The 115343-nt window shown below is 70.9% G+C and carries 107 protein-coding genes, 3 pseudogenes and 1 riboswitch (1 of these 111 running past the window's edge); of the genes and pseudogenes, 67 read left to right on the plus strand and 43 right to left on the minus strand.

The genetic code is table 11. The features are described 5' to 3' along the window. Positions 1 to 341 (plus strand): transposase (locus ABZ194_RS00005; protein WP_355589762.1); only part of this gene is annotated, 341 nt, incomplete at its 5' end. Positions 342 to 350: 9 nt separating this feature from the next. Here ABZ194_RS00005 and ABZ194_RS00010 read toward each other — a convergent pair. The 4 genes from ABZ194_RS00010 to ABZ194_RS00025 form a co-directional block, all read right to left on the minus strand. Next, positions 351 to 629, minus strand: coding sequence for a hypothetical protein (locus ABZ194_RS00010; RefSeq protein ID WP_355589765.1), 279 nt, complete (start codon positions 627 to 629; stop codon positions 351 to 353). Further along, positions 626 to 1312, minus strand: a complete 687-nt coding sequence (locus tag ABZ194_RS00015; protein WP_355589768.1) for an ABC transporter ATP-binding protein — start codon at positions 1310 to 1312, stop codon at positions 626 to 628. Before ABZ194_RS00015 ends, ABZ194_RS00010 begins: the two co-directional genes overlap by 4 nt. Positions 1313 to 1377: 65 nt before the next feature. Then, entirely contained in the window at positions 1378 to 1752 is a 375-nt protein-coding gene (locus ABZ194_RS00020) for a hypothetical protein (protein WP_355589771.1), read from the minus strand. 269 nt (positions 1753 to 2021) lie between these two features. Continuing rightward, entirely contained in the window at positions 2022 to 5252 is a 3231-nt protein-coding gene (locus ABZ194_RS00025) for a P-loop NTPase fold protein (protein WP_355589774.1), read from the minus strand. 219 nt (positions 5253 to 5471) lie between these two features. On the opposite strand from ABZ194_RS00025, the gene ABZ194_RS00030 reads away from it, so the two are divergent. Continuing rightward, on the plus strand, positions 5472 to 6611 hold the full coding sequence (locus tag ABZ194_RS00030; RefSeq protein ID WP_355589777.1) for an alkaline phosphatase PhoX: 1140 nt from the start codon (positions 5472 to 5474) through the stop codon (positions 6609 to 6611). 52 nt (positions 6612 to 6663) lie between these two features. Here the strand turns inward: ABZ194_RS00030 and ABZ194_RS00035 are convergent, their stop codons facing one another. Then, on the minus strand, positions 6664 to 7563 hold the full coding sequence (locus ABZ194_RS00035; RefSeq protein ID WP_355589780.1) for a helix-turn-helix domain-containing GNAT family N-acetyltransferase: 900 nt from the start codon (positions 7561 to 7563) through the stop codon (positions 6664 to 6666). A gap of 213 nt (positions 7564 to 7776) precedes the next feature. Here ABZ194_RS00035 and ABZ194_RS00040 point away from each other — a divergent pair, with 213 nt between their 5' ends. Next, positions 7777 to 8730, plus strand: a complete 954-nt coding sequence (locus tag ABZ194_RS00040; protein ID WP_355589783.1) for a beta-propeller fold lactonase family protein — start codon at positions 7777 to 7779, stop codon at positions 8728 to 8730. 113 nt (positions 8731 to 8843) lie between these two features. After that, a complete protein-coding gene (locus ABZ194_RS00045; protein ID WP_355589787.1) occupies positions 8844 to 10649 on the plus strand; it encodes a N,N-dimethylformamidase beta subunit family domain-containing protein in 1806 nt (601 codons plus the stop codon). Here the strand turns inward: ABZ194_RS00045 and glpK are convergent. Continuing rightward, on the minus strand, positions 10586 to 12055 hold the full coding sequence (glpK, locus tag ABZ194_RS00050; protein ID WP_355589790.1) for a glycerol kinase GlpK: 1470 nt from the start codon (positions 12053 to 12055) through the stop codon (positions 10586 to 10588). The two genes, ABZ194_RS00045 and glpK, sit on opposite strands and share 64 nt — an antisense overlap. A gap of 159 nt (positions 12056 to 12214) precedes the next feature. Here glpK and ABZ194_RS00055 point away from each other — a divergent pair, with 159 nt between their 5' ends. Then, positions 12215 to 13240, plus strand: coding sequence for a 6-phosphofructokinase (locus ABZ194_RS00055; RefSeq protein WP_355589793.1), 1026 nt, complete (start codon positions 12215 to 12217; stop codon positions 13238 to 13240). Between the two features lie 208 nt (positions 13241 to 13448). Here ABZ194_RS00055 and ABZ194_RS00060 read toward each other — a convergent pair whose 3' ends face one another. Further along, on the minus strand, positions 13449 to 14297 hold the full coding sequence (locus tag ABZ194_RS00060) for an MHYT domain-containing protein (protein ID WP_355589796.1): 849 nt from the start codon (positions 14295 to 14297) through the stop codon (positions 13449 to 13451). Between ABZ194_RS00060 and ABZ194_RS00065 the strand changes: the two are divergent. From ABZ194_RS00065 to thiI, 3 genes and pseudogenes are all read left to right on the plus strand, one after another. Further along, positions 14289 to 14570, plus strand: a pseudogene (locus ABZ194_RS00065) (DUF5931 domain-containing protein); the annotation flags it as partial. The gene ABZ194_RS00060 and the pseudogene ABZ194_RS00065 sit on opposite strands and share 9 nt — an antisense overlap. Before the next feature lie 57 nt (positions 14571 to 14627). Further along, positions 14628 to 14799: pseudogene (locus ABZ194_RS00070) on the plus strand (LuxR C-terminal-related transcriptional regulator); the annotation flags it as partial. A gap of 102 nt (positions 14800 to 14901) precedes the next feature. Continuing rightward, on the plus strand, positions 14902 to 16104 hold the full coding sequence (thiI, locus tag ABZ194_RS00075) for a tRNA uracil 4-sulfurtransferase ThiI (RefSeq protein WP_355589799.1): 1203 nt from the start codon (positions 14902 to 14904) through the stop codon (positions 16102 to 16104). A gap of 61 nt (positions 16105 to 16165) precedes the next feature. Here thiI and ABZ194_RS00080 read toward each other — a convergent pair whose 3' ends face one another. The 4 genes from ABZ194_RS00080 to aroF all read right to left on the minus strand — a co-directional run bounded on the left by ABZ194_RS00080 (position 16166) and on the right by aroF (position 18913). Next, positions 16166 to 16960, minus strand: coding sequence for a type I restriction enzyme HsdR N-terminal domain-containing protein (locus tag ABZ194_RS00080; protein WP_355589802.1), 795 nt, complete (start codon positions 16958 to 16960; stop codon positions 16166 to 16168). Positions 16961 to 17250: 290 nt separating this feature from the next. Then, positions 17251 to 17538, minus strand: coding sequence for a DUF664 domain-containing protein (locus ABZ194_RS00085; protein WP_355589805.1), 288 nt, complete (start codon positions 17536 to 17538; stop codon positions 17251 to 17253). Continuing rightward, positions 17436 to 17702 carry a YiaA/YiaB family inner membrane protein gene (locus ABZ194_RS00090; RefSeq protein WP_355589808.1) on the minus strand — a complete coding sequence of 89 codons (267 nt, stop codon included), beginning with the start codon at positions 17700 to 17702 and terminating at the stop codon, positions 17436 to 17438. The genes ABZ194_RS00085 and ABZ194_RS00090 overlap by 103 nt, the downstream gene beginning before the upstream one ends. A 173-nt stretch (positions 17703 to 17875) precedes the next feature. After that, entirely contained in the window at positions 17876 to 18913 is a 1038-nt protein-coding gene (gene aroF, locus ABZ194_RS00095) for a 3-deoxy-7-phosphoheptulonate synthase (RefSeq protein WP_355589811.1), read from the minus strand. Between the two features lie 305 nt (positions 18914 to 19218). Here aroF and ABZ194_RS00100 point away from each other — a divergent pair, with 305 nt between their 5' ends. The 3 genes from ABZ194_RS00100 to ABZ194_RS00110 all read left to right on the plus strand — a co-directional run bounded on the left by ABZ194_RS00100 (position 19219) and on the right by ABZ194_RS00110 (position 21909). Then, positions 19219 to 19839: a molybdopterin-dependent oxidoreductase gene (locus tag ABZ194_RS00100; protein WP_355589814.1), complete on the plus strand. Its 621-nt coding sequence runs from the start codon at positions 19219 to 19221 to the stop codon at positions 19837 to 19839. A 48-nt stretch (positions 19840 to 19887) separates the two neighbouring features. Next, complete coding sequence (locus ABZ194_RS00105; RefSeq protein ID WP_355589817.1) at positions 19888 to 21075, plus strand: histidine kinase; 1188 nt, start codon at positions 19888 to 19890, stop codon at positions 21073 to 21075. A gap of 75 nt (positions 21076 to 21150) precedes the next feature. Further along, positions 21151 to 21909, plus strand: coding sequence for a LytTR family DNA-binding domain-containing protein (locus ABZ194_RS00110; RefSeq protein WP_355589820.1), 759 nt, complete (start codon positions 21151 to 21153; stop codon positions 21907 to 21909). 434 nt (positions 21910 to 22343) lie between these two features. Here ABZ194_RS00110 and ABZ194_RS00115 read toward each other — a convergent pair whose 3' ends face one another. After that, complete coding sequence (locus tag ABZ194_RS00115; protein ID WP_355589823.1) at positions 22344 to 23201, minus strand: deoxyribonuclease IV; 858 nt, start codon at positions 23199 to 23201, stop codon at positions 22344 to 22346. Positions 23202 to 23548: 347 nt separating this feature from the next. Between ABZ194_RS00115 and ABZ194_RS00120 the strand changes: the two genes are divergently transcribed. Then, the gene (locus tag ABZ194_RS00120; RefSeq protein WP_355590531.1) at positions 23549 to 24424 is read left to right on the plus strand and encodes an FAD binding domain-containing protein; all 876 of its coding nucleotides are present in this window, start codon (positions 23549 to 23551) and stop codon (positions 24422 to 24424) included. After that, positions 24424 to 24852: pseudogene (locus ABZ194_RS00125) on the plus strand ((2Fe-2S)-binding protein); the annotation flags it as partial. The gene ABZ194_RS00120 and the pseudogene ABZ194_RS00125, both read left to right, overlap by 1 nt. Here ABZ194_RS00125 and tnpA read toward each other — a convergent pair. Next, on the minus strand, positions 24837 to 25070 hold the full coding sequence (gene tnpA / locus ABZ194_RS00130; RefSeq protein ID WP_355590534.1) for an IS200/IS605 family transposase: 234 nt from the start codon (positions 25068 to 25070) through the stop codon (positions 24837 to 24839). The pseudogene ABZ194_RS00125 and the gene tnpA overlap by 16 nt on opposite strands. A gap of 22 nt (positions 25071 to 25092) precedes the next feature. On the opposite strand from tnpA, the gene ABZ194_RS00135 reads away from it, so the two are divergent. Together ABZ194_RS00135 and ABZ194_RS00140 are read left to right on the plus strand one after the other, a co-directional pair. Continuing rightward, positions 25093 to 26313 (plus strand): transposase, encoded by a 1221-nt coding sequence (locus ABZ194_RS00135; protein WP_355589826.1) that lies wholly within the window; start codon positions 25093 to 25095, stop codon positions 26311 to 26313. Between the two features lie 211 nt (positions 26314 to 26524). After that, entirely contained in the window at positions 26525 to 27796 is a 1272-nt protein-coding gene (locus ABZ194_RS00140) for a glycerate kinase (RefSeq protein WP_355589829.1), read from the plus strand. A gap of 147 nt (positions 27797 to 27943) precedes the next feature. Here ABZ194_RS00140 and pknB read toward each other — a convergent pair whose 3' ends face one another. From pknB to thiO, 4 genes are all read right to left on the minus strand, one after another. After that, complete coding sequence (pknB, locus tag ABZ194_RS00145) at positions 27944 to 29869, minus strand: Stk1 family PASTA domain-containing Ser/Thr kinase (RefSeq protein WP_355589832.1); 1926 nt, start codon at positions 29867 to 29869, stop codon at positions 27944 to 27946. Positions 29870 to 29945: 76 nt separating this feature from the next. Next, the gene (locus ABZ194_RS00150; RefSeq protein WP_355589835.1) at positions 29946 to 30704 is read right to left on the minus strand and encodes a thiazole synthase; all 759 of its coding nucleotides are present in this window, start codon (positions 30702 to 30704) and stop codon (positions 29946 to 29948) included. Positions 30705 to 30718: 14 nt separating this feature from the next. Next, positions 30719 to 30919: a sulfur carrier protein ThiS gene (thiS, locus tag ABZ194_RS00155; protein ID WP_355589838.1), complete on the minus strand. Its 201-nt coding sequence runs from the start codon at positions 30917 to 30919 to the stop codon at positions 30719 to 30721. Positions 30920 to 30950: 31 nt separating this feature from the next. Next, positions 30951 to 32201, minus strand: a complete 1251-nt coding sequence (thiO, locus tag ABZ194_RS00160; protein ID WP_355589841.1) for a glycine oxidase ThiO — start codon at positions 32199 to 32201, stop codon at positions 30951 to 30953. A 334-nt stretch (positions 32202 to 32535) separates the two neighbouring features. On the opposite strand from thiO, the gene ABZ194_RS00165 reads away from it, so the two are divergent. From ABZ194_RS00165 to thiE, 3 genes are read left to right on the plus strand one after another with little or no spacing between them, the layout of a single operon-like run. Beyond that, entirely contained in the window at positions 32536 to 33708 is a 1173-nt protein-coding gene (locus ABZ194_RS00165; RefSeq protein ID WP_355589844.1) for an FAD-dependent oxidoreductase, read from the plus strand. Between the two features lie 50 nt (positions 33709 to 33758). Next, positions 33759 to 34133: an Rv2175c family DNA-binding protein gene (locus ABZ194_RS00170; RefSeq protein ID WP_355589847.1), complete on the plus strand. Its 375-nt coding sequence runs from the start codon at positions 33759 to 33761 to the stop codon at positions 34131 to 34133. Next, a complete protein-coding gene (gene thiE, locus ABZ194_RS00175) occupies positions 34111 to 34749 on the plus strand; it encodes a thiamine phosphate synthase (protein ID WP_355589850.1) in 639 nt (212 codons plus the stop codon). The genes ABZ194_RS00170 and thiE overlap by 23 nt, the downstream gene beginning before the upstream one ends. Positions 34750 to 34792: 43 nt before the next feature. Here the strand turns inward: thiE and ABZ194_RS00180 are convergent, their stop codons facing one another. Next, positions 34793 to 35860, minus strand: a complete 1068-nt coding sequence (locus ABZ194_RS00180; RefSeq protein ID WP_355589853.1) for a polyprenyl synthetase family protein — start codon at positions 35858 to 35860, stop codon at positions 34793 to 34795. 156 nt (positions 35861 to 36016) lie between these two features. On the opposite strand from ABZ194_RS00180, the gene metF reads away from it, so the two are divergent. Further along, the gene (gene metF, locus ABZ194_RS00185; protein WP_355589855.1) at positions 36017 to 36949 is read left to right on the plus strand and encodes a methylenetetrahydrofolate reductase [NAD(P)H]; all 933 of its coding nucleotides are present in this window, start codon (positions 36017 to 36019) and stop codon (positions 36947 to 36949) included. A gap of 9 nt (positions 36950 to 36958) precedes the next feature. Here the strand turns inward: metF and ABZ194_RS00190 are convergent, their stop codons facing one another. Continuing rightward, on the minus strand, positions 36959 to 37525 hold the full coding sequence (locus ABZ194_RS00190) for a GNAT family N-acetyltransferase (RefSeq protein WP_355589858.1): 567 nt from the start codon (positions 37523 to 37525) through the stop codon (positions 36959 to 36961). 117 nt (positions 37526 to 37642) lie between these two features. After that, complete coding sequence (locus tag ABZ194_RS00195; RefSeq protein WP_355589861.1) at positions 37643 to 38122, minus strand: YbaK/EbsC family protein; 480 nt, start codon at positions 38120 to 38122, stop codon at positions 37643 to 37645. A 120-nt stretch (positions 38123 to 38242) separates the two neighbouring features. Between ABZ194_RS00195 and ABZ194_RS00200 the strand changes: the two genes are divergently transcribed. The 3 genes from ABZ194_RS00200 to ABZ194_RS00210 all read left to right on the plus strand — a co-directional run bounded on the left by ABZ194_RS00200 (position 38243) and on the right by ABZ194_RS00210 (position 40190). Next, positions 38243 to 39040: a L,D-transpeptidase family protein gene (locus ABZ194_RS00200; RefSeq protein WP_355589864.1), complete on the plus strand. Its 798-nt coding sequence runs from the start codon at positions 38243 to 38245 to the stop codon at positions 39038 to 39040. Positions 39041 to 39558: 518 nt separating this feature from the next. Then, positions 39559 to 39744 carry a hypothetical protein gene (locus tag ABZ194_RS00205; RefSeq protein WP_355589867.1) on the plus strand — a complete coding sequence of 62 codons (186 nt, stop codon included), beginning with the start codon at positions 39559 to 39561 and terminating at the stop codon, positions 39742 to 39744. Next, the gene (locus ABZ194_RS00210; protein ID WP_355589870.1) at positions 39744 to 40190 is read left to right on the plus strand and encodes an SAV_6107 family HEPN domain-containing protein; all 447 of its coding nucleotides are present in this window, start codon (positions 39744 to 39746) and stop codon (positions 40188 to 40190) included. Before ABZ194_RS00205 ends, ABZ194_RS00210 begins: the two co-directional genes overlap by 1 nt. A gap of 143 nt (positions 40191 to 40333) precedes the next feature. Here ABZ194_RS00210 and ABZ194_RS00215 read toward each other — a convergent pair whose 3' ends face one another. From ABZ194_RS00215 to ABZ194_RS00260, 10 genes are all read right to left on the minus strand, one after another. Further along, complete coding sequence (locus ABZ194_RS00215) at positions 40334 to 41551, minus strand: PP2C family protein-serine/threonine phosphatase (protein ID WP_355589873.1); 1218 nt, start codon at positions 41549 to 41551, stop codon at positions 40334 to 40336. Between the two features lie 151 nt (positions 41552 to 41702). Continuing rightward, positions 41703 to 42197 carry a transcriptional regulator gene (locus ABZ194_RS00220; protein WP_355589876.1) on the minus strand — a complete coding sequence of 165 codons (495 nt, stop codon included), beginning with the start codon at positions 42195 to 42197 and terminating at the stop codon, positions 41703 to 41705. A 271-nt stretch (positions 42198 to 42468) separates the two neighbouring features. Beyond that, on the minus strand, positions 42469 to 43377 hold the full coding sequence (locus tag ABZ194_RS00225; protein WP_355589879.1) for a universal stress protein: 909 nt from the start codon (positions 43375 to 43377) through the stop codon (positions 42469 to 42471). Beyond that, on the minus strand, positions 43374 to 44798 hold the full coding sequence (locus ABZ194_RS00230) for an amino acid permease (RefSeq protein ID WP_355589882.1): 1425 nt from the start codon (positions 44796 to 44798) through the stop codon (positions 43374 to 43376). Before ABZ194_RS00230 ends, ABZ194_RS00225 begins: the two co-directional genes overlap by 4 nt. 191 nt (positions 44799 to 44989) lie before the next feature. Next, positions 44990 to 45925, minus strand: a complete 936-nt coding sequence (gene arcC / locus ABZ194_RS00235; protein WP_355589886.1) for a carbamate kinase — start codon at positions 45923 to 45925, stop codon at positions 44990 to 44992. 126 nt (positions 45926 to 46051) lie between these two features. Continuing rightward, positions 46052 to 47056, minus strand: a complete 1005-nt coding sequence (argF, locus tag ABZ194_RS00240) for an ornithine carbamoyltransferase (RefSeq protein WP_355589889.1) — start codon at positions 47054 to 47056, stop codon at positions 46052 to 46054. Positions 47057 to 47081: 25 nt separating this feature from the next. After that, the gene (locus ABZ194_RS00245) at positions 47082 to 48326 is read right to left on the minus strand and encodes an arginine deiminase (protein WP_355589892.1); all 1245 of its coding nucleotides are present in this window, start codon (positions 48324 to 48326) and stop codon (positions 47082 to 47084) included. A 47-nt stretch (positions 48327 to 48373) separates the two neighbouring features. After that, positions 48374 to 49804: an amino acid permease gene (locus ABZ194_RS00250; RefSeq protein WP_355589895.1), complete on the minus strand. Its 1431-nt coding sequence runs from the start codon at positions 49802 to 49804 to the stop codon at positions 48374 to 48376. A gap of 192 nt (positions 49805 to 49996) precedes the next feature. Beyond that, positions 49997 to 50254, minus strand: coding sequence for a DUF3040 domain-containing protein (locus ABZ194_RS00255; RefSeq protein ID WP_355589898.1), 258 nt, complete (start codon positions 50252 to 50254; stop codon positions 49997 to 49999). 104 nt (positions 50255 to 50358) lie between these two features. After that, positions 50359 to 51279, minus strand: coding sequence for a F0F1 ATP synthase subunit gamma (locus tag ABZ194_RS00260; protein WP_355589900.1), 921 nt, complete (start codon positions 51277 to 51279; stop codon positions 50359 to 50361). Between the two features lie 271 nt (positions 51280 to 51550). Between ABZ194_RS00260 and pyrR the strand changes: the two genes are divergently transcribed. The 23 genes from pyrR (at position 51551) to rpe (ending at position 81951) form a co-directional block, all read left to right on the plus strand. Then, a complete protein-coding gene (pyrR, locus tag ABZ194_RS00265) occupies positions 51551 to 52120 on the plus strand; it encodes a bifunctional pyr operon transcriptional regulator/uracil phosphoribosyltransferase PyrR (RefSeq protein ID WP_355589903.1) in 570 nt (189 codons plus the stop codon). Continuing rightward, entirely contained in the window at positions 52117 to 53049 is a 933-nt protein-coding gene (locus ABZ194_RS00270; RefSeq protein WP_355589906.1) for an aspartate carbamoyltransferase catalytic subunit, read from the plus strand. Before pyrR ends, ABZ194_RS00270 begins: the two co-directional genes overlap by 4 nt. After that, the gene (locus ABZ194_RS00275; protein ID WP_355589909.1) at positions 53046 to 54341 is read left to right on the plus strand and encodes a dihydroorotase; all 1296 of its coding nucleotides are present in this window, start codon (positions 53046 to 53048) and stop codon (positions 54339 to 54341) included. Before ABZ194_RS00270 ends, ABZ194_RS00275 begins: the two co-directional genes overlap by 4 nt. A gap of 183 nt (positions 54342 to 54524) precedes the next feature. Then, positions 54525 to 55685, plus strand: a complete 1161-nt coding sequence (gene carA, locus ABZ194_RS00280) for a glutamine-hydrolyzing carbamoyl-phosphate synthase small subunit (protein ID WP_355589912.1) — start codon at positions 54525 to 54527, stop codon at positions 55683 to 55685. Beyond that, positions 55678 to 58998, plus strand: a complete 3321-nt coding sequence (gene carB / locus ABZ194_RS00285; protein WP_355589915.1) for a carbamoyl-phosphate synthase large subunit — start codon at positions 55678 to 55680, stop codon at positions 58996 to 58998. The genes carA and carB overlap by 8 nt, the downstream gene beginning before the upstream one ends. Positions 58999 to 59297: 299 nt before the next feature. Next, positions 59298 to 60131, plus strand: a complete 834-nt coding sequence (locus tag ABZ194_RS00290; RefSeq protein WP_355589918.1) for a dihydroorotate dehydrogenase electron transfer subunit — start codon at positions 59298 to 59300, stop codon at positions 60129 to 60131. Next, positions 60121 to 61095 (plus strand): dihydroorotate dehydrogenase, encoded by a 975-nt coding sequence (locus ABZ194_RS00295; protein ID WP_355589921.1) that lies wholly within the window; start codon positions 60121 to 60123, stop codon positions 61093 to 61095. Before ABZ194_RS00290 ends, ABZ194_RS00295 begins: the two co-directional genes overlap by 11 nt. Continuing rightward, complete coding sequence (gene pyrF / locus ABZ194_RS00300) at positions 61092 to 61817, plus strand: orotidine-5'-phosphate decarboxylase (RefSeq protein ID WP_355589924.1); 726 nt, start codon at positions 61092 to 61094, stop codon at positions 61815 to 61817. Before ABZ194_RS00295 ends, pyrF begins: the two co-directional genes overlap by 4 nt. A gap of 186 nt (positions 61818 to 62003) precedes the next feature. Next, on the plus strand, positions 62004 to 62327 hold the full coding sequence (mihF, locus tag ABZ194_RS00305) for an integration host factor, actinobacterial type (RefSeq protein WP_012889515.1): 324 nt from the start codon (positions 62004 to 62006) through the stop codon (positions 62325 to 62327). A gap of 195 nt (positions 62328 to 62522) precedes the next feature. Continuing rightward, positions 62523 to 63095, plus strand: a complete 573-nt coding sequence (gene gmk, locus ABZ194_RS00310; protein WP_355590537.1) for a guanylate kinase — start codon at positions 62523 to 62525, stop codon at positions 63093 to 63095. Between the two features lie 13 nt (positions 63096 to 63108). Continuing rightward, positions 63109 to 63372, plus strand: coding sequence for a DNA-directed RNA polymerase subunit omega (gene rpoZ, locus ABZ194_RS00315; RefSeq protein ID WP_012889517.1), 264 nt, complete (start codon positions 63109 to 63111; stop codon positions 63370 to 63372). An 8-nt stretch (positions 63373 to 63380) separates the two neighbouring features. Next, positions 63381 to 64736, plus strand: coding sequence for a bifunctional phosphopantothenoylcysteine decarboxylase/phosphopantothenate--cysteine ligase CoaBC (gene coaBC, locus ABZ194_RS00320; RefSeq protein ID WP_355589928.1), 1356 nt, complete (start codon positions 63381 to 63383; stop codon positions 64734 to 64736). Positions 64737 to 64944: 208 nt separating this feature from the next. Further along, positions 64945 to 66132 (plus strand): methionine adenosyltransferase, encoded by a 1188-nt coding sequence (gene metK / locus ABZ194_RS00325; protein ID WP_355589931.1) that lies wholly within the window; start codon positions 64945 to 64947, stop codon positions 66130 to 66132. A gap of 562 nt (positions 66133 to 66694) precedes the next feature. Beyond that, complete coding sequence (locus ABZ194_RS00330; protein ID WP_355589934.1) at positions 66695 to 69019, plus strand: LuxR C-terminal-related transcriptional regulator; 2325 nt, start codon at positions 66695 to 66697, stop codon at positions 69017 to 69019. Positions 69020 to 69056: 37 nt separating this feature from the next. Then, complete coding sequence (locus tag ABZ194_RS00335; protein WP_355589937.1) at positions 69057 to 70316, plus strand: LuxR C-terminal-related transcriptional regulator; 1260 nt, start codon at positions 69057 to 69059, stop codon at positions 70314 to 70316. Between the two features lie 411 nt (positions 70317 to 70727). Then, positions 70728 to 72890 carry a primosomal protein N' gene (locus ABZ194_RS00340; protein ID WP_355589940.1) on the plus strand — a complete coding sequence of 721 codons (2163 nt, stop codon included), beginning with the start codon at positions 70728 to 70730 and terminating at the stop codon, positions 72888 to 72890. 172 nt (positions 72891 to 73062) lie between these two features. Further along, positions 73063 to 74586, plus strand: a complete 1524-nt coding sequence (locus ABZ194_RS00345; RefSeq protein WP_355589943.1) for a hypothetical protein — start codon at positions 73063 to 73065, stop codon at positions 74584 to 74586. A 39-nt stretch (positions 74587 to 74625) separates the two neighbouring features. After that, positions 74626 to 76014, plus strand: a complete 1389-nt coding sequence (locus tag ABZ194_RS00350; RefSeq protein WP_355589946.1) for a hypothetical protein — start codon at positions 74626 to 74628, stop codon at positions 76012 to 76014. Between the two features lie 126 nt (positions 76015 to 76140). Then, complete coding sequence (def, locus tag ABZ194_RS00355) at positions 76141 to 76689, plus strand: peptide deformylase (RefSeq protein WP_355589949.1); 549 nt, start codon at positions 76141 to 76143, stop codon at positions 76687 to 76689. A 5-nt stretch (positions 76690 to 76694) separates the two neighbouring features. Beyond that, positions 76695 to 77633 carry a methionyl-tRNA formyltransferase gene (fmt, locus tag ABZ194_RS00360; protein WP_355589952.1) on the plus strand — a complete coding sequence of 313 codons (939 nt, stop codon included), beginning with the start codon at positions 76695 to 76697 and terminating at the stop codon, positions 77631 to 77633. Positions 77634 to 77659: 26 nt separating this feature from the next. Then, on the plus strand, positions 77660 to 79060 hold the full coding sequence (locus ABZ194_RS00365) for a transcription antitermination factor NusB (RefSeq protein WP_355589955.1): 1401 nt from the start codon (positions 77660 to 77662) through the stop codon (positions 79058 to 79060). A gap of 285 nt (positions 79061 to 79345) precedes the next feature. Then, positions 79346 to 81208, plus strand: coding sequence for an asparagine synthase (glutamine-hydrolyzing) (gene asnB, locus ABZ194_RS00370; RefSeq protein WP_355589958.1), 1863 nt, complete (start codon positions 79346 to 79348; stop codon positions 81206 to 81208). A gap of 86 nt (positions 81209 to 81294) precedes the next feature. Further along, positions 81295 to 81951, plus strand: coding sequence for a ribulose-phosphate 3-epimerase (gene rpe, locus ABZ194_RS00375; RefSeq protein ID WP_355589961.1), 657 nt, complete (start codon positions 81295 to 81297; stop codon positions 81949 to 81951). Between the two features lie 168 nt (positions 81952 to 82119). Here rpe and ABZ194_RS00380 read toward each other — a convergent pair whose 3' ends face one another. From ABZ194_RS00380 to ABZ194_RS00400, 5 genes are all read right to left on the minus strand, one after another. After that, positions 82120 to 83154 (minus strand): oligopeptide/dipeptide ABC transporter ATP-binding protein, encoded by a 1035-nt coding sequence (locus ABZ194_RS00380; RefSeq protein ID WP_355589964.1) that lies wholly within the window; start codon positions 83152 to 83154, stop codon positions 82120 to 82122. A 118-nt stretch (positions 83155 to 83272) separates the two neighbouring features. Further along, positions 83273 to 84274 (minus strand): ABC transporter ATP-binding protein, encoded by a 1002-nt coding sequence (locus ABZ194_RS00385; protein WP_355589967.1) that lies wholly within the window; start codon positions 84272 to 84274, stop codon positions 83273 to 83275. Positions 84275 to 84288: 14 nt separating this feature from the next. Then, the gene (locus ABZ194_RS00390; protein WP_355589970.1) at positions 84289 to 85269 is read right to left on the minus strand and encodes an ABC transporter permease; all 981 of its coding nucleotides are present in this window, start codon (positions 85267 to 85269) and stop codon (positions 84289 to 84291) included. A 106-nt stretch (positions 85270 to 85375) separates the two neighbouring features. Then, the gene (locus ABZ194_RS00395) at positions 85376 to 87157 is read right to left on the minus strand and encodes an ABC transporter substrate-binding protein (RefSeq protein WP_355589973.1); all 1782 of its coding nucleotides are present in this window, start codon (positions 87155 to 87157) and stop codon (positions 85376 to 85378) included. 16 nt (positions 87158 to 87173) lie between these two features. After that, a complete protein-coding gene (locus ABZ194_RS00400) occupies positions 87174 to 88175 on the minus strand; it encodes an ABC transporter permease (RefSeq protein WP_355589976.1) in 1002 nt (333 codons plus the stop codon). Positions 88176 to 88490: 315 nt separating this feature from the next. Here ABZ194_RS00400 and ABZ194_RS00405 point away from each other — a divergent pair, with 315 nt between their 5' ends. From ABZ194_RS00405 to ABZ194_RS00430, 6 genes are all read left to right on the plus strand, one after another. Beyond that, a complete protein-coding gene (locus tag ABZ194_RS00405; RefSeq protein ID WP_355589978.1) occupies positions 88491 to 89306 on the plus strand; it encodes an oxygenase MpaB family protein in 816 nt (271 codons plus the stop codon). 81 nt (positions 89307 to 89387) lie between these two features. Continuing rightward, positions 89388 to 89518, plus strand: a riboswitch (FMN riboswitch). A gap of 319 nt (positions 89519 to 89837) precedes the next feature. Continuing rightward, positions 89838 to 90446 carry a riboflavin synthase gene (locus tag ABZ194_RS00410; RefSeq protein ID WP_355589981.1) on the plus strand — a complete coding sequence of 203 codons (609 nt, stop codon included), beginning with the start codon at positions 89838 to 89840 and terminating at the stop codon, positions 90444 to 90446. Further along, positions 90443 to 91105, plus strand: a complete 663-nt coding sequence (locus tag ABZ194_RS00415) for a nicotinamide mononucleotide transporter family protein (RefSeq protein ID WP_355589984.1) — start codon at positions 90443 to 90445, stop codon at positions 91103 to 91105. The genes ABZ194_RS00410 and ABZ194_RS00415 overlap by 4 nt, the downstream gene beginning before the upstream one ends. Then, a complete protein-coding gene (locus ABZ194_RS00420) occupies positions 91102 to 92361 on the plus strand; it encodes a bifunctional 3,4-dihydroxy-2-butanone-4-phosphate synthase/GTP cyclohydrolase II (protein WP_355589987.1) in 1260 nt (419 codons plus the stop codon). Before ABZ194_RS00415 ends, ABZ194_RS00420 begins: the two co-directional genes overlap by 4 nt. 61 nt (positions 92362 to 92422) lie before the next feature. Next, on the plus strand, positions 92423 to 92896 hold the full coding sequence (ribH, locus tag ABZ194_RS00425; RefSeq protein ID WP_355589990.1) for a 6,7-dimethyl-8-ribityllumazine synthase: 474 nt from the start codon (positions 92423 to 92425) through the stop codon (positions 92894 to 92896). Between the two features lie 134 nt (positions 92897 to 93030). Next, the gene (locus ABZ194_RS00430; RefSeq protein WP_355589993.1) at positions 93031 to 93489 is read left to right on the plus strand and encodes a PH domain-containing protein; all 459 of its coding nucleotides are present in this window, start codon (positions 93031 to 93033) and stop codon (positions 93487 to 93489) included. A 48-nt stretch (positions 93490 to 93537) separates the two neighbouring features. Here ABZ194_RS00430 and ABZ194_RS00435 read toward each other — a convergent pair whose 3' ends face one another. Together ABZ194_RS00435 and ABZ194_RS00440 are read right to left on the minus strand one after the other, a co-directional pair. After that, positions 93538 to 94206: a TrkA family potassium uptake protein gene (locus ABZ194_RS00435; protein ID WP_355590540.1), complete on the minus strand. Its 669-nt coding sequence runs from the start codon at positions 94204 to 94206 to the stop codon at positions 93538 to 93540. Further along, on the minus strand, positions 94199 to 95539 hold the full coding sequence (locus tag ABZ194_RS00440; protein ID WP_355589996.1) for a potassium transporter TrkG: 1341 nt from the start codon (positions 95537 to 95539) through the stop codon (positions 94199 to 94201). Before ABZ194_RS00440 ends, ABZ194_RS00435 begins: the two co-directional genes overlap by 8 nt. Before the next feature lie 126 nt (positions 95540 to 95665). Here ABZ194_RS00440 and ABZ194_RS00445 point away from each other — a divergent pair, with 126 nt between their 5' ends. The 4 genes from ABZ194_RS00445 to ABZ194_RS00460 are packed head-to-tail and all read left to right on the plus strand — an operon-like array spanning position 95666 to position 99404. Then, on the plus strand, positions 95666 to 96574 hold the full coding sequence (locus ABZ194_RS00445; RefSeq protein WP_355589999.1) for a MoxR family ATPase: 909 nt from the start codon (positions 95666 to 95668) through the stop codon (positions 96572 to 96574). Continuing rightward, positions 96567 to 97706 carry a VWA domain-containing protein gene (locus tag ABZ194_RS00450; RefSeq protein WP_355590002.1) on the plus strand — a complete coding sequence of 380 codons (1140 nt, stop codon included), beginning with the start codon at positions 96567 to 96569 and terminating at the stop codon, positions 97704 to 97706. Before ABZ194_RS00445 ends, ABZ194_RS00450 begins: the two co-directional genes overlap by 8 nt. Further along, positions 97699 to 98835, plus strand: a complete 1137-nt coding sequence (locus ABZ194_RS00455; RefSeq protein WP_355590005.1) for an XdhC/CoxI family protein — start codon at positions 97699 to 97701, stop codon at positions 98833 to 98835. The genes ABZ194_RS00450 and ABZ194_RS00455 overlap by 8 nt, the downstream gene beginning before the upstream one ends. Then, positions 98832 to 99404 carry a nucleotidyltransferase family protein gene (locus ABZ194_RS00460; RefSeq protein WP_355590008.1) on the plus strand — a complete coding sequence of 191 codons (573 nt, stop codon included), beginning with the start codon at positions 98832 to 98834 and terminating at the stop codon, positions 99402 to 99404. The genes ABZ194_RS00455 and ABZ194_RS00460 overlap by 4 nt, the downstream gene beginning before the upstream one ends. Before the next feature lie 72 nt (positions 99405 to 99476). On the opposite strand, the gene ABZ194_RS00465 is transcribed toward ABZ194_RS00460, so the two are convergent. Continuing rightward, positions 99477 to 100385: an endonuclease/exonuclease/phosphatase family protein gene (locus tag ABZ194_RS00465; RefSeq protein ID WP_355590011.1), complete on the minus strand. Its 909-nt coding sequence runs from the start codon at positions 100383 to 100385 to the stop codon at positions 99477 to 99479. Positions 100386 to 100578: 193 nt separating this feature from the next. On the opposite strand from ABZ194_RS00465, the gene ABZ194_RS00470 reads away from it, so the two are divergent. Together ABZ194_RS00470 and ABZ194_RS00475 are read left to right on the plus strand one after the other, a co-directional pair. Beyond that, positions 100579 to 101619 carry an LLM class F420-dependent oxidoreductase gene (locus ABZ194_RS00470; RefSeq protein ID WP_355590014.1) on the plus strand — a complete coding sequence of 347 codons (1041 nt, stop codon included), beginning with the start codon at positions 100579 to 100581 and terminating at the stop codon, positions 101617 to 101619. A gap of 278 nt (positions 101620 to 101897) precedes the next feature. Further along, entirely contained in the window at positions 101898 to 102395 is a 498-nt protein-coding gene (locus tag ABZ194_RS00475; protein ID WP_355590017.1) for a hypothetical protein, read from the plus strand. 4 nt (positions 102396 to 102399) lie between these two features. Here the strand turns inward: ABZ194_RS00475 and ABZ194_RS00480 are convergent, their stop codons facing one another. After that, complete coding sequence (locus ABZ194_RS00480) at positions 102400 to 102645, minus strand: hypothetical protein (RefSeq protein ID WP_355590020.1); 246 nt, start codon at positions 102643 to 102645, stop codon at positions 102400 to 102402. A gap of 174 nt (positions 102646 to 102819) precedes the next feature. Between ABZ194_RS00480 and ABZ194_RS00485 the strand changes: the two genes are divergently transcribed. Then, entirely contained in the window at positions 102820 to 103206 is a 387-nt protein-coding gene (locus tag ABZ194_RS00485; RefSeq protein ID WP_355590023.1) for a VOC family protein, read from the plus strand. A gap of 563 nt (positions 103207 to 103769) precedes the next feature. Here the strand turns inward: ABZ194_RS00485 and ABZ194_RS00490 are convergent. Then, a complete protein-coding gene (locus ABZ194_RS00490) occupies positions 103770 to 104042 on the minus strand; it encodes a hypothetical protein (protein WP_355590601.1) in 273 nt (90 codons plus the stop codon). Here ABZ194_RS00490 and ABZ194_RS00495 point away from each other — a divergent pair. The 7 genes from ABZ194_RS00495 (at position 103975) to ABZ194_RS00525 (ending at position 108780) form a co-directional block, all read left to right on the plus strand. Next, positions 103975 to 104217 carry a hypothetical protein gene (locus ABZ194_RS00495; protein WP_355590543.1) on the plus strand — a complete coding sequence of 81 codons (243 nt, stop codon included), beginning with the start codon at positions 103975 to 103977 and terminating at the stop codon, positions 104215 to 104217. The two genes, ABZ194_RS00490 and ABZ194_RS00495, sit on opposite strands and share 68 nt — an antisense overlap. Positions 104218 to 104513: 296 nt before the next feature. Next, positions 104514 to 105581: an aminopeptidase P family protein gene (locus ABZ194_RS00500; RefSeq protein ID WP_355590026.1), complete on the plus strand. Its 1068-nt coding sequence runs from the start codon at positions 104514 to 104516 to the stop codon at positions 105579 to 105581. Positions 105582 to 105608: 27 nt separating this feature from the next. Then, positions 105609 to 106169 carry an elongation factor P gene (efp, locus tag ABZ194_RS00505; protein WP_355590029.1) on the plus strand — a complete coding sequence of 187 codons (561 nt, stop codon included), beginning with the start codon at positions 105609 to 105611 and terminating at the stop codon, positions 106167 to 106169. Further along, complete coding sequence (gene nusB, locus ABZ194_RS00510) at positions 106169 to 106579, plus strand: transcription antitermination factor NusB (protein ID WP_086577701.1); 411 nt, start codon at positions 106169 to 106171, stop codon at positions 106577 to 106579. The genes efp and nusB overlap by 1 nt, the downstream gene beginning before the upstream one ends. 222 nt (positions 106580 to 106801) lie before the next feature. Continuing rightward, positions 106802 to 107560: a methyltransferase domain-containing protein gene (locus ABZ194_RS00515; RefSeq protein ID WP_355590032.1), complete on the plus strand. Its 759-nt coding sequence runs from the start codon at positions 106802 to 106804 to the stop codon at positions 107558 to 107560. A gap of 29 nt (positions 107561 to 107589) precedes the next feature. After that, positions 107590 to 108237, plus strand: coding sequence for a hypothetical protein (locus ABZ194_RS00520; protein WP_355590035.1), 648 nt, complete (start codon positions 107590 to 107592; stop codon positions 108235 to 108237). A gap of 147 nt (positions 108238 to 108384) precedes the next feature. After that, entirely contained in the window at positions 108385 to 108780 is a 396-nt protein-coding gene (locus ABZ194_RS00525) for a DUF3040 domain-containing protein (protein WP_355590546.1), read from the plus strand. Between the two features lie 206 nt (positions 108781 to 108986). Here ABZ194_RS00525 and ABZ194_RS00530 read toward each other — a convergent pair whose 3' ends face one another. From ABZ194_RS00530 to ABZ194_RS00540, 3 genes are read right to left on the minus strand one after another with little or no spacing between them, the layout of a single operon-like run. Then, positions 108987 to 111389 (minus strand): DUF3488 and transglutaminase-like domain-containing protein, encoded by a 2403-nt coding sequence (locus tag ABZ194_RS00530; RefSeq protein ID WP_355590038.1) that lies wholly within the window; start codon positions 111387 to 111389, stop codon positions 108987 to 108989. After that, positions 111386 to 112642, minus strand: coding sequence for a DUF58 domain-containing protein (locus ABZ194_RS00535; protein ID WP_355590041.1), 1257 nt, complete (start codon positions 112640 to 112642; stop codon positions 111386 to 111388). The genes ABZ194_RS00530 and ABZ194_RS00535 overlap by 4 nt, the downstream gene beginning before the upstream one ends. Then, entirely contained in the window at positions 112639 to 113616 is a 978-nt protein-coding gene (locus ABZ194_RS00540; protein WP_355590044.1) for a MoxR family ATPase, read from the minus strand. The genes ABZ194_RS00535 and ABZ194_RS00540 overlap by 4 nt, the downstream gene beginning before the upstream one ends. 525 nt (positions 113617 to 114141) lie before the next feature. Between ABZ194_RS00540 and mraZ the strand changes: the two genes are divergently transcribed. Together mraZ and rsmH are read left to right on the plus strand one after the other, a co-directional pair. Beyond that, entirely contained in the window at positions 114142 to 114573 is a 432-nt protein-coding gene (mraZ, locus tag ABZ194_RS00545) for a division/cell wall cluster transcriptional repressor MraZ (RefSeq protein WP_355590549.1), read from the plus strand. 225 nt (positions 114574 to 114798) lie between these two features. Beyond that, a protein-coding gene (gene rsmH / locus ABZ194_RS00550; protein ID WP_355590047.1) for a 16S rRNA (cytosine(1402)-N(4))-methyltransferase RsmH crosses the window boundary here: on the plus strand, positions 114799 to 115343 show its 5' portion. 448 nt of this gene lie beyond the right edge of the window; the window shows 545 of its 993 coding nt (coding positions 1–545); its start codon is at positions 114799 to 114801; its stop codon lies off the right edge, out of view.

A 115343-nucleotide genomic window follows, 5' to 3' on the forward strand; every position in this document is an offset into this window, starting at 1 on the left:
TGGGGTTGTATCTGAGCGGCGTTTGCCGGGTGGTCTTCGCCGATCAGGGCTTTTCGGGACGATTGGTGGCCTGGGCGCGCGAGGTGCTGGGCATCGTCGTGTTCATCGTCGCCAAGCCCGCCGGGCAGCGCGGCTTTCGGGTGCATCCCAGGCGGTGGGTGGTCGAGCGGGCCCTGGCCTGGCTGATGACGCATCGGCGACTGGCCCGCGACTACGAGCGTCAACCGGCAACGAGCGAGGCGATGATCCGGTGGGCGGCGATCAGCACCCTGCTGCGGCGAGTCACCCGAGGGTGCCCTGCTCAGCGACCCGGGCCACGGCCGCTCGAATGGGTCCGGTGAGGTTGGCGATCAGCTCTCAAACACCTTCTCAGCGATGGAGTCGCCATCCGGCGCGTACAGTGCCACCGCTGGGCTCTTCCTGCCCAAGGCATGCTCAGCGCCCCGGGCGAGATCGCGTTGCGTCCTCCCGTCATAGGAGGCGGTGACCATGAGGGTCGACAAGAAGAAGATCGTCATGACCGTCGACGCGGTGATCAGCGCCATGAATCGCAGCCTGCCGCCGTGCGCGTGCAGCCCTGCCCTCAGTCCGATTCGCAGGAGCTGCCACCACAGTGCGCGACTCGTCATGCTTCCGCTCCCGCCAGCCGGCCGGCGACCAGGTCGAGCCTGCGGTTGGCTCGGCGTGCCACGCTGCCGTCGTGTGTCACGACCACGAGTGCGCAGCCACGACGGCGAGGAAGATCGAAGAGGACGCTGGCCACTGAATCCCGGCTCTGTTGATCCAGTGCCCCGGTGGGTTCGTCTGCGAGGATCAGGGGCGGGTCGGTGATCAGAGCCCGGGCCACCGCTGTTCGCTGCCGCTCTCCGCCGGACAAATACGCGGTGGGCGTCTGACCGTGGGGGACACCAAGCTCGTCCAAGAGCACCTTGGCGGAGTCATACGCCGATCCACGATCCTGGCCTGCCAAAAGCGCCGCCAGCGCCACATTCTCCACCGGTGACAGTTCAGGAAGCAGCTCTCCAAATTGGAAAACCATGCCGACATGCTTGCGTCGGTGCATGGCCATCCGTCGTTTAGACAGCCGGGTCACGTCCTCGCCTGCGACGAGAACACATCCTCCGTCAGGTCTTGTCAGACCGAGAATACACGTCAAGAGCGTAGTCTTACCGGTACCGCTTGGCCCGCAGAGAGCGACCGATTCACCCTGATGAACATTGAGATTGAGTCCATTGAAGATCAGTGTGTTCGCGGCTGAATAGCGCAGCTCCTCGATGCGGAGAATGGGGGGACGAGAAGTGAGGTCTGTCACGGATTCCTTAGAATGGGGGCGTTGCCGGGCAGAGGTGACTTCGCCCTCGCCCGGCAACGTTGTCGCTAGTGGCTACCAGACCAAGCGCTGCAGTTGTCCGGCCACGCCGGGATGGTCTCGCATGCCCTCAGGTCAATAAGGGAGGAGCCGGTGTTGCTGTCTACGTAGGCACCGTCCGCCCCGTAGACCTCATACGACCTTTGCGTGGTGGGTGCGGCGCTTCTGTAGTACTGGTTGTACACGTGGCCGGGGTTGGTGGCCCAGCTGTTGTTCACCAGACGTACGATGTTACTGCCATGAGTGTAGGAATGCGCAACACCGTTGCTGGTGGAGGCGCTCATTGCGAAGGCGCCGGCAACAGGTGCAAGGGTGCTGGCTGCTAGTACGCCGCCTGCTAGTGTGGCAAGCGCCTTGACGGGCCGGTTGAACCTGATGGACACAGGTGTCCTCCTCTTGTATTGGTGGATGACGACGGGCGGGAGATATGTCGAATTTCCCCGTTCGCAGGTCCAATTTCGACGATTTCGGTCATCGAAATTCAAGTCTTGCTTTTATGTGGGGATCGCCTATGATCAGCGGGCCTGGAGCTCCTGCGGGATACGGTATTTGCTGGGGTAGGTGGAATATGCGGCGTGCTTTTCGTGAATATCCTGCCGGCCGATTAGTGCTGTGTTCGCCTTTGATTGGATAGTTCCGTCACCGTTTGGGGTCAGAGGAGGTGGCGGGCGAGGGGGGCGATGGGGTGGGGGGAGGAGAGCAGGTCGCGCAGGGTGTTCAGGTGGGTGTCGTCCCAGGCGCCGTGGCAGGCCAGGCCCGCCTCGTGGGCGGCCTGTTCCCAAGCAGGGTCGTCGCCCGCGCCCGCGGCGTGTTCGAGGCTCTGCAGCACGGTGGTCCCGTCGATCTCCATGACCAGCAGCGACAGCAGGTGCGGCCAGTGGATGGTCAGCGCCGCGAGCTTGGCGACCTCGGCGTCCGAGGCGGGCTCCGCTCCGGCGAGCACGCGCCGGTAGGTGAGGAAGGAGTAGAAGCGGAAGACGTTCACGTAGCGCTTGATCTGGCGGGGGTTGAAGAACGTCAGGGCCGGCAGCACGAACTCGATCGCCCGGTAGGCGTTCTCGTCGCTGTAGAGGCTGTCGAAGACCCGGTCGGCGGCCTCGCGCGTCGCCGAGGACAGCCCGCCGATCGTGTCCGGGCTTTCGACGCCCAGGGCCTCCTGTGCCAGCCTCGCCGCCTCGTCCAGGGTCACGGCCGTCGGCCGTAGCGCCCAGATGGCGTCCTCCAGGCGGCTCACCCGCGCCGGATCCGGCGGCTCCACCGACCGGGATCGGGGAACGGGGGAGTCCGTTCCGGGGGAGTGCGGTCCGGCGGCTTCCGAGGAGGGCCTCTGCCGGCCCGGCGCGCTCGCGGAGGTGGCCGGTTCGGCGGGGACGGCGGTCTCGGGCACGCCCAGCAGGGCCCGCACGAAGGCGGGCAGCCGGTCGGCGTCGTCGAGCAGCGGAACGCTCAGCGGCAGTTGCACGATCTTCTCCAGGAACCGCCAGCCCAGCCTGGACCGTCCGGCGTCCGGCAGCGTCTCCATCAGCTCCCGATAGGCGGCCTCCACGTGCGCGACGACCACCTCCGGCTCCATGGCCAGCACGAACACACAGTTCGGGAACTCACCCGCGAGGAACAGGTTGATCGCCTCGATGACCTGCGCCACCGTTCCCGGCGAGCACCGGTCCAGGTCGTCCACGAACACCACCAGCGGCCGGTCCTCGGTGGCCACCAGGTCGAGCACGTGCCGCATGTCGGTCTGCACCAGGTGCAGGAAACCGGTCCTGGACCGGTAGCCGGGACCGCCCACGACCTCGCCGGCGAACCTCTCGGCCGCGTCGCGCGCGAGCACGTCGGGCTGCTGGACCAGGCCGGAGAAGGCGCTGTTCGCCGACTCGCCGAAGAACCTCGCCAGGCGTACGGCGCCCATCCCGACCACGGCCACCGAGCCGGCCGAGCCGATCGCGGCGGCCGTGTTCCGCAGAAGGGCGTCGAGCGCGGGCAGCAGCGCGGTGGCGGCGAGCAGCGCCCCGGTGAGGACCAGCGTGGCCACCAGGCTGAGCACGAGGGGGGCGAGACGGGTCATCACCAGGTGATAGGCGCGCCGGCGCACCGCCTCCCGGTCGACCCTGGTGAGGTTGAGCTCCAGCCAGAACCGCTCCCGCTCGGCGCGGGGCAGCCGTTCGGTGACCTGGCTGATGATCTCGTGGGCGAGCCCGGCCCAGACCTGCTCGCCGTTCTGGTACATCCACGGGTTGAACCAGACGGTCGGCCGCCAGTCGGCCCGCGGTACCGGCAGGGGGCCGGGTACCGCCCGCCCCGCGCTCTCCGGGGGGCGCCGTCTGGCCCTGGCCAGCACCTCCCCGTTGGTCAGGGCTCTGTCCGGGTGGGAGCCGGGCAGATGGATCTCGGCGGGCTCCTCTCCCGCGGCTCCGGGGTCCAGCAGATCCTGGATCATCCGCATCAGGGAGGTCTTCCCGGCGCCCCACGGTCCCTTGACGCCGATGGTGAGCGGCGGGCGGGTCTCGGGGTGGCGGACGAACGCGGCGATGGCCTCGGCGTAGACCCGGTGCCCGAGCCGGTCCTCCGTGGTCCACCGGTCGGCGGTGAGCCGGGTCCTCGGCTGTACGGCCCGCAGCCCGGCCCGTCTGCGGCGCAGTACAGCGGAGGTCCGGGCGCTCTCGGCGGCCGACAGCCGCGAGTAGCCGAAGGCCCGCACGTCCGGGTGGACGAACGTGGCCGTCTCACCGAGCAGCCCCCACTCCCTGAGCTCGGAGGCGTCGCCGAAGACCTCGTCCACGGACTCGTCCTCGTCCAGGAGGGAGGCCCTGCGCAGCAGTTCCCTGGCCGGCTCGCTCAGGTGGAGCTCGTAGATCCGCCGGACGATCTCGGCGCCCGACACCGGTGGGGTGGGCCCGCCGAGCCGGGCCACGGCCTGGGCGAAGGCGGCGGGGGGTGCGGCGGACCGGTCTCCGGCCTGGGTCAGCGCGACGCCCTTGACGGCGCCGTAGGTGATCAGGATGGGGGTGCGGGCGGCTGAGGCGGTCGCGTAGTGGCGGAGCGCGTAGCCGTGCAGTTCGCCCACGGTGATCACTCCGTCGCCGTCGAGGTCGGCGGCTCGGGTCACCAGGCCCTCGGTGAGGACCTCGGTCAGGCTGCGCACCGGGCCGGGGAGCGTCTCGTCGAACCGCAGCGTCAGGGTGAGGGCCGCCGCGACCACCTGGGGATCTCCCGCCACGGCCAGCTGCCTGACCGGCTCCGCGGAGTCGTCGAGGGCGCTCCAGCCGAAGTCCACGATCAGCAGTACGGCCGCGGCCGGCGACCGGCCGACCTGCCGGCCGAACGCGCCGATCATCGACCCGAGCTGCCCGGAGGTCCAGCCGTCGTCGGAGGGCAGCCGGATCACCAGCAGGTCCCGCTCCTGCGCCGACCTGAGAAACTCCCAGATCCGTTCGCCGTCGGCCTCCGCGCCCCGGCTGTGCTCGGCGTCCACCGTGTAGCCCTCCGCGCGGAGCACGCTCGCCAGGCGCGCGTCCGGCCGTGAGCCGGCCGCCGGTGTTGGCGGCGCCGGTGCCGTGGCCGGTGCCGTGGCCGGTGTCACGGCCGGTGTCACGGCCGGTGTCAGGGTGGGTGTCGTAGCGGGCGGAGGCGTCGGCGCGGTCGCCCGGGTGATCGCCGGGACCGCCGGGGGCGCTGGAGCGGTCCGGGCCGTCTCGGCTGCCGGGGGCGTCTGGGCGGTGGGCGGCGCGGCGGGCGGGGACGCCGGGGCCGGGCCGGGGGAGGCGGCGGACGGGGGGCCGGACAGGGGGCCGGGCGGTGCGTCGAGGAAGATCAGAGCTCTGCGGGCACCCACCCGGGGGGCGGTCTCGAAGATCGGATTCGCGAACGCGAGTCCTTCGTTCAACGGTTCTCCCGGTCTGACGGCGATGTGATCCCACTCTGGACGCACCAGCGCCGGATAATGAGGATCTTGACGATAGGGCGACCTGTTTTGGGCAATTTTTGCCCTCCGGGTTCCGTAAAGTTTGGGCCCCGGAAGTCGCGTCGTTCACCTGAATTCAATGGATTTGTCGTGTACCGTCAACTCGCTTGTCATGCACTGTCAAGGCAGTGAGGAGACACAATGCTTCGTCGAACATTCGTGCGCGCGGGAGGTCTGGCCATCGGGACGGCCCTGGCCGGATCGCTCTGGCAGGACGCCGCCCGCGCCATCTCGCCGCAGGGGGACAGCCCCTATGGCCCGCTCGGCACACCCGACGCCAACGGGCTCGCCCTTCCGGACGGGTTTACCGGCAGGGTCGTCGCCCGCACCGGCAACCGGGTCGGTGGGATGCTCTGGCACCCCGCTCCGGACGGTGGTGCGTGCTTCCCCGACGGAGACGGTTGGATCTACGTGTCCAACTCGGAGATCCCGTTGCACGGTGGGGCGAGCGCGATCAAGTTCGGGTCCGACGGCACCATCCGCGGCGCCTATCGCATCCTCTCGGACACCACGCTCAACTGCGCCGGCGGACGTACTCCGTGGAACACCTGGTTGTCGTGCGAGGAGACCTCGCGCGGGCGGGTCTTCGAGTGCGATCCATACGGCGTGCGCACCGCGCTGCCCCGCCTGGCCATGGGCAGGTTCAAGCACGAGGCCGCCGCCTGCGACCCGGTCCGGCAGGTGGTCTACATGACCGAGGACGAGCGGGACGGCTGCTTCTACCGCTTCCGCCCCAACCGCTGGGGCAGCCTGACGTCAGGACGGCTGGAGGTGCTCTGTGTCGACTCCGACTCAGACACCGGACCGGTGATCTGGAAGCGGGTGTCCGACCCCGCAGCGGTGCGGGAGATGACCCGCTACCAGGTGGACGAGGCCGGTCACTTCCAGGGAGGAGAGGGCTGCTACTACGCCGACGGCGTCTGCTTCTTCACCACCAAGGTGGACAACCGGGTCTGGGGCTACGACGCCGAGCGCCAGCGTCTGGAGGTCGTCTATGACGCCGACGCCCCGCTGAAGGGCGTGGACAACCTCACCGGCACCCCCGGTGGAGATCTCTACGTCGCCGAGGACGGCGATAACATGGAGATCAACCTGATCACCCCCGACCGGACGGTCGCCCCGTTCCTCCGGCTCGACGGTCATCTCAAGTCGGAGATCACCGGTCCCGCCTTCTCACCGGACGGCAGCCGCCTGTACTTCTCCTCCCAGCGTGGTGTCCTCGGTGACCCCGCCGGGACCGACGGCTTCACCTACGAGGTCGCCGGGCCGTTCCGCCGCTGACCGGCCCGTTCCACCGACCGGCAGTCGGCGCCGGTCGGTCACAGGTCCGCCTTCACAGGTCCAGAGCCCAGACCTCCTCGACGACGCCGTCGGCGGCCTGTTCCTCGACGAGCTGGAAGCCCGCGGTGCGGTAGATCCTCCGGGCCCCGGTCAGCACGTCTCTGGTCCAGAGCATCATCCGCCGGTAGCCCGCGGCCCTGGCGAAGCGCAGGCACTCCTCGACGAGCCGCCGGCCGATCCCGGTCCCCCGGACGGACGGCTCCACCAGCAGCATCCGCAGCCGGGCCGTCTCGTCGTCCTTGCGCACGCAGAAGACGCACCCCACCCGTTCGCCGTCCATCTCGGCGATCCATCCGGCCTCGCGCAGCGGGTCGTGGGCGTCCCCGTAGTCGGCCACGATCCTGGCCACCAGCGCCTCGAAGTCCTGGCCCCAGCCGTACTCCCGGCTGTAGAGCACGCCGTGCCGGTACACCGTCCAGCCGAGATCCCCCGAACGCAGCGGGCGGATGACGTACGGCTCGGCCTTCCGGGCCCGGGTGAGGATCTCCCGGATCGTGGCCATGCTCGCCGCCAGCCGCCGCCGGTCCTCCTCGGTCGCCCCTCCCAGCAGGTCCCGCACCTGCGCCGCCGAGCGCTCGTCGAGGGTGGCGAACGTGTCCCTGCCCGCCCCGGTCAGCCGGATGATCTGCCGCCGCGCGTCGGCGGCCGACCGCTCCCGCACGAGCAGGCCGTCCCTCTCGAACCGCCCGAGCATCCGGCTGAGGTATCCGGAGTCCAGCTCCAGCAGCCGCCGCAGTTCCCCCGTCTCCATACGGTCCCGCAGGTGGAGCTCGAACAGCACCCTCACCTCCGTGAGGGAGAAGGGGCTGTCCAGAAGACCCTGCTGGAGCAGGCCGATGACCTCGGTGTAGAAGCGGTTGAACGCGCGGACCTCCGCGAGAAGGTTGTCCATACCTGACAGAATCAGCCGTTCCATTGACCTGGTCAATCAAAACGCCTAAGTACCATGCTCTCCGCACAGAACTGGTCTTGTCCGGCGAGGAAGCCGTCCGTGGGACACCCGTGTCCAGCCTGAGAGATGACTGCGCTAGGTTCGCAGACTGGTCGAGAACGGATGACGAGTCTTCGGGCGGCGCGGACCGCCCGATCCGGCGGCGGGAGCATGATGGCTGAGCTTGCGTACATCGGCGGGTACACCCCGGACACCGGGGGATCCGGGGTGGGAATCACCGTTGTGGAGCTGGGAAGCCTCGCGCGGCTCGGCGCCACCCCGGCCTCGGGCCCGTCGTTCCTCGCCGCCCACCCCCGGCTGCCGATCCTGTACGCCGTGGGAGAGGGCGAGCGGGGCACGGTCGGCGTCTTCGCCCGCGCCGGGCGCGGCGCGCCGGTCCCCCTGGCCCAGCGGCCGAGCGGCGGCTCGTTCCCCTGTCACCTGGCCGTCGACCCGTCCGGCACGCTGCTCGCGGTGGCCAACTACGGCGACGGCACGGTGACCGTGCACCGGATCGACGGATCCGGTCTCCTGACCTGCGAGGTACGGACCTTCCCCTACCGGGCGGGCGCCCACGCCCACCAGGCCGTCTTCGGCCCCGACGGCGTGCTGTACGTGGCCGACCTGGGCGCCGACGAGATCCGCCGCTACCTGGTCGAAGGTCAGGTGGCGCCGCACCCCGAGGGCCCGGTACGGCTGGCCCCGGGGATGGGCCCCCGGCACATGGCCCGCTCCGGGGACCACTGGTACGTGACCGGGGAGTCGGACGGCACGGTCCGCGTCTACGACGACGGCTGGCGCGAGGTCCGGGCCGTCGCCACCACCTCGGGCGCCGCCGCCCGCGGCAACCGTCCCTCGCACCTGGAGGTGTCCGACGGGCTCGTCTACGTCGCCAACCGGGGGCCCGACACGATCTCGGTGCTCTCCCCGCTCACCCTGGACCCGATCGCGGAGGTCGCCTGCGGCGGGGTCTGGCCCAGGCACTTCGCCGTCGCCGACGGCCGGATGTACGTGGCCAACCAGCGTTCCGGCGGCGTCGCCGTACTGGAGCTGAAGGACGGGATCCCCCGGCCGGGCGCGGAGGTGTTCGCGGTCGACACCCCCACCTGCGTGCTGCCGCTCTCCTGATCCCGCCCTGAGCCCATCCCGAGCCCGCAGCGGGGCCGTCGTGGGGCCGTCGTGCGGCCAAGAACCGGCCAAGTCGCAGGTGAGAGGCCTTGTGGGGGGTCATGCTGGTGACCATGTTCCGAGCGTCCACGCATCTGGCGATCACACTGATGGCGACCGCGGTGGTCGTCGGGTGCGCCGTCGTCGCCGACCGCGCACCCGGCCCGCCCGCGGCGATCCCCTCGCCCGCGGGCCTGCCCTCACCGGTACCCTCCTCCCTGGCCTCCCCGGCCTCTCCGGTGGAGAACCCCACCCCGGCGGGCATCGGGGCCGCGGGCGCGCCCGGCGCGGCCGCCGTCCCCGCCCCGACCGGCACCCCCGGCAACGCCACCGTGGCGGAGAACGCCAAGGAGGGCGATCCGCGCTGGCGGGTGACCAACCGCGGTGCCGAACACGAGATCGAGGGCTTCGCCGACCGGGTGAGCGTGCTGCCGGGTGAGCCGTTCCGGCTGTACGTCTCGACCACCGCCGACCACTACACCGCCCGGGCCTTCCGGATGGGCTGGTACGGCGGAGCCGGCGCCCGGATGGTCTGGGAGTCGGCCAGGACCCCCGGGGAGAGGCAGGAGCGGTCCAGGACGATCGCCGCGACCCGGGCGGTGACCGCCGGTCACTGGCGGCCGGGTTCGGAGGTGGACACCACCGGCTGGCCCGAGGGCTCCTACCTGATCCGGCTGGACGCCGCCACCGGAGGTCAGCGCTACGTCCCGCTCACGGTCAGGTCCGCCTCGACCCAGGGGCGCGTGGTCGTCGTCAACGCGGTCACCACCTGGCAGGCGTACAACCTCTGGGGCGGTCGCAGCCTTTACCTGGGCCCCGGCGGTTTCGAGGACAGGTCCCGCGCGGTCAGCTTCGACCGCCCCTACGACACCTCGGGCGCCCGGCTCTTCCTGGACCTGGAGCGCGACGCGATCGAGGTCGCCGAGCACAGCGGCGTCCCGCTGGCCTACATCACCAACCTGGAGCTCGAAAGCGATCCGCGTGTTCTCGACGGCGCCCGGGGCCTGGTCTCCCTGGGCCACGACGAGTACTGGTCGACCCGCATGCGCCGCACCGTGGAGGCCGCCCGCGACCACGGCACCAACGTCGCCTTCCTCGGTGCCAACGCCGTCTACTGGCGGATCCGGTTCGCCGCGACGCCGATGGGCCGCAACCGCATGATCGTCTGCCACAAGGACGCGGCGGAGGACCCGACCACCGACCGGTGGCGCGAGAGCGAGCCGGAGAGCTCGCTGACCGGCCCGATGTACAACTGTTTCCCCGCCGAGGCCGCCTATGTGGTCCACCGCGCCGACAGCTGGATCTTCGAGGGGACCGGGGTCAGACGCGGCACCACCTTCCCGGGCATGGCCGGGGTGGAGACCGACGAGGTCTTGCCGGGGGTGCCCCGCCCGATGGAGATCCTGTCGATCTCCCCGGTCGACTGCGGCGGCCGGGCCACGACCGCGCACAGCGCCTACTACACCGCGCCGAGCGGTGCCGGGGTGTTCAGCTCCGGCACGATGCGCTGGGTGTGCGCGATGCGCGGCTCCCGCTGCGGCCACGGCGTCACCGACCAGGCGGGACTCTTCGTCCGCAGGGCCACCACGAACATTCTGCGGGCCTTCGCCGCCGGTCCGGCCGCGCACGAGCACCCGGCTCGGGACAACCTCACGCCCCTGGGCCTGGCCGGCCCCCTCCGCGGGCGCGACGGCCACCGTGACCGCGACAGCCGCCCGGACAGCCGCCGCGACGGTCACCGCGACCGCGGCCGGGACGACGGCCGCGCCCCTGACGGCCGGCCCGACCGTGACGGCCGGCGGAGGCGCGGATCGCACTACACCCACGAGCGGGCCCGGTCCACCGCCTTCAGCCAGCGGGTGTACGCCGTGCCGTCCTGAACGCCGGGCTCGAAACGCCGCTCCAGGCTCCAGGTCTCGCGCAGCTCGTCCGTGGAGGACCAGACGCCGGTGCCGAGCCCGGCGAGGAACGCCGCTCCCAGCGCGGTGGTCTCCCGGACCGCGGGCCGCTCGACCGGCGTGCCGAGCTGGTCGGCCTGGAGCTGCATGAGCAGGTCGTTGCCGCTGGCGCCGCCGTCCGCCTTCAGCGTGGGCACCCGCAGGCCCGCCGCGCCGGTCATGACCTCCACCACGTCGCGCACCTCGAACGCGATCGCCTCCAGTGTGGCGCGGACCAGGTGGGCGCGGGTGGTGCCCCGGGTGATGCCGAGCACGGTGCCCCGGGCGCCGGGGTCCCAGTGTGGCGCGCCGAGACCGGTCAGCGCGGGCACGAACACCACGCCGCCGCTGTCGGGGACCGTGCGCGCCAGGGCCTCGGACTCCTGCGCGGTGTCGATCAGCCCCAGCCCGTCGCGGAGCCACTGCACGGCGGCGCCGGTGACGAAGATCGAGCCCTCCAGGGCGTAGGTGATCTCGCCGGACGGGGTCTGCCAGGCCACGGTGGTCAGCAGTCCTGCGTCGGACCTGACGGGCTCGGCCCCGGTGTTGATCAGGACGAAGGATCCCGTCCCGTAGGTGCACTTTACGTCGCCGGGGGAGAAGCAGGTCTGCCCGAACAGCGCGGCCTGCTGGTCGCCGGCCATGCCGCCGATCGGCAGGTCCAGGCCGAGGAAGGCGGCGGGGTCGGTCCGGCCGATCTCACCGTGGTTCGGCACGATCTCCGGCAGAGCGCCCACGGGCACCCCGAACAGCTCGCACAGCTCCGCCGACCACCCGCCGGCCCGGAGGTCGTACAGCAGTGTGCGGGAGGCGTTGGAGGCGTCGGTGACGTGCCGGGCGCCGCCGGTCAGCCGCGCCACCAGATAGGAGTCCACCGTGCCCACGACGGCGTTTCCCGAGGTCACGGCCGACCATGACCTGGGGTCGTGCTCACCCAGCCAGGTAAACTTGGTAGCGGTGAAATACGGGTCCAACCGCAGCCCGGTCAGCGCGGCCACCCCGGGCTCGTGCCCCGCCTCGCGCAGTCGCGCGCAGATCTCCGCCGTGCGGCGGTCCTGCCAGACGATCGCCGGGCGGGTCGCGGCGAGGGTGGCGGAGTCCCACAGGACGACGGTTTCGCGCTGGTTGGTGATCCCCACGCAGGACGGGACGGTGCTCGCCCGGTCCAGCGCGGTACGGCAGGCGGCCAGCGTGGCCTGCCAGATCTCCTCCGGAACATGTTCCACCCAGCCGGGTTCGGGAAAGTACTGGGCGAACTCCCGGTACCCCCGGGAGTCGACACGGCCGTCCTCGGTCACGACGAGCGCGGTGACCCCCGTCGTGCCGGCGTCGATGGCGAGAACGGACATAGGAGGCTCCTTCATTTTGGTCTAGACCACTGGCCTCTTCTGTGGGCAGAATGCGGTGCGTCGGCGGCCCAAACCCCCGCCGGCCGCGTTACCCCACTCAGTCTGGCCATCTTGTCTCGCAACCACCACTTTGCCGCGGAACCACTGTCGGAGGATGTCATGCGTGTTGGAGTGCTTACCGGGGGCGGCGACTGCCCCGGCCTGAACGCCGTTATCCGCGCCGTCGTGCGCAAGGGCGCCGGCGTCTACGGTTATGAGTTCGTCGGATTCCGCGACGGCTGGCGCGGGCCACTCGAAGGCGACACCATGCCGCTGGACATCCAGGCCGTGCGGGGCATTCTGCCGCGTGGCGGCACGATCCTCGGCTCGTCACGGACCAACCCGATGACGATCGAGGGCGGCGTTGAGAAGATCAAGGACAACCTGGCGGCGAACGGGGTCGACGCCCTGATCGCCATCGGCGGCGAGGACACGCTCGGCGTCGCCAAGCAGCTCTTCGACAAGGGCGTGCGGGTCGTCGGCGTGCCGAAGACGATCGACAACGACCTCAACGCCACCGACTACACCTTCGGCTTCGACACCGCGGTCAACATCGCCACCGAGGCCATCGACCGGCTCCACACCACCGCCGAGTCCCACCATCGCGCCCTGATCTGCGAGGTCATGGGCCGTCACGCGGGCTGGATCGCCCTGCACGCGGGCATGGCCGGCGGCGCCAACGTCATCCTCATCCCGGAGAAGCCCTTCGACATCGACCGGGTCTGCGCCTACGTGGAGTCCCGGTTCAAGACCCGCTACGCGCCGATCATCGTGGTGGCCGAGGGTGCCCACCCGATCGAGGGGCAGACCGCCCTGCAGGCGGGCGAGCTCGACTCCTTCGGCCACGTCCGGCTCGGCGGCATCGGGGAGACGCTCGCCAAGGAGATCGAGAAGCGGACCGGCAAGGAGGCCCGCACCACCGTACTCGGTCACATCCAGCGCGGCGGCACGCCCACGGCCTTCGACCGGGTGCTCGCCACCCGGTTCGGCCTGCACGCCATCGACGCCGTGCACGAGGGCCACTTCGGCGCCATGGTCGCGCTGCACGGCACCGACGTGGTCACGGTCGGCCTCGACGAGGCCACCAAAGAGCTGAAGACCGTGCCGGTCAGCCGATACGAGGAGGCCGAGGTCTTCTTCGGCTGACACCCGGGGCCTCCGGGCGTGAGGAGGGGAGTCGCCCCGGTCGGAGGCCACGGCGGATCCCTATCGCCTTGCAAACGTTCTGCAAGCGCCCGGCCCTAGCTTCGTGTCATGGGCGGCCGGCCGCCTGCAACCCCCTCCGTGTACGGCTTGCGTCTCGGCTGAGCGGCCCGCGATGACGCAAGCCGTACATCACCCCCTCGTCCTCCCGTCAATCGCCGGTGGAGTCGAACAGCGAGGGGCGCCTCGGCGTCTCGGCGGGGGCCGCCGGTGCGCCCGGCCACCCGTCGCGCAGGTGCTCCAGCTGGGCGATCAGTTCGGCGTCGTCGCGCATCTCCTGCTCCGAGGGCGACAGGATGACGGCCAGCAGCAGGCCGAGCGTGAGCAGGCTCACCACGGACAGCACGGGCAGCAGGAAGTCGACGCCGCGCGCGCCGGTGACCGGCACGGTGGAGACGCGGGGCTGCACCTCCAGCGCGAACATGCCGACGTAGTGCATGCCGGAGATCGCGACCGCCATGATCAGTGCCGCGCCGCCGGTGGCGGGCGCGCCGTTGACCCGCAGGGTGAACCAGAGCGCCACGGTGGAGGCGACGATCGCGATCACCACCGAGAGCGCGACCAGCGCCGGGTCGTAGGAGACGTGTGCCGACATGTTCATCGCGAACATGCCGAGGTAGTGCATCCCGGCCACACCGAGACCGGCGAGCACCCCGCCGAGCAGGAGCGCGCCGAACCCCGCGTTTCCCCGGGAGACCAGGAACAGGCCGGCGCCGACGACGATCATCGCCAGGACCGCCGAGCCGATCGTCAGGGGCACGTCGTAGCGGATCCGGCCGCCGCCCACGGCGAAGCCCATCATGGCGATGAAGTGCATGACCCAGACGCCGGTGCCTCCGATGGACAGGGCTCCGCCGATCAGCCAGCGCGCCCGGGCCGACCCCGTGGCCGTCCTGGCCTTGGCGGTGAGTAAAAGGCCGAGCATGCACCCGACGGCCGACATGAGATATGCCAGTACGGGGGTGAGCAGGCCGTATGAGAAGTGGTCTACATGGGACATGTTCTAGTTCTCCATCAGCGGGAAATCGGTGCATTATTACAGGTAAACACCGTCCAGCACGACGGCAGGGTCGGGGCCGTGACGGGAATAGAGGGTCCGTTCTGGCGGACCGTCGCGGTCTTCCGTGTCGCCTCCCTCGGATACGCGGCGGTTCTGCTCATCCGCGCCGGGGGATACGCCCACCCGGCGACCGGCCGGCTGGTCATCGCCTTCATGGCTCTCTGGACCGTGGCGACGGTCTTCGCCTACTCGGTCGAGGAGCTCCGCGGCCGGCCGCTGCTCGTCGCCGACATGCTCGTCACGCTGGGCTGCCTGCTCTCCACCCCGCTGGTGCTCCGCCTGGTCGCCAAGGGCCTGTCGTACGGACGGATCGCCGAGTGTCTCGTGCTCTCCCATCGGACCGTGCGCAACCACGTCCAGAACACGCTGAACAAGCCGCAGCTCCACAACCGCGTCGAGTGGGGCCGGCTACGCCATCGAGCGAGGACTTGACGAGTCGTAGGGCCGACTAAAGTTACAGGCGCGGGCATTGCCTTTACCCGATCGCGCGCGACACTTGGCGATAGCCCCACATTCCTCTCAGAGCTCCACCGGAGGTTGCACCATGACCATGTCCGCCTTGGGCGAGCCCTGCGTTCTGCTCAAACTGGGCGAGGTCGTCCTCAAGGGAAACAACCGCGAGATCTTCGAGCGCACCCTGCAGGCCAACATCAAGGCGGCACTCAAGGACCTCGACTTCAAGGTGGACGTACGGCAGCGGCACGGGGTCATCGCCCTCTTCCTCCCCGAGGGCTCCGGCGTCGAGCGTGCCGACGCGGTCGCCGAGCGCGTCGGCTACGTTCCCGGCCTGGTCTGGATCCACCGGGCCTGGCGGGTCGCCAAGGACCCCTCGGCGGTCACCAAGGCCGCGATCGAGCTGCTGGCCGATCGGGAGGACGTCAGACGCGGTGTCTCCTTCGCGGTCCGCTCCCGCCGCCGCGACAAGCGTTTCCCGCTCACCTCGATGGAGCTCGACCGCTCGGTCGGCGGGGAGCTCAACGACATCTACGGTCTGCCGGTCGACCTGAAGAACCCCGGCCTGGTGGTCTCCGTCGAGGTGGACCGCGACGAGGTGTTCGTCTTCACCGGAGGGCAGCCCGGCCAGGGCGGCCTTCCGGTCGGCACCAGCGGCCGCGGCCTGGTGCTGATGTCCGGCGGCATCGACTCCCCGGTGGCGGCCTACCGGATGATGCGCCGCGGCCTGCGGGTCGACTTCCTGCACTTCTCCGGCATCCCGTTCACCACGTCGGAGTCCATCTACAAGGCGTACGCGCTGGTCCGGGCGCTGGACAGGTTCCAGGGCAGGTCCCGCCTGTGGGTCGTCCCCTTCGGCAAGGCCCAGCAGTCCATCAAGGCCTCCGGTCAGGAGCGGCTCGCCGTCATCTCCCAGCGCCGCCTGATGCTCAAGACCGCCGAGGAGGTCGCCCGCCGGCTCAGGGCCAGAGCGCTGATCACCGGTGACTCCCTGGGCCAGGTCTCCTCCCAGACCCTGCAGAACATCACCGCCCAGGACGACGCGGTCGACCTGCCGATCCTGCGCCCGCTCATCGGCCTCGACAAGACCGAGATCATGGCAGAGGCCCGCCGCATCGGGACCCTGGAGATCTCCGAGCTCCCCGACGAGGACTGCTGCACCCTCCTGGCCCCCCGTCGGGCCGAGACCGCCGCGAAGATCGCCGACCTGAAGCAGATCGAGCGCCGCCTCGACGCCGAGGAGCTCGCCGTCCAGCTGGCCGGCTCCCTCCAGGAGTACAAACTCGACCGCTGACTCCTCGAAGATCGCACGCCCCCGATCGCCGGTGCGCCTGCCTGTGGCCCTCGGCTTCGCCTTACCCCAGGGTGTCGGGGCGTAGAACGTCAGCTCGGAGAATGCGAGCGATGTCTTGGACGTCGGCGTTGTGGCTTGTCTGTCTCCGGACTTCCTTCCTGATGGCGTCGATGACGACATCGGATAGGACGACCTGAGCCAGAGACTTGGCGGAGGTCGCCGCGCGAGCCTTCCACAGGTCATCGATCAGGCGGCGTTTGAAGGCTTCCTTGCTTAAGTAGAAGAGAGCATCCGTCTTCGCCGCCAACGTGGCCTCGCCGAGAAGGTCTACATCAAGAGCGAGGTCTATGACCACAGGCAACCCTCCGGTCATGTGATAGACCTGCCACACCTGGCCGTTGGTGAGGATCATCCACTCGACGCCCTCGTTCACGGCGTACATCTGCACCTGACGTAGGTGTCTCACATTGAGCTTCTGGCTGCAGCGCTTCACCTCGATGAAAGCGACGAGCTGTTTGTCGATGCGGATACCGTAATCCGCGAACTCTCCCTTTACCTGATACTCGGTCGTGAGTTCTTCGTATTTGTCGTATCCGAGTCCGTCGCAGAGGAAGTCGGTTACCAGAAGCCGAGTGTCTCCCTCGTTGGCGTCGCGCGCGACCAGATCGGCAAGAGGCTTGGAGTACCGCCGTATGGCGGCTCGGACACGATCCCGGGCATCCACCTCCCACTTCGGAGCAGTCCGGGGGGCGGATGGCTTCTTGGCCGGGGTGTCACGGCCCGGAGCGGCGAGGGGGACGGCCGTCTCATTGGCTTCTCCGGAGTTGACCATTGCGTTGACCGTCTGCTCAGTCATGACATCCACCCTGGAGCGCTAGTAGTGACAAGACAGGGTAAACGCCAGAGGTGCATTGAATACAGAGTGATCCGGTATCCAATAGGTCTCAGATTGCCGATGTGAAGCCCGCCTCCTTTAATGTGAATAAATTTCGTATCCTACCTCCTCTTGAATCAGGGCATATGCATAGAAATGGGAGAAGTGATTGAGGGCGGTGGCGGTCGGCGCAACGGTCTCACGCTTGGTTCGCGTGAACGGGGAGTGGACCCGGCCCGTATCTCGTGACCGTTTCGGCCCTGGAGACTCGCTCACCGGCCGGTGGTGCCGTCGATGCGCTCGCGGAGGAGATCGGCGTGGCTGTTGTGGCGGGCGTACTCCTGAACCATGACGGAGTAAACCTGGCAAAGGCTCATTTCGACCTTGCGCCGTGGGTCCATGATTGTCGTCACTTGATCTGTCGCGGTGGGTGCAGGCGTCCTGTTCCGTGCTTTTGTCAGTCGACTTTGAAGGGGTCGTGCTCGGTGAGGAATCTCTCCAGGCGGGCCTGGTCGACGCGGGTGGTGACGTCGGTGAGCTCCTGGCGGTCGCGGACGCACTTGGCCAGGGTGAAGGCCGAGGTGACGACGTACAGCACGCCGATGGCCGGGAAGGCCCGGACCCGGGTCTCGGCCGGGAGGTAGACGAGCCCGACGGCGACCGCCGAGACGGAGACGCCGAAGGGCGGGACCGGCTGGAGGCGGAAGGCGTTGGTGTGCCTCACCTGAATCGCTTTGGTCGTGGGGGAAACACTTGGTTACCTGTGAGTATGGTTGCCGGCGGGTACGGCCGACGGCTTGTGGCGCCGGCCGTACCCGCGAACACGGACGCCCATGACGGGGGTGGGGGCGGGTGTGGACGGAGGTCGGGTGGAGGGACGGATGAGGGGGACGGGGGTCAGGCGGAGGTGAGGGCGTCGCCGGTCGCGGTCTTGCCGAGCAGCGGCGGGAAGTCGCGCATCACCTCGGAGAGCTCGGCCAGGTCGCCGTCGACCAGGGCCTGGGGGCCGTCGCAGAGGGCCTGCTCGGGGTGGGGGTGGACGTCGATGATCACACCGTCGGCGCCGACCGCGATGGCGGCGCGGGTGAGCGGGAGGACCAGGGTCCGGTGACCGCCGGAGTGGGACGGGTCGACGATGACCGGCAGGTGGGACAGGCGCTGGGCGAGCGGGACCGCGGAGACGTCGAGGGTGTTGCGGGTCGCCGTCTCGAAGGTGCGGATGCCGCGTTCGCACAGCACGATGTCGAGGTTGCCGCGCTGGGCGATGTACTCGGCGGCCATCAGCCACTCCTCGATGGTGGCGTTCATGCCGCGCTTGAGCATGACCGGCTTGCCGATCCCGCCGACCGCCTGCAGCAGCGCGAAGTTCTGCGCGTTACGGGTGCCGATCTGCAACATGTCCGCGTAGGAGGCGACCAGTTCGACGTCGTGGGCGTCCACGACCTCGGTCACCACGGGCAGCCCGGTCTGCTCGCGCACGTCGGCGAGGATGCGCAGCCCCGCCTCGCCCAGCCCCTGGAAGGCGTAGGGAGAGGTGCGCGGCTTGTAGGCGCCGCCACGGAGCAGGGTGGCCCCGGCGGCCTTGGCCATCTCGGCGGCCTGCAGGGTCTGCCGCGGAGTCTCCACCGCGCACGGGCCGGCGATCAGGGTGACCGTGCCGGGGCCGATCGGCACGCCGCCGACCCGGACCGTGGACCGTTCGGGATGGTTGTCCCGGCTCACCAGTTTGTAGGGGGCCGTCACCCGCATCACGTCGGCCACCCCGCGCATCCCGCCCAGGTCGAGCGCGCTGAACTGGTCGACGTCGCCCACCAGGCCGATGATCGTACGGCTCACCCCCCGGCTGACGAACGCGTCGCCGCCCGCCGTGCCGATGACCTCGACGATCGCCTCGACGTCATCCTGTGTGGCGTCGGGGCCCATGACGATGACCATGTCTCTCCTCCGATTGTTCGACCAAGGGGTCCGTGAAAGCAGAAGGCCCCGGGTCCGTAATCCGGACCCGGGGCCTTCCGTTCGCCTGGCTGTCAGCGCAGCATCTGGCGGCGAACGGTCCGACCCACGGGTCCGTCGCCATACCAAAACCAGAACGCAGTACGCATCGCGGGCAATGGTAGCGCACGGCCGGGACGACCTCGGTGGTCCGGGGTCGCTACCAGGTGGCCGCCGCCGACGAGCCGGAGACGCGATGGCAGGATTGCCCCCTGTAGTCGGGAACCGGTGAACCGGCGAGGGGAGTGGTGGTGGAGCAGTCCGAACCTTCAGGGGAGGAGACCCGCCTGCCTCCCGGTCAGTACGTCCCCCGGGGACACCCGGTGATCCACTATGGGCGGGTGCCCGCCTTCCGACCGGCGACGTGGGAGTTCCAGGTCATGGGGGCGACCGCCTCGGGTGGGGCGCACCGGTTCGACTGGCAGCGGTTCTCCGAACTGCCGCGCACCACGGTCATCGCGGACTTCCACTGCGTCACGAAGTTCTCGATCATGGGAAACGAGTGGCGGGGGGTGTCCGCGGAGACCCTGATGAAGCTGGCTCCGCCCGCCCCGGAGGTGAGGCACGTGATGATCTGGGCCGAGTACGGCTACAGCGCCAACGTGCGGATGAGCGACTTCTCCGGCGCCCACACGCTGTTCGCCCTGGAGCTGGACGGCAGGCCCATCTCCCCGGAACGCGGTTTCCCCGTCCGGGTGGTCGTCCCGCACCTGTACGCCTGGAAGAGCGTCAAGTGGGTGCGCGCCGTGGAGTATCTCCTGGAGGACAGGCGCGGCTTCTGGGAGGAGCGCGGCTATCACAACGTCGCCGACCCCTGGCGGGAGCAGCGTTACTCCTATCAGGAGGAACCGGGTGAAGGGCCACCGTGATCGGTATTCTCCCCTGATTGACAGCCGGGGTTGACTACGGTTTTCCGCATGTCGACCAGTGTCTGGGCGCTGCTCTGCGCCGTCAGCACTCTCCTGGGATTCATCCTGCCCCGCCGGCGACAGGCCTCTCCACGCCATTCGGGGGAAGACGGCCTGCCGGACGAGACCACCTTCGCCACCCTCCACGTCGCCGCGCTGGCGGCTCCATCGCTGCGCGCCGGCCTGACGCGCGACTCCGCCCGCAAGGCGATCCGCCACCTGCGCACGCTCCTGGGCACCAGTGCGATCGCGGTCACGGACGCCGACGGGGTGCTCGCCTGGGACGGGGAGGCGGACTGCCACCGCGATCACGCGCCGGAGCACGCCCGCACCGTGCTCTCCTCGGGCCGGTCGCGGGTGGTGACCGGGGGCGCGCTCACCTGCGGCACTCCGGGGTGCGCGATCCGGGCCGCGGCCATCGTGCCGCTCACCGTGGACGGCCGGGTGGTCGGCGCACTGGCCGCCTACGACGCCGAGGTGGGCCCCGCGCTGGTCCGCACCGTCACCGAGGTGGCTCGCTGGGTCTCCTGCCAGCTGGAACTGGCCGAACTCGACTCCTCGCGGCAGCGGGCGATGGAGGCCGAGACGCGGGCGCTGCGCGCGCAGATCTCCCCGCACTTCATCTACAACTCGCTGACCACCATCGCCTCGTTCGTCCGCACCGATCCCGAGCGGGCCCGCGAGCTGCTGATGGACTTCGCCGACTTCACCCGGTACGCGTTCCGCCGCGAGCGGGACTTCACCACCCTGGCCGACGAGTTGCACTGCGTCGACCGCTACCTGTTGCTGGAACGGGCCAGGTTCGGTGAGCGGCTCCGCTTCACCGTCCGGGTGGCGCCCGAGGTGCTGTCGGTGCCGGTCCCGTTCCTCTGCCTGCAACCACTCGTGGAGAACGCCATCAAACACGGCATGGCCGCCACCGGTGGTTCCGGCGAGGTGCGGGTGCTGGCCTGGGACGCCGGTCGCGAGGCCCACGTCACCGTCGAGGACGACGGGCTGGGCATGGACCCCGAACGGGCCAGGCTGTTGCTCGACAGCTCGCGCCAGGAGCGCGGCGAGGGTGGCATCGGCCTGGCCAACGTGGACGTGCGGCTCCGGCACATCTACGGCAAGGACTACGGCCTGGTGGTGGAGACCGCGCTCGGGGCGGGCACCACGGTACGGCTGCGCTTACCCAAGTCTCCCCGCCGGAAATAGCTATTTGTAGTCAAAATATTACCTAAAGTTAGCGCGTCTCTTGCGGAGGGCGTGGTTTGCGGGCAGCGTGGGGCCATGTTGCGAGTCCTGACCGTTGACGACGAAGTCCCCGCGCTGGAGGAGCTGGCCTACCTCCTCCGCCGGGACTCCCGCATCGAGCACGTCTCGACCGCCTCCGGCGGCGTGGCCGCGCTCCAGGTCATGGTCCAGATGATCGGCGCGGGCGAGCGGCTCGACGGGGTCTTCCTCGACATCCGGATGCCCGGCCTGGACGGCCTCGACCTGGCCCGGCTCATCGCCGGCTTCCCCAACCCTCCCCGGCTGGTGTTCGTCACCGCCCACGAGGACTGCGCGGTCCGCGCCTTCGAGCTGGAGGCGGTCGACTACCTCCTCAAGCCCGTCCGGCCCGACCGGCTGGCGGAGGCCGTACGGCGTCTGGAGTGCGCGGCGGCGACGACCGGCGAGCCGGACCCCGACGACGTCATCCCGGTCGAGCTGGGCGGCCGTACCCGGTTCGTGGCCCAGCAGGCGGTCCGATTCGCCAAGGCCAAGGGCGACTACGTACGGCTGCACACCGTGGACGGCAACTACCTGGTGCGCATGTCCCTGGCCGCGCTGGAGCGCCGCTGGGCCGGGGCGGGCTTCATCCGCGTGCACCGCAGCACGCTGGTCTCGACCCGGCACGTGAGCGAGATGAACTTCGACGGCGGCCGGGTGACGCTGCGGGTGGGCGCGGAGACACTCCCGGTCAGCCGCCGCCACACCCGGCGGGTGCGCGAGCAACTCGTCCGCCAGACCCAGGACCGCCCCCCGCCACCCGGCTCGCCCCGGTAGCCTCCGGTCCGCCGGTCCGGGAGGGTGCTGGAGGCCCGCCGGTCCGGAAGCCGACCGCTCGTCGCCTGGGGCGGGCCGCTCATCGCGCCGTCGCCCCCCGTACGTCGACGACTACTGACCGTTAATCGCGCCGGTGGTGAAGGAGGGGTCGCCCCCCGGGGCGTCCCTCTAGTGTTCCCTTCATCGGAGAGCCAAACCCGCAGCATCGGGGAGTCGGAGCCGCGAGGCTCGGACAGGACCTGGAGCGCGGAACCCTCCGGGTGGCAGTGGACACGGTCACCCGCTGTCGGGCCCTGAACCGGGGGAGGGGCCCGGCGACCTCCGGTGGGACGGACCGCCCGCGTTAGCCCGCGGGCCGGACCGTGATCCGGCCACACGGGGGCGGCCGGATCACGAACGGCGGGCGTTCCGTCCCACCTTCGAGGCCGCCGACCTCAGCCGGTCGGCGGCTGGGCGCCGTCGCGGAGCTTCTTCAGCGTCTCGATGTCCTCGCGGTGTTTCTCGGCGCCGCCCGGAGTCTCGATGCAGAGCGGCACTCCGGCGGCCACCGGGTGGCCCATCAGGAGGGCGAAGGGCAGGGCTCCGATGTGGCCCGCGCCGATGTTCTCGTGCCGGTCCCTCCTGGAGCCGCACGCGTCCTTGGAGTCGTTGGCGTGGATCAGCCTGAGCCGCCCGGGGGCGAGCGCGTGCAGGGCGTCGAGGGTCTCGCGGACCCCCGCGGCGGTCGACAGGTCGTGACCGGCGGCGAAGGCGTGACAGGTGTCCAGGCAGACGCCCGCCTTCGGGTGCCACTCAAGGGCCGCCAGGTAGGGTTCGAGGTCCTGGACGGTCGCGCAGAGCATCGCGCCCTGGCCGGCCATCGGCTCCAGCAGCAGATCCGGGCCGTCCTCGGGGATCTCCTCCAGCAGGGGCAGCAGGCGCTCGCGCAGTTGGCGCATCGCGGCGTCGCGGGACTGGCTCACCGCCGACCCGGTGTGGACCACCACGCCCCGGGCCCCGATCGCGTGGGCGCGCAGCAGGCTGTGCCGTACGGTGACCACCGACCTCTCCAGCGTCTCCGGAGAGGGGGAGCCCATGTTGACGAGGTACGGCGCGTGCGTGAAGGACAGCATGCCCGAGTCGCGCAGCGCGGCGTCCTGGACGGGATCGCCCGCGGCGAGCGCCCAGCCCCGGGGGTTGGTGACGAACACCTGGATCATCTCGGCGCCGATGTCCGAGGCGCACCGCAGGCCGCCCCTGGCGAGTCCACCGGTCACGGAGACGTGTCCGCCGATGAGGGAAGGAGAAGTCATGGTGGTGCCAGTTTAGGTGTCGCCGTCAGCGTCCCTCCGGCCACCGCCACCACCACCGTTCCCGTCGTCACCACCGTTCCCGTCGCCGCGGCCACCGCCGTCAGTGGCGAGGGCTCCGCCGCCAAGCCCGGGAAACCGCCGGATCGCCCCGCCGGGTGCCGAGCAGTGTCAGAGCGCTCCGCCGAGCCCGGGAGGCCGTCCGGATCGTCCTGCTTTGGGAATGGATGCGGCAACCCGGGAGAGACCTCTGCCGTACTTGGGGTTCCCGGTGCTGGACCCGCTGTGGCAACGGTGTGTGTACTGCTCACATGTCCCAGACGAATTCCACCCCGGGGGGCCCGGCGACCATGGAGTTCCTACAGCCCGCCACGTGGGCGGAGGCCCTGGCGGCCAAGGCCGGGCTGCCCGAGGCGGTTCCCGTCCAGGGCGGCACCGACGTCATGGTCGAGCTCAACTTCGACGTCCGCCGCCCGCCCGCGCTGCTTGACCTGAGCCGGGTCGCCGAGCTCGCCCGGTGGACCCGTGAGGCGGACGGACGGCTACGGGTCGGAGCGGGCGTGCCGTACGCGCGGGTGATCACCGAGCTCGGGGACCTGCTGCCCGGCCTGGCGCAGGCCGCGCGGACGGTCGGCTCACCGCAGATCCGCAACCGGGGCACCGTGGGAGGCAACCTCGGCGCCGCCTCGCCCGCGGGGGACGCCCACCCGCCGCTGCTCGCCGGGAACGCCGTCGTCGAGGTCGAGTCCGCGGCCCGGGGTGTGCGGATGATCCCCGCGGCCGGGTTCTACCTCGGCGTCAAGCAGAGCGCACTGGAGGCCGACGAGCTGATCCGGGCGTTCTGGATGAGCCCGGCGAGCGGCCCGCAGTACTTCTCCAAGGTCGGCACCCGCAACGCCATGGTGATCGCCGTCTGCTCCTTCGCGCTCGCGCTCCACCCCGGTGAGCGGCGGGTCGGCACCGGCGTCGGCTCGGCCGCCCCGACCCCCCGCCGGGCCGTCGCGGCCGAGGAGTTCCTCGGCGCGGAGCTCGACTGGGACGCCGGGCTCACCCCCGCGCTGCTCACCCGCTTCGGTGAGCTGGCCGCGCGGGCCACCTCGCCGATCGACGACGTCCGAGGCACCGCCGCCTACCGCAGGCACGCCGTCGCCGTGATGGCACGGCGTACCCTGACCTGGGCCTGGCACGACCTGCGATCGGGGAACTTCGACAGGAGGGCCGACTGATGCGAGTCGGTTTCACCGTCAACGGCCGTGAGGAGACGGCCGACGACGTCTGGGAGGGCGAGAGCCTACTGTACGTCCTGCGCGAGCGGATGGGCCTGCCCGGCTCCAAGAACGCCTGCGAGCAGGGCGAGTGCGGCTCCTGCACGGTCTACCTCGACGGCCTCCCCGTCTGCGCCTGCCTGGTCGCGGCCGGTCAGGCGCGGGGGCGTGAGATCCGCACGGTCGAGGGGCTGGCCGAGGGGGGCCGGCTCGACCCGGTCCAGGAGGCCTTCATCGAGTGCGGGGCCGTGCAGTGCGGCTTCTGCACCCCGGGCCTCGTCGTACAGGCCCACGATCTCATCGCCCGGATCACGCTGCCCTCCGACGCCGAGATCCGCGAGGCGCTGGCGGGCAACCTGTGCCGGTGCACCGGCTACAGGGCGATCTTGGGCGGGAAGTTCACCAGCAGATGGACCTGGTTGCTCTCGCCGTTGAACTCGGCGAGCTCGGTCTCGAAGTCCGCGCACACGTCGCGCATGATCTGCTTCATGCGTTCCAGGTGGCTGCCCGTGAATACCCGATGCCGGAACTTGGTCACGAAAACCAAATGCGCATGCAGCACAAAAACGCAGTGTCTACCAGTCCTGATATCTTCATAATCTGCCATAAACCAATGATAAGATCATGGGGTGCGGCTTCGTTACAACTTCCGCCTCCACCCGACGCCGGGTCAGCGTCAAGCGCTGGCCAGGGCGTTCGGGTGCGCGCGGACGGTGTTCAACGACGGGCTGCGCGCACGGACCGACGCCCGCGAGCAGGGCTTGCCGTACGTCTCGGACGGGGAGCTGTCCAAGCGGGTCATCACCGAGGCGAAGAAGTCCCCGGAGCGCGCCTGGCTGGGCGAGGTCTCGGCGGTGGTGCTTCAGCAGGCGCTCGCCGACCTGAACACCGCCTACCGCAACTTCTTCGCCTCGATCTCCGGGAGGCGAAAGGGGCGTAAGGTCGCGCCGCCCCGGTTCCGGTCGCGCAAGGACAACCGGCAGGCGATCCGGTTCACCGGGAACGCCAAGTTCAAGGTCACCCCTGGCGGGAGGCTGCGCCTGCCGAAGATCGGGGATGTGCCGGTTCGCTGGTCCCGATCACTGCCGTCCGATCCATCGTCGGTGACGGTGGTCAAGGACTCGGCGGGCCGATACTTCGCATCGTTCGTCGTCGAGACCTCGCACCAGCCGCTGCCCGAGACAGACTCCGAGATCGGTATCGACCTGGGTCTCACTCATTTCGCGATCACCTCGGACGGCCGGAAGGTGGCGAATCCGCGCATCCTTCGGCGTGCGGCCAAAAAGCTCCGCAAGGCACAGAAAGCCCTCAGCCGCAAGGCGAAGGGCTCGGCGAACCGGCAGAAGGCCAAGCTCAAGGTCGCGAAGGCGTACGCCAAGGTGACCGACACACGCCGAGACTGGGCACACAAGCTCTCCACCTCGTTGATCCGCGACAACCAAGCGGTCTACGTGGAGAACCTGGCCGTGTCCGGCATGGCGCGTACGAAGCTGGCCAGGAGCGTGCACGATGCGGGCTGGTCGCAGTTCGTCGGCATGCTGGAGTACAAGGCCGCACGACACGGCAGGTACCTCGGAAGGATCGACCGATGGTTCCCATCGTCGAAGCTGTGCTCGGCATGCGGCACCATCGCCGAATCGATGTCGCTGAGCGTCCGGGAATGGGTGTGCCCATGCGGCACCGCGCACGACCGGGACGTCAACGCGGCGATCAACATTCTCGCCGCCGGGCAGGCGGAGAGACTAAACGACTGTGGAGCGCGGGTAAGACCGGGACTTGTCCCGGCGCGGCGCGGCGAAGCAGGAACCCACCCGAAGCCCACGCGGCAGGCGGGAATCTCCGCCCTTTAGGGCGGAGAGGATGTCAAGAGAAGATCCTCGACGCCGTACGGCTCGCCGCGGCACGGAAGGCGGCGTCCCCGTGACCACCGCCGCCCGCCGCGCCCGCCCGTGGCCTGAGCGCCCGGCCGTCCGGGTGCGATGATGGTCGTTCGGTGTGCCGGGCTTTCCACCCGCGTCGGCGGGGTCGCCTGCCCGGCCTTTTCCTATCAGGGGAGCAGGGTTGTCTCACTCGTCGGGACACGTCGTCATCGCCCCGGACAAGTTCAGGGGGTCGCTGACCGCGGCCGAGGTCGCGGCCCATGTGGCCGCGGGTCTCGGCCCGGACGTCGCCACGGTCACGCTGCCGGTGGCCGACGGCGGTGACGGCACCGTGGACGCGGTCGTGGCCTGCGGGTTCACCCGCGTCGAGGTCGAGGTCACCGGTCCCGCCGGCAACCCCGTCCGCGCCGCCTACGCCTGGCGCGACAGCGGAGCCGCCGGAGCCGCCGGAGCCGCCGGCCTCACCGGGGACACCGGGGCTCCCGGAACCGCCCACGTCGGCGGAGATGTGCCGACGGCGGTCGTGGAACTGGCCGAGGCGTCCGGCCTGCGGCGGTTGCCGACCGTCCGGGAGGGGCTTTCCGGGACCGGCGAGGTCGAGCGGGCGCCGCTGACCGCGACGAGTCACGGCACCGGTGAGCTGATCGCCCATGCCGTACGGCGGGGCGCGCGGCGGATCGTGCTCGGGCTCGGCGGCAGCGCCTCCACCGACGGCGGCGCGGGCATGATGCGGGCGCTGGGCGTCCGTTTCCTGGACGCCGCCGGGCGGGAGCTGCCACCCGGTGGTGCCGCCCTGCTCGACCTGGAAAAAATTGATAAATCGGGACTTGTCGTTATGGACGGCGTCGAGTTCGTCGTCGCCGCCGACGTGGACAACCCCCTACTGGGCCCGTACGGCGCCGCCGCCGTCTACGGGCCGCAGAAGGGGGCGGGCCCCGGGGACGTGGAAGTGCTGGAGCGGGCACTCGCCAGGCTCGCCGCCGTCGCCGCGCACACCCACGGGCTGGTGGGCGCCATCGAGCACGACGGCGTGGTCCGCCCGATGGGCGTGGCCGCCCAGCCGGGCGCGGGTGCCGCCGGAGGGACGGGCTTCGCCGCCCTGGCCTTCCTGGGGGCCGAGTTCCGGCCCGGGATCGACCACCTGCTCGACCTGCTCGGTTTCCACGACCGGCTCAGGGGCGCCCGCCTGGTCGTCACCGGTGAGGGGTCGCTGGATGAGCAGACGCTGCGGGGCAAGGCCCCCGCGGGGGTCGCGGCCGCGGCCGCCAAGGCGGGCGTTCCCGTCGTCGCGGTCTGCGGCCGCCGCGCCCTCGGCGACGATGAGCTGAACGCGGCGGGCGTGACCGCCGCCTACGCGCTCACCGACATCGAACCCGACCCGGCCCGATGCGTCTCCGACGCGGGCCCGCTGCTCGAAAGGCTCGCCCGCAGGGTCGCGGAGAGGCATCTCTGACGCGGGTCCGGACGCCCGTCGCGGCGGGGGCGGCCCTTCCGGCGACCGGCCGTGCGCCGGGCGGACCGGGAGACGCCGCCGTCGCGGGTCTCGGCCGCGTGGGTACACGGCGGGCGGAGCACGGGAGGCTCGGCGCCATCGGTGCCATCAGTGCCAGAGGGTCACCTCGGTCCCCGGCGGGACCTGCTGACCGCCCGGCGGGCGCTGGGCCAGGACCCGGCCCCTGCCCAGCCCCTTGCGCACCCGCACCTTCACCCCCGAGGCGCGCAACTCGTCGCGGGCCGCCTTGACGTCCTTGAACATCACGTTCGGGACGACGATGAGGCTGCCGTCGGTGACGTTCTCACCGTTGTTCTCCCACGGCCAGTGCCACTCGCCGTTGTCGCACTGGGACAGGGTGAGCCGGATGACGGCGCCCTTGTCGATCTCCGCGTTGGGCTGCGGATCCTGGGCGATGACCGTGCAGGGCTGGGCGGAGTCGGTCTGCTCCACGAACTCGGGCACGAAGCCGGCGCCGCGCAGGAAGGAGTCGGCCTGGTCGCGGAGCATGCCCTGGAGGTCGGGGGCGACCAGACCGGCGCTCATCGCCAGATCGATCTTGCTGCCCTCCCTGACCTGGTTTCCCACGGCGGGACTGGTCCGCATCACCTGGCCACGCGGTACGGTCTCGCTGGGCAGCTTCCTGACCTTGTCGACGACCAGCCCGGCCTCGGCCAGCTTCGACCTGGCCTCGGCCTCGCTGATGCCCACGACGTTGGGCACGGCGATCCGCTTGGGGCCCGCCGAGGTGATGAGGAGGAGTCTGGACTTCTCGTCCATCTCGGTGCCCGCCACCGGGTCGGTCCGTATCACGTTGCCCTTGGGCACCTTCTCGTCGTACTCCGGCTTGCCGACCTCGACGACGAAGCCGAGCCGCCGGGCCTCACCCTCGGCGAGCGTGACGTTCTTGCCGATGAGGAGGGGCACCGTGATGAAGGTGTTCTGGGAGAACAGCCAGCCGGTCACCCCGACCGCGATCACCATCATTACGGCCAGCGCGATCACGAACCGGTTCGGGGTGAACCTCTCGGCCCGCGTCGGGGGAACGGGCGGGGACGCGGGGTCGGAGGCGGGGCCGGTGGGCATCTCGCCGCGCGGCTGAATCAGGGTGTGGTTGGCCTGCGGCGGTGCCGCGGCCGGGCTTCGCGCGAGACCGCCCGGGACGGACGGCACGGGGCCGCTCTCCCTGGGCAGCATCCGGTGCGCCTCCACCGCGGCGACCAGTAGCGCGGTGGCGTCCACCGGGCGGTTCGCGGGGTCGCGGGCCGTCGCCTGGGCCACCAGCGTGTCCAGCAGCGGAGAGGTGCCCGGCAGCAGCGTCGAGGGCACGGGCACGGTGTCGTGCACGTGCCGGTAGGCCACCGACATCGGTGTGTCGCCCTCGTACGGCTGGCGGCCCGTGAGGAGCTCGAACAGCATGATCCCGGCCGCGTAGACGTCGCTGCGGGCGTCCGCGGACCCGGCGGTCACCTGCTCGGGTGACATGTAGCCGATGGTGCCGATCATGACGCCGGTCCGCGTCTGGTTCGTCGCCTCGATCGCCCGGGCCAGGCCGAAGTCCACGACCTTGATCCGCCCGTCGTCGGCGAGCAGTACGTTCTCCGGTTTGACGTCCCGGTGGATCAGCCCCGCCTGGTGCGCGGCGCCCAGCGCGGCGAGCACCGGGATCATGACCTCAAGGGCCTCGCGGGCGGGCAGCCTGCCCCGGGTGCGGAGCACGTCGCGCAGGGTGCGCCCGGGGACGTACTCCATCGACAGGTAGACGTTGTCCCCGTCGGTCCCCTGGTCGAAGACGTGCACCACGTTGGGGTGCGACAGGCTTGCCACCGACTTGGCCTCGCCGATGAACCGCCGCACGAACGAGGGGTCCTCGGCGAGGGAGCGGTGCATCACCTTCACGGCGACCGTGCGGTCGAGCCGGACGTCCAGAGCCAGGTAGACGGTTGCCATACCGCCCCGGGCGATCCGGGACTCAACGCGGTAACGCCCGTCCAGGAGTTTCCCGACCAGGGGGTCCGTAAGCGTCGTGTCCACCCGGCAGAGTTTACGGGCGATTTGGCGCTCGCAGGGTCCAGCTGTTCCAAACCGATGCGGAGAAGTTGACTGTTTCCTACGGAACCATGGGGGAGGACGCCTCCGCGTAGCGGCGGCGCGGGATCCGCCCCGCCAGCCGGGCCAGCCGGCCCGCGACGACCGCCGAGCGCATGGCCTGGGCCATCAGGTCCGGCCGCTGTGCCCTGGTCACCGCGGTGGCCAGCAGGACCGCGTCGCAGCCCAGCTCCATCGCCAGGGCCGCGTCGCTCGCCGTGCCGATCCCGGCGTCGAGGATCACCGGCACCTTCGCGGACTCCACGATGAGCTCGATGTTGTGCGGGTTGCGGATGCCCAGCCCCGAGCCGATCGGCGCGCCCAGCGGCATCACCGCCGCGCAGCCCGCCTGCTCCAGCCTGCGGGCCAGGGCGGGGTCGTCGCCGATGTAGGGCAGCACCACGAACCCGTCGGCGACCAGCCGCTCGGCGGCGTCGAAGGTCTCGATGGGATCCGGCAGCAGGGTGCGCTCGTCGGAGATGACCTCCAGTTTGACCCAGTCGGTCTCCAGCGCCTCCCTGGCCAGCCTCGCGGTCAGCACCGCCTCCCCGGCGGTGAAGCAGCCGGCGGTGTTCGGCAGGACCTTGATGCCGCGCCCGCGCAGCACGTCGAGCACGGACCCCCGCGCGGTGGGGTCCAGCCGCCGCATGGCGACCGTGGTCAGCTCGGTGCCCGAGGCGGCGAGCGCCTGGTCCAGCACCTCAAGTGAGGGGGTGCCGCCGGTGCCCATGATGAGCCGGGAGGAGAACTTCTCCCCGCCGATGGTCAGATCGTCACCCATGTCGTTCAACGTCCTCAACCTCCCTGTACCGCGGTGAGCACCTCGACCCGGTCCGCCTCCGCGAGCGGGGTGAGGTCCCACGCGCCGCGCGAGACCACCTCGCCGTTCACGGCGACGGCCACGCCGCTCCTGACCCCGGTCAGCCTCTGTACGGCCTGCGTCACGGTGGCCCCGGAGGGCAGTTCGTGGATCGCGCCGTTGATCGTCACGTTCAATGGTGCTCCTGGAGTGTGGGGAGGCCGGGCTTCAGCCCCGGAGAGCCTGGAGAGCCTGGAGAGGAGGTCGGCGGTGCTCCTGGAAACGGAGGGGGGAGCAGATCGCCGACAGTTCGCCGTCCGTCTCGCCGGAGCCGGAGCCGGAGCCGGAGCCGGAGCCGGAGCCGGGACGGGGACCGGCGGGGCCGGCGGGGCCGGTGAGGCGGAGATCGGCCAGGCAGAGATCGGCGGTGAGCGGGGCGAGCAGCACCCCGCCCCGATGGTGCCCCGTGGCCAGTGAGAGCCCGGGCAGCAGGGTGGGGCCGACCAGCGGCAGGTTGTCCGGGGTGCCGGGGCGCAGTCCGGCGACCACGTCGGAGAGTTCAAGCTCGGTGACGCCGGGGACGAGCTCCCTGGCGTCGCGCAGCAGCTCCCAGAGCCCTCCGGCCGTCACCCGGGTGTCGAAGCCCATCTCCTCCTGGGTGGCCCCGACCACGAGCTCCCCGTCGCTGCGCGGCACCAGGTAGACGTGCGAGCCGTGCACGACGCCGCGCACGCACCGCCCCAGGAGGGGCGCCGGGGAGCGCAGCCGTACGATCTGGCCCTTGATCGGCCGCACCGGCGGCACCACCTCGGGCGGCAGCCCCTCCAGCGTCGGGGACCAGGCCCCGGCCGCCAGGATCACCCGGTCGGCGCCGACGGTCTCGCCGGTCGCCAGCCGTACCCCGGAGACCGCTCCGGAGGCCGTCTCCAGTCCGGTCACCCGGGAACGCATCAGCACGCCCCCCAGCCGCTCCCAGGCGGCCAGGAGCGCCCTGGTGACCCTTCTGGGATCCACCCAGGCGTCGCCGCCCGCCAGCAGGCCGCCGCGGACGGACGGCGCGAGCATCGGCTCCAGGCGGCGGCACTCGCGGCCGGTGAGGCGCTCGGCGGGCAGCCCGAGTTTGTCGATGAACGCGGCGAGGTCGTCCAGCGCGGCCAGGTCGTCGGCGCCGAAGGCGACGTCCAGGGTTCCGTCGGCGCGGTAGTCGAGGTCGAGGCCCCCCTCGGCGGCCAGCTCGGCGGCGAAGGACGGCCATCTGGCCAGGGAGGCCAGGCCCAGCCGCAGGAGGGGCTCCTCGGTGTAGGTGACCTCGCTGACCGGCGCCAGCATGCCCGCCGCCGCGTGCGAGGCCCCCGAGGCGGGGGCGGGGTCGGCCACCGCGGTCCTCAGGCCTCTTCCGGCCGCGCGCCACGCCACCGACAGCCCTATCACGCCTCCGCCGACGATGAGCAGGTCGAATGTGTCGCGGTGATGTGCCATGCGTGCTCCGCTCCCTTCGCCGGCATGACCCGGATCAGGTTCGTGGCGGTCGAGGGCCCGCTTACGGTCGCGCCCGGACCGTCGCTCACCGGTTCCGTGCCGATCCGCGCCTGCCCGGCGCGGTCCTCTCCGCACGTCATCGGCTCGCGGCGCTCTCCGCCGCTCCGTAGCCCTCCTCTCAGCCCGGTGCGTTCCGGACTCCCGCGCGTCTTGTTCGCTTCCACCCTAAGGGTTGGTACAACACACTCACTGCGGCGGATGCGAGCTAAATACCGTTTTCGTTATCAAACAGCCAATGGCAGAGGGTCGGCCTGGGCGCTTAGGCTCGTGAGTTGTGAATCATGTCGTGGTGGTTGGCGCCGGCCTGGCCGGCGTGCGCAGTGTCGAGGCGTTACGGGCCCGAGGGTTCGCCGGCACGATCACGTTGATCGGCGAGGAGGCACACCGTCCCTACGACCGCCCGCCGCTGTCGAAGTCCGTCCTGCTGGGCGGGGCCGACTCCACGATCGTGGACTCGGACCTGGACGCCCTGGAGGTCGACTTCCGCCCCCGGGTGGCGGCCAAGGGGCTGCGCCCCGGCGTGGTGGAGACCACCGAGGGAGAGCTGTCCTACCAGGGGCTGGTCATCGCCACGGGGGCGCGCCCGATCCGGCTGCGTGGCGAGGGGCCGCAGCACGTGCTGCGCACCATCGACGACGCGCTCGCGCTGCGCGCCCTGCTCACCGCGGGCAGCCGGGTCGTCGTCGTCGGCGCCGGCTGGATCGGCGCCGAGGTGGCCACCGCGGCCCGCCGGGCCGGCTGCGAGGTGACCGTCGTCGAGGCCGGAGCCGGCCCGCTGGCCGCGGCCCTCGGCCCCGTCGGCGCCTACACCGCCTCCTGGTACGCCCAGGCGGGCATGGACCTGCGCCTGGGAACCGCGGTCGCCTCCGTCGACCTCGGCGGGCCGGCCCTGGCCGACGGCTCCAGGATCGAGGCCGACGTGGTCGTCACCGGCGTGGGCGTGCGGCCCTCGGTCGAGTGGCTGGCCGGCTCCGGCGTCGAGCTCGACGACGGGGTCGTCACCGACGAGCACCTGCGCACCTCGCTGCCGGGGGTGGTCGCGGTGGGCGACTGCGCGGCCTGGTGGTCGCGCCGCTACGGCCGCCGCCTCCGGGTCGAGCACTGGGACACCGCGCTAAGCGCCCCCGAGGTGGCCGCGGCCGCGCTGCTCGGCGACGACGCGGTCTACGACCCGGTGCCCTACTTCTGGTCCGAGCAGTTCGGCCACATGGTGCAGTACGCCGGTCACCACGGCGGCGGCCGCCCGGTGCTGCGCGGCGACCCGGCCGCCGACGCCAGGTGGGGGGTCTGCTGGATGGCCGAGGACGACAGGCTCGCCGCGGTGCTCGCGGTGAACCGACCCCGCGACCTGCTCCAGGGACGCCGTCTCATCGAGGGCGGGCAGCGGCTCGACGTCGATCGCCTGGCCGACCCTGCGGTAGCGTTGCGCGACTGCACGGTGGCGTAACCTCGCCGCCCGGGGTTTGGCGAAGGGCTCGATGTGGTAGTGGTGGATTCGTGACGCTTTCTGTTGCGCAGATCGACCGGGAGACCGACCAGCTGGTGGGCGAGTGGCTCACCTTGACCGAGGTGGCCGGAAGGCTCAACCTCAGCGCCGGTCGCGCGAAGCAACTTCTCAAGGACCGCAAGCTCATCGGAGTGCGAAGGGGCGGTGGCGAGCCACAGGTTCCGGCCGTGTTCCTCGCCGACGACGACGTCGTGAAGGGGCTGCCGGGCACGCTCACCGTGCTGCTGGACGCCGGATACGACGACGTCGAGTCGCTCCGCTGGCTCTTCACCCCCGACGAGACCCTTCCGGGGTCCCCGGTGGACGCGATCGTCGCGGGCCGCCACACCGAGGTCAAGAGACGTGCCCAGGCCCTCGGTTTCTGACGCCCGCCTCTACCTCTGCACGGACGGGCGCCGCGACCGGGGGGACCTGGCCGACTTCCTCGACGCCGCCCTGGCGGGCGGCGTCGACATCGTTCAGCTGCGCGAGAAGGGCCTTGAGGCGCGAGAGGAGCTCGCGCTCCTTGAGGTCTTCCGCGAGGCGTGCGACCGGCACGGCCGGCTGCTGGCGGTCAACGACCGGGCGGACATCGCCTACGCGGCCCGGCCCGACGTGCTCCACCTCGGCCAGGGCGACCTGCCGGTGCCGGTGGCGCGCGACCTGCTGGGCGACGACATCCTCATCGGGCGTTCCACTCACGCCCCCGAGGAGGTGTCGGCGGCGGCCGTCGAGCCCGGAGTCGACTACTTCTGCTGCGGCCCGATCTGGCCGACGCCCACCAAGCCGGGCCGGTCCGCGCCCGGCCCCGGCCTGCTGCGGCACGCCGCGGCACTGGGCACGGAGCGGCCCTGGTTCGGCATCGGCGGCATCGACCTCGGCAACCTGGACGAGGTCATGTCGTACGGCGTGCGCCGGGTCGTGGTCGTGCGGGCCATCACCGAGGCCGACGACCCGAAGGCGGTCGCGGGGGAGTTCCGCCGGCGGCTGACCGGCGGCTGACCACCCCCGCCACCGTCCCCGGTGTCCCCGGCCGGGACGTCCCTCAGGTGCGCCGGGATGTCGCGGCCACCGCCAGAGCGGTCAGGGCCGTACGGGCCTCCGCGGTGATCGGGGCGTCCTCCAGCGAGACCAGGGCGTTCTCCAGATAGTTTTTGATCATTTCTTCGCAGGCGGCGAGCGCGCCGGTCTCCTCGATGATCCGGCGCAGACGGCCGACCCCGGCCCCGTCCAGCCCCGGATCGCCGAGCGTGGTCCGCACCGTCTCCGCCTGGGCCGGGGAGGCGGTGGCGAGCGCGCGGGCGATGAGCATCGTCCGCTTGCCCTCCCGCAGGTCGTCCCCGGCGGGCTTGCCGGTCTCCGCCGGGTCGCCGAACACCCCCAGGATGTCGTCGCGGAGCTGGAAGGCGATGCCGACACGCTGGCCGTACCCCTCGCAGAGCCGGTCGATCCACGGCTCACGCCCCTCGGCGGCCAGCACCAGGCCGAGCCGGAGCGGTTGCTCCACCGAGTACTTGCCGCTCTTGAAGAGGGCGACCCGGAGCGCGCTGTCGAAGGTGTTCTCGCAGTGGGCCTGCTCCAGCAGGTCCAGGTACTGGCCGCACATGATCTCGGTGCGCATGTGGTCGTGGACCTTCTGGGCGGCGGCCAGGGAGTCCGGCGGCAGGCCGCTGCCGCGCCACATCTCGCCGGACCAGACGAGCATCAGGTTGCCCAGCAGGATCGCCGCGCCCTCCCCGAACTGCTCGGCCGAGCCGCGCCAGCGCTCCTTCTCGTGCAGCGCCTGGAACCTGCGGTGCGCCGACGGCATGCCCCGGCGCAGGTCGCTGGCGTCCATCACGTCGTCGTGCACCAGGGCGCTGGCCTGGAGCAGTTCGAGTGACGCGGCGGCGGTGAAGAGGGCGGGGTCGTCGCCGCCGCCCGCGGCCCGCCAGCCCCAGTAGCAGAACGCGGGCCGCAGCCGCTTGCCGCCGGCCACGAACTCCTCGACGGCGGTGAGCAACGGAGCCAGCTCCGGGGCACTGACCTGAGGCCGCTGACGGTCGACGAATTCCTTGAGGGACCGGTCCACTTCGTAACGGATGGTGTCGAGCGCGGCTGCGGAAGTGGTCATGCGTCGAGATTATCGGCCTGGTGCGAAACCTCCTATATGTGGAGCCGTGTGAAGACATCTACGACATTGCGGTATACGCGAGGTTTAAGGGGGTGGGCGGGGTGCCGGTGCGATCACGGTTGTGGCGGCCGGTGCGCGGGCCAGTACTCTAGGCATATGGCTCTGGGTCGCCCGTCCGTCCTTCCCGATCGTGTGCCGACCGTCCGCGAGCTTCTCGCGGACGGTGGCCGGTCGTTCTCCTTCGAGTTCGGTCCACCGAAGACCGACGAGGGGGAGCGGCAGCTCTGGCGGGCCATCCGGGAGCTGGAGGCGCTCCGTCCCACCTTCGTCTCGGTCACCTACGGCGCGGGCGGCGGCACCCGCGACCGCACGGTCGAGATCGTGGAGCGGATCGCCCACGAGACCACGCTGACCCCGGTGGCCCACTTCACCGCCGTCAACCACTCCATCCGCGAGCTGCGCCACCTGGTCGGCCGGTTCGCCGGGGCCGGGGTGCGCAACATTCTCGCCGTGCGGGGCGACCCGCCCGGCGACGTGACCGGCGAGTGGGTCCGCCACCCCGAGGGGGTGCTCTACGCCGAGGAACTGGTCCGGCTGATCCGCCAGTCCGGCGACTTCTGCGTCGGAGTGGCCGCCTTCCCCTACAAGCACCCCCGGTCGGCCTCGATGGAGGCCGACACCGAGCACTTCGTGCGCAAGTGCCGCGCGGGCGCCGACTACGCGATCACCCAGATGTTCTTCCGGGCCGAGGACTACCTCCGGCTCCGGGACCGGGTGGCCGCCAGGGGCTGCGACACCCCGATCATCCCCGGCATCATGCCCGTCACCCAGATGAGCACGATCGCCCGGTCCGAGCAGTTGTCGGGAGCGCCGTTCCCGTCCGAGGTGGCGGCGAGGTTCGAGGCCGTCGCCGGTGATCCGGCCGCCGTCCGCCGGCTGGGCATCGAGCACGCCGCCGAGCTGTGCCAGACCCTGCTCGATGAGGGCGTGCCCGGGATCCACTTCATCACCTTCAACCGCTCCAGTGCGACCCGCGAGGTCTTCCAGGCCCTCGACGTCGCCCCGGAGCCCACCCGGCTGGCCGTCTGACCGCGCGGGCTATCCCCGGGGGCGGGAGGCCGGGGCCAGGGGGAGCACGGCTCCGACGATCGCGTACCGTTCGTAGCCGCCGGGGAAGACGAACCGGGTGAGCAGGTCCGCGAAGCCGATGCTGCGGTAGAGGTGCCGCGCCGCGGTCGCCTGGTCACGGGTGGACAGTACGGCGGTGCGCTCCGGGCGGCCCTCGCACAGGCCGGTGACCATCGCCCGGCCGATGCCCTCGCCCTGATGGTCGGGGTGCACGTGCACCTCGGCGATCTCCAGGGCGTCGCCGAACCAGCCGTTCGCGCTCTCCGCGCCGTTCCGCTCGGTCATCGCCCGGCGGACGACGTCGTGCCACCACTGCCCGGGGGCGCCGTGGAAACCGTAGGCGGCTCCCACCGGCGTCCCGTCGGCGCGCTCGGCGAACAGGCAGGTGAACCCCGGGTGGACGGCGTGGTTTCCCATGATCGCCTTTCGCCCGGTGAGCTGATCGGCGGGTGGGCGCATCGCCGCCGTGTAGATGTCGAGGACCACGTCCAGCCGCGCGGTGAACTCGTCGGGGCCGATCCGTCGCAGGCCGATCACGCAACGCACCCTAGCAGGGCCGACCCGGCGGGGGCCGTCCGGCGGGATCCAAGCGCTGCTGGGGATTTCGCCAAGTATTTCGCATATCTCAGACCGGTGGGCCGAGCCGGGCGGAGGTCACCGCTCCACCTTCACCGGAGTCCCGCCGGTGACGCGGACCAGTTCGGCGAAAGAGGCCGGGAAGACCGTGTGCGGGTGACCGGCCGCCGCCCAGACCACCTCGTACCTGTCGAGCCAGACGTCCACCAGTGTCCTGATGGGGGCGGGGTGGCCGATCGGGGCGACGCCGCCGATGACCTGCCCGGTGGCGGCGCGGACGAAGTCGGGGGTGGCCCGCCGTACCCTCGCCGCGCCGGCCGTCTCCGCGATCAGACCGGTGTCCACCCGGTGGGCGCCGCTGGTGAGGACGAGTAGGGGTTCCCCGCCGGCGTCGAAGATCAGGCTGTTGGCGATGGCGCCGACCTCGCAGCCGAGCTGGGCGGCGGCGGTCGCCGCGGTCGGGGTGGCCTCGGCGAACACCGTGATCTCGCCGGCGACTCCGTGCTCGCGCAGGGCGGCGGCGACCTTCTCGACGTTGGGATGCAACTTTTCGGGCACCCGGTCACTCTAAACAGTTTGCCAATGGATTACCTCTTCATAACCCTTGATGGGAGATGAGAGGTTCGTGCGCTATGGTCCGTTGGTCTGGGCTTTAGTGATACAAGGGGATGATTTCAGGTGGGCGTTGGACGGCGGCTCGGAGTGGCCGCGCTGATGACGGCGGGAGCCGTGTTCCTGTCTTCCTCCGGCTCCGCTCTCGGCGTCGCGAACGCCCGGACCGGCACCGTGACGGCCCCGGTCGCCGCGGCGCGGGCCGGGACCACCGCGTTCGTCGCACCCGGCAAGACGCTCAGGCTGGGAGCCAGGGGAGCCGTGGTCAAGGTGCTCCAGACCAGGCTGAAGGAGCTCGGCTACGAACCCGGCAAGATCGACGGACAGTACGGCGGGGCGACCCAGGCCGCGCTCTGGGCCTTCCAGAAGGTCAACCTGATCCCCCTGACCAGCACCGTGGCGCGCCGGACCTGGAACGCTCTAGAGAACCCCCGGAACCCGAGGGTGCTGGTGCCGAAGGGCGGGCCGACCAGGGTCGAGGTGAACCTCACCCAGCAGGTGGTGGTCCTCTACGCCGGCGGCCGGGTGAGGCTGGTCAGCCACATCTCCTCCGGTAGCGGGATCCCGTACTGCGAGACGGCCACCTGGGAGGGCAGGACCCAGAGGTTCTGCGGCGACGCCCGCACGCCGACGGGAGACTTCAAGACGACCTGGCGCAGGAAGGGCTGGCACAAGTCCTACCTGGGACAGCTCTACAACCCGATCTTCTTCAACGGCGGCATCGCCTTCCACGGCGCGTTGTCGGTCCCGCCGGCGCCGGCCTCGCACGGCTGCGTGCGGCTGCCGATGCACGTGGCGGCCATCCTGCCCGGCCTGCTCGGCACCGGGGTGCCGGTGCATGTGCGGGGGAGGTTCGTCCGTTAGCCGCGCCCGTCCGTCAGCCGCGCCCGGTGGCGGCCCGGCCCGGCTCGGGATGGCCCGGCCCGCCCCGGGACGGCGCCGGAGCACGAGGAATCGGGCGGTCGCAGGTGGCAGACCCCGGGAGATCTCGATCTCCCGGGGTTTTGCCGTCTCATGGAAGATCGAACTTTTGTTCGTGGGCTTACTTGACACTATGAGTGATCGAATTTATGTTCGATGTAATGACGTGAGATTTGCGGCTCGCGTCCAGGGCGGCCCCCTGCCTCCCGCCGTCGGCCAAGACGGTCGGACCAGGTCGGGGCGGACGGGGAGAGGGGAAGCTCCTCGTCCGGCCGTCCGGCGATTTGTCGGTGGGGTCTGCGAGTGTTGACCTGACCGGCGAAATCGCCGGGAGCCGCTCGCGACCAAGGAGGCTGAGGCACGTGACACCCTCCCCCTCGTGATCGAGGGGGATCCCCGCGGTCACCCGCGTGGGGGTCCTGCCTCACCGCCGGCCGCCCGCCAGAGAGGAGAGTCTCTCGTTGAGGTCTTACCCCGGCTCCACGGGCGTTCCGTCTCTCCGCCCGCCCGGCGGCGAGGACGCTGCCGACCACACGTGCGGCGGCCCGGTCACCGCCGTCGCCGGGCACCCCACCGGACCGCCCGGCACCGCGCAGCGTTTCCTCCTCCGCCCGAAGGCGGAGGTCTCCACGCTCAAGGAGATGTGATGATCCCTCGGCTCAGCGATTCCGACGGGCCCCGGCTGTCGTCCACGGTGCGGGCACACCTGACCGACGCGCGTGACTGTCTTGAGGAGGCGGCCGCCGCGCGGACCTCCGCCGGTCGTTACGTCGCCGCCCACCTGGCGGCGCTCCGGGCCGCGGCCGCGATCCTGGCCGCCAGGCCACGTCCGATGGACGGCCGCAGGCGCAGGCTGCGCAGCGCGTGGGAGCTGCTGCCCGAGGCCGAGCCCCGGCTGGCCGAGTGGGCGCCCTATTTCGAGATGAGCGCGGCCAAGCGCGCCTCGGCCGAGGCGGGAATGACCCGGGTGGTGTCGGCGCGGGACGCCGAGGAGCTGATCTCCGAGGCGGAGCGGTTCGTCACCGTGGTGGAGGGGCTGCTCGGCCTGCCCGCCCAGGCCACGCTGCCGACCCGCGTGCCCCTGGCGGGCTAGAGGTTTCCGTCCGAGGGCCGGCGGGGTCAGAGCGCGGCGGTGGTCGCCGCGACGACGAAGACGACCCGCGGGGCGGGCTCCGTGCGCCGCCGGGGCGGCGGTCTCCGTCTCCGGGGGGAGACGTCAGAAGACCTTCGGTGGTCTCAGGCGGCGGAGGAGGCCGCGGGGCAGGCGGCGCGCTGGCGGAGCAGGAGCATGGCGGCGTCGTCGCTCAGCGGCCGGCCCACATGGCGGAGCAGGTCGGCCCGGAGGGCGTCCAGCGCGTGCTGCGGGTCGGCGCCGTTCAGCAGATAGGCCCTGGCCGGCAGCGGATAGAACTGGCCCGTTCCATCGCGGGCCTCGATGACACCGTCGGTGTAGAAGAGGACCTGGTCGCCGGGCTCGAACGGGATCTGGTGCGGTTCCGGTTCGCTCGCCTTCAGCGAGCCCATGCCCAGCGGGAGCGCCTCGTCCGGCGGATCGGCGAACCAGCGCCGGCCGTCGGCGGCCAGCACCATGGGCGCCGGGTGGCCGCAGTTGATAACGGTGATGGAGGTGTCCCCGGTGATCTCGGCCAGCTCGGTGATCTCGGCCAGGATGGCGGTGACGAACTGCTCGCCGGAGAGCTCCCGGGTCAGGGCGTTCTCCAGCCGGGACACCACACCCTGGAGTTTGGCCTCGTCGTGGGCGGCCTCCCGGAAGGCGCCGAGCACCACCGCGGCGGTCTCCACGGCCTCCAGGCCCTTGCCCTGGACGTCTCCCACGATGACCCGTACCCCGTGCGGGGTGGTGACCACCTCGTACAGGTCGCCACCGATGCGGGCCTCGGCGGTCGCCGAGGTGTAGGAGACGGCCACGCCGATCCCCGGCCCCGCCCGGCGCGGCACCGGCCGCAGCAGCACCCGCTGAGCGGCCTCGGCCACCGAGCGGACGTCGGCGAGCTGCCGCTCGTGGCGGAGCCGTCCGGCACTGGCCAGCACGCTGGCCACGGTGACGCCGAGGATCGCCACCATGGTGATGTTGGTACGGGGCATCCAGAGGATGTCGTTGTAGAGGCCGAGCACCACGCAGAGCGCCATGGCGACGAGGCCGATCACCGTGGTCCTGCCCAGGCCGCAGGCCACGCTGGCGAAGGCCGGGCCGAGGGCCAGCAGCGGAAGGAGGCCGTAGGTCGGGCCGGAGCCGAAGTCGACCAGGGCCACCAGGGCCATGACGACGAACGGCAGAAGTCTCAGGATCTCCTGGGTTCTGCCCGCCCCGACGGAGGTCAGCAGCCGCAGGAAGGCACGGGTCTTGGTCGACCCCAGTGCCGCCCTGGCCGCGGCGAGGCGGCCCTTCGGGCGTGTTTGAGAGTGATCGTGGCGATCCTCTCCCCGGGCCATGTCCACCACATCTCGTTAAATGCCATGTTTGCCTTTTCCTACCACAGCGATGGTCATCCGTGGTGGGGTGCGGGTCATGTTCTAACGAGAGAGCAAGACCTCCGGCAGGTGGGCACGCCGCGCCAGGGCGTACCCACGAGCGGACGGGCGGTCAGAAGGACTCGACGGCTCGGCGTGCCTCGGGGTCCAGAACGCCCCAGCTGATGAGCTCCTCGGTGAGCTCACTGGGGGACTTGTCATAGATCACGGCCAGCGAGCGCAGGTCCTCCTGACGGATGGACAGCACCTTGCCGTTGTAGTCGCCACGCTGGCTCTGGATGGTGGCCGCGTAACGTGCCAGCGCACCCGCCTTCTCCTTGGGGAGCTGGGCAAGGCGCTCAAGGTCGATCACAAGCTTCGGTGTCGGGCCGAGCGGACTCGGCGCGGTGCCGCCGGGCAGCAGTTCGCCGACCGGCACACCGTAGAAGTCCGCCAGTTCGGCCAGCTTCTGCACCGTGACGGCGCGGTCTCCGCGCTCGTAGGAGCCGACGACAACGGCCTTCCAGCGACCGCGGGACTTTTCCTCTACCCCGTGCAGGGACAAGCCCTGCTGGGTGCGAATGGCGCGGAGTCTTGCACCCAGCGACTTGGCGTATTCAGACGGCATCCTGTGGCCCCCCGGCTCGGTTATGTACTGCTTTCAGTTGATTGTGCTCCCTCGCAACTTATGCCCCAACCACCGGGTTGGCGCCCGGGGTAGGCACCTTCGGTGACCGAAGCGTCGGGCTTTACCCGATAACGTCGCGAGGTGTGGTTACGGACAGTGACGGTAAAGCTGTGGGCGCCTAAGGTCAAGCTGATTGGAAAAAAGATGGTGAATCCGATCCGATGCGGTCCGCCTCAAACGCCGTGCTTGTCCCACTGCACATAGTGAATCATCATGGTTTCTCGGGCTTCCGAGGGGATCCGGGCTTCCTGGGGGGATTCCTGGGCAGCATCATCACCGGGCACGGCGCCGAGCGTATGATCTTCAGGGAGACGTCACCGAGGAAGACCCTGCGCAGAGGTCCGGTTTCGCTGGAGGCGCAGACCACTATCGACCCCTCGCAGTCGGTGCCCGCCAGCGCCGCCGCCACGTTCCTGCCCTCCAGCACCCGCACCTCCACCTCGACGCGCCGCCGCCCCCGGGCGGCCGCCCTGAGGTCGGCCGCCACCTTCTCCCTGAACCGGTCGAGCATCTCCTCCTCGACCTTCTCCTGCCGTCCCCCGCTCACCACCAGGGTGATCAGCCGCAGCGGAACGTCCATCTGCGCGGCCAGGGTGAATGCCTGCCGTACCGCCTCGTCGGAGGCGGGGTCGCGCCGGTAGGCCATGGTCAGCCGCCGGAGCCTGGACGGCGGCTCGTCGGCGTATCCCCGGGGGGCCAGCGCCACGGGCACCGGTGAGGCGTGCAGGAGCTGGTCCGCGGTGCTGCCGATCCGGATCCGGCCCCGGCCGCCTCCCGGGGCCGAGCCGATGACCACCACGTCGGCCTTGATCATGCCGATGAGCTGGACCAGGCCGCGCCCGCTGCCCCGATGACCGCGGAAGACGTACTCGATCGGCACGTCCGTCACGTCCGTCAGCGCCTTGCGTGCCTGCTCCAGGGTCTCGGCGGCCTGGCCGGCCACATAGGCCCGCCACTCGGCGTCGATCTTGCCGGGGCCGGGGATGGGCCAGGCGGGCGCGTGGATGTGGGCGACCGTCAACCGGGCGCCGGTCTGCCTGGCCATCCGCGTGGCCAGCGCCAGCCCGTCCCGGCCCCGCTGCTCGGGGATGAATCCGGCGAGAATGTGTTCGATCTTCATCGGACGCTCCGGTTGAGGCGCGAGTGGCGATAGCCGTACAGGAAGTAGGCGGCCAGGCCGACCACCATCCAGATCGTGAAGGCCAGCCAGGTCACGCCAGCCAGCCCCAGCATCACGACCACACAGCAGATCACTCCCAGAATCGGCGTGACGGGGAAGAACGGCGTCCTGAAGCTGCGGGGCAGGTCGGGCTGGGTACGGCGGAGCACCAGCACGCCGACGTTGACGATGGCGAAGGCGAACAGGGTGCCGATGCTGGTGGCCTCGGCGAGCTGGCCCAGTGGGATGAACCCGGCGAGCACGGAGACGAACGCGGCGACGATGAGCGTGTTGGCGACCGGCACCTGGCGGCGCGGGTTCACCCTCTCGAAGATCTCCGGTATCAGGCCGTCGCGCGACATCGCGAACAGGATGCGGGTCTGGCCGTACAGCACGGTGAGGACCACGCTGGCGATGGCGACGACCGCGCCGAAGGAGATGATGACGCCCGGCCAGGTGGCGCCGGTGGCCTGGTCGGCGATCAGGGCGAGGCTGGCCTCGGTGGTGTGCGGGTTGAATTCCTGCCAGGGCATGGCGCCCACGGCGGCCAGCGCCACCAGCACGTAGACGACCGTGACGACGGCCAGGGAGAGGATGATCGCCAGGGGCAGGTCCCGCTTGGGGTTCTTGGCCTCCTCACCGGCGGTGGAGGCCGCGTCGAAGCCGATGTAGGAGAAGAAGACCTGCGAGGCGGCGGCGGTGATGCCGGCGACGCCCATCGGGGCGAACGGCGTCAGGTTGCCCGTGCTGAAGGCGCTGAAGGCCACGACGCAGAAGAAGGCCAGCACCGCGATCTTGATGAGCACGAAGACCGCGTTGGCGCCGGCGCTCTCGGAGGCGCCGCGGAGCAGCAGCCAGGTGGCCAGCAAGACGATCAGGATCGCGGTGAGGTTGAACACGCCGCCCTGGTCACCGGGGGAGTGGGTGATGGAGGCCGGCAGCTGCCGGCCGAACAGGTCCTGGAGGAAGTGGTTGAGATACTCTCCCCAGCCGACCGCCACCGCCGCCACCGAGACGGCGTACTCCAGCATCAGGCACCAGCCGCACACCCACGCCACCAGCTCGCCCAGGGTCGCGTAGGCGTAGGAGTAGGACGATCCGGAGACCGGGATGGTTCCGGCCAGCTCGGCGTAGGAGAGGGCCGAGAACAGGGCGGTGATCGCCGCCATCACGAAGGCTGCGACCACCGCGGGACCCGCCTTCGGCACCGCCTGGCCGAGGATGACGAAGATGCCGGTGCCGAGCGTGGCGCCGACGCTGAAGAGGGTGAGCTGCCACAGGGTCATGGTCCGGCGCAACTCGCCGCCCTCGCCGTGGCCCCCCTCGGCGACGATCTGCTCGGCCGGCTTGGTGCGGAACAACCGTTGCGCCACGGAAGTCATGTATTGCCCCCTCGACTGGGCCTGTGTGCTGATGATCCGTCGTGTCGGGGGGGCCGGCCAACCCCCTTTCCCCCGGAGGGCGGTGGGAAACGGGGTCGTGCGGTCTGCGGTGTGCGGTCTGTGCTCTGTGGCCGGTGCGTGTGGACTGTCCTGTGCGGCCCCTGCTTGTGGACCGGGCGCGGGTTACCCGGCTACAGGGTGCTGGCCAGCGGCCAGGTGGCGTTGGGGGTGACGATGGTGCCCGCCCTGCCCTCCAGGATCTGTTCGGCCTCGTCCAGCCTGCCGATCGCGGCCATGTCGCCGGTCGTCTCCACGAACCGGCAGACCGCCTCCACCTTCGGTCCCATGGAACCTGCGGGGAAGTGTTCCGCGCGGAGCTGGTGGGGCGTGGTGTGGGTGATCTCCTCCTGCCGCGGGGTGCCGAAGTTCCTGGCCACCCGCGGCACGTCGGTGAGGACCATGAAGACGTCGGCCTCCAGTGCCTCGGCGAGGATCGAGGCGGTCAGGTCCTTGTCGACAACCGCCTCTATGCCCTGCAATTGACCCTTGTCGTTGCGGATGACCGGAATGCCGCCCCCGCCGGCGCAGACCGTGATGATGCCGTCGCGGACCAGGCGGCGCAGCAGGCGGGTCTCCACGACCCGCTGCGGGGCGGGGGAGGGCACGACTCTGCGCCAGTACCGGCCGTCGGGCTTGACCGTCCAGCCGTACTCCCCGGCGAGTTTCTCGGCCTCCGCCCGGTCGTAGACCTGGCCGACGAACTTCGTCGGGTCGCCGAAGGCCGGGTCCACCGCGGAGACCAGCGTCTGATTGATCGTCGAGGCGACCTGCCGGCCCGGCAGCGCGTTCTGCAGGGCCTGCAGCAGCCAGTAACCGATCATGCCCTGGGTCTCGGCGCCGATCGTGTCCAGGGGGTAGGGCCTGGTCAGGTTGGGGTCGTTGGTGCTCTCCAGCGCCAGCACTCCCACCTGCGGGCCGTTCCCGTGCGTGATGATCAGTTCGTGTCTCTCGGCCAGCCTCGCCAGTGACGCGACCGCGACACGGACGTTCTCCTGCTGGACGTCGGCGTCGGGGCTCTGCCCCCGCTGCAACAGTGCGTTGCCCCCCAGGGCGACCAGAACGCGCATCTCTCAGCCTCCCGAGGTCGCGAAGGCGATGGGTGCCTTGACGGTTACGGTGGTGTGCATGCCCCTCAGTTCCCCGGGGTCGTGAAGGCGGCGGACGCCTTGGCGGTTACGGTGGTGTGCATGCCCTCAGTCCCCCAGGGTCGCGACCATGACGGCCTTGATGGTGTGCAGGCGGTTCTCGGCCTGGTCGAAGACGATCGAGCGCGCCGACTCGAAGACCTCGTCGGTGACCTCCAGCGCCTCGTGGCCGGTCTTTTCGAAGATCTCCTCGCCGACCCTGGTCTCCCGGTTGTGGAAGGCCGGCAGACAGTGCATGAACTTCACATCGGGGTTTCCGGTGGCCTGCACCACCCCGGCGTTCACCTGGTAGGGCATGAGCAGCTTGATGCGCTCCTCCCAGACCTCCTTGGGCTCGCCCATGGACACCCACACGTCGGTGTAGAGGAAGTCCACGCCCTTGACGCCCTTGGCCACGTCGGAGGTGATGGTGATCCTCGCCCCGGTCTCCCCGGCGAGGTCCCTGGCGGGCTTGACGACCTTCTTCTCGTCGGGCCACAGCGCCTCGGGCGCCACGAGCCGCACGTCCATGCCGAGCATCGCGCCGGTGACCAGGAGCGAGTGCCCCATGTTGTTGCGGGCGTCGCCCAGGTAGGCGAAGGCGACCTCGTGCAGCGGCCTGTCGCTGTGCTCCTGCATGGTGAGCGCGTCGGCGAGCATCTGGGTCGGGTGCCAGTCGTCGGTGAGGCCGTTCCAGACGGGGACGCCCGAGTGGGCCGCGAGCTCCTCGACGTTGGACTGTTCGCTGCCCCGGTACTCGATGCCGTCGAACATCCGGCCGAGCACCCGCGCGGTGTCCTTCACCGACTCCTTGTGGCCCATCTGGGAGCCGGTGGGGTCGAGGTAGGTGACGTGGGCGCCCTGGTCGTGGGCGCCGACCTCGAACGCGCACCGGGTGCGGGTCGAGGTCTTCTCGAAGATCAGGGCGATGTTCTTGCCCCTGAGCCTGGGCTCCTCGTTCCCGGCGTACTTGGCGGCCTTGAGTTCGGCCGCCAGCCTGATCAGGAACGTGAACTCGTCAGGGGTCAGGTCGAGCTCCTTGAGGAAACTGCGGTTGCGCAGGTTGAATGCCATGTGTGCTCCCCGGTGAGAGAAGAGATCAGGCGCCGTCGCGTTCCAGCGGGCAGCTCATGCACCGGGGGCCGCCACGGCCACGGCCTAGTTCGCTGCCCCGGATCGTGATCACCTCGATGCCGTTGTCACGCAGGTAGTTGTTGGTGGTGGTGTTGCGCTCGTAGGCGACGACCACGCCGGGTTCGAGGGCCAGCACGTTGCAGCCGTCGTCCCACTGTTCCCGTTCGGCCGCGTAGACGTCCTGGACCGGGGTGAGGACCTTGATCTCGTCCAGGCCGACGGCCTGGGCGATGGCCCGGTGCATGTCCTCCGGAGCATGATCGGTGATTTTGAGTTCCTTCTCGGTGTCACCGGGCTCCACCGTGTAGGAGGGCAGCATGCCCAGCCCGGCGAACTTGGTGAACACCCCGACGTCCACGTTGGTCATCACCGTGTCCAGATGCATGAACGCCCGGGCCTTCGGCATGTTCAATGCGACGATCTTCTCCGCGGCGCCCTTGGCGAACATGCTCTGCGCGAGCATCTCCACCGCCTGGGGCTGGGTGCGCTCGCTCATCCCGATCAGCACCGCCCCGTTGCCGATGACGAGCACGTCACCGCCCTCGATGGTGGCCGGCGCGCACGCCATGCCGGGCATCCAGATGTTGAAACCGTTCTCGCCCGGCCGGTTGTAGCCGGCGGCGAACAGCGGGTGATAGCGGTAGACGGCCTCGTAGTTCACCGTCTCGCGCTGGCGGGCCTTCTTCCGCATCGCGTTGATGGAGACGCCGTCGTAGATCCAGCAGGAGGTGTCACGGGCGAACAGGTGGTTGGGCAGCGGCGGCAGGACGAAGTCGTCCGTGGCGAGCGTGTGGAAGGCGAGGCTCTTGGGGTCGGTGCCCCGCTCCATCAGTTCGCGTTTGGTGATACCGCCGGTGAGGTACTGCTGGAGTTCGGTGGAGTCCATCGCGTCCAGCGCGTTGCGGAGGGCGTCGACGGCCATCGGCCCGTAGAAGCGCTCGTCGATGACGTGGTCGAGGATGTACTTGCGGGCCTCGGGGATGTCGATCGTCTCGCGCAGCAGGTCGGCCAGCATGTGGACGGTGACACCGTGGGCGTGCAGCACCCTCTGGAACTCCTCGTGCTCCTCCAGCGCGCGCTGCACCCACAGCACGTCGTCGAAGAGGAAGTCGTCCTTGTTCGACGGGGTGAGCCGCTTCAGGGCCAGTTCGGGTTTGTGGAGCAGGACCTGACGGAGCTGGCCCACTTCGGAGTCGACATGAAAAGCCATTTCTCTTCCTTCGTCGTCGCTGACGGGGTCCGTTGACGGGGTCGTCGCTACTGGGATCGTCCGGAGGATGAGGGGGTGACTTCGTCCCCGGGACCGTACTCACCGCGTTTCGCCTTGGTCCAGATGTAGACAGGGATACCCACCAGGAGCATCAGGAAGCCGATGAAGATGGCCTCCGTGCCCGCGCCGTACGTCATCCAGAAGGCGAACAGGATCGCCACGGTGGTGATGGCGAGGTCACGGCCGAGCCGGGTCCCGCTGACCCGGCGGGCGCGGGTCACCAGCCAGAACAACTGAGCACACCCGGAGAAGAAATAGGGGATGACGGTGGTGAAGGTGGCGATCAGCAGGATCTTGTTGAAGCCGTTGGTCGTGCCGAAGTAGTTGTAGACGGCGACCAGGGAGGTCAGGGACGTGCCCAGGACGATGCCGACCCAGGGCACGCCGCGGCGTGACTCCCTGGCGAAGACGCCGGGGAACAGGCCGTCCCTGGCCGCGGCCATCGGCATCTCCGCGACCAGCATCGTCCAGCCGTTGATCGCGCCGATGCCGGAGACGATCGCGCAGGCGGCCATGATGCCGCCGCCGATGCCGCCGCCGAACATGTTGTTGATCGCGTCGGCGAACGGGGCGCTGGACGTGGCGAGGGCCTGGTGCGGGACGGTGCCGAAGATGGCGACGGTGCTGAGCATGTACATCGCGGCGCAGATCAGCACGCCGTAGACGCTGGCCCTGCCGATGTTGCGCGCCGGGTCCTTGATCTTCTCGGCCACGATGGTGACGCTCTCGACGCCCGAGTAGATGAACAGCGCGAGCGCGCCCGCGGTGGACAGGGCGCCGAGCCAGTTTCCACCGGTGGCGTTGAACGGGCCGAAGTTGCCGCCCCGGATGAAGAACAGGCCCACCACGGCGACGAAGATCAGCGGGATGAACTTCAGCACGGTGGTGACCACCGCGAAGGCGCCGATGTTCTTCACACCGGTCAGGTTGACCAGAGCCGGGATCCACAGGGCCGTCAGCGCCAGCGCGATCTGGGCGCCGGGAGAGTCCCAGTGCAGGAAGTAGTTGGCGTAGTTGACCCAGACGACGGCGATGGCGGCGTTGCCGATCCAGGCGGTCAGCCAGAACGACCAGGCGTTCCAGAAGCCGGGGAACTCGCCGAAGGCGTCCTTGGCGTAGGCGTAGGGGCCGCCTCCCGCCGGCAGGCGCGCACCGAGCCTGCCGAACACCATGGCGAGCGCGATGGCGCCGATCGACACCAGGCCCATCGCCAGGATGCTCACCGTGCCGTACGCGGCGAGCGAGGCGGGCAGCAGGAACACCCCCGTGCCCACGATGTTGCCCACGATGAGGGAGATCGACGCGGGGAGACCCAGCTTGCCGTGTTCCGAGGCGATGACCTCGGCCGCCTCGTCGCGGATCACTCCCTCTTCGGCGGCGGTGCGTCCTCGCGGACGCTCACCATGAGAATCCCCCATCTGGTGCCCTCCGGCATGGATATCCCATACTGCCCAGATTTAGTGGCAATACCACATGAGGTCCCCGGCGGTAGGAGGGATGAAACCCCACGTCAGGGTGGATGGTGCTCCGTCCCCGGGGGGTTCGGGGCCGGCTTCCGTCCGCTTCCGGTTCGAGCGGGGGAGGTGGGGGCGATGGGGCCGGCGGCGGGGTCAGCCCCGGGGGGACATGTGGGTGGCGGGCCCCGAGCCGGGACCCGTTCCCGCGATGGCGGGGAGTGCCACAGCCATGATCGTCATGGCCGCGCCGAGCAGCACCACCGGAAACACGCGCCGGCGGGACGGCAGGGTCTCGGTGATGATCGCGCCGGTGGCGAAGGACGCGAGGGCGCGCGCCAGAGCCGGGTCCTCGGCGTGGAGCCGGTCGGCGATCCCGCCGAGGGCGCGCTTCTCGCGAGTGGACAGGCTCATACTGACGGCCCTCCGATGGCAGACGATGATGCAGAGGATTTTAATGGCCTTTTGTCCCTTTTTGCCAAGCGAATGGGGTAGATCTTCCCCGGTGGCCGTTCCCCTCATCTCTCGCCCGTCGATCGGGACAGCGCCTCGGCGCCGCTCGCGATCTCGGTGAGCTCGGTGGTGATCTCGGCCTGGCGCGCGGAGTTGGCGCGGCGGGTGAGCTGCCCGATGAGCTCGTGGGCGTTCTCGGTGGCCGACGTCATCGCCTGCCGCCTGGCGGCGTGCTCGGAGGCGCTGGACTCCAGCAGCATGCCCCAGATCCGGCCCCTGACGTACTGCCGCAGCAGCAGGTCGAGCACCGCCCCGGTCGACGGCTCGAACTCGTACGGAGGCGGGGCGCCGGTAGGGTCGCCGGGCTCTCCGCCCATCTCCCTCTCCTCGATCTCCAGGGGCAGGATCCGGTGCGCGCGGGTCTGCTGGGCCAGCATGGACACGAACTCGGTGAACACGACGTGCACCTCGCCCACCCCGCCCGCCCTGGTGGGCGTGTCGAAGGCGTCCACCAGCGTCTGGCCGATCTCCGCGGCGACCTCGTAGGCCGGATGGTCGGAGAGGCCGACCCACTCCCGCTCCGTCCGCCGGTGCCGGAAGCGGTAGAAGTCCACCGCCTTGCGTCCGCACAGGTAGAACACCGGCTCCTTGTCCTGCGCGCGCAGGAGCGCGGCCAGGGCGTCGCTCTGGCGCAGGACGTTGTTGTTGAAGCCGCCGCAGAAGCCCCGGTCGCTGCTCATCAGCAGCACGGCCACCCGGGAGGTGTCCGGCCTGAGGTTGAGCAGTGCGTGGTTGGTGTGGGTGCCGTGGCTGATCAGGACGGAGGCCGCCCTGGTGATCTCCCTGGCGTACGGCCTGGCGGCGTCGAGGCGCCGGCGGGCCCCGGGGATCCGGGAGGACGCGATGAGCTCCTGGGCTCGCGTGATCTTGGCCGTCGAGGTGACGGACCGGATGCGTGCGCGGATCGCGCGGAGTTCGGCGCCCATGATGTCCTCCCCGGGGTCTGCTCCCGGCCGGGATGCCCCCTTCCCCGCGGCCCTGCCCCCCGGTGGTCCGGCGTTACCTCCGGAAGGGGGCCGGATTTCGTCAACCGGCTGCCCTGTCGGAGGTCATTGCGCCCCAGATCGCCATATGTCGTGTTTTGATGATGTTCGGGGATGAAGGGGGCGATTCTGAGGAGGCGCCCCCCGGCTGCTACCGTGAGGCGTCGGCTTCCTTTAAGCCCCGTCCTGTGAGGCGGGAAAGGTGGTGTTCTCTTTGGCTGATCCTGTTTCGCATGCCCGCGGCGGCGCCCGCGCGGTCCTTGAGGGACCTGACATCAACCGCGCGCTGATCCGCATCTCCCACGAGATCCTTGAGCGCACCAAGGGCGCCGAGGACATCGTCCTGCTGGGCATCCCCACCCGGGGCGTCTACCTCGCCCGCCGGCTCGCCGCCTACCTTGAGCAGTTCGAGGGCCGCCCGGTTCCCTTCGGATCCCTCGACGTGACGATGTACCGCGACGATCTGCGCCTGCGGCCCGCCCGCGCGCTCGGCCGCACCGAGCTTCCCGCCGACGGCATCGACGGCAGGACCGTCGTCCTCGTCGACGACGTCCTCTACTCCGGCCGCACCGTCCGCTCCGCGCTCGACGCGCTCAACGACCTGGGCCGCCCGCGGGCCGTCCAGCTCGCGGCCCTGGTCGACCGGGGCCACCGCGAGCTGCCCATCCGGGCCGACTACGTGGGCAAGAACCTCCCCACCGCCAAGTCCGAGATCGTCAGGGTCTACCTGGAGGAGAACGACGGCCGTGACGCCGTGCTGCTGCTGAAGGAGGACGAGAAGTGAAGCGGCACCTGATCTCGGCGGCGGACCTGAGCCGCGACGACGCCCTGTTGATCCTGGACACCGCCGACGAGCTGGCGAAGATCTCGGACCGCTCGATCAAGAAGCTGCCCACCCTGCGCGGCCGTACCGTGGTGAACCTCTTCTTCGAGGACTCCACCCGCACCCGGATCTCCTTCGAGGCCGCGGCCAAGCGCCTGTCGGCGGACGTCATCAACTTCTCCGCCAAGGGCTCCAGCGTCTCCAAGGGTGAGTCGCTGAAGGACACCGCGCTCACCCTGGAGGCGATGGGCGCCGACGCCGTCGTCATCCGGCACGGCGCCTCCGGAGCGCCGTATCGCCTGGCCGGCTGGGTGCACGGCAGCGTCGTCAACGCGGGCGACGGCACCCACGAGCACCCCACCCAGGCCCTGCTCGACGCCTTCACCATGCGCCGCCGCCTCGGCGCGCTGGACGGCAGGAAGGTCACGATCGTCGGTGACGTGCTGCACAGCCGGGTGGCCCGCTCCAACGTGCTCCTGCTGGCCACGCTCGGCGCCCAGGTGACCCTGGTCGCCCCGCCGACCCTGCTCCCGGTGACCGTGCACTCCTGGCCGTGCGAGGTCTCCTACGACCTCGACGCCGTGCTGCCCAAGTCGGACGTGGTGATGATGCTGCGGGTGCAGCGCGAGCGGATGAACGCCGCGTTCTTCCCCACCGAGCGCGAGTACAGCCGCCGCTACGGCCTCGACCGCGACCGCGTCGCCAGGATGCACGACAACGCCATCGTGATGCATCCGGGGCCGATGAACCGCGGAATGGAGATCGCGGCCGAGGTGGCCGACTCGCCGCGCTCGACCATCGTCGAGCAGGTCGCCAACGGTGTGACCACGCGCATGGCCGTCCTGTACCTGCTGCTTGGCGGCGCCGACCTCGGGGGAGAGATCCAGTGACCAGCATCGTCATCAAGGGCGCGAGCATCCTCGGCGGAGAGCCGGCCGACATCCTGATCCGGGACGGCGTTATCGCCGCGATCGGCGGGGAACCGAGCGGCGACGAGACGCTCGACGCCCGGGGGCTCATCGCGCTGCCCGGCCTGGTGGACCTCCACACCCACCTGCGCGAGCCCGGCCGCGAGGACGCGGAGACCGTCGACAGCGGCACCCGCGCCGCGGCCCTGGGCGGCTACACCGCGGTGCACGCCATGGCCAACACCGACCCGGTCGCCGACACCGCGGGCGTCGTCGAGCAGGTCTGGCGCCTGGGTCAGGAGGCCGGCCACTGCGACGTCCGCCCGGTCGGCGCCGTCACCGTCGGCCTCGGCGGCGAGCGGCTGGCCGAGCTCGGCGCGATGGCCGACTCCGCCGCGCGGGTCCGTGTCTTCTCCGACGACGGCAGGTGCGTCTCCGACGCGGTGCTCATGCGCCGCGCGCTGGAGTACGTCAAGGCGTTCGACGGGGTGGTCGCCCAGCACGCCCAGGAACCGCGCCTGACCTCCGACGCGCAGATGAACGAGGGCGCGGTCTCCGGCAGGCTCGGCCTGACCGGCTGGCCCGCGGTCGCCGAGGAGGCGATCATCGCCCGTGACTGCCTGCTCGCCGCGCACGTCGGCTCCCGCCTCCACATCTGCCACGTGTCCACCGCGGGCTCCGTGGAGATTATCCGCTGGGCCAAGTCGAAGGGCTGGGACGTCACCGCCGAGGTGACCCCGCACCACCTGCTCCTCACCGACGACCTCGTGGAGAGCTCCCCGGTGGGCTCCTACAACCCGATCTACAAGGTGAACCCGCCGCTGCGCACCCGCGCCGACGTCGCGGCGCTGCGCGAGGCGCTGGCCGATGGCACGATCGACTGCGTCGCCACCGACCACGCCCCGCACCCGGTCGAGGACAAGGAGACCGAGTGGGCCGCCGCGGCCATGGGCATGATCGGCCTGGAGACGGCTCTGCCGGTGGTGCAGGAGGCCATGGTCGAGACCGGGCTGCTCGACTGGGCCGGTGTCGCCGAGCGCATGTCCTGCGCCCCGGCCAGGATCGGCCGGGTCCAGGACCACGGCCGGCCCATCGAGGTCGGCGCCGTGGCCAACATCACCCTCTACGACGCCGCCGCGCGCGCCGAGGTCGACCCCGCGGGCTACGCCTCCAAGAGCCGTAACACCCCCTACGAGGGCAGGACCCTTCCGGGCCGCGTCGTGGCGACCTTCCTGCGGGGCAGGCCGACCGTCCTGGACGGAAAGCTCGCGTGACATCCCCGCCCGGTGCCCGTTGGGGCGTACGGGCTCCAGGGGCCGGCGGTGCCCGGCACGCCGGGGTCCGGTCCCGTTACCCGTATGGCGCGCCGCCGTCCCACATCATGGAGACGCGCCCCTGTCGCGCGCCAGATATTTCATACTTTGCGGAGCAATGACCGAGATGATCGGGGTATGTGAGTGACCGCAGTGCTAGTGCTGGAAGACGGCCGAGTCTTCCAGGGGATCCCTTACGGCGCCGAGGGCGAGACCTTCGGCGAGATGGTCTTCAACACCGGGATGACCGGCTACCAGGAGACCCTTACCGACCCGTCCTACCACCGCCAGATCGTCGCGATGACCGCACCGCACATCGGCAACACCGGCGTCAACGACGAGGACTCCGAGTCGTCGCGTGTCCAGGTCTCCGGCTACGTGGTCCGCGAGCCCTCCCGCGTCTCCTCCAGCTGGCGTGCCACCCGCTCCCTCGACGACTACCTCAGGGAACAGGGCGTCGTCGGCATCGCCGTCCCCGGCACCCGCGCCCTCACCCGCCACCTGCGCGAAAGAGGCGCCATGCGGGCCGGGGTCTTCTCCGGCCAGGCCCTCGCCCCGGTCGAGGAACTGCTGGAGCGGGTCAGGCGCAGCCCCGCGATGGAGGGCGCCGACCTCGCCGAACAGGTCTCCACCGCCGAGCCGTACGTCGTCCGGGCGATCGGCGAGAAGCGGTTCACCGTGGCGGCCGTGGACCTCGGCATCAAGGCCATGACCCCGCACCGGATGGCCGAGCGCGGCTGCGAGGTGCACGTCCTGCCGGCCTCAAGCACCGCCGGGGACATTCTCGCGCTCAACCCGGACGGCGTGTTCTTCTCCAACGGCCCCGGAGACCCGGCCACCGCCGACCGGCAGGTCGAGGCGGTGCGCGGGGTCCTCGCGGCGGGCAGGCCGTTCTTCGGCATCTGCTTCGGCAACCAGATCTTCGGCCGCGCCCTCGGACTGGGCACCTACAAGCTGCGCTACGGCCACCGCGGGGTCAACCAGCCGGTCCAGGACCGCCGCACCGGCAAGGTGGAGATCTCCGCCCACAACCACGGCTTCGCCGTACGGGCACCCCTGCGGGGGCGCTTCGACACGCCGTACGGCCCGGCGGAGGTCACCCACGTCAACCTCAACGACGACTGCGTCGAGGGACTGCGGCTGATCGACCGTCCCGCCTTCAGCGTCCAGTACCACCCCGAGGCCGCCGCCGGCCCGCACGACTCCGCCGGCCTCTTCGACCGGTTCTGCGCGCTGATGGAGGAGACCGGGGGACGGACGGCGGGCGAGATCACGAACATGACGGAGGGAAGCAGCGGTGCCTAAGCGCACGGATATCCAGTCGGTGCTGGTGATCGGTTCCGGGCCGATCGTGATCGGGCAGGCGTGTGAGTTCGACTACTCCGGCACGCAGGCCTGCCGGGTGCTGCGCGCGGAGGGCTTCCGGGTGGTGCTGGTCAACAGCAACCCCGCGACGATCATGACGGATCCGGAGTTCGCGGACGCGACGTATGTCGAGCCGATCACCCCGGAGATCGTGGAGAAGATCATCGAGCGGGAGCGGCCGGACGCGCTGCTGCCCACGCTGGGCGGGCAGACCGCGCTGAACACCGCGATCGCGCTGCACGAGGCCGGGGTGCTGGACCGCTACGGCGTGGAGATGATCGGCGCGGACGTGGCGGCGATCCAGGCCGGGGAGAACCGGGAGCTGTTCAAGAACATCGTGGCCAAGGTCGCCGCCGAACGGGGCCTGAACGCCGCCTCCGCGCGGTCGGTGGTCTGTCACACCATGGACGAGTGCCTGGCCGCCGCGGAGGGGCTGGGGTATCCGGTGGTGGTGCGGCCGTCGTTCACCATGGGCGGGGTCGGCTCGGGGTTCGCCCACGACCAGGAGGGGCTGCGGCGGATCGCCGGGGCGGGACTGGACGCGTCACCGACCACCGAGGTGCTGCTGGAGGAGTCGATCCTGGGCTGGAAGGAGTACGAGCTGGAGGTGATGCGGGACCGGGCCGACAACGTGGTGATCGTCTGCTCGATCGAGAACGTGGACCCGATGGGCGTGCACACCGGCGACAGCGTCACGGTGGCTCCGGCGCTGACCCTCACCGACCGCGAGTATCAGAACATGCGGGATGTGGCGATCGCGGTGATCCGGGAGGTGGGGGTGGACACCGGCGGCTGCAACATCCAGTTCGCCGTCGATCCGCGCACCGGGCGGATGGTGGTGATCGAGATGAATCCCAGGGTGTCGCGTTCCAGCGCGCTGGCGTCGAAGGCGACGGGGTTCCCGATCGCGAAGATCGCCGCGAAGCTCGCGGTCGGCTACACGCTGGACGAGATCCCCAACGACATCACCGGCGTGACCCCGGCCTCCTTCGAACCCACGCTCGACTACGTCGTGGTCAAGGTGCCGAGGTTCGCCTTCGAGAAGTTCGCCGGCGCCGACCAGACGCTGACCACGCACATGAAGTCGGTGGGCGAGGCGATGGCGATCGGCCGCTCGTTCGCCGAGGCGCTGCAGAAGGCGCTGCGGTCGCTGGAGAAGAAGGACGCGGTCTTCACCTGGACCGGCCCGCCGGGAGACAAGGACGCGCTGCTGGACGCGTGCCGGACCCCGCACGAGAGCCGCCTGGTGACGATGCAGCAGGCCATCCGGGCCGGCGCCACCGCGCGGGAGCTGTACGCGGCGACCGCGGTGGATCCGTGGTTCGTGGACCAGCTGTTCGCGATCGACGAGGTCGCCGCCCAGGTGCGCGAGGCCCCCCGGCTGACCGCCGAGCTCCTGATCACCGCCAAGCGGTACGGGTTCGGCGACGCCCAGCTCGCGGGGTTGCGCGGGACGGAGGAGGCGCGGGTGCGGGATCTGCGCCACGAGCTGGGGGTGCGGCCGGTCTATCACACGGTCGACACCTGCGCCGCCGAGTTCGCCGCCAGGACCCCGTACCTGTACTCCACCTACGACGAGGAGAGCGAGGTGCCGGCCGGTGACCGGCCCAAGGTCCTCATCCTCGGCTCCGGGCCCAACCGGATCGGCCAGGGCATCGAGTTCGACTACGCCTGCGTGCACGCCTCCTTCGAGCTGTCGAAGGTGGGCTATGAGACCGTGATGGTCAACTGCAACCCCGAGACCGTCTCCACCGACTACGACACCTCCGACCGGCTGTACTTCGAGCCGCTGACGCTGGAGGACGTGCTGGAGGTGGTGCACGCCGAGCAGCGCACCGGCCCGGTCGCCGGGGTGATCGTCCAGCTGGGCGGCCAGACGCCGCTGGGTCTGGCACAGGCGCTCAAGGACGCCGGGGTACCCATCGTGGGCACCTCGCCGGAGGCGATCCACCTGGCCGAGGAGCGCGGAGCGTTCGGCCGGGTCCTGGCCGAGGCGGGGCTGCCGGCGCCCAAGCACGGCACCGCGGTCACCGTGGACGAGGCGGTGGAGATCGCCGGGGAGATCGGCTATCCGGTGCTGGTGCGGCCCTCCTACGTGCTGGGCGGGGCGGGCATGGCGATCGTCTACGACGACGCCACGCTGACCGCCTACATGTCCAAGGCCGGCGCGGCCAGCGATCACCCTGTGCTGGTGGACCGGTTCCTCGACGAGGCCGTCGAGATCGACGTGGACGCCCTGTTCGACGGGGAGGAACTGTATCTGGGCGGGGTGATGGAGCACATCGAGGAGGCCGGCATCCACTCCGGCGACTCGGCGTGCTCGCTGCCGCCGATCACGCTGGGCGGCCACGACATCAAGCGCATCCGCGCCGCGACCGAGGCGATCGCCCGGGGGGTGGGGGTACGCGGCCTGCTGAACGTGCAGTACGCGTTGTCGGCCAACATCCTCTACGTGCTGGAGGCGAATCCGCGGGCGAGCCGGACGGTGCCGTTCGTGTCCAAGGCGACCGCGGTGCCGCTGGCCCGCGCCGCGGCCCGGATCATGCTGGGCGCCACCGTGGGTGAACTGCGGGCGGAGGGGATGCTGCCGGCCGACGGGGACGGGGGGACGCTCCCGCTGGACGCGCCGATCGCCGTGAAGGAGGCGGTGCTGCCGTTCAACCGGTTCTCCGGGGTGGACACGGTGCTGGGGCCGGAGATGCGCTCCACCGGCGAGGTGATGGGGATCGACGAGTTCTTCGGCACCGCGTACGCCAAGTCGCAGGCGGCGGCGTACGGGTCGCTGCCGGTGAAGGGGCGGGCGTTCGTGTCGGTGGCCAACCGGGACAAGCGGGCGATGGTGTTCCCGGTGAAGGCGCTGGCGGACCTGGGGTTCGAGATCCTGGCGACGGAGGGGACCGCGGAGGTGCTGCGGCGGAACGGGGTCCGTGCCCGGGTGGTGCGCAAGCAGAGCGACGGCCCCGGTGCGGGAGGCGAGCCGACGATCGGGCGCCGGATTCTGGACGGCGAGGTGGATCTGATCGTGAACACGCCGTTCGGCAGTCCGGGACAGTCGGGGCCGCGCCTGGACGGATATGAGATCCGCACCGCCGCGGTGGTGCGGGGGATTCCGTGTATCACCACGGTGCAGGGACTGGCCGCCGCCGTGCAGGGCATTCAGGCCATCGTCCGTGGCGACATCGGCGTACGGTCTCTCCAAGAGCACGCGGAGCGGCTGAGGGGACGAGCGAGCGGAGCGGCCGGCGAGGGATGAGCCGTCCGTGGAGGGAGTGAGGAGCCGTGCGCGACCATGGGTCCGTGCGGCTGAGGGGACGAGTGAGCGGAGCGGCCGGCGAGGGATGAGCCGTCCGTGGAGGGAGTGAGGAGCCGTGCGCGACCATGGGTCCGTGCGGCTGAGGGGACGAGCGGGTGGCGCGGTCGGTGAAGAATGAGCCTGTCCGTGCAGGGAAGTGAGGGGCCGGGCGCGAGCGTGGGCACGACACGCCTGCGACGCTTGTGCCGTAAGCGGAGGTGAGAGCGACGCCTGTTACTCCGGTACAGGTGACGGGCACGGTGCTGACGACGCGCCGGGTCGACGCCTATCATGCGCTGACCGTGGTCGCGCCCGGCATCGCCGAGCGGTTCCGGCCCGGCCACTTCGTCGGGGTGGCGGTCGGCGGATCGCAGACGGCGATGCTGACACGCCGGGCCTTCTCCATTCACGATGTCAAACCCGACTACGGCGGCACGGTGGAGTTCGTCTTCACCGTGGGCGGTCCCGGCACGGCCTGGCTGGCCGAGCGCCGCGCCCGCGACACCCTCGATCTGGTCGGGCCGCTCGGCCGGCCCTTCCCGCTGCCGCGTGACCCGGTGACCTGCGTCATGGTCGGCGGCGAGTACGGCTCGGCGACGCTCTTCGCCGTGGCCGACGCCCTCCAGGGGCGCGGCTGCCGGGTCGACTTCGTGCTGGGCGCGGTCTCGGCCGACCGGGTGTTCGGCGCGCTGCGGGCCCGCAGGATGGGGGAGACCACCACCCTGACCACCGAGGACGGCTCCCTGGGCATGCGCGGAAAGGTGACGGACGTGCTGCCCGGTGTGATCGCCGACGTCCGGGCCGACGCGGTCTACGCCTGCGGCCCGATGGAGATGCTGCGCGGTGTCACCGCCGTGGCGGTCGAGTTCGACATTCCGGTCCAGGTGGCGGTTGAGGAGCGGATGGCCTGCGGAATCGGCGTGTGCATGACGTGCGTGCTGCCGGTCATCGGGGACGACGGGGTGACCCGGATGCTGCGCTCGTGCGTCGAGGGGCCGGTCTTCCGGGGCGAGCGCGTCCGCTTCGACGACGTCGGGACGATCCCGTTTGACGCGCTCGGGGCACCTGGTGGGGGATCACGGAATGTCAGTTGACATGCGGACGTACCTGGGGCACGTGGAACTGGTCAACCCGATCATCACGGCCTCGGGGTGCGCCGCCTCGGGCTCCGAGCTCGCCCAGTTCTTCGACCTGGGCCGGATCGGCGCGCTGACCACGCGATCGGTCACGATGGCCCCCAGGGCGGGCCGTCCGACGCCCCGGATGGCCGAGACCCCCTCGGGCATGCTCAACGCCGTCGGCCTCCAGGGGCCGGGCGTGGACGCCTTCCTGGAGCGCGAGCTGCCCTGGCTCTCCCAGCGGGGCGTGCGGACCGTGGTGTCCATCGGCGGCGGCACCGTGGCCGAGTACACCGCGCTGGCCCGCAGGCTCACCGACGCCCCCGGCGTGACCGCCGTGGAGGTCAACCTGTCCTGTCCCAACATCGAGGACCGGGGCAGGGTCTTCGCCCGCGACGGGGCGGCCTCCGCCGAGGTGATCGCCTCGGTGCGTTCGGTGATGCGCTACGACGTGCCGGTGGTGGCGAAGCTGTCGCCGGACGTGGTGGACGTGGTGAGCGTCGCCCGCGCGTGCGTGGACGGCGGTGCCGACGCGCTCTCAATGATCAACAATCCGATCGGCATGTGCATCGACACCGAGGCCATGCGCCCCTCGCTCTCGGCGGTCACCGGCGGCCTGTCGGGACCGGCGATCCGGCCGCTGGCCGTGCGCTGTGTGTGGCAGGTCCACGCCGCGCTGCCCAGCGTGCCCATCATCGGCATGGGCGGCGTGCTGACCGGCAGGGACGCCTTCGAGATGGTCCTGGCGGGCGCCTGCGTCGTCGCGGTGGGCACGGCGCTCTTCCACGACCCCTACGCCTGCCTGCGTGTCCTGCGGGAGCTGGAGGAGCTTCTGGCGGCGCGGGGGTTCCACCGGCTGGCCGACGCCGTCGGGCTGGCCCATCGCCCGCCGGGGGCTTCCACCCGGCACCGGATAGACCTGGAGGAGAGTTCCCTGTGACGCCCGCACCCATCGCCGTCGCCTTGGACGCACCCGATCTGGAGACCGCGGCCCGCTGGGCGAGCCTGGTGACGCCGCACGTCAGCACGGTCAAGGTCGGACTCGAACTGTATCTGCGTCACGGCCCCGAGGTGATCCCCTCGATCCGCGGGGCGAGCGGGGTCCAGGTGTTCCTCGATCTCAAGCTCCACGACATCCCCAACACGGTCGCCGGGGCCGTCCGGGCCGTGGCCCGGCTGAAGCCGGCCATCCTGACCGTCCACGCGACCGGCGGGCCCGCGATGATCAGGGCGGCCGTGGACGGGCTGCCCGACGGCCGGATCGCGGCCGTGACACTGCTCACCTCGCTCTCGGAGGCCGACCTGGAACGGATCGGCGTCGCGGGTCCCTCGGGCGACGCGGTGCGCCGCCTGGCGGTCATGGCCGTCGGCGCGGGCGCCCAGGCCCTCGTGTGCTCGCCGCACGAGGTCGCCGCGGTGCGGGCGGAGGTCGGCCCGGACATCACTTTGATCACCCCCGGCGTCCGCCCCGCCGGCGCCGAGACTCAGGATCAGGCCAGAGTAGCGACTCCCGAGCGGGCTTTCACCGATGGGGCCGATCTTCTGGTGATCGGCCGCCCGATCACCGGCTCGGCGGACCCGGGGGCGGCGGCGGCGGGAATCGCCGCGACGCTCCGGCGGATGTCCGCGGCGGGCGGGCGGAGCGCCCGAGGGGGCTTGTGACGGGGGGCGTAGGAAACGCGGAGTTGAGCGTAGTTTCATCGACGCGCCGCGACTTTCCCGCTACACAAGGTGACGAAGTAGATTTTCTAAGGGAAGAAACTGGTCTTGACGTTGCTTGAAACGCGATGACCAGCTAGTTTCCCTTCCCGTCCGAGTACATCGACAGGAAATTCGAGGTGACCCGGCGTGGCTCTTCCTCCCCTTACCCCTGAGCAGCGCGCCGCAGCCCTAGAGAAGGCTGCCAAGGCCCGCCGAGAGCGTGCCGAGGTTAAGAACCGCCTGAAGCACGGCGCTATCTCTCTGGCTGAGGTGCTCAAAGACGGGCAGGCCGACGACGTCATCGGCAAGATGAAGGTTTCGGCCCTTCTGGAGTCGCTCCCCGGCGTGGGCAAGGTCCGCGCCAAGCAGCTGATGGAGCGGCTTGGCATCGCAGAGTCCCGCCGTGTGCGGGGTCTCGGCGCCAACCAGAGGGCTTCACTCGAGCGTGAGTTCGGCGGGGCCGAGAGCTAGTCTCGGTTCAGTACGCACGCTCATCCCGCATCCGCGGGAACGGCATCACAGGGGGTTTTGGAGTTGACCGGAACGTCGTGGCCCGACGAGAGTCGGGCCCCGGAGACAACCGCTGAGAGCGGGTCCGGCGGCTCCGCATCCCCGGTCGCGGGTCCGGAGGGGGCGCGAGCCTTCCCCGGATCGGCCGGCAACCGCCTGACGGTCCTCTCAGGGCCGTCAGGCGTCGGCAAGTCCACGGTCGTCGCCGAGCTTCGGCGGGCACACCCCGAGGTGTGGCTGTCGGTCTCGGTGACCACCAGGAGGCCCCGTCCGGGGGAGACCCACGGGGTGGAGTACTTCTTCGCCGACGACGAGGAGTTCGACCGCCTCGCCGCCTCGGGCGAGTTGCTGGAGTGGGCGGAGTTCGCCGGCAACCGGTACGGCACGCCGCGTGGCCCGGTGCTCGACCGCCTCGCCGCGGGGGTGCCGACGCTGCTGGAGATCGACCTGCAGGGGGCGCGTCAGGTCCGCGCGACCATGCCCGAGGCACTGCTGATCTTCCTGGCCCCGCCGAGCTGGGAGGAGCTGGAGAAGCGTCTGCGCGGCCGGGGCACCGAGCCCGAGGACGTGATCGCCCGCCGCCTCGCCGCCGGCCGGATCGAGATGGCCGCCGAGCAGGAGTTCGACCTCACCCTGGTGAACACATCCGTCGAGGACGTATGTCATCGGCTGATAGCCTTATTGGCTGATGCTCCCGAGGCTTCGAGCCCCGGACGTTCACCTAGCTAGGGGAAAACACAACGTGGCAACGAACGCGGCCTATTCCGAAGGCATCACCAACCCGTCGATCGACGCGCTGCTCGACATCGTCGACAGCAAGTACAGTCTTGTGATCTTCGGTTCGAAGCGGGCCCGTCAGATCAACGCCTACTACTCCCAGCTCGGCGAGGGCCTGCTGGAGTACGTCGGCCCGCTCGTGGAGACCCACGCCCAGGAGAAGCCGCTCTCCATCGCGCTGCGCGAGGTCAGCGAGGGCCTGCTCACCTCCGAGCCGATCGAGGGCTAGTCCCGCCGATGCGGACGCCTGGCGAGGGCGCGGCGGCCACCCCCGGAGCCCACCCCCCCGAAGCAGTCCCGGCCGGAACACCGACGGCGTCCGACGACGCCCGCGACGGCGCTCCGGTGACCGTGGCGCCCCGGGGACGCGACCGGCGTCGCGGGCCCGCCGTCGTTCTCGGTGTGAGCGCCGGCATCGCCGCCTACAAGGCATGTGAGCTGCTCCGGCTGTTCACCGAGTCCGGGCACGACGTCCGGGTCGTCCCGACCCGGGAGGCGCTCCGCTTCGTCGGCGAGCCGACTTGGGCGGCCCTGTCGGGCAATCCCGTGACGACCGACGTCTGGGACTCCGTGCACGAGGTGCCCCACGTCCGGATCGGGCAGGGCGCCGATCTGGTGGTGGTCGCCCCCGCCACCGCCGACGTGCTCGCCAAGGCCGCCCACGGGCTGGCGGGCGACCTGCTCACCAACACCCTGCTGACCGCGCGCTGCCCGGTGGTGTTCGCCCCCGCGATGCACACCGAGATGTGGGAGCATCCCGCCACCCGCGCCAACGTCGCCACGCTCCGCGAGCGCGGCGCGATCGTCGTCGAGCCCGCCGTGGGCCGCCTGACCGGTGCCGACACCGGCCGAGGGCGGCTGCCGGAGCCCAAGGAGATCTTCGAGGTCTGCCGGGGGGTCCTGTCGGGGCGCCAGGCGGACCTGGCCGGGCGCCGTCTGGTGATCTCCGCGGGAGGCACCCGTGAGGCCCTCGATCCGGTCCGTTTCCTCGGTAACCGCTCCTCGGGCCTGCAGGGCTACGCGCTGGCCCGTACGGCTCTCGCCCGCGGCGCGGAGGTCGTCCTGGTCGCCGCCAACGTGGCCCTGCCCGACCCGGCCGGGGCCACGGTGATCCGGGTGGGGTCGGCGCTGGAGATGCGCGCCGCCGTGCTGGACGCGGTGGGGGGTCCCGGGTGGGGAGCCGACGCGGTGGTCATGGCCGCCGCCGTCGCCGACTTCCGGCCCGCCGCGCGGAGCGACTCGAAGATCAAGAAGTCCTCTACCGACCCGGACCCCATCTATTTGGTGAAAAATCCGGACATCCTGGCTGAGCTGGGGGAGCGGCGCCGTGAGGGGCTCAAGCCGTACCCGCAGGTGATCGCCGGGTTCGCGGCCGAGACCGACGACGTGCTCGCCAACGGGCGGGCCAAGCTCGCCCGCAAGGGCTGTGACCTGCTCGTCGTCAACCAGGTGGGGGAGAACCTCGCCTTCGGCACCCCGGACAACGAGGCGGTGGTCCTGGTCGCGGACGGGGAGCCGGTGGAGATCCCGCGCGGCCCCAAGGAGGCCCTCGCCGACGTGGTCTGGGACCTCGTCGCCGCGCGCCTCACCTGAGCGGGCTCGTGGGGCCGCGGTGGGGCCGGAGGCGGGAACGGGGCGCTGACCGGGCATGTTCCGGGAGGCGCGGGCCTTCGGCTCGCCGCGTTCGAGACGGTTTCGCGGCGCCGCTCCAGGTGGGGCTACAATTCGGCGAGCGCTACTGGTGTCGTGTCGACGCCAGAGCCCCCAGACGCCAGCAGCCGCTGCATGAGGAGCCACTGACTTGTCCCGTCGCCTGTTCACCTCCGAGTCGGTCACAGAGGGCCACCCGGACAAGATCGCCGACCAGATCAGTGACGCGATTCTCGACGCCATGCTCAAGGGTGACCCCAAGAGCCGTGTCGCGGTCGAGACGCTGATCACCACCGGTCAGGTCCACGTCGCCGGAGAGGTGACGACGGAGACCTACGTCGACATTCCCGGTCTCATCCGGGAGAAGATCCTTGAGATCGGCTACGACGCCTCCCACAAGGGCTTCGACGGCGCCTCCTGCGGCGTGTCGGTGTCCATCGGCGCGCAGTCCCCCGACATCGCCCAGGGTGTCGACGACGCCTACGAGACCCGTGAGGGCGAGGTCGCCGACGAGCTCGACCGCCAGGGCGCCGGCGACCAGGGCCTGATGTTCGGCTACGCCTGCCGTGAGACCCCCGAGCTGATGCCGCTGCCGATCCAGCTCGCGCACCGCCTGGCCGAGCGCCTGTCGCAGGTCCGCAAGGACGGGACCGTTCCCTACCTGCGCCCCGACGGCAAGACCCAGGTCACCATCGAATACGACGGCGACCGCCCGGTCCGCCTCGACACCGTGGTCGTCTCCACCCAGCACGCGGCCGAGATCGACCTCAAGGAGATGCTCGCGCCGGACATCAAGGAGCACGTGGTCGACCCGGTGATCGCCGGCCTGGAGATCGCCACCGAGGGCTACCGCCTGCTGGTCAACCCGACCGGCCGCTTCGAGATCGGCGGCCCGATGGGCGACGCCGGCCTGACCGGCCGCAAGATCATCGTTGACACCTACGGCGGCATGGCCCGTCATGGCGGCGGCGCCTTCTCCGGCAAGGACCCGTCCAAGGTGGACCGCTCCGCGGCTTACGCCATGCGCTGGGTCGCCAAGAACATCGTGGCCGCCGGGCTGGCCGAGCGCGCCGAGGTTCAGGTCGCCTACGCCATCGGCAAGGCGCACCCGGTCGGCGTGTTCGTCGAGACCTTCGGCACCGAGAAGGCCGCGATCGACAAGATCCAGGAGGCCGTGCTCAAGGTCTTCGACCTGCGCCCGGCCGCGATCATCCGCGACCTCGACCTGCTGCGCCCGATCTACTCGGCGACCTCCGCCTACGGCCACTTCGGCCGGGCCGAGTTCTCCTGGGAGGCCACCGACCGCGCCGACGCCCTCCGCGCCGCCGCCGGTCTCTGACCGTTCCGCCAACGGCCCCCGTGGACACCCCACGGGGGCCGTTGGCATGGGTGATCCGTTCCCCGAGCGGATGCGGGCCGCGGCGCGGGCCGGGCCGGGGGCCGCGAACTCCGCTGGGAGAACTCCGGACGGCGGGTATACCTTGCCACATTCTAGGATTAATTGGTGATTAATCCGCTTTTTGTTCGGTGAAATTGGGCAAATGGGAACCGTTGTTGACAGATATGGAAAGGTGGGCCATTTTAGCGGGGGAAGTTCGGTAATTCACCTGCTGCCATTCGCCTTGCCGCCTGTTTGACGCGGCCAACCCTCCCGGCGGTCAAGAACGCGTGCGGCGTGCGGGCCGTTTCCGGTCTCACCGGTCTCATGGATGCGCTGGGAGGAATTCGCTGGTGAAGAACCCTCACGTCTACGGCCGCCCGGCCGCTGCGCTCAAGCGCGCACCGGCCGGGGTCGCCGTCCTCGCCCTGTCCGTGTCTCAGGGGATCCTTGACCACCACCCGCCGTCCCCGGAGCGTCAGTCTCTGTGTAACTTCTCTTATGGAGATCTTGGGGGAGAGGCGTGGTCAGGAGGCCGGGAACGGGTGAGCTGCCCGCGGAGGTCACGAGCTTCGTGGGACGCAAGGAGGAGGTCCGCCAGGTCAGGCGGCTCCTCCAGGTCTCCAGGCTGGTCACCGTCACCGGTGTGGCGGGCATCGGCAAGTCCCGGGTGGCCGTCAAGGCCGCGTCCGGGGCGCACCGGGCCTTCGCCGACGGCATCAGGTTCGTGGAGCTGGCGGGGGTGAACGACCCCGGCCGTCTGGAGCAGGCCGTGTCCCACGCGCTCGACCTGACGGACCCGTTCGCCCCGCCGGACGCCGAGGCGCTGGCCGAACACCTCCGCGACCGGCGGACCCTGTTGATCCTCGACACCTGCGAGCACCTGGTGGACGCCTGCGCCCAGCTGGCGCAGACCCTGCTGGAGAGCAGCCCGCAGCTGCGGATCCTGGCCACCAGCAGGCAGTCGCTCGGCGTTCCGGGCGAGCACATCGTGGCGCTCCCGCCGATGGTCCTGCCGGACCCGCGGGTCCTGGACTCCCCGGTCGTGCTCTCCCGCTGTGACGCGGTGGCGCTGTTCCTCGAACGCGCGAGGGCCGTCGACCCCGGCTACACGCTCACCGCGGGGAACGCCAGGGAGATCGCCGAGATCTGCGCCAGGCTCGACGGCATCCCGCTCGCCATCGAACTGGTCGCCGTCCGGATGCGCGCGCTGACGCCCGGCCGGATCAGGGAGCTCCTGGACGACCGGCTCTGGCTGCTGTCAGGCCGTACGGCGGGCGGACGGCACCCGACCGTCGGCGCCACCGTCGACTGGAGCCACGGGCTCTGCACCGCCGACGAGCGGCTGCTCTGGGCCCGGCTGCCGGTCTTCGTCTCCGCCTTCGACGCCGCCGCGGCCGAGGCGGTCTGCTCCGACGAGGCGCTGCCCGCCGAGCGGGTCCTGCCCGCCCTGCTCGGCCTGGTGGACAAGTCCATCGTGATCCCGGTGAAACGGGACGACGGCACGGTCTACCGGGTGCTGGACATCATCCGGGAGTACGGCGCCGCCAAACTGGCGGAGATCGGTGACCCCCGGGACGGGGAGCGACTCCGCCGCCGCCACCTGCGCCACTACTTCGAGCTGGCGCTCAGGGGCAAGGCTTCAGGCCGGCACGGCGACCAGCTGGAGACCTGGACCCGGGTCAGGCGGGAGTGGCCCAACATCCGCGCGGCCCTCGACCTGTGCGTGGCGGATCCGGCCCTGCGGGATACGGGCCTGATGATGGCCGCGGCGCTGTGGTACCTCTGGGTGGCCTGCGGAATGCTCAGGGAGGGCCGCGACCAGCTGGAGCGGTTGCTCGCCCGCACCCCGCCGGGAGGCCAGCCGTGGTCGTGGGGGATGCTCACGCTCGTCTACCTCGCCAACGCCCGAGGCGACCTGGACGAGGCCCGGCTGCTGCTGGCCCGGTGCGGGCGTCACAGCCCGCCCGACGGGGACCTGGTCCAGCTGGTCCTGCTCAAGATGACCGGCACGCTGGCCTTCGTCGAGGGCGACCCGGGGCGCACGGAGCGGATGCTGGGCGAGGTGATCGAGCGGTTGCGCCCCCGCAGGGAACTGCCCGAGGTGCTGCTGCCCGCCATGGTCGAGCTGGGCACGAGCCTGGTCTGGGGCGGGGAGGCGGCCGAGGCCGGGCGGCTCTTCCTGGAGTGCCGGCGGCTCTGTGACGAGCTCGGGGAGACCTGGGCGAGCGCCTACGCCGACTACGGACTGGGCCTGGTCGCCTGGGCCGAGGGTGACGCAGCCCGGACGGCCGGACACGCGCGCGACTCCCTCCGGGTCAAGCGGCACTTCTCCGACGCCATGGGGATCGTCTTCTGCCTGGAGCTGCTGGCCTGCGCAGCGGCGGACGACGGCGACCTGGCCAGGGCCGGGCGGCTGCTCGCCGCGGCGCGCGCCGAACGGCTCGACAAGGGCCTGCTGGGGCGGGGCCATCCGGTGGTGATCGAGGAGAGTGGCCGCTGCGCCGAGCTGGTCCGGAGGCACCTGCCGCGCAGGGAGGCCGAGCAGGCGGACCGCGAGGGGACCGAGCTCGGCCTGGAGGAGGCGATCGCCTACGCGCTCGGCGAGGAGGCCGCGGGGGGCTTCGCCGTACGGCACGACCCCCGCTGGGCACCGCTGACGCCCAGGGAGCGGGAGGTCGCGGAGCTGGTCGCCGAGGGGCTGACCAACCGGCAGATCGCCTATCGGCTGGTGGTCGTCCAGCGGACCGTCGACTCCCACGTCGAGCACATTCTCGCCAAACTCGGCTTCGCGGCGCGGGCCCAGATCGCGGCCTGGGCCACCAGGCGGCGCCGGGGGCACGCATGACCGCCTGCTAACGTTTCCGCGGACTCGGAGGGTGAAAATGGCGCGGCGGCCGGGAAATCTTCCTGTTGACCTGTCCAGTTTCGTGGGACGGGCCGAGGAACTCGCCGAGGGGCTGCGCCATCTGGGCGAGGTCAGGCTCATGACCGTCACCGGCCCCGCCGGCGTGGGCAAGACCCGTACGGCCCTGCGGCTGGCAGGCAGGCTGCGCCGCCGGTTCGGCGGCGGCCTCTGGCGGGCCGAGCTGTCCGGCACGGCCGACCCGGTGGCCGCCCTCGCCGAGGCGCTCGGCCTGCCCGGGGCCTGCTCGGCGCCGGAGCTCGCCGCGTGGCTGGGCGACCGGCGGCTGCTCGTCGTGCTCGACACCTGCGACCATCTCGTCGGCGAGGTCGCCGAGCTGGCGGCGACCCTGGTCCGCGGCACGCCCGGGGCCGTGGTGGTGGTCACCGGCCGCCGGCCGCTGGGCCTGCCGGGAGAGCGGCTGCTGCAACTCGCGCCGCTTCCGCTCACCTCGGCCGTGCGGCTGTTCGAGGACCGGGCCCTGGCCGTGGACCCGGGCTTCGCGCTGACCCCCGTCACCGCGCCGGTGGTCGCCGAGATCTGCGGCAGGCTGGACGGGCTGCCTCTGGCGATCGAGCTCGCCGCCACCCTGGTGCGGTCGCTGTCGGCCCGGGATCTGCTGGAGGGGCTGCGGCACAGGTTCACCCTGCTGACCGGGGTCAGCAGGACCGTTCTGCCGCGCCACCGCGACCTGCGGGCCGCCGTCCAGTGGAGCCTCCGGCTCTGCGACGCCGAGCAGCGCGAACTGTGGACGCTGCTGTCGGCGCTGCCCGGCCCCTTCGACCTGGCCGGCGCCGAGCGGGCCGGCCGCGAGGCCGGGTTCGCGGCCGAGCGCGTCGCCCCGGTCCTCGCCGGGCTGGTCGAGCGGTCGATCGTGCTCCGCGAGCCCGGAGGGCGGCTCCGGATGCTGGAGGCGTACCGGGAGATCGGCCTGGAACCGTCCGGGGACCGGTGGCGGCCCGCCGCGCAGCAGCCGCTACGCGGCGCGGGACGCATACCGCGCCCCCGCCAGGCCGGCCGGGGGGCACGGCCGGTCAGCGGCGCCCTGAGCGCCCGGGAGCTCCAGGTGGCCGAGCTTATCACCGAGGGGCTGTCGAACCCGGAGATCGCCACGAGGCTGGACATCGCCAAGCGCACCGTGGACGCCCACGTCCGCAACATCCTCGCCAAGGGCGGCCTCGCCTCCCGCACCCAGGTGGCGGCGTGGGTGGCGGAAAGCGATTATCAGCCGTCCATATAGGTACATCGCCCGATGCGGGGGCATTAGCTTGGCCGCCATGATGGGAGCGGCCAGTGGGACACCGTGTACTCCAGCGTTCCGCAGCGTCAGGCGGTCACGAGGGAGGGGTCCCCTTCCGCCTGAAGTGATGTTGGGGTGTTTCCTGTGTCGGGCGTGACCCACTGGCCGACCACCTTCCCCGCCCGGCGCGACGCGTCGGCCGGCCGTCTCCGCACCGGGTGGTGAACCGCCGGTCGGTTGTCTTCCCCGTCCGATCCGGTGGGCAGGCCAACTCACCGCTCGATGCGGTGGACGGGCCGGCCCGTCCACCGCATCGAGCGGGCCCGCCGTCCCAGATCCGGCCCCGAGGCGGCCCGTCGCGGCCCCCGGTGTCCGGCGGGACAGCCCTCCGGTATCTGGTAGGACAAGTGGGTGACTCACACCGGCCCCTCATCAGACGACGACGCGTTGCTGCCGCTCGACGCCGTACGTGAGAGGCCCGCTCCCGCCCCGCCGGCCAGAGGGGTGCCGGAGCCCGCGGCGACGCTTCCGGTCGCGCGGATCGCGGTGGACATGCCGCTGCCGCACCTGGACCGGCCGTTCGACTACCTGGTGCCGGCCCCCCTGGACGCCGAGGCGGTGCCGGGGGCGCGGGTCCGGGTCCGCTTCGCGGGCAAACTCGTCGGAGGCTTCCTGCTGGAACGGGTGGAGAGCAGCGAGCACGAGGGCAAGCTGACCCGGCTGGAGCGGGTCGTCTCGGCCGAGCCGGTGCTCACCCCCGAGATCGCCCGGCTGGCCCGGGCCGTGGCCGACCGCTACGCCGGGACGCTGGCCGACGTGCTCCGCCTGGCCGTCCCCCCGCGCCACGCCAGGGTGGAGGCCGAGACACCCGGCGAGACAGGGGTGTCCTCGGCCGCGGTCTCCGGTGTCCCCGCCCCCCCGGTTTCGGAGCCCGGCTCGCGGACGTCCCGGGGGCGGGGGCCGGACGAGTCCCAATCCCCGTCCACGGTCCCGGCCCCGCCACCGGAGGCGGGGCCGTGGGCGGACTACCCGGACGGGGAGGCGTTCCTGACGGCCCTCGCCGGGGGAGGCTCGCCGAGGGCCGTGTGGACCGCGCTGCCCGGAACCGGGCCGGACGGCCCCGGATGGCCGGCCGCGATCGCGGTGGCCGTACGGGAGACGCTCCGCGGCGGCAGGGGCGCGCTCGTGGTGCTGCCCGACGGCAAGGACGTGGCCCTGGCCGACGCGGCGCTGAGCGCCGTCCTGGGGCCCGGGGCGCACGTGGCGCTCACCTCGGACCTGGGGCCCGCCGAACGCTACCGGCGGTGGCTGCGGGTGGCCAGGGGGCGGGTGCGCGTCGCCATCGGCACCAGGGGGGCCGCGTTCGCCCCGGTCGGAGACCTGGGCCTGGCGGTGATCTGGGACGACGGGGACGACCTGCACGCCGAGCGGCTGGCGCCGTACCCGCACGCCAGGGAGATCCTCGCGCTCCGCGCCCACCAGTGCCGCGCGGGCCTGCTCATCGGCGGACACGCCCGTACGGCGGAGGCCACCCGGCTCATCGCGACCGGCTGGGCCGGTCCCGTCCTCGCGGCCCGTGAGACGGTCAGGGCCAGGGCGCCGAGGGTCCACCCGGCGGGCGACGACTCCGAGCTGGCCAGGGACGAGGCGGCGAGGGCGGCCCGGCTGCCCAGCCTCGCCTGGCGCGCGCTGAGGACGGGACTTGAGACCGGCCCGGTGCTGGTGCAGGTTCCCCGCCGGGGCTACCTGCCCGCGCTGGCCTGCCAGAGCTGCCGGGCCCCCGCGCGGTGCGGGCACTGCGGGGGGCCGCTCGCGCTCCGGGGCGGTCACGCGGTGCCGTACTGCCGCTGGTGCGGACGGATCGCGGGAGAGTGGCGCTGCCCGGCCTGCGGTTCGGCCCGGATGCGGGCACAGGTGGTGGGCGCCCGCCGTACCGCCGAGGAACTGGGGCGGGCCTTCCCCTCGGTCCAGGTCAAAACCTCGGGCAAGGACGGGGTGCTCGCCACGGTCGGCGCCGCGCGGGCCCTGGTGGTGGCCACTCCGGGGGCCGAGCCGGTGGCCGAGGGCGGCTACGCGGCGGCCGTGCTGCTGGACGGGTGGGCCCTGCTCGGACGGCCGGACCTGCGGGTCGCCGAGGAGACGCTGCGCCGGTGGATGAACGCCGCCGCGCTGCTGCGGCCCCGGGCCGAGCTGGTCGTGCTCGCCGACTCCTCGGTGCTCGCCGTGCAGGCCCTGCTGCGCTGGGATCCCGTCACCCATGCCGAACGCGAGCTGGCCGAGAGGACAGAACTGGGTTTTCCCCCCGCGGTAAGGATCGCGACGCTGACGGGCTCTCCGGGGGCGGTCAGGGAGATGCTCGGGGAGGTGGCGCTGCCGGGTGGGACACAGGTGCTCGGGCCCGTCCCGATCGACTCGCCCAGGGACGATCAGGTGCGGGAACGCGCCATGGTGAGGGCTCCGTGGGAGGCCGGTCCGGCGCTCGCCGCGGCGTTGAAGGGGGCGGTCGGCGTGCGGTCGGCGCGCAAGGCCGCGGAGGTGGTCAGGGTGTGCATTGACCCCCTGGATGTCATTTGACGTGTTTCCCCGATTCGCGGTGCCGACAGTAAGCCGTTAATTTTCCCCTGTGTCGATCGAATGGGTGAATCGGGCTGTGGATGATCTGCGCGCGTGGGGGCGTGCGCATGGCCTGGACGTTGACGTGGATGAGGTGCGGCTGCTCTGTGACTACGCAAGCGATTATCTGAACGTGAACGAACTGGGGGATTTCACCCCGGTTACCTTCGAGGAACTGCTGCTCAACATCTATCCGCGCAAGGTCATCGCCCCGCCGGACAGCGCCTTCGAGACCGTCGCCGCCGCCCGCACCCTGGTCGACTTCCTCCTCGCGACCGAGGAGATCGGCGGCAAGATGGCGGTCCGGATGCGGACCGTCCTGGACCGGATCGAGCCCGAGATGCCGATCGCGCTCGCCGACACCTCCCGCTTCGGCATGGCCAAAAGCCTGTTCAGCGCGATGGGCGCCGACTCCCTGGAGCCGGGCGCGGCGGCCGGGGCCGAGCCGGCGCCCGCTGAGTCCCCCGCCCTCTGCGAGTGCCCGGGATGCTCCCCGCTCCCCCCGGTACGGCTCGCCTCCCGCACCGAACTCGCCGAGGGGGCCCTGCGGGTGCCCCTGGTGACCGATGTGCGGCGGCTGGCCCAGTGGATGCTCGCCGGAGGCCGTAGACCCACCGTCAAGGGGCGGCTCAGGGTCCGTGACGCCGCCGAGGCGGCCGTCCAGCTCGCCGTGGCCGACCCGGCGCTCCTGTGGGACCTGGCGGTCTACACCGGCCTGGTCGAGGTCGAGGGCACCGCGCTCTTCGACGGCGACGACCCCGATCCGCTCGACACCTGGGCCGCGGTGGTGGAGTTCGCCGTGGAGAAGGAGACCGGCGGCGCGGTCACCGGAGCCCCGGCCCTCGACGAGGAGCTCTACGGCCTCTGCGACATGCTCTACCGGTTGCAGGAGCCGGTGCCGATCCCCCTGGTTCTGGAGTATCTGGATGAGGTCGGGCTCATCACCGAGGGTGAGGTGGACGTCGCCGAGGCCGTGCGGCGGCTGGCCTACTACGGGATCGCCGAGCCCGACGAGGAGCACCTGGCGCTCACCCCGCTGGCCGTCTGGGCCCTGCGGGAGCTCTACACCGGGCTGGGCATCGAGGCGCCGGAGGCCGCCGACCTGACGGCCGCCGACGCCTCCGAGCTCATCGACGGGCTGCTGTCCGGGATGCCCGCCGAGATGGCGGAGGCCGACATCGACGGCTGGCTGCGCGGCAGGACCGCGGCGGAGGCCGCCGCCGAGCTGCTGGGCGCCGCGTCCGGCGCCCCCTCGGTCGCCCGGGGCATCGCCGTGACGATCGTGGACCGACTCGGCCCGGAGGCCGAGCCCGAGGTCCGGCGATATCTGGAGGAGGCCGAACTGCGTCCGCACGCCATCCACTGGCTCTCCACGCGGGGCCTGGCCGCCCCCACGCTCACCCAGCGGGAGGTGCTCTGGATGAGCGTGGACATGCTCGCCCTGGCCATCTCGGCGGCCGAGGACGACCCGGAGGGGTTCGCCGAGAACATGGCGGCATCCGGCCCTCCGGCCCACGTGATCGACGAGATGTGGCGGGTGGACCACCCCGACGTCGTTCAGGTCCTTGAGCTGCTCGGCCGTTCCCTGCAGGACCAGAACACGGCCAAGGCGGCACGCAAGGCCGCTTTCAAGGCGCGTTCCCGCGCCATCGGTTAGCCGTACACCCGTGGGGCTTGAGTGCAGTAAGTTTCACGAGTGGCAAAGAGCGGGAACACCGGAAACGTTTTCGATCTCGGCGAGCTGCGCAGGCTGGTGGGGGAGCTGGGAGCGGCCCCCGGCGAGCTCCGCGCGGCCGTGCGCGACACGGCCACCGCGGCCGGTGCGGCCGACGCCTGCGAGTGTTCGGGCTGCGGCGCCGAGGTGCTGACCTTCCCTCCGGTCGACCTGGCCTCCGACACCGAGCTGGCGGTGGCCGTCTCGCGGGTTCCGCTGGTGCTGGACGCCCAGCGGCTGGCCGAGTGGACCGGCACCCGGCGGGTGACCCCCGAGGGCCTGCTGCCCGACCCCTTCCTGCCCTGCGCCGAGCTCGGGGTGCCCGGTCCGGCGCGGTTGCATCTGCTCTGGGTCGTGGCGGTCAACACCGGCATGCTCCGCATCTCCCGGGGCGTCGCGACCCCCGGTCCGCTCTCCCTGTCCGCCGAGCTGCCCCCCCGGGTGGCGCTGGAGTTCTGGGACGGCGTGGTCATGGACGTCCTGGACCGCGCGGACGAGGGCCTGACCGGTTCGGCGGTGGTGGACGACCACCTCGCCGAGATGCTCGCCACGATGTACGCGGTGAGCGACGGCCTGTCGCCGGCCACCCTGGTCAAAGGCATCCTCCAGTCGCACGAGGTGGCCTGCGAGGCCCGCCGGGCCGACATGCGGGCGCTGACCGCCGCGCTCCCCGGCGAGCTGGAGGCCGCGCTCTCGCTGCTGGGCTACTGCGGGCTCATCGAGTCGTCCGAGGCGGGCCGGCCCCGGCTGACCCCGCTCGGCGTCTGGGCGGTCCGCCAAGACCTCATCCGCGAGGGCCACGACGCGCCCACCGGGGCCGAGGTCGCCGTCTTCGCCGACCTCGACGCCGCCGGGCTGGTCGACGCGATCACGAAGCGCTCCGCCGCCCCCAGCGCCGTCACCGTCTGGCTGGAGTCGCGCCCCCCCGAGGCCGCGGCCCGGGAGCTGGTCAAGGTCGCCGCATCCGGTACGGCCGGCCAGCGCGGCACGGTGGGCACGATCCTGGAGGAGCTCGGCCCCGAGGCCGAGTCCCCCCTCAGAGAGGCGCTCGCCGAGCCCGTCATGTGGCGCTACGCCGCCTCCTGGCTGCACATACGCGACCTGCCCGCCCCCGCGCTCGCCCCCGCCGACCGCACCTGGATAGCGGTCGACACGCTCGCCTCGCTGGTCCAGCTCGGCCACGCGGCCGAGGCGATGCGGGAGTTCGACGCGCTCGAACCCGGGGAGGACCTGGTCCGCCTGGTCGAGGAGATGGCGCAGGTGGACCACCCCGACACCGTCGCCGTGCTCGACCTGCTGGGCGCCCACCACGGCGACCCCGCGGTGGCCAAGGCGGCCCGCAAGGCGGCCATGAAGACCCGCTCCCGCTAGGTGCGCCGGCCGCGGACGTTCACCGGGTGCGGCCGATCCTCCGGCGGGCGGCCCGGCGGAAGATCCGAGAGAGGTGACCAGGGCCCTTACACTGGGGGGACCCCCGGAAGCGTGAGGAGACCCCTGTTGGCCATTCAGCCGATCCGCCTCTTCGGCGATCCGGTGCTGCGCACGCCGGCGGAGCCGGTGAAGGACTTCGACAAGGAGCTGCGCAAGCTCGTCAAGGATCTCACCGACACGATGATGGACGCCCCGGGGGCCGGTCTGGCGGCGCCGCAGATCGGCGTCGGGCTGAGGGTCTTCACCTACTACGTGGACGACCGGCTCGGCCATCTGATCAACCCCAACCTGGACCTCTCCGAGGACAGGGACGAGGAGGGTGAGGAGGGCTGCCTGTCCTTCCCCGGTCTGTCGTTTCCCACGCCCCGGGCCGTCCGGGCGGTGGCGAAGGGCTTCACCGTGCACGGCGAGCCCGTCACCCTGGAGGGCACCGACCTCATGGCGCGCTGCTTCCAGCACGAGACCGACCACCTGGACGGCGTGCTGTTCATCGACCGCCTGGACCCCCGGCAGCGCAAGCTCGCCATGAAGGAGATCCGCGAGGCCGAGTGGAGCGGGCTGTCGGCGCCTCCGTTCAAGTTCTCTCCGCACGCCACCCACGGGAAGGCTCTGTAGGAACCTTGCGCCTGGTCTTCGCCGGAACCCCGGACACCGCCCTGCCCTCGCTGCGGGCCCTGCTCGACTCGCCACGTCACGACGTCGTCGCCGTCGTCACCCGGCCCGACGCCCAGTCGGGCCGGGGCCGCAAGGTTCACTCCAGCCCCGTCGCCGAACTGGCGGAGGAGGCGGGCGTGGAGGTCCTCAGGCCGCCGAAGGCGGGTGACCCCGAGTTCCTGGAGCGTCTGCGACTGATCGACCCCGACTGCTGCCCGGTGGTCGCCTACGGCGCTCTCCTGCCCCAGGCCGCCCTGGACATCCCGCGTCACGGCTGGGTCAACCTGCACTTCTCGCTGCTGCCCGCCTGGCGCGGCGCCGCTCCCGTGCAGCACGCCGTGCTGCACGGTGACGCGATCACCGGCGCGGCCACCTTCCGGATCGTCAGGGAGCTGGACGCCGGTCCGGTCTACGGCGTGGTCACCGAGGAGATCCGGCCCGCCGACACCGGCGGGGAACTGCTCGCCCGGCTGGCCGAGTCCGGTGCCGGGCTGCTGGCGGCGACCCTGGACGGCATCGAGGACGGCACGCTGGAGGCCGTGCCCCAGCCCGTCGACGGGGTGAGCCTCGCCCCGAAGATCGGCGTGGACGACGCCAGGGTCGACTGGTCGGCGCCGGCCATGCGGGTGGACCGCCTGATCCGCGCCTGCACGCCCGCCCCGGGCGCGTGGACCGGGTTCCGCGGCCGGCGGATCAAGCTCGGCCCGGTACGGCCCGCCCCCGGCGCCGCCGCGCTCGCCCCGGGCCGGATCTCGGCCTCCAAGACCTCCGTCCTGGTCGGTACGGCCACGCACCCCGTCGAGCTGGGTGAGGTGCGGCCGCAGGGCAAGCGCCCGATGAGCGCTGAGGAGTGGGCGCGCGGCGTGCGGCTCACCGACGACGATCGGCTGGGCGAGGGGTCGTGAACCGTGGGAAGGAGGCCGGGGAGCCTGTGAGGCGTGGGGGGGCGAGCCGGACCGGCGGGCGGGGACCGCGTCCGCCCAGGCCGATCCGCGACGAGGCCCGCAACACCGCCTACGACCTGCTGCGCGCGGTGGACGAGCGGGACGCCTACGCCAACCTGCTGATGCCCGCGCTGTTGCGCGAGCGCCGCCTCTCCGGGCGGGACGCGGGCCTCGCCACCGAGCTGGCCTACGGGACCCTGCGCGGCCTGGGCACCTACGACGAGATCATCGCGGCCTGCAGCGACCGCCCCCCGGAGGACCTGGACCCGCCGCTGCTCGACGCCATCCGCCTGGGCGTGCACCAGCTGCTCAAGACCCGTGTCCCGCCGCACGCGGCCGTGGGCACGACCGTGGACCTGGTGCGGCTGCGGGTGGGCGTCGGCGCGTCGAAGTACGCCAACGCCGTGCTGCGCAAGGTCGCGTCCCGCACGCTGGAGGAGTGGGTTGCGATCGTGGCCCCCGACCCGGACGAGGACTCGGTCGGTCACCTGGCCGTGGCGCACAGCCACCCCCGGTGGATCGTCACCGCGCTGCGCGACGCGGTGGGCGGCGACTTCGACGAGACGGCCGCCCTGCTGGCCGCCGACAACGAGCGTCCCCGCGTCACCCTCGTGGCCCGCCCCGGCCGCGCGTCGGTCGAGGAGCTCCTCGCCTCCGGTGCCGAGCCGGCCGTGTACTCCCCGTACGCGGCCTACCTGCCCGAAGGGGATCCGGGCGCCGTCCGGGCCGTGGCCGAGGGGCGTGCCGCCGTACAGGACGAGGCCAGCCAGCTCGTCACGCTGGCCCTGACCCGTGTCCCGGTGACCGGTGGCGACTCCCGCTGGCTCGACCTGTGCGCGGGGCCCGGCGGCAAGGCGGGCCTGCTCGACGCCGTCGCGACCCGGGGAGACCTCCCCGGCGGGACCCGTCTGCTCGCCGCCGAGCTTCAGTATCACCGCGCCCGCCTGGTCCGGCAGGCGACCCGGCGGGCGGCGGTGATCACCGCCGACGGCACGGTCCCCGCCTGGCGGCCGGGGGTCTTCGACCGGGTCATGGTCGACGCCCCCTGCACCGGTCTGGGCGCGCTGCGCCGCCGGCCTGAGGCCCGCTGGCGCCGTGACCCCCGCGCCCTTCCCGACCTGGGCAGGCTCCAGCGCGACCTGCTGGCCTCGGCCCTGGAGGCCGTCCGTCCCGGGGGAGTCGTCGCCTACGTGACCTGCTCGCCCCACCTGGCCGAGACGGTGGCCGTGGTCGGCGACACGCTGCGCCGCCGCGACGACGTGGAGGCCCTCGACGCCCGCGCCTACCTCCCCGAGGTCGAGAACCTGGGGGAGGGGCCGTATCTCCAGTTCTGGCCACATCGCCACGGCACCGATGGGATGTTCCTGGCCCTGCTGCGCCGCCGCTGAGCTCCGGGGGCGAGAGCCCGGATCGGCGTCTTCCCGGCGCTTTCGGCACGGCCGTCTCCGTGCCATTTCGCTGATCGGCGGGGTGGCGGCGGATGTTCTCGCGCGTGGCCCCCTCCCCGGGGACGGCGTGTGTCCCCGCCGCGCGCGTCGGAGGCGGGCCTGGGCCGTGGGGCGGGCGCCTGATTTGAGGAGCTCAATAAATCCCATTACGGAATATCGGATATTTCTCTCACATTGAGATCTACAGATTGTCATCTAACAATGTGAGATATCTGCCGATGAGACGTGGGGGTTGGGAAAGTGTGCGGAATCTCCGGCTGGGTGGACTTCGAGCACGACCTCGGGCAGTGGCGCGACACCACACAGATCATGACCGACACGATGGCCTGCCGGGGACCCGACGACGAGGGACTCTGGATCGCCCCGCACGCCGCGCTCGGCCACCGCAGACTCGCCGTCATCGACGTCGAGGGCGGCCGTCAGCCGATGGTCGCCGAGGAGGACGGCCGGCCGCTCGCCGTACTCGTCTACAGCGGGGAGATCTACAACTTCCGCGAGCTCCGCGGCGAACTCGCCGTGCGCGGCCACCGGTTTCGCACCCGGAGCGACACCGAGGTCCTGCTACGGGCATACCTGCAGTGGGGGGAGGGCCTCCTTCCCCGGCTGAACGGCATGTTCGCCTTCGCGATCTGGGACGTCCGCCGCGAGGAACTGCTCCTGGCCCGCGACCGGATGGGCGTCAAGCCGCTGTACTACCATCCGACCCCGGCCGGGGTGCTGTTCGGCTCCGAGCCCAAGGCGATTCTCACCAACCCGCTCGCCCAGCCCGCCGTGGTCGACGCCGACGGGCTGCGCGAGCTGCTCGGCCTCGTCAAGACGCCGGGGCACGGCGTCTACCGGGGGATGTACGAGGTCCGTCCAGGCCGGCTCGTCCGGGTCGACCGCGCCGGTCTGAGCCATCGCCGCTACTGGCGGCTCGAAGCCCGCGAGCACCCCGACGACCTCGGCACCACCGTCCGGACCGTGCGCGAGCTGCTGGACGACGTCGTCGGCCGCCAGCTCGTCTCCGACGTGCCGATCTGCAGCCTGCTCTCGGGCGGCCTCGACTCCAGCGCCATCACCGCGCTCGCCATGGGCGCCCTGCGGGAGCAGGGGAACGGCGGGATCCGCTCCTTCTCCGCCGGCTTCGCCGGCCACAGCGAGAACTTCACGCCCGCCGCGCTGCGCGCCACCTCCGACGGGCCGTACGTCGGTGACGTCGTGCGGCACATCGACGCCGACCACACCGGCATCGTCCTGGACCCCGCCGACCTCACCGACCCGGCCGTGCGCGCCGCGGTTCTGCGCGCCCGTGACCTGCCGACCGGCCTCGGTGACATGGACACCTCGCTCTACCTGCTGTTCAAGGCGATCCGGGAGCACTCGACCGTGGCCCTGTCGGGCGAGTCGGCCGACGAGGTCTTCGGCGGCTACCGGTGGTTCCACGACCCCGCGGCGATCAACGCCGACACCTTCCCATGGCTGGCGGCGGCCGGGGCCGAGCAGTTCACCGGCCTGGGCCGGCTCCTCGGCGACGATCTGCTGCGCGAGCTCGACCTGCCGGCCTACCGCGCGGAGCGCTACCGGCAGGCCCTGGCCGAGGTGCCGAGGCTGCCGGGTGAGGGCGGCCCGCAGCGGCGCATGCGGGAGGTCGGCTACCTGCACCTCACCCGGTTCGCGCAGATGCTGCTCGACCGCGAGGACCGGATGAGCATGGCCGTCGGCCTGGAGGTCCGGGTGCCGTTCTGCGACCACCGGCTGGTGGAGTACGTCTTCAACATTCCCTGGTCGATGAAGTCCTTCGACGGGCACGAGAGGAGCGTGCTCCGCGCCGCCACGGCCGACGTCCTGCCGAGGTCGGTCGTCGAGCGCCGCAAGGGTCCCCACCCCTCCACCCGGGACCCCGCCTACGAGCGGTCCCTGCGCGCGCAGGCGGCCCGGCTGTTCGACAGGGGGGACGTCGTCGTGCCGCTGGTCGACTCCGGCAAGGTGCGTGCCGTACTCGACCGCCCCGAGGGCGCCGGCCTCCCCGGAGACCGGGCGTCGCTGGACGGGCTCCTGGAGTTCGACGTCTGGCTCCAGCAGTGCGGCGTGCAGATCAAACTCTGAACCCGCCGTACGGCGGGCCGTGACGGGAGCGGCGGGAGGGCGGCCGGATGCCGGGGGCCGGAGCGGGCAATAGACTCGGCCGCATTATGGCCGCACAGATCTCGCCCAGCATCCTGTCCGCCGACTTCGCCCGCCTCGCAGAGGCGGCCGCGGCGGTTCCCAACGCCGACTGGCTGCACGTGGACGTGATGGACAACCATTTCGTCCCCAACCTGACGCTCGGTCTTCCGGTCGTCGAGTCGCTGCTCAAGGCGACCTCGACACCGCTCGACTGCCACCTCATGATCGAGGACCCGGACCGCTGGGCCCCCGCCTACGCCGAGGCCGGAGCGGGAGGCGTGACCATCCACGCGGAGGCGGCCAAGGCCCCGGTCAGGACGCTGCGTCAGATCCGCGCCGCCGGTGCCCGCGCCGGGCTCGCGCTGAACCCGGCCACCTCGGTCGAGCCGTACGAGGACCTGCTCAGTGAGATGGACATGCTGCTGCTGATGACCGTCGAGCCCGGTTTCGGCGGCCAGAAGTTCCTGAACGTGGTGCTTCCCAAGATCCGGCGGGCCCGCACGCTCATCGACAAGCACGGTGGCCAGGTCTGGTTGCAGGTGGACGGCGGGGTCTCGGCCGACACGATCGAGCGCTGCGCCGAGGCGGGGGCCGATGTCTTCGTGGCGGGCAACGCGGTCTACGGCACCGACGACCCGGCTCGCGCGGTGGAGGAACTGCGCGCCCTGGCCGAGAAGAGCTGAGCCGGCCGGGGGCCGTGCGGACGGGGCAGGCCGTCCGCACGGCCCCCGGCCGGGTGGGAGCGCCGGGTGACCGTGTCCCTGGATGAACACGCCCGGACGGGCACGGTCAGGTGAACGGCGCGGGTCGGGCGGGGCCGGTCGAGCGGAGGCGGGACCGGCCGAGCGGGGTCAGCCGAGCAGGGCCGGGTCCAGTACCACGTCCTCGCCGTGTACCGTCGGCGCCTCGGGGAAGTGGCAGGCGGTCAGGTGGCCGTCCAGGTTCCCCTCCAGCTTGACCAGCGGAGGCTCCTCGGTCGCGCACCTCTCCCGCGCCTTCCAGCAACGGGTGCGGAACCGGCAGCCGGAGGGTGGGTTGATGGGGGAGGGCACGTCCCCGGCCAGGCGGATGCGCGCGCGGGCCCCCGTGTCCACGGTGGCGTCGGGCACCGCCGACATCAGCGCGTGGGTGTAGGGGTGGCGGGGACGCTCGTACAGGGAACTCCGGTCGGCGATCTCGACGATCTTGCCGAGATACATGACCGCGACCCGCTGCGAGAAGTGCCTGACCACGGCCAGGTCGTGCGCGATGAACAGGAACGCGATGCCCATGTCGCGCTGGAGCTGCTGGAGCAGGTTGACGACCTGCGCCTGGATCGAGACGTCCAGTGCCGAGACCGGCTCGTCGGCGACGATCAGCTTGGGGCTGAGGGAGAGGGCGCGGGCCACCCCGATGCGCTGGCGCTGGCCGCCGGAGAACTCGTGCGGGAAGCGGTTGTAGTGCTCGGGGTTGAGACCGACGATCTCCAGCAGCTCCCGGACCCGCCTGCCCCGGCCGCCCGGCGGGTTGATGCCGTTGATCTCCATCGGGCCGCCGATGATGGTGCCCACGGTATGCCGGGGGTTGAGCGACGAGTACGGGTCCTGGAAGATCATCTGGATCTCGGCCCGGATCGGCTTCAGCTCCCTGCGGCTCGCGTGGGCGATGTCGTGCCCGCGGTACCTGATGCCACCCCCGGTCGGCTCCAGCAGCCGCGCGGCCAGCCGCCCGGTGGTCGACTTGCCGCAGCCCGACTCGCCGACCAGCCCGAGGGTCTCGCCGGCGTGCACCGTCAGGTCGATGCCGTCCACCGCGTGGACCCGGCCGACCTGCCGCTTGAACAGGAAACCGCCCGTCACCGGGAAGTGCTTCTCCAGCCCGGACAGCTCCAGGAGTGTCTCGCTCACGTGTCCTCCCTCACCGGCGGCGTACGTGAGCCGTCCCGCGCGCCGGATGTCTCGCGTCGCCCGTTCACGGGCCGTCCTGCGCCGGTGGCGCGGGCGGGGCGCCGCCGTACTCGGTGGTTCACTTGTGGATCTCCCGCTTCTGGGCGAGGGTCAGGTAGCACGCGTCGCCGTGGCCGCGGTGCGGGGACAGTTCGGGTCGCTCGCCCTTGCACACCTCGGGGCCGACCCGGTCCATGTAGTCGCACCGGGGGTGGAACGGGCAGCCCGGCGGGACGTTGATCAGGCTCGGCGGGGTGCCCCGGACGGGCTTCAGCGGCACGTCCACCGGCGAGGTCAGGTGCGGCATGGAGCCCAGCAGACCCCAGGTGTAGGGGTGGCGGGGCTCGCCGAGGACCTCGGCGACGGTACCGCGCTCCACCGCGCGCCCGGCGTACATCACCAGCACGTCGTGCACGGTGCTCGCCACCACGCCCAGGTCGTGCGTGATCAGGACGATGGAGGTGCCCATCTGCTCCTGGAGCTCTTTCAGCAGGTCCAGGATCTGGGCCTGCACGGTCACGTCCAGCGCGGTGGTGGGCTCGTCGGCGATCAGCAGATCCGGGTCGCAGACCAGGGCCATCGCGATCATCGCGCGCTGCCGCATGCCGCCGGAGAACTGGTGGGGATAGTCGTCCACCCGGGTCTTCGGCTGCGGGATGCCGACCCGGGTCAGCATCTCGATCGCGCGGTTCCTGGACTCGGCGCGGCTCGCGCCGGTGTGCTTGCGGTAGACCTCGCTGATCTGCTTGCCGATGGTGTGGTACGGCGAGAGCGAGGTCAGCGGGTCCTGGAAGATCATCGCGACCTTGTTGCCGCGGAGCCGCTCCATGGTGGAGCGCGAGGCGCCGATCAGCTCCTCGCCGTCCAGGTGGATCTCTCCGCTGATCTTGGTGGTCTCGGGGTTGTGCAGGCCGAGCACGGTCAGGTTGGTCACCGACTTGCCGGAGCCCGACTCGCCCACGATGCCCAGCGTGGTGCCCTTCTCCACGTCGAAGGAGAGCCCGTCCACCGCGTGGACGACGCCGTCCTCGGTGTGGAAGTCGACGGTCAGGTCACGGACCGAGAGGAACGGGGTTGACACTTTCTTCCAGACTCCTAGCTCAGCCGCACGCGGGGGTCGATGAAGGCGTACAGGACGTCCACCACGATGTTGAACACGACGATCGCCCCGGCGGCGACGAGCACCGTCGCCATCAGCATGGGCAGATCGGAGTTGGTGACGGCCCTGATCGACAGCTGCCCGAGCCCCTGGAGGCCGAAGGTCGTCTCGGTGATGATCGCGCCGCCGATCAGCGTGCCCAGGTCCACGCCGAAGATGGTGACGATCGGGATCATGGTCCCCCGCAGGGCGAACCGCATCACGACCGAGCGGCCCGACATGCCCTTGGCCCGCGCGGTTCGGACGTAGTCCTCGCCGAGTTCCTCGACCATCGTCGAGCGGGTCATCCGGGTGTAGTTGGCGGTGAAGATGATCGCCAGTACCACCCAGGGCAGTGCCAGCCCGCTGAACCAGGCGAGCGGGTCCTCGGTGAACGGCACGTATTTGGGCTGCTGGAGGATGTGGTTCTTGTAGACGAGGAAGTACAGCGCGAGCGTGCCGACGAAGTAGATCTGCACCGAGGCGCCGATGAGGGACGACACGCTGGCGATCTTGTCCAGCGGCTTGCCCTGCCGCAGCGCCGCGATGATGCCCGTCGCCACGCCGAAGGTGAGGAAGACGGCCGCCGCTCCGATCGTGAGCGAGACGGTGAGCGGGAGCCGGTCCAGGATCGTCTCCAGCACCGGTGCCCGGTTGACGAAGGAGTAGCCCAGGCAGGGGGCCGGGCAGTGGCCCAGGCCCTCGTAGTCACGGCCGGCGAAGATGCCGGACAGCCAGGCCAGGAACTGCGCGAACAGCGGCAGATCCAGTCCCAGGTTGTGCCGCGCCTGCTCCAGCAACTCAGGCGGGCAGACCTTGCCGCAGGCGAGCCGGGCCGGGTCGGCCGGTACGGCGAAGAAGAGGAAGAACGTGACCGCGGCGATGATCACCAGGGTGACCGCGGCGCCGAGCGTGCGGCGAGTGATGAATCGAAACATTGCCTGTTTCCCGACGGTGGCTGGGAGAGCGCGCTGCGGGGGCCTCACGGCCCCCGGGGGCCGTGATCCCGCGCACCTGTGCGCGGGATCACGGCCGTCGCTGTCTCTACGGCTTCACGAAGATGGTGTTCGGCTGGACGATCCACGACTGCGGATCGATCTCGGCGCCGCCCACCTTGGAACCGTGGAGCATGGTGGCGATCCTGTTCTCCGCGACGACCAGCGGGGTGATGGTCTCCTGGATCTTCTTGTCCAGCGCCATCCAGGCGGCGTTGGCCTCCTGGATGTCCGTCATGGCGGTGATCTTGTCCATCTCCGCGGTGAGCGCCGGGTCCTTCAGGTGCGAGTAGTTCGGCGCGCCGTCGGCGATCGGGCCGAAGATGACCGGCAGCACCGTGGAGCCGGAGGGCCAGTCGGAACTCCAGCCACCCCAGTAGATGTCGAACTCGTTCTTCACCGTGCCGATGGAGTCGTAGTAGGTCTTGCGGTCGAGCGGCTTGGCCACGACCTTGATGCCGGCCTTCTCCAGCGCGCTCTTGATCACGACGGTCACCCGCTCCTGGACCGGCGTCTGGTTGTAGGCGTAGACGACGGTCGGGTTCGGGGTGCTCGACTGGGCCAGCAGCTCCTTGGCCTTGGCGACGTCACCGTCGGGCTTGGTCTTCTTGCCGAACAGGTCGTAGGACTCGTAACCGACCGTGGTGTTCTCGTTGAGGATCGTGGTGGGCAGCACGGCGGCGGCGGGGCCGCCCACGACCTGCTGGATCTGCTTGGACGGCCAGGCGTGGTTGATGGCCTGGCGGACCTTGACGTCCTTCATCCGGTCGAGGTTGAAGTAGTAGTAGTTGCCGTACGGCGAGGGGCTGTTCATCCGGCGTGACGCCAGGGAGGCGTCGCCCAGCACCTGCTGCAGCCGCTCGGGCGGGGTGGAGGAGTAGAAGGTGAACGCGCTCTGGTCGGGGCCGGTGTCCGCCAGGAGGCGGTCGGTCACCTGCAGGGGCTCCAGGCCGAACTCCAGGTGCCACTTGTCGGGGTAGGCGCCGCGGATCGGGTCGGTGGCCGGGTCCCAGTTGGGGTTGCGCTCAAGGTCGATGGTCTTGTCCACCACGTGCGACTTGATGACGTACGGCCCGCTGGAGAAAGGCTCCTTGTCGTACTTCTCCTTGGTGTCCTTGGCCTTCGGCACGATGCCGTAGCCGCTCATCGCCAGGGCGTAGTTGGCGTCGGCGTGCGGCGAGGTGAACTTGTAGACGATCGTCTTGTCGTCCGGCGTCTCGATCGTGTCCAGGCGCTTGCCACCGTAGGGGCCCTTGTACGCCTTCTTGTAGTCGACCTCGGTCAGCCACTGCTGGACGTAGGTCGGGCCCTGGGTGATGAACGGCGCGAACGTCCGCTCCATGCTCCACTTGACGTCCTCGGACGTGATCGGCGTGCCGTCCTGCCACTTCACGCCGTCCTTCAGGGTGAACGTCCAGGTCTTGCCGCCGTCCGACGGGGTGCCCGTGTCGGTGGCCAGGTCGCCGACCAGCTTGTAGTCGCCCTTGGCGACCCGCTTGTAACCCGTCAGGGAACGGGCGATCAGCAGGTTGAAGTTCGACTCGGTGTTGACGTAGATCTGCGCGGGGTCGAGGTGGGAGAAGTCGTTGCGGTCGATCATCGTGACGGTGCCGCCCTTGACGACACCCTCCGGCGGGATGGCGGGACCCTTGGAGTCGTCGGCGGTGCCGACGGTGATGGTCGCCGGCTTGTACGCCTCGACGGGCGCGGCGGAGCCGCTGGACCCGTTTCCGGTGGCGGGCGCACCCTGGTTGCCCTCGGCACAGGCACTGGTGAGTGCGAGTGCGCCGATGGCCAGTGCGGCCACCGCTGACCGCTTTCGGACTGTCATCTCTCTCCTATCGGGTCTAACGCTTGAGCTTGGGGTCGAAGGCGTCACGGACCGAGTCTCCGAGCAGGTTGAAGGCGATCACAAAGATCAGCAGGGCGGCGCCCGGGAAGATCAGATAGGTGATGTCGTTCTGGTAGACCTCGGTGCCGCGCAGGAACATCCGCCCCCAGTCGGGGATGGGCTCGATCATTCCGACGCCGAGGAAGGACAGCGCGGCCTCGGCGGTGACCAGGGCGGGCAGCAGCAGCGTCGACTGGATCAGGATCGGCGTCCAGAGGTTGGGCAGCAGCTCCTTGAACACGATCCGGGCCGGGGAGGCCCCGGTGACCCGGGCCGCCTCGACGAACTCGCGCTCGCGCAGCGAGAGCACCTGACCTCGGAGCAGGCGGGCCAGTCCGGCCCACTGGAACAGGGTCAGCACGATCACCAGCGTCACGGCGCGCAGCCAGATGGGCGTCTCCTCGTTCGACTTGACGAAGAGATTCTCCACCACGGGCATGAACGCGATGGTGAAGAGCACGGAGGGGAACGACAGCACCGTGTCGATCAGGCGGCCGATGAAGTAGTCCGTCTTGCCGCCGGCGTATCCGGCCACGATGCCCAGGACGATGCCGATCATCGTGGTGATGACGGTCGAGGTGACCGCGATCAGCAGGGAGGTCCTGATCCCGTAGACGAGTTGCGTGAACACGTCACGGCCCAGGCCCGGCTCGATGCCGAACCAGAACTCGGAGCCGACGCCGCCGTTGGCCCCCAGCGGGTAGCCGTAGTCGTTGAGCAGCCCCGGGGTGTCCTGGCCGTAGAGGACGTAGGGGTCCTTGCCGTACAGCCAGGAGATGACCGGGGCGAGGATCGCCACCAGGAAGAAGAAGATCACCACTATGGCGGAGACGACACCGGTCCGGTCACGGCGGAAGCGGAGCCACATCAGTTGCCCGGGTGAGCGGCCCACCGTCTCCGGTGCCTTCACCACAGGCGCCTCGCCGACGGTGGTCGCGGCTGGTGCAGGGATGGTCATCTTGCGGGAGCCCCCAACGAGGATGGCTGAGCGGTATCTGGGGGAACCATTGCAAAACAATCAGGGGCAAATCAATGGCTAGGCTGTTACTTGTTTTTTCGTTGTGCAATGTAGACCAGGTTGTGGCTTCAATTCCGTTGACCCGCATGGGGGGTGTGGTGAAAGGATGGGATTCTCCACCATCTGATATTCACGGATTTGTGACATAGTCATGACGTGGCCATGACAGTTCACGCGGCCGTGGGCCGCGGCCCCGTGAACGCGCGCGTTCCCCGGCCGGGTAGGGTGACCATCCGCTCACGGAAGAGGTGACGCATGGATCACGGGCTGTTCGGGCCGGGGTCGGTGACCTGGCGGGTGATGGGTGAGCCGATCCTGCTTGTCGGGGGCTTCCGGGCGTTGCTCATGCAGGGGCTCCACCCCCGGGCGATGCGGGGGGTCGCGCAGAACTCCGCGCTCATGGATCCTGCTGAGGCGTGGTCCCGCTTCCTTCGTACCACCGAATTCGTCCGGGTGCGCACCTACGGTACCGGCGCCGAGGTGGCCGAGGCCGGGGCGCGGGTCAGGCGGATCCACTCCCGGCTCACCGCGTTCGACCCGGACACCGGCGAGCGGTTCCGTCTCGACGAGCCCGGCGCGCTGCGCTGGGTTCACGTCGGCGAGGTCGACTCCTACCTGTCGATCGCCCGCCGGTCCGGGGTCCGCCTGACGGACGCCGAGGCCGACCGGTTCGTGGCGGAGTGGCGACGGGCCGCCGAGGTCGTCGGCCTGCGCGCGGACGACGTGCCCGGCTCCGTCGGCGAGATGCGCGACTACATCCAGGGCTGTCGTCCGGGCCTCCGTTTTCCTCCTGAGGTGCCCCACCCGCTCCGCCAGTCGCTCAACGCGCCACTGCCGGCCTACCTCCTCCCGCTCAGACCGGTCCTCCCCATGCTCACCGTGCTGGCCTTCGCCACCCTGCCGCGCTGGGCCCGGAGGCTGTACGGCCTGCCGGCCACCCCGCTCGGCGACCTGTGGGCGACCGCCACACTGCGGACTCTGCAGACCGGGATCGGCCTGGTCCCCGCTCAGGTCCGTTACAGTCCCGACGCCCGCCGGGCACGGCGGGTGACGGACGGGCACGCCGCGTAACGCAACCAAGCGTTTGCTCGTTCCATATGGTGGAGGGGGAGCCCATCCCATTTGCCGGACGTGGCACACTGATGGGGAGAGCAGCGTGCTCCGGGGTCGGTGAAAGTCCGAACCGGCGGTTACAGTCCGCGACCCGGTCGAATCCATCGACCGGTTGACCCGGTGAGATTCCGGGACCGACGGTTAAAGTCCGGATGGGAGGAAGCGCGCGGGCGGAGAGTGTCCATGAGGACACCCTCCGCCGATCGGGTGTACGCACCTGTGATCCCCCGGGGCCCGCCGTGGCAGGCGGCTACTGGCGAAGGGGAGTCCCGGGATGACCGGTCAGGCGCGTACGCGCCGGGTGGCCGATTCCGTCGCGCGCGTTCGCGCCTCCGCCCGCCGTCCCCCTCCCGTCGCGTGCCCGCCCATGTGCCCGCACGCTCGCCCGCCTGTTCGCCCGGACCCGCCTCCCGGAGTTCGAGGACGCCACCCCCACCGGCCGGGACCCGCCTCGCGACCGTCCTGCCGCACCCCGCGAAGGAGCTGTGAATGTTCACCGGAATCGTCGAGGAACTGGGCGAGATCGCCGCGATCGAACCGCTCCGGGACGCCGCAAGGATGTCGATCCGCGGCGGGACCGTCACCGGTGACGCCGGGCACGGCGACTCGATCGCGGTCAACGGGGTCTGCCTGACCGTGGTGGAGGTCGACGGGGAGGTGTTCACCGCCGACGTGATGAAGGAGACCCTGGACCGCAGCAGCCTGGGCGCTCTGCGGGCCGGCTCCCGGGTCAACCTGGAACGCGCGGTCCGCGCCGACCAGCGCCTGGGCGGTCACATCGTGCAGGGCCACGTCGACGGGACCGGTGTGCTGCTGTCCCGGGAGCCGGACGAGCACTGGGAGGTCGTCCGGATCTCGCTCCCGGCCGAACTGAACCGCTACGTCGTCGAGAAGGGCTCGATCGCGGTGGACGGCATCAGCCTGACCGTGGTCGGCGTGGACCGCGACGGCTTCTCGGTCAGCCTCATCCCGACCACCCTGGCTCTCACCACCCTCGGCGCCAAGCAGCCGGGCGACCCGGTGAACCTTGAGGTCGACGTGATCGCCAAGCACGTGGAGAAACTCCTCGGCGCCTACGCCCCCGGGGGCGCCTCGTGAACTGGGCCCAGGCGGGGCTGGAGATCCTCGGCACCAGGGTCCTGTGGACCGACCTCGTCGGGAACGCGGCGGCCCTGGTCACCGTGCTGCTGGCCATCCGCAGGTCGATCTGGACCTGGCCGGTGCAGTTCACCGCCGCCGCGCTCCTGCTCGCCGCCTCGATCGGCGCGCACCTCACCGGCAACGCGCTCAAGCAGGTCATGTTCGGCGCCCTGGCCGTCTACGGCTGGTGGCGCTGGACGCGCGGCACCCGGAACGGCCGGGAGCTGGCCGTACGCCCGGCGACGGGCCGCGAGCGGCTCGCCCTGGCCGGGACCCTGGTCGCGGGCACGGCCGCGGTCGGCATGATCTTCTACGTCACCGGGCTCTCCTGGGGCGCGCTCGTCCCGCCCCCCAAGGGCTACCTCCTGGTCGCGGCCGACGCCTACCTCTTCGTGGGCAGCGCGGTCGCCACCTGGGCGCAGGGCCGCGCGCTGGTCGACTTCTGGCTGATCTGGGTGGCGGTGGACCTGGTCGGCGTGCCGCTGGCCTTCAGCTCGGGACTCGTCGTCTCCGGGACCGTGTACGGCGTCTTCCTCGTCCTCGTCCTGGCCGGATTCCTCAACTGGCTCAAGGAGTACCGGTCCAGGACCGTGCTCGTCCTCAAGGAGGCTGTGTGACCACGCTGGACCCGATAGAACGGGCGATCGCCGACATTCGCGAAGGCAGACCCGTCGTGGTCGTGGACGACGAGAACCGTGAGAACGAGGGTGACATCATCTTCGCGGCGGCCAGGGCCACGCCGGGGCTGCTGGCCTTCACCATCCGGCACAGCAGCGGCGTGATCTGCGTGTCGATGACGGGTGAGGACCTCGACCGGCTCGGCCTGCCGCTGATGGTGCACGACAACAGGGAGCGCCTCCGCACCGCCTACACGATCAGCGTGGACGCCCGCGACGGGGTGAGCACCGGCATCTCGGCCTCCGATCGCGCCAGGACCATCCGTACCCTGTGCGACTCGGCGACCGAGCCCTTCGAGCTGCTCCGGCCCGGCCACGTCTTCCCGCTCCGCTACCGCGAGGGCGGCGTGCTGGTCCGGCGCGGTCACACCGAGGCGGCCGTGGACCTGTCCAGACTCGCCGGGCTGCGCCCCGCGGGCGCGCTCGCCGAGGTCGTCAACGACGACGGGACCATGAAACGGCTGCCGGAACTCCGCGAGTTCTGCGACGAGCACGACCTGGCGCTGGTCTCCATCGAGCAGCTGGTGGAGTACCGGCGGCGGAGCGAGCGGATGGTGACCCGGATCGCCGAGACCCGCCTGCCGAACAGATACGGGACGTGGCGCGCCTACGGCTACGCCAGCGCCCTGGACGGCGGCGAGCACATGGCCCTGGTCTACGGTGACATAGGCGACGGGGAGAACGTCCTGGTCCGGGCGCACTCCGAGTGCCTGACCGGCGACGTGCTGGGATCCCTGCGCTGCGACTGCGGGGTGCAGCTCGACCACGCCATGGCGGAGATCGCCGCCGAGGGCCGGGGCGTGGTCGTGTATCTGCGCGGGCACGAGGGGCGCGGCATCGGACTGCTGGCCAAGCTCAAGGCGTACGGCCTGCAGGACGGCGGCAGCGACACCGTGGACGCCAACCTGGAGCTCGGGCTGCCTGTGGACGCCCGCGAGTTCTCCAACGCCGGGCAGATCCTCGCCGACCTGGGCGTGAAGTCGATCCGGCTGCTGACCAACAACCCGGCGAAGCTGCGGGGCATGGACGGTTACGGTATCAAGGTGCTCGGCCGCGAGCCGATGCCGGCGGCGATCAACCCGCACAACGAGAGATACCTGGTGGCCAAGCGTGACCGTCTCGGTCACCACATCCAGGGCGGCGACATCCAGGGCGGCGACCCCCGGGACCGTGACACTCAGGAGGAGAAGGCATGATCGAGCGGATCGGCGGCCCCGGGGCCCTCACCCGTCCAGGGACGCGGGAAGGAGGGGGCGCGTGAGCGGCGGAGGACAACCTCGGGCGGCGGCCGTCGAGGCCGCCGGGCTGACCGTCGGCATCGTGGCCGCCCGCTGGCACGAGAAGATCACCGACCAGCTGGTGGCGCGGGCGGTGCGGGCCAGTCGGGACAGCGGCGCCACCGCGACCGTGATCCGGGTGGCCGGGTCCCTGGAGATCCCGGTCGTCCTCCAGGCCCTGGCCCGGCGGTGTGACGCGGTCGTCGCCCTGGGGGCCGTGATCCGCGGGGAAACGGCCCACTTCGACTACGTCTGCGAGTCGGTGACCTCGGGCCTGACCCGGATCTCACTCGACGAGGAGACTCCGGTGGGCAACGGCGTGCTGACCTGTGACTCCCTCGACCAGGCGTTCGACCGGTCCGGGCTGCCCGGCAGCCACGAGGACAAGGGCTACGAGGCCACCGTCGCCGCCCTGGAGACCGCGCTGCTCCTGCGTGACCTGCGGCGGGTCTGACCCCGCACGGCCGGGACCCCGCCTCCGGTGCGGGGTAAGGGGCGGGCAGGTGGTGCGGTAAATTTCGTTCGGCGTCGTGTCGCCGGTCGCAGCCGCTGTGACCGGCGGTTCTCCCGAAGGAATGTGATCTCCAATTGAGCCCCGAGAGCGTCTCTCCGCCCCCGCTGCCCGTGGTGTGGCGGCCGAGGAAGGGCCGCGTCGTGGCGTACGGCTTCGCCGGACTGATCATGCTGGGGGCCCTGTTGATGGCGCTCCTGCTGCCACCGCCGTTCACCCCGGCCGACAGGGTCGCGATGCTCCTGCTCGGCGGGGTGATCGCCGGTGTGCTGCACCTGCTGGGCCGTTGCAGGGTCGAGGCGGACGAGCAGGGGATCACGGTGGTCAACCCGTTGCGGGTGCACCGCTACGAGTGGCCCGAGGTGCTCGCGGTCACGCTGGTCGAGAGCGAGCCCTGGGCCAAGATCGACTTTGCCGACGGTGCGACGGTCGGGGCCATGGGACTGCAAGGGTCGGAGAAGGAGCGGACCGTCCGGCAGGTCCGCGAGCTGGCCGCGCTCATCCGCGAGCGCGGCGAGGCCGAGGAGACCCGCTGACCGCCGCTCGCCGAACCCGCCGGATCGCGCCCGCCGGCTCCGCCCCCCTCAGGTCTCGTCGGCGAACCGCTCCGCCTTGCCCGTCTGGCCCGCGACGAGCAGGATGTCGCCCCCCTGGATGTCGGTGTCGGAGGTGGCGTAGGTGAATCCACCGCCGGGTTTCTTGATCCCGACCACGGTCACGCCGTACTTCCTGCGGATGCCCAGCTCACCCAGCGTCCTGCCCTCCGCCCACCGGGGAGCCTTGGTCTTGACCAGGGCGTAGTCGTCGTCAATCTCGACGTAGTCGAGCATCCGGCCGGTCACCAGGTGCGCGACCCGCTCTCCCATGTCGTGCTCCGGTTGCACCACGTGGTGGGCGCCCACCCGCTCCAGGATCCGGCTGTGCTGGCGGTTGATGGACTTGGCCCAGATGTCCGGCACGCCGAAGTCGGCAAGGATCGAGGTGGTCAGGATGCTCGCCTCGATGTCGGTGCCGATGCCGACCACCGCCCTGCCGAACTCGGCGACGCCCAGCTGGGTGAGCGCGTCGGGGTCGGTGGAGTCGGCGCAGACCACGTGGGTGAGCTGACCGGAGAGCTGCTGCACGTTCCTGAGGTCGCTGTCCACGCCGAGCACCTCGACGTCGCGCCCCACCAGCTCCCGCGCCAGCGCGCCGCCGAACCGGCCCAGGCCGATCACCACGACCGCGTCGCCGCGGCCCTTCTTGTCAACCAACGAGAACACGCTCCTCCGGATAGCGGAACCGGCGGGTCTGGACGTGAAGTGCCAGGGCGGCGCCGAGGGTCACCGGACCGAGCCGGCCGACGACCATCAGGGTCGTCAGGGTCAGCCGCCCGGCGGTGCCGATGTCGGGGGTGATCCCCGTCGACAGCCCGACCGTACCGAAGGCGGAGAGCACCTCGAACAGCACGCGGTCGAGTTTGAACGGGGTCGCCATCATCAGCACGAACGTACCGAGGGCGACCGACGCCACACTGAGCAGGGCTATGGTCAGCGCCTGCCGCTGGAGCGGCTCGGGCACGCGGCGCCGGGCGGCCGTGACGTCGGGCTCGCCGCGCAGTTCGGCCAGGATCACGTAGCCGAGCAGCGCGAACGTCGTCACCTTGATGCCGCCGCCGGTACTCGCGCTGCCCGCGCCGATGAACATCAGCACGTCGCTGATCAGCCAGGTGGTCTCGTGCATCTGGGAGACGTCGACGGAGTTCATGCCGCCGCTGCGGGTCATGGCGCTGTGGAAGAAACCGGCCATCACCCGCTGTCCGGGGGAGAGCCCGCCCAGGGTGGCCGGATTGCTCCACTCGGTGGCGGTGACGGCCGCGGCCCCGCCGAACAGCAGGACGGCGGTCACCCCAAGGGTGATCTTGACGTGCAGGGACCAGCTCACCGGGTGGCGCCGGCTCCGCCGGAGCGCGGCGTAGACCGGGAAACCGAGACCCCCGGCGATCACGGTCAGCGCGAGGGGCAGGCAGACCCACGGGTCGGTGACGAACCGCGCCGCGCCCTCCGGCCAGAGCGTGAACCCGGCGTTGGTGAACGCCGAGACCGAATGGAAGACCCCCTGGTACAGGGCGCGGCCGGGGGACTCGCCGTACCCGGTGACGAAGCGGACGGTGAGCACGGTGGCGGTCAGCGCCTCGATCGTCAACGTGACCTTGGCGACGCCCGCGAGCAGCCGGCGCACGTCGACGGCCCCCATGGTCTTGGTCTCCGCCTGGGTGTTGAGCCGGGCGCGCAGGCCGAGCCTTCCGGAGACGACCAGCGCGATGATGGAGGCGAGCGACATGATCCCGAAGCCGCCGATCTGCATCAGCGCCAGGATCACCGTCTCGCCGAAGAGCGTCCAGTGCGTCGCGGTGTCCTGTACGGCGAGTCCGGTCACGCAGACCGCCGAGGTCGCGGTGAACAGCGCGGACGTCCACGACGACCGCTGGCCGGCCTCGACCGCGACGGGCAGCGACAGCAGCGCCGAACCGACGAGCACCACCGCCAGGAAGGCGGTCACGAGGACTCTCGACGGCGTGTTGATCTGCCGGACCAGGTTCTTCACGGGTCGCGAGGATACGCCTGCCCGGGATGGAACCGCCCACCGTGCCCCTGCCGTCCGGCGCGCGGGTGCGCCGCCGCTCTTCGGGGACTCTCCTCCTGACCGAGTCCGCAGGCGTAGCCTGAGGTGGTGCTGAGGCGGACAATCAGGCCGGCGGACGTGGACTCCCCGGGGCAGCTCGGAGAGCTGCTCGACCGGCAGGCCTATCTCGCGGACGAGGGGCTTGCCACCGTGGCGTTCCTGGCGCTGCGGATGGGACGCCCGCTGCTGCTCGAAGGCGCGGCGGGGGCCGGCAAGACCGAGCTGGCCAGGACGCTCGCCGCCGTGCTGGAGGCGCCGTTGATCCGGTTGCAGTGCTACGAGGGGCTCGACGGGCCCCAGGTGCTCTACGACTGGGACTTCGCCCGCCAGCTCCTGCACCTCAAGGCCGCCGAGGCGGGCGGGGTCACCGACGCGGCCCGGCTGGAGGGGGAGGTCTACGACCGGCGCTTCCTGATCGCCAGGCCGCTGCTGAAGGCGGTCGAGACCCAGCCCAGCGTGCTGCTCATCGATGAGATCGACCGGGCCGACGTGGAGTTCGAGGCGATCTTGCTGGAGGTGCTGTCGGACTTCGCGATCTCCATCCCCGAGCTCGGAACGATCCGCGCCGAGACGCCGCCGGTGGTCGTGCTGACCTCCAACCGCACCCGCGAGGTGCACGACGCGCTCAAGCGGCGCTGTCTCTACCACTGGCTGGAGCACCCCTCCTTCGACAGGGAGGTCGCCATCCTGCTACGACGCCTGCCCACCTGCTCGGAGACCCTCGCCGAGCAGGTGGCCGGGGCCACCGGCCGGCTCCGTCGGGCGGGTCTGGTCAAGCCGCCCGGGATCGCCGAGAGCCTCGACTGGACCGAGGCCCTGATGACGCTCGGTGCCCGCGAGCTGGACCCCGACCTGGCGGCTGCGACGCTGGGCGCCCTGCTCAAGCACCGGGAGGACCACGAGGCCGTGCTCGGGAACGGGTTCTTCGGTGATCCACATGGTGAGTCACGTGGCTGACATCCGCCCTCCCGGGGAAATCCCTCCGCCACCGGGCGCGGGGACGGCGCGGGACCTGGTCGCCGTCATGACCGGATTCGCCAGGACACTGCGCGCCGCCGGGGTCCCCGCCGATCACGAGCGGACCCAGAGCCTGCTGCGCGCGCTGTCCCACCTGGACGCCGCCAGGCCGCGCGACGTCTACTGGGCGGGCCGGTTCACCCTGTGCGCCTCCGCCGACGACCTGCCCCGTTACGACCGGGTCTTCCATGCCTACTTCGGCGGGCTGCGAGCCGGCCGTCCCCGGCGGGCCGCGATCACCGTCGTCAGGTACACCGCCGTCCCGTCCGGCGCCCCAGGCGGAGAGGGCGGCGACCGCCCGGTCCGGGCGGCGGGCGCGAGCGCCGCGGAGGTGCTGCGTCACCGGGACGTGGCCAAGATGACCGGGGCGGAGCTGGCCGAGGTACGGCGGCTGCTCGCCCTGCTCGAAGTGGGGCGCGAGCGGCGCAGGTCGCGGCGGTTCGGGCCGTCCCACCGGGGGCGGCTGGACGGCGGGGCGACGATCCGCGAGACCCTGCGGCGCGGAGGGGAGACCGCCAGGCTCCGCTACCGCACCCACCGGACCAGGCCCCGCAGGGTCGTGCTGCTGGTCGACGTCAGCGGCTCCATGACCCCCTACGCCGACACCCTGCTCCGCCTCGGCCACGCGCTGGTCCGATCCGAGCCCCGGGCCACCGAGGTGTTCAGCGCGGGCACCCGGCTCACCCGGCTCACCGCGGAACTGCGCCACCGCGACCCGTCCACCGCGATGGACGCCGCCTCCCGGGCCATCCCCGACTGGAGCGGCGGTACCCGGCTGGGCGAGGAGATCGGAAGACTGCTGGAGACGAACGACGCGGAAGGCGCGGTGGTCGTGATCGCCTCGGACGGATGGGAACGGGGCGACGTCTCACTGCTCGGCGCGCGGATGGCCAGGCTGTCCCGGACGGCGCACCGGGTGATCTGGGTCAACCCGCACAAGGGCCAGGAGGGCTACCAGCCGCTCACCGCCGGGATGCGCGCCGCCCTGCCGTACGTCGACGACTTCGTGGCCGGGCACAGTCTGGCGGCCTTCGCGGATCTGGCCGGGCTGCTGGGAGGGGCCCATGCGTGAGGTGCTGTCACAGATCGTGCGGTGGTGGGAGTCCGGGCGGACGTTCGGCCTGGCCACCGTGGTGAACACCTTCCACAGCGCGCCCCGGCCGCCGGGAGCCTCGATGGCCGTCTTCGGCGAGGAGGCGGAGGGCAGCGTCTCGGGCGGCTGCGTCGAGGGCGCCGTCTACGAGCTGGCCCGCGAGGTGGTCGCCTCCGGCGCACCGGTCCTGCGGCGCTACGGCGTGAGTGACGACGACGCCTTCTCCGTCGGGCTGACCTGCGGCGGCATCCTGGACGTGTTCGTCGAGCCGGTGTCACGTGAGACGTTCCCCGAGCTGGGAGAGGTCGCGGGGGCGGTGCGTGGGCGCGAGCCGGTGGCGGTGGCGACCGTGCTGTCCGGGCCCGGGGCCGTCGGCGCCCGCCGGGTGATCTGGCCGGAGCGCTCCTCGGGCTCGCTGGGCGTGCCCCGGCTGGACGAGGCGGTGGACGACGACGCGCGGGGCATGCTCGCCCAGGGGAGCACCGGGGTCCGCCGGTACGGCGCGCGGGGCGAGCGGCGGCTCGACGACCTGTCGGTCTTCGTGCACTCCTTCGCCCCGCCGCCCCGGATGCTGGTCTTCGGCGCGATCGACTTCGCCGCCGCGGTCGCCAGGATCGGCAAGTTCCTCGGCTATCACGTGGTCGTGTGCGACGCCCGCCCGGTCTTCGCCACCGCCAAGCGCTTCCCGGAGGCCGACGAGGTGATCGTCAAGTGGCCGCACGACTACCTGAGCTCGATCACCGTGGACGAGCGGACCGCGATCTGCGTGCTCACCCACGACCCCCGGTTCGACGTCCCGCTGCTGGAGGTGGCCCTGCGCACCCCCGCGGGCTACGTCGGCGCGATGGGCTCACGCCGCACCCACGAGGACCGCCTGGTACGGCTCGCGCGAGCGGGGCTGGACGAGGTCGAGCTGAAGCGGCTCCGCTCGCCCATCGGACTGGACCTGGGGGCCCGGACCCCCGAGGAGACCGCGGTCTCCATCGCCGCCGAGCTGATCCAGCTCCGCTGGGGCGGTTCCGGGCAACCACTGACAGAAGGCTCCGGCCGGATCCACGGGGACGGTCCCCGTGCGTGGACGGCCGGGGAGAGGAGAAGGACTTCGTGAGATCGGCGAGTGCCGGACTGCTGTTGGCGGCCGGATCGGGTTCCCGGCTGGGAAGGCCGAAGGCGCTGGTGGAGTTCCGCGGTGAGCGGCTGGTGGACCGGGGGATCCGGATGCTCCACGACGGCGGCTGCCATCCCGTGGTGGTCGTGCTCGGAGCCGTCACCGTGCAGGTCCGGGGGGCGGTGGCGGTACGGAATCCGCGCTGGTCCTCCGGGATGGGCTCCTCGCTCCGCATCGGCCTGGACGCCCTCCCCGGCGACGTGGAGCGGGTGGTGATCGCCCTGGTGGACCAGCCGTTCATCGACCCCCAGGCCGTGGAGCGGCTGATCGGGGCAGGGCGTGACGGCGCCTCGGTCGCCGTCGCCAGCTATGGCGGGCGGCCCAGGAACCCGGTGCTCATCGCCAGGGAGCACTTCGCCGAGGTCGCGGAGCTCGCGGTCGGGGACGTCGGTGCCCGGCCCTTTCTGCGGGCCCATCCCGAGCTGATCACCGAGGTCGCCTGCGACGACGTCGGCGACCCCATCGACATCGACACTCAGGCGGACCTGTCGGCCCTGCACGCCCGGTGAGACCGCCGTGCGCCGCGGGCCGCCGGCCCCGGGGGCCGGCTCACGGCCGGCCCGCGGCGCGGCCGTACGGTCTCATGAGCGGGGGGTGTTCTCCCACAGCCGCAGGGAGGCGACCGCGGCCCGGTGGTCGCTGCCCGCGGCGCGCTCCACCCCGGCGCCGGTCGCGGTGAGACCCCGGTAGAGGATGTGGTCGGGGCGGGTGACGGGGAACGACGACGGCCAGGTGAAGCCGAAGCCGGAACCGGCCTCCTGCTGGGCGTCCGACAGCGGCGGCACCAGGCCGGAGCGTTTGCGGTCGGTCGTGGCGGTGTTGAGGTCGCCGAGCAGGAGCAGGTGCCTGCTGGCGTCCCCGTCGATGATCTTGCGGACGTAGCCGAGGTTCTCGTCCCGCTGGGCGGTCTGGCCGGGGCGGGCCGAGGCCAGGTGCATGACGTAGACGGTCAGCCTGCCCTTGGGGGTCTCCACCACCGCGCGCAGAGCCCGCGCCCAGTCCAGGCCGATGTCCACCTTGTGGGCCCGCAGGATCGGGAAGCGGCTCCACAGGCCGACCGTGGTCACCTGGTAGCGGTGCGGGAAGCGGCTGTCGAGCATCTTCGCCGCCGGACCGCCGTCGGTCAGCTCCTGCACCGCGACCAGGTCCCGGTTCTGGGAGACGGCCCGTACGGCCTGCGCCGAGTCCGCGTTGGCCGCTCCCACGTTGAGCGTGACGACCGACACGTCGCTCGGCCCGCCCGGTGAGGTGCGCAGCAGCGCCGGGCCGAACATGACCCCCCACGCGATCGCCGGGAGCAGCGTGGTGACGAGCACCCGCCACGAGCGGGTGAACGCCGCTCCGACCAGCAGCAACGGCACCGCGGCCCCGAGCCAGGGGAGCAGGCTCTCCAGCACCGGGGTGAATCCGCCCAGTTCAGGCAGTAACCGGTGGCCGCAGAGAACGAGGGTGAGCGCCCCCGCCATCACGATGATCGACCGCCTCAGCACATCGCCCCTCGCCCGTCCGTGTCCGTCCCGCGTGCGCTCCGCCTCGACGGCTCCCCTCCTGCCCTGGGATCCGTACGCTACCGGGCCGGCGCCGAGGATGCGGAGCTTGTGCTTTACCGGTGAGTCGATACCCTTTGCCGCGAAGGTAACGGAACATCATTCGGTTCTGCGGGTGCGGGAGGATGGTCTCACGATGCGTATCGGTATGGCCCTGAACTACTCAGGAGGCTTCAAGGAGACGGTGGCCGAGCTGGCCGACTACGAGAGGGCCGGCCTCGACATCGTCTTCGTCGCCGAGGCGTACAGCTTCGACGCGGTCAGCCAGATGGGCTACATCGCGGCCAAGACGGAGCGTCTGCAGATCGCCTCGGGCATCCTGCCGATCTACTCCCGGACCCCCGCCCTGCTGGCCATGACCGCCGCGGGCATGGACTACGTCTCCGACGGCCGCTTCACCCTCGGCCTGGGCGCCTCGGGGCCGCAGGTCATCGAGGGCTTTCACGGCGTGCCGTACACCGCGCCGCTGGGCCGTACCCGCGAGGTCGTCGAGATCTGCCGGCAGGTCTGGAAACGCGAGCGGCTGGCCTACCAGGGCAGGTACTACACCGTCCCGCTCCCGGCGGACCAGGGCACCGGCCTGGGCAAGTCCCTGAAGATCATCAACCGTCCGGTCCGCGACCGCATCCCCATCGTGATCGCCGCCATCGGCCCCAAGAACGTCGAGCTCTCCGCCGAACTGGCCGAGGGCTGGGAGCCGATCTTCTACTTTCCGGAGAAGGCGGCCGACGTCTGGGGCGCCTCCCTCGCCGCCGGAAAGGCCAGGCGCGACCCGGCCCTGGGCGAGCTGGACGTCATCGCCCAGGCCGCGCTCGCCATCGGCGACGACGTGTCGGACTGGCTGGAGCTCGGACGCCCGATGGCCGCGCTCTACATCGGCGGCATGGGCGCCAAGGGCAGGAACTTCTACAACGACCTCGCCCGCCGCTACGGCTACGAGCGGGAGGCCGAGCGGATCCAGCATCTCTACCTCGACGGCAGGAAGGACGAGGCCGCCGCGCTGGTTCCGCGGGAGCTCCTGGAGAAGATGTCCCTCATCGGCCCCGAGGGCCACGTCCGCGACCGCCTTCAGGCGATGAGGGAGTCGGGTGTCACCACCGTCAACGTCACTCCCCTCGGCCGTACCCACGAGGAACGCATCCGCCTCATCGAAAAGGTCAGAGCCCTCGCCTCCTGAACCCGCCTCCTGGCCTGCCGCCTTCTGACATCCTCCGGCCGGGTCCCCGGCCTGGAACCTGGGGGGACCCGGCCGTGAACCCGCCTGCGCTCCGGAAGGTGCGGGAACGGCGCCGGTGAGGGTGGCGGGGACGGTGCTCAACCGTTCGGGATGAACGGATATGGATCTCTTTTTCATTACATGTCTGTACATGTGCTCGTTTGAGGCGCATGGACCGTTCCCAACTGCCACTCTGGTGCCGCCGTGCCACGGCTTTCCCTTTCTTCCCTGGAGTGCTCATGCGTTTGAAAACACCTCTTGCGATCCTCGCCACCGCCGTTCTCGCGGTCGGTCTGTCCAGCGTGACCACGGCGTCGGCCGCGCAGACGGCGGTCGCCGGTCAGGTGTTCTGCGTGAACAAGACCACCAAGATCGTCCGTGCGCTGAAGGCGTGCAACCCGAAGACCGAGCGCACCCTGACCATCGAGGAGGCTCAGCAGGGCATCGCCTCCCAGGGGCCGCGCGGAGAGCGCGGCCTGCAGGGCGCGCAGGGAGAGCGCGGCCTCACCGGGCAGCAGGGGCAGAAGGGCGACCCCGGCAGGGACGGTGTGGACGGAAAGCCCGGAGCGCAGGGGGAGCCCGGTAAGGCCGGGGAGACCGGAGCGCGGGGCGACCCGGTCCCGCCGGTGCCAAGGGCGCCGACGGCAAGCCCGGCGCCGACGGCAAGGGTCTCGACGGGCCTTTCGTCCTCGATCTCTCGGGCATCCGCTCCCTGTGCGACTGGGACGGCAGCGTGAAGGGTTACCCGCGCCTGAAGTGCACCTTGATGCTCAAGTCCGGCACCCCGGCCCCCGGGTCTTCCTCGTCGCCGTCCTCCACTCCCACCGCCTCCACTCCGCCCCCCCAGTAACGCGAGACGGGGAGCGCCCACCTCCGGGTGGGCGCCGGCTGGCCGGCGGCGGCCGGGGACCTGACGGCTCCCGAGGTCGCCTCGGCCGCCGCGGCCACGCCGCGGCGGTGCGCCGCCGGCCGCCGCCCCGTGTTCACTCCGCTGGCACAATGGTCTGACGCGGGGGGCCGGAGTGAGCTCGGATGACCGGTCCCTGAGCACGCCGGCCGGCATCGGCGAGGGTGGGCAACCGTCGGCAACCCCTGCGGGGTCCGCCCTGGCGGCGGGATCCGGCCCGGGAACGTTACCGGATGTCGACTATTGGAGGATTCGTGCGGGTCATAGGCTTCGATCACCTGGTGATCAATGTGCGGGACGTCGAACGCGCGCTGGAGTTCTACTGCGGATCCCTCGGTCTGGAACCGGTCCGGGTGGAGGAGTGGCGGGCGGGGAAGGTCCCGTTCCCGTCGGTGCGCGTGGGCCCGGCCACGATCATCGATCTGCTCGGCCGCTCCCGCGGGGAGTCCAACGTGGATCACATCTGCCTGGTCGTCGAACCGCTGGACTGGGAGCAGATCATCGACTCGGGTGTCTTCACCGTGCTGGAAGGCCCGGTCGGCCGCTTCGGCGCGCGGGGCGAGGGGCAGTCGATCTACGTGCGGGATCCGGACGGTAACACCGTCGAACTGCGCTGGTATCCGCAGGACGCCGGACGGTGAGTCCCGCCTGGCGCGTCCTTCGCCCGCGCGCCCACCGGCGTCGGAGGTCCACCGCCGCGGCGTAGCGGAACAGTGGATGAGGAAGCCGGCCGCCGACGGCCGGCCCGAACCCCCGCCCGAACCCCTGCCCTCCGTCACCGGCCCGCGCGGAGGCCGAGGCGCCGTCGACGCCGGCCTCACCGCGCGACGGAGGTCCGGCATCGGATCACGACCGTCCGGGACGTCATCCGGTCTTTACATATCTCGCAGCGCTCCGTCCATGGCATGCCGTATCGGCTGATTTCGCCAATGATGTCCTTTCGAGGAGACGCTTTTCCCCTGCGCGGCCGGATTCATTCTTTCGCCGCCATTTCAGGCGGTGACCGGACCGGGCCGCATGTCGCGTTCTATCATTTGGCCCTGTCGTGCCGAATTTCTGATCGGCGACGCCTGTTTCCGTGAACCATTGAAACCGGGGTGCCATGAAGGAGAGGAATGCCTGGTAAGGCCGGTAAGTGGAAGGGGAAGGCATCTGTTCTTTCTCGCGGCGGCAGATCACGTCCACGGGGCGCCCCCGCCGAGGGTCACGAGAAACGGGCGTTGAGCTGGACGAAGTGGGGGACGATCGCCGGGATCGTCAGCACGGTAATCGCGGTGATAAGCATTGTCTTCTTTCTGGCGGACCGGCTGGCCCCTCCGGAGGCCGTGCCCCGGACTCCGGTTCCGCGGACCTCGGGGGAGGACTCGCCGCCGAAGCCGGATTCGACCTGTCCCCGCGGGTCGGTCTGCCTGTGGCCCGGCTGGGAGTCCGCGGGGAAGATCTGGGTGTGGTCGCCGGGGATGGGGCAGATGATCAAGCTGCCCGGCTATCTGCGCGATCACGTCGGGTCGTTCGACGCTCAGGCCCCGGCCTGCTTCGTGGACACCGAATCCGGCGAGAGGCGGTCGGCCGCCGTGCAGGACTGGAGTGAAAGATATACCGATGTCGGCAGGTTCGGCCGTATCATGGACGTCATTAGAATCGCCTGCTGACGCCCGCCGGGAAATCGCGCCCCCGGTTCGCCGGGTTACCGCATGGGTGAATCCCGATTTTTCAAGGAATGTTCCGATATGCCATTTCGGTGAATTTCCAGCCATACGGCTCAGGCCCCGATCCCGCCCGGACGGCTGCGATTCGCGACGCGCGGGCGCAGAGGTGCCGCGTCTCCTCCACGGAGGCTCCTTGGCCCGAGGCCCCGAGGCCGGGGTCTTTCCCGGCGTCCGGGTTTTTCCGATTTTCCCGCTGCCAGGGGACGACATCGGCGAAAACCGTCCATAGCATGCAGGTTATGACCCTCATCCACGCTCAGCGCCGCGCCCGCCTGGCGGCCCTGCTCCCCGCTCACGGGGCGGACGCCCTCCTGGTCAACCGGGGTGTCAACGTGCGCTATCTGACCGGCCTGGCCAGCTCCAACGCGGCCGTGCTCGTCAGGGCCGGCGCGGACGCCACGCTGGCCACCGACTCCCGCTACGCCGAGACCGCCCGGCGGGTCTGCCCCGACATCGAGGTGATCGAGGAACGCGACGTCATCGGGCACCTGGTCGCGCTGGCCGACCGGGTCGCCGTCGAGGCCCACCACATGTCCGTCGCCGACTACTTCCGGCTGGGGGAGGACCTGCTCCGGGTCTCCGGGCTGGTGGAGTCGGTCCGCCGGATCAAGGACGAGGAGGAGATCGATCTCATCCGCACGGCGTGCGAGCTCACCGACCAGGCCTTCGCCGACGTGCTGCCCACGCTGAGGCCCGGCGTGACGGAGCGGGAGATCGCCAGGGGGCTGGAGCGCCGGATGATCGAGCTGGGCGCGGAGAAGCCAGCGTTCGACTCGATCGTGGCGAGTGGCCCCAACGGCTCGATCCCGCACCACTCGCCCTCCGGCCGGCCGCTGGAGCGCGGCGATCTGGTCACGATGGACTTCGGGGCCCTCTACGGGGGCTACCACGCGGACATGACCCGGACGGTGGCGATCGGTGAGCCCGCGCAGTGGCAGCGCGAGCTGTACGACCTGGTCCGCGCGGCGCAGCGTGCCGGCCGCCACGCCGTACGGGCCGGCGCGTTCACCCACGAGGTCGACGCCGCGGCCCGTGATCTCATCGCGGAGGCGGGCTACGGCGAGCGCTTCGGGCACGGTCTCGGCCACGGTGTCGGGCTGGAGATCCACGAGGTGCCGTTCCTCGCTCCGGCGAAACCGGAGTCCGACCTTGAGCACGCTAGACTAGAGGATCGAGTTCCGGTCACCGTTGAGCCTGGGATCTACCTACCGGGCAGGGGCGGCGTCCGCATCGAAGACACGCTCGTGGCGCGTGATGACGGACCGGAACTTCTCACACGGACGACCAAAGAGCTGCTTGTCCTTTAAAGAGCGGCCGTACGCAGGAGAGAGCTAGTGGCGACGACGAACGACCTGAAGAACGGCCTGGTGCTCAAGCTCGACGGCGGTGAGCTCTGGGCGGTCGTGGAGTTCCAGCACGTCAAGCCCGGTAAGGGTGGTGCGTTCGTCCGCACCAAGCTGAAGAACGTCATTTCGGGCAAGGTCGTCGACAAGACCTTCAACGCCGGCGTCAAGGTCGAGGTGGCCAACGTCGACAAGCGCGAGATGCAGTTCTCCTACATGGACGGCGACGAGTTCGTCTTCATGGACACCGAGACCTACGACATGCTGCACGTCTCCCGGACGGCCGTCGGCGATGCCGCCGACTATCTCCTGGAGAACATGCTCGCCACCGTGGCCGTCAACGAGGGCAACGTGCTCTATGTCGACCTTCCCGCCGCCGTCGAACTGATCATCGCCGAGACCGAGCCGGGCCTTCAGGGTGACCGCTCCACCGGCGGCACCAAGCCCGCCAAGCTGGAGACCGGCGCCGAGATCAAGGTGCCGCTGTTCATCACGACCGGCGAGAAGGTCAAGGTCGACACCCGCACCGGCGATTACCTCGGCCGCGCCTGATGTCGGCGCGGGGTAAGGCTCGCAGGCGCGCGCTGGACATCCTGTTCGAGGCGGAGGCGCGCAGCCAGGATCCGCTGAGCGTCCTCGCGGAGCGGTTGGAGCGGGCCGAGCCGCCCGTCAACGAGTACACCGCGACGATCGTCGAGGGCGTGTGCCGTCACCGGGCGCGCATCGACGAGTTGATCACCACCTACGCCGAGGGCTGGACGCTGGACCGCATGCCCGCGGTCGACCGCAACCTGCTCCGCGGCGGCACCTACGAGCTGCTGTGGATGCCCGACGTCCCCGAGGGCGTCGTGATCAGCGAGTGGGTGGGCCTGGCCTCCGAGTTGTCGACCGACGAGTCGCCGCAGTTCGTCAACGGCCTCATGGCCCGTTTCAAGCAGCTCAAGCCGTCCCTGGCGCTGTAGCCGTGCTCCGTACCCGTGGGGGGCCGGGGTGCCGGTTCCTCCACGAGTATGCTCCGGGGGCCATATGCTGATTTTCCGTATTTTGCTCCTCGCTCCACCGCGGTCCCCGCCCGTGCCGGGGAAAAACTCAACCGGGTACGGGTATGGATCGCCCTTGGACGGCCCCGCCGACGGTCCGGCGTAGGCTGGGCTCGTCACCCCATAAGAGGAGGCGATCTGAAGTTGCGCGCCGTAGGCATCTCGCGGCCCGCAGGCACCCCTGCGGTCCGCACGGCCGTGGTCTGGGACGTCCTGAGGGCGGTGCTCGCCGACCGGGTCTCCGCGACCGGCCGAGATCGGCTCGACATCGTCGACGCCGGAGGCGGCACCGGTGGCTTCGCCGTACCGCTGGCGGTTCTCGGGCACGCCGTCACCGTTGTCGACCCCAGCCCCGACTCGCTGGCCGCGCTCGAACGCCGGGCCGCCGAGGCGGGGGTGACCGTGCGCGCCCTGCAGGGGGACGCGGCGGACCTGGGGGAGCTCCTCCCCGTCGACGGCGCCGACCTGGTGCTGTGCCACAGCGTTCTGGAGTACGTGGAGGATCCGACCAGCGCGCTGACGGCCATGGCCGGTCTGCTCCGCGCGGGCGGCGCGATCAGCGTGCTGGCGGCGAACCCGCTCGCCGCCGCCCTACACCGTTCCATAGCGGGCCGGTTCGACGAGGCGTCGCAGGTTCTGGACGATCCCGAGGGCCGCTGGGGTGACCGCGACCCCACCCCCCGGCGCTTCACCCGCGAGGCCCTCTCCCGGCTCCTGGCCGCGACCGGCTTCCAGCCCGGTGAGGCCCACGGGGTGCGGATCTTCGCCGATCTGGTGCCCAGCCGCCTGGTCGACGGTGAGCCGGGGGCCGCGCGCGCGCTGGTCGCCCTGGAGCAGGCCGCCGCCGGTCACCCCGTGCTCCGCGACATCGCCACCCAGTTGCACATCCTCGGTCGCCGGTGATCCCACCGCCGAACATGTGTTCTCATATAATGACCTCGTGTCGAGGAAACAGCAGGTGCCCCCAGGCGGTGATCATCCCGCCCAGCCGTGAAAAATACTCCCGGGTCTCCCACGGCGTCATGGAGATCTTCCGCACGTTCACCCCCGAGGTGGAGCCAGTCGCCTCCGACGAGGCGTTCCTGGACGCCGGCGAGGCGCGCAAGCGGCTCGGCCCGCCGGCCGCGATCGCCGCGATGATCCGCGAACGGGTCGCGGCCGAGCACGGGATCACCTGCTCGGCCGGGGTGGCCAACAGTAAATTCGTGGCAAAGCTCGCCTCGCGGCACTGCAAGCCGGACGGCCTGCCGGCGGTGCCCGCCGACAGGGTGGTGGACTTTCCCCATCCGCTCCCGGTGGCGGCCCTGTGGGGCGTGGGGGAGCGCACGGAACGTTCCCTGAGCCGGTCCGGGATCAGGACGGCCGGCGACCTCGCCGAGGTGCCCGTCGAGACGCTCCGGCGCGAGCTCGGGCAGGCCGTCGCCGCTCACCTGGCCGCGCCGGCCGCCGGGCGCGACGAGCGCCCGGTGACCCGCTACACGCCCGACCGGGCGATGGACAGGGCGGTCCGCAGGTTCGGTCGTGATGCGGTGGTCCCGGCGTCGCTTGTTTGCCCGCCGTTTGATGGAATAGATCTATGACACCGCCTCCGGTTTGGACTACGTTGGACGTTTTCTTTCGTCTACGTCTACAGCCTCGTATTCTGGGGATAACCGACCGCGAGGTTCGGACACCCCGTGTCGTCCGTCACCGTCTTCCCCGTCCTGGGGCTGTCCTTGGGAGGCGCCGTGCCGCTCTCTGAGCACGAGCAGCGCTTGCTCGACCAGATCGAGCAGGCCCTCTACGCCGAGGACCCGAAGTGGGCCAATACCGTACGGATCAGTGATCCGCGCAGCCACTACAAGCGTCGCCTGGTGAAGGCCTCCATCGGCTTCGTCCTGGGCGTTGTCCTGTTGATGGTCGGCGTCGTGAACTACATCCCGCTCGGCGTCGGCGGTTTCGTGGTCATGCTCGCCGCGTGTCTGTGGGGTCTGTCCAGCTGGAAGCGGATGAACGGGTTCGGTGAGGCCCCCGCGGCCGGGCCGTCCGCTCATCCGAGCAGGGTGGGCCGCCGCGGGGGTTCCCGGCCGAGTTTCATGGAGCGGATGGAGGAGCGCTGGCGCCGCCGGCACGACGAGCGTTAGCGCGGCCGATCCCCCTGAGACCGGCCCCGTGGAGACCTCGCCGGTGGTTTTGAGAGCAGGCCCGGCGGCCGGTGTGAGGCCGCCGGGCTGACGGGGCCGGGGCTGTCCCTTGTGACGACCGTGGGCCGCCTCCAGCGGAGGCGGCCCCACCCGAATCACCGGCCTTGCCCACGTCCCCCACGACGACCGGCCGGTTTCCGCCGCGGTCAGCCGCTCCGCCGCGCCGGCCCGCGCAGCCGGAGGTTCTCCAGCCGGTCGAAGCCGTCCAGCACCCGTCCGCCCAGGGCCCGCATCCGCCGCAGCGTGGAGGGCGGCAGCAGCACCGCGCGGATCCGCCTGCCCCGTGACACGGTGCCCGCCAGCGCCCGCCGTACCCGCCTGAGGTCCTCCCGCAGCGGGCCGACCTCGCCGGGGGTCCTGGCGAAGAGCATCCGCTCCACCGCCGTGGCGATCCTCGACATCGAGGCCGAGGTCTCCGCGTCGAACCCGTACTGCTCGGTCAGCCGCCCGGCCAGCGCCCGGGGGCTCTCGCTCGGCTGCCGGGACATGCCGTAGTCGCACAGCGCGTCGTCCAGCTCGGCCCAGGCCGCCGTCATCGCCGGCTCCCACCTGCCGGATGCGGCCTCCACGGCGCCACCGGGGCCGGCCACCCGGGAGTAGGCCCTGCGCCGGCGGGCGAGCACCTGCCGGCGCAGCATCGCCGGGATGAGGGCGACCAGCAGCACGGCCGCCACCCCGGCGCCGATCCCGGCCGCCACCGGCATGCCCTCGTCCACCGTGATGGGGCCCCCGCCGTACTCGCGGTCGAGCATCAGGTCCCGGCGGTTGCGCGCCGCCCCGCCGGGGAGGTCCGTCTTCTCCGGGCGGGCGCTCTGGGCCGGGATCGGCTCGCCGTCGCCGGTCCTCACGGTCTGCGGCCGGCTGTAGGGCGGCACCGTCGCGCTGCCCTGGCCCGCGTTCCCGGCCGGGGTGGGCTCGAACCGCAGCCATCCGGTGCCCTCGAAGTAGAGCTCGGGCCAAGCGTGCGAGTCGTGCGTGCGGACCTGCCAGCGACCGTCGACCCTGCTGCCCCCGGTGTAGCCGATGGCGACCCGGGCGGGGATGCCCAGCACCCGTGCCATCACCGCCATCGACGCGGCGAACTGCTCGCAGTATCCGGCCCGGTTGCGGATCAGGAAGTCCGTCAGCGCCTGGTCGTCGTGCCCCTGGGCCGACAGGCTGTAGGTGAACCCGCCCTTCGCGGTGAAGAACTCCTGTAGCTGGACCGCCTGCTCGTAGTGGCCGGCACCACGGTCGGTCACCCGTAGGGCCAGCTCCCGGACCTCCCGCGGCAGGTCCGTTGGCAGCCGCAGGTACCGCTCGCCGATCTGCGGGGGCACGGGGCCGGAGGACTTGAGCGTCTCCGCCGTGGGCCGGGGCTCGGCGCTGACGACCGTGTAGGTCAGTCCCCGCGCGGTGTCGGAGGTGGAGAACACCATGAGGGTGTCCCGGTCGGGCCGCCAGTCCCCCTCCACGTCGACCCGCGCGGGCGGGTAGGGCAGCGGCAGGAACTTCAGGTTCCCGACCTCGTCGCTCACCGTGACCCTGGTCGTCGCCTGGGCGACGGGCACGGTCCCGTTCTGGCCGGGCGGCGGGGGCAGCGGCCCCGCGGAGGTCCGGTCCTCCGGGCGGCCGTTCGGTCCGGTCATCGTCCACTGCCGGCCGTCGAAGACGTCCAGCGAGTACGTCCGCAGGTAGCGCGGGGCACCGTCGTCGGTGGCGTAGGTCAGCAGGGTGGTGTTGCTCGGCAGTGACAGCTCGCCCCGCAGGTGGACGATCGGGTTGGGGATGCTGATCGAGTTGCCGCCCCGGCCCTTGCCGCCGCCCGGCCCGAACCCGAACAGCGGGTTCGCCTCCAGGGGAGGCAGCAGCGCGGGCAGCGCAACGGCCAGCACGATCGCGGTCAGGCCGATCCGCTTGCCCGACAGCCGCAGCGAGCCCGCGTCGGAGGCGCCCGCCGGAGTGGTGAACGACGGGGAGGTCCTGCGGACCAGCACCGCCCGGCCCCAGTGGCCGAGCCGTTCCCGGCCGTCCGCCACCAGCAGTCCCAGGTAGCCCAGGGCCGCGACGATGAACGCCAGCCAGCCGACCGGTTCGGCGAGCACGGCCACCGGAACGGTGAACAGCGCCAGCAGCGGCAGCCCGGTGAGCGCGGCCCGGCGCATCCGCGAGGCCAGCAGGTCGACTGTGATCGCGATCAGCCCGATGCCGCCGCAGGCCAGCGCGGTGATGCCGGTGTCGGCCGGGACCGGCGCCGCGATTCGCGGGATGTCGGCGAAGCCGGAGGCCAGCAGTTTCGCCAGGTGGACGACCGACGCCCTGGTGGGCACCACCCCGGCCCACGCCTTGCCGGCGGCGAACACCGCGGTCAGGTAGACCCAGACCGCGGCCAGCTGGACCAGCGGCACCAGCCAGTTGGGCAGGGTGTGGCGACTGGCCGCCATGCCGACCCCCGTCACCACCAGGATGACGCCGAGGCTCGTCCAGAACCAGGCGCCTCCCTGAAAGAGGGGGTGGAGCACGACGGTCACCGCGGCCGTGGCCACACCCGCCGCGATGGGAAGTCTCATGAGCCGCCCCTGTTGAGTGCGAACCGCTCCCGCCGCGCGGCCTGCGGCCACACGCCGGCGATGGAGGCGTCCGCGGGCAGCCGTACGACGCGCCACCCCGCCCCGGAGAGCATCGCCTCCGCCGCCCGGTGCTCTCCGTCCCGGCCGGGTTCGGGCCGATCCCAGGTGGTCAGGTCCAGCATCACGGCCACCCCGGTCATGTTGCCGTGCCTCGTCCTGGCCAGCGCCTGGGCCTGCTCCGGGTCGACCGCGCCGAGCACCGCCACGATCAGCCCGTCACCGCCGCCCTGCCGCAGCGCGGCTATGCCGTGCTCAAGGGAGCGCGCCGGGCTGTTCCGCACCACGGCGAGAGTGTCCAGCAGCGCCAGGCTCAGCCCGGTGTCGGTGAGCCGCTCGGAGCCCTGGTCGGTGACCAGGCGCAGGCCGAGCCCCTCGCGTGCCAGGTGCACGCCGATGGAGGCCGCGGCCGAGACCGCGGTCTCGAACGACGAACGGGGGCCCTCACCCCGGTGCGCGATCCGCCGGGTGTCCAGCAGCAGCGCGCCCCGGCTCTGCCACTGCTGCTCCTCGCGCCGGACCATCAGCTCGCCGTACCTGGCGGTCGAGCGCCAGTGCACCCGCCGCAGGTCGTCGCCCTGCCGGTACTCGCGCGGCGCGACGTCGTCGTCGCCCGCGGCCGCCACACTCCTGGTATGGCTGTCGCCCCCGCCCGTCCACTCGCCGGAGAGCCGCACGTGGGGCAGCGCCACGACCCGCGGGGTCACCACGAGCGTGTCACTGATGCTGAACGACCTGGTCAGCTCGACGAGGCCGAACGGGTCACTGATCCGCACGGTGAGCGGGCCGATGCCGAAGCGGCCGCGCAGATCGGACCTGACCCGGTAGTCGATCTCCCTGATCCCCTGAGCCTCCACCCTGTCCAGCACGAATCTGGGACGTGCCCCGAGCGCGGGGGGAACGGTGTCCTCGATCATCAGCAGGCCGGTCGGCAGCCGGGTGACGTTCTCCAGCCGCAGCGTCACGGTGGCCTCGCCGCCCAGCTGGACCCTGGGCGGGTCCAGGCGTCGCGCGCAGCTCAGGCGGTAGCGGGTGCGGCTGACCACCATGGCGGCCAGCAGCGGCAGGGAGACGATCAGCACCGCGACCCTGAACAGGTCGTACTCCCCGAGGAGGAGGGCGCACAGCAGCGCCGCGACGCCGGACGCGAGGAAGGACCGGCCGCGGGCGGTGAGCGCCCTGAGGCCCGAGATCACCGTACCTGTGCCTCTGGTACGGGCACCCGGTGGACCAGGTCGGCCATAACCTGCTCGGGCATCCGGCGCTGGCTCTGGGCCTCGACGCTGGGCAGCAGCCGGTGGGCGAGCACGGGGACGCACAGCTCCTGCAGGTCGTCCGGGATGACGTAGTCACGACCGCCCAGCGCGGCGTGCGCCCGGGCGGCCCGGACCAGTTGCAGGGTCGAGCGAGGGGAGGCGCCGAGCCGCAGGTCGGGGGAGTGACGGGTGGCGGTCACCAGGTCGACGGCGTACTTCTTGATCGGCTGCGAGACGTAGACCGCGCGCACGGCCTCGATCAGCGCCCGGACCTCGGCGGTGCCGGCCACCGGCTCCAGCTTGTCCAGCGGGGAGGCGGCGCCGTGCACGTCGAGCATCTCCATCTCGGCGCCGGGCGCGGGGTAGCCCATCGCGATCCGGGCGGTGAAACGGTCCCTTTGCGCCTCGGGGAGGGGATAGGTGCCCTCCATCTCGATGGGGTTCTGGGTCGCGATCACCATGAAGGGGCTGTCCAGCCGGTAGGTCGCGCCGTCGACGGTGACCTGGTGCTCCTCCATGCACTCCAGGAGCGCCGACTGCGTCTTCGGCGACGCCCGGTTGATCTCGTCGCCCACCACGATGTTGGCGAACACCGGGCCGGGCTTGAACTCGAACTCCCTGGTCTGCTGGTTGTAGGCGCTCACGCCTGTGATGTCGCTGGGTAGCAGGTCGGGGGTGAACTGGATCCGGCGGGCCGGGCAGTCGATGGCTCGGGCGAGGGCCTTGGCGAGCATGGTCTTGCCGACTCCGGGCACGTCCTCGATGAGCAGGTGGCCTTCGGCGAGGAGAACCGTCAGGGTCAGGCGTACGACGTCGCTCTTACCCTCGATCACCGACTCGATCGCCTGGCTGATCCGCTGCGCCGTGACGACCAGGTCATCGAGCCGAGGTGAGACGTCATGGGTTACTGCCACCAGGCCTCCATGAAGCTGCGGCGGTTTCTCGCCGGGGGTTCGTATTCCAGGGCCTTTACGGTCCCTTTTTCCATTGTGGGTATCGACCCTACGACGCTGCGGGTTCCCGAGCGACTCTATGTGGGCATTAAGGCTGATTCCGGGTGAACAGCCATAGTGTGCGAGCTCAGGGTGCCGTTCCGGTGGGAAAGATGTACCGATCTCGTGACAGACCGGCTCGCGGAGGTGGCGGGCCGATCGGGGAGTGAGGCCGCGGCACGCTCCACTTCCCCCCGGCCTCGCCCATCGGTCGATTCCCAGCTTGTCCGGCTATCGCTCACCTTCTCGACACGCCCGTCCAGCAGAGGGGGCCGCCCACCCCCTCCACTCCGCTCCACCCATTCTGAGCTGGGAAAATAACCGCCAAACCGGCCGTGGAGAGCCGCGGAATCAGTTGACGGTGGGGAGAAGTGGAGTATGGTGGTGCGCAGTGGAGAGCAGGGGCCACAGAGCCACGCGCTCCGCTAGGCACGGGAGGTGAAGCCGGTGTTCCTCGGCACTCATCACCCGCGCCTCGATGACAAGGGACGGCTGTTCCTGCCGGCGAAGTACCGTGAGGAGCTGGCGGAGGGTCTGGTGATCACCAAAGGCCAGGAGCGCTGCCTCTACGTTTTTCCCGTAGAGGAGTTTCAGCGCATTACCGAGGCTCTGCGCACCGCGCCGGTGACCGCCAAGGCGGTCCGCGACTACAGCCGCGTCCTCTTCGCCAGTGCGTCCGACGAGGTCGCCGACAAGCAAGGCCGGGTCACCATCCCGCAGGCTCTGCGCGAATACGCCAGCCTGTGTCGTGACTGCGTGGTCATCGGCGCCAACACCCGGCTGGAGATCTGGGACGTGCACGCCTGGGACACCTATCTGGCCGACCAAGAGCAGGCTTTTGCCGACCTGTCGGAGGAGGTGCTGCCAGGGATTCTGTGATTCCACGGTCGACTCATCGGTGAAAACGTCGTTCGGCGAGGTCTCCACCCGCAACCACACCACAGCTGTCAGCTGATGCACCTTCCCCGGTGTCAGGTGACGGCGAATGCACGGATGCGGATGGGGACCTGGCCGGACGGCCCCCGGGGGTGGGAGCCAGTAACGACACCGGTGAGCGTCCGCCGCACAACCGCGAGCGAGGCGGCGAGAGGGGGGTTGCGCTTCATGCGCGCCGAAAACGACAAACATGATCTTCTGGCCTCGGGTGGCCACGTGCCCGTGATGCTCGGCCGCGTGCTGGAGCTTCTGGCGCCCGCGCTGTCGGGGCCCGACCCCGTCCTGGTCGACGCCAACCTGGGTCTCGGCGGCCATGCCGAGGCGCTGCTCGCGGCCCACCCCTCACTGCACCTGATCGGGATCGACCGCGACCCCACCGCGATCGAGCGCTCCACGGTCCGGCTCGCGCCGTACGCCGACCGGATCACGCTGGTCCGGGCGGTCTCCGACGAGCTGCCCGAGGTGCTCGCCCGCGCCGGCCGCCCCCGGGTCAACGCGGCACTGTTCGATCTGGGTGTCTCCTCGCCCCAGCTGGACGAGGCCGAGCGCGGCTTCGCCTACTCCTACGACGCGCCGCTGGACATGCGGATGGACCGGGATCAGGAGCTGACGGCCGAGATCGTGGTGAACACCTACCCGGTTCCGGATTTGATCAGAATTCTCCGGGATTACGGTGAAGAGCGATTCGCTCCGCGTGTCGCACACCTAATCAG

Source organism: Streptosporangium sp. NPDC006007, from assembly GCF_040614315.1.
GTDB lineage: Bacteria > Actinomycetota > Actinomycetes > Streptosporangiales > Streptosporangiaceae > Streptosporangium.

Bases quoted from the DNA above. Each gene is read 5' to 3' on its own strand.
- ABZ194_RS00010 (WP_355589765.1), bottom strand. From the start codon at position 629: ATGACGAGTCGCGCACTGTGGTGGCAGCTCCTGCGAATCGGACTGAGG.
- ABZ194_RS00030 (WP_355589777.1), top strand. From the start codon at position 5,472: ATGCTTCGTCGAACATTCGTGCGCGCGGGAGGTCTGGCCATCGGGACG.
- ABZ194_RS00035 (WP_355589780.1), bottom strand. From the start codon at position 7,563: ATGGACAACCTTCTCGCGGAGGTCCGCGCGTTCAACCGCTTCTACACC.
- ABZ194_RS00040 (WP_355589783.1), top strand. From the start codon at position 7,777: ATGGCTGAGCTTGCGTACATCGGCGGGTACACCCCGGACACCGGGGGA.
- ABZ194_RS00045 (WP_355589787.1), top strand. From the start codon at position 8,844: ATGTTCCGAGCGTCCACGCATCTGGCGATCACACTGATGGCGACCGCG.
- glpK (WP_355589790.1), bottom strand. From the start codon at position 12,055: ATGTCCGTTCTCGCCATCGACGCCGGCACGACGGGGGTCACCGCGCTC.
- ABZ194_RS00055 (WP_355589793.1), top strand. From the start codon at position 12,215: ATGCGTGTTGGAGTGCTTACCGGGGGCGGCGACTGCCCCGGCCTGAAC.
- ABZ194_RS00060 (WP_355589796.1), bottom strand. From the start codon at position 14,297: ATGTCCCATGTAGACCACTTCTCATACGGCCTGCTCACCCCCGTACTG.
- thiI (WP_355589799.1), top strand. From the start codon at position 14,902: ATGACCATGTCCGCCTTGGGCGAGCCCTGCGTTCTGCTCAAACTGGGC.
- ABZ194_RS00080 (WP_355589802.1), bottom strand. From the start codon at position 16,960: ATGACTGAGCAGACGGTCAACGCAATGGTCAACTCCGGAGAAGCCAAT.
- aroF (WP_355589811.1), bottom strand. From the start codon at position 18,913: ATGGTCATCGTCATGGGCCCCGACGCCACACAGGATGACGTCGAGGCG.
- ABZ194_RS00105 (WP_355589817.1), top strand. From the start codon at position 19,888: ATGTCGACCAGTGTCTGGGCGCTGCTCTGCGCCGTCAGCACTCTCCTG.
- ABZ194_RS00110 (WP_355589820.1), top strand. From the start codon at position 21,151: ATGTTGCGAGTCCTGACCGTTGACGACGAAGTCCCCGCGCTGGAGGAG.
- ABZ194_RS00115 (WP_355589823.1), bottom strand. From the start codon at position 23,201: ATGACTTCTCCTTCCCTCATCGGCGGACACGTCTCCGTGACCGGTGGA.
- ABZ194_RS00120 (WP_355590531.1), top strand. From the start codon at position 23,549: ATGGAGTTCCTACAGCCCGCCACGTGGGCGGAGGCCCTGGCGGCCAAG.
- tnpA (WP_355590534.1), bottom strand. From the start codon at position 25,070: ATGGCAGATTATGAAGATATCAGGACTGGTAGACACTGCGTTTTTGTG.
- ABZ194_RS00150 (WP_355589835.1), bottom strand. From the start codon at position 30,704: ATGGGTGACGATCTGACCATCGGCGGGGAGAAGTTCTCCTCCCGGCTC.
- thiO (WP_355589841.1), bottom strand. From the start codon at position 32,201: ATGGCACATCACCGCGACACATTCGACCTGCTCATCGTCGGCGGAGGC.
- ABZ194_RS00180 (WP_355589853.1), bottom strand. From the start codon at position 35,860: ATGACCACTTCCGCAGCCGCGCTCGACACCATCCGTTACGAAGTGGAC.
- metF (WP_355589855.1), top strand. From the start codon at position 36,017: ATGGCTCTGGGTCGCCCGTCCGTCCTTCCCGATCGTGTGCCGACCGTC.
- ABZ194_RS00210 (WP_355589870.1), top strand. From the start codon at position 39,744: ATGATCCCTCGGCTCAGCGATTCCGACGGGCCCCGGCTGTCGTCCACG.
- ABZ194_RS00215 (WP_355589873.1), bottom strand. From the start codon at position 41,551: ATGGCCCGGGGAGAGGATCGCCACGATCACTCTCAAACACGCCCGAAG.
- ABZ194_RS00220 (WP_355589876.1), bottom strand. From the start codon at position 42,197: ATGCCGTCTGAATACGCCAAGTCGCTGGGTGCAAGACTCCGCGCCATT.
- ABZ194_RS00225 (WP_355589879.1), bottom strand. From the start codon at position 43,377: ATGAAGATCGAACACATTCTCGCCGGATTCATCCCCGAGCAGCGGGGC.
- ABZ194_RS00230 (WP_355589882.1), bottom strand. From the start codon at position 44,798: ATGACTTCCGTGGCGCAACGGTTGTTCCGCACCAAGCCGGCCGAGCAG.
- arcC (WP_355589886.1), bottom strand. From the start codon at position 45,925: ATGCGCGTTCTGGTCGCCCTGGGGGGCAACGCACTGTTGCAGCGGGGG.
- argF (WP_355589889.1), bottom strand. From the start codon at position 47,056: ATGGCATTCAACCTGCGCAACCGCAGTTTCCTCAAGGAGCTCGACCTG.
- ABZ194_RS00245 (WP_355589892.1), bottom strand. From the start codon at position 48,326: ATGGCTTTTCATGTCGACTCCGAAGTGGGCCAGCTCCGTCAGGTCCTG.
- ABZ194_RS00250 (WP_355589895.1), bottom strand. From the start codon at position 49,804: ATGGGGGATTCTCATGGTGAGCGTCCGCGAGGACGCACCGCCGCCGAA.
- ABZ194_RS00255 (WP_355589898.1), bottom strand. From the start codon at position 50,254: ATGAGCCTGTCCACTCGCGAGAAGCGCGCCCTCGGCGGGATCGCCGAC.
- ABZ194_RS00260 (WP_355589900.1), bottom strand. From the start codon at position 51,279: ATGGGCGCCGAACTCCGCGCGATCCGCGCACGCATCCGGTCCGTCACC.
- ABZ194_RS00295 (WP_355589921.1), top strand. From the start codon at position 60,121: ATGTCAGTTGACATGCGGACGTACCTGGGGCACGTGGAACTGGTCAAC.
- coaBC (WP_355589928.1), top strand. From the start codon at position 63,381: ATGCGGACGCCTGGCGAGGGCGCGGCGGCCACCCCCGGAGCCCACCCC.
- ABZ194_RS00335 (WP_355589937.1), top strand. From the start codon at position 69,057: ATGGCGCGGCGGCCGGGAAATCTTCCTGTTGACCTGTCCAGTTTCGTG.
- rpe (WP_355589961.1), top strand. From the start codon at position 81,295: ATGGCCGCACAGATCTCGCCCAGCATCCTGTCCGCCGACTTCGCCCGC.
- ABZ194_RS00390 (WP_355589970.1), bottom strand. From the start codon at position 85,269: ATGTTTCGATTCATCACTCGCCGCACGCTCGGCGCCGCGGTCACCCTG.
- ABZ194_RS00395 (WP_355589973.1), bottom strand. From the start codon at position 87,157: ATGACAGTCCGAAAGCGGTCAGCGGTGGCCGCACTGGCCATCGGCGCA.
- ABZ194_RS00400 (WP_355589976.1), bottom strand. From the start codon at position 88,175: ATGACCATCCCTGCACCAGCCGCGACCACCGTCGGCGAGGCGCCTGTG.
- ABZ194_RS00405 (WP_355589978.1), top strand. From the start codon at position 88,491: ATGGATCACGGGCTGTTCGGGCCGGGGTCGGTGACCTGGCGGGTGATG.
- ABZ194_RS00410 (WP_355589981.1), top strand. From the start codon at position 89,838: ATGTTCACCGGAATCGTCGAGGAACTGGGCGAGATCGCCGCGATCGAA.
- ABZ194_RS00455 (WP_355590005.1), top strand. From the start codon at position 97,699: ATGCGTGAGGTGCTGTCACAGATCGTGCGGTGGTGGGAGTCCGGGCGG.
- ABZ194_RS00470 (WP_355590014.1), top strand. From the start codon at position 100,579: ATGCGTATCGGTATGGCCCTGAACTACTCAGGAGGCTTCAAGGAGACG.
- ABZ194_RS00475 (WP_355590017.1), top strand. From the start codon at position 101,898: ATGCGTTTGAAAACACCTCTTGCGATCCTCGCCACCGCCGTTCTCGCG.
- ABZ194_RS00500 (WP_355590026.1), top strand. From the start codon at position 104,514: ATGACCCTCATCCACGCTCAGCGCCGCGCCCGCCTGGCGGCCCTGCTC.
- nusB (WP_086577701.1), top strand. From the start codon at position 106,169: ATGTCGGCGCGGGGTAAGGCTCGCAGGCGCGCGCTGGACATCCTGTTC.
- ABZ194_RS00520 (WP_355590035.1), top strand. From the start codon at position 107,590: ATGACCTCGTGTCGAGGAAACAGCAGGTGCCCCCAGGCGGTGATCATC.
- ABZ194_RS00530 (WP_355590038.1), bottom strand. From the start codon at position 111,389: ATGAGACTTCCCATCGCGGCGGGTGTGGCCACGGCCGCGGTGACCGTC.